Genomic DNA, 87,810 nt, shown 5'->3' on the forward strand with positions numbered 1-87,810 from the left:
TGGTTCTCTTTTCAATTGTTTGAGAACAGTTTACACAAAATATATTACACTGCCTTTTTATGAGTGTTATTCGTTCTATTAATCACTTATTCAATAGTTATCTATCTTGGATTGTACTATTGATGGCGGTATTAGCCTATTTATTACCAACAGTTTTCTCTTGGATGACGCCTTACATTGCGTACATGTTACAGTTCGTTATGTTTGTCATGGGGTTAACTTTAACAGCACAAGTATTCCTTGATGTGTTTAAACAACCTATGAAGGTTATCCTCGTATCTGTTATTCAGTTTTTATGGATGCCTTTAGCAGGCTTCTTGGTAGCTCTTATTTTTAATTTTCCACCAGAAATCGGTATTGGTTTTATTTTGTTAGGTGCATGTCCAGGCGGTACAGCATCTAATGTAATGACATTCCTTGCAAATGGCAATGTTCCTTTGTCTGTATCTGCAACAACTGTATCTACATTGTTAGCACCAATTTTAACACCTTTATTTGTTGTGTTATATGCAGGCGCTACATCCTCTATTGAAATTCAATTCATGCCGATGTTTATGTCTATTGTAAAAATCGTTTTAGTACCAATCATTTTAGGTATCGTATTGAATTACTTCATTGGATCTAAAATTGAACCTGTTAAAGATGTATGTCCAACGATTGCTGCTATTGCAGTATTGCTCATTTTGGCTGCTGTTACGGCAGTGAACCAAAAACAAATTGCTGAAACAGGCTTCATCATCTTCGTTGCTTGTTTAGTACAAAATGTGAGTGGTTATATTGTAACGTACTTTGTATGCAAAGCATTAAGCATTGATGTTTCTTCTCGCCGCGCTATGCAAATCGAAGTAGCGATGCAAAACTCTGCATTGTCCGTGTCTCTTGCACTTAAGCATTTTACACCACAAGCTGCGGTAGCAGGTGCAGTGTTCTCTATCATTCATAACTTTACAGGCTCTATCTTTGCAGGTATTTGCCGTAAACATGACGATCAAGAGAAGTTGGAAAATGCTTAATAGTTAATTCATCATCCTCATCTTTCAAATTTATATCCGAAATATGCATGTTTAATACATTGTTTGGCTATGTTGAAAGATGAGGGTTTTCTTGTTTTCATTGACATTCTATAGGATAATTGATACAATATTTCTATATCTGAATATAGATTTAATAGTAAAAGCTGAGACTGAAAGAAGTACTCTACAACTAACTTTTTAGCGAGAACCGATGGTGGGAGGGTTCAAGTATAGGTAGACGAAATGCATTCACGAGCTGACATTCCGATTATAGGTAGGTTTGTCCGGTGACGCGCCGTTATGCGATGAGTGGGTACCACTGCTGGTACCTAACAGAGTGGAACCGCGGACCATCGTCTCTGTATGAGATGAGGGGTCTTTTTTATTTTACGAAAATGGAGGCATCGGTAACGATGAGAGAAATTACAGTTTATAATACTATGACGCGCCAAAAAGAGGTGTTCAATCCTGTAACACCAGGTGAGGCAAAGATGTACGTATGTGGTGTTACACCATATAACCATCCTCACATTGGCAATGCACGTCCATTTGTAACTTGGGACGTAATTCGTCGCTATATGAAACATGTAGGCTATAAAGTAACATATGTACAAAACTTTACTGATGTAGATGACAAAATCATCAATACATCTAATGGTGAAGGCGTATCTTGGGATACTATTGCAAACCGTTATATCGACAGCTATTTCGAAGTAATGGATGCCCTTGGTGTACAACGTGCTGATATTTATCCACGTGTTTCTACACATATCGAAGATATTATTGCTATGATCTCTACATTGATTGAAAAAGGCTATGCTTATGAACTCGATGGCGATGTATATTATAGCGTTGATAAATTTGAACATTATGGTGAGTTATCTGGCCGTACATTAGATGATATGGAAGCAGGTGCTCGTATCGAAGTTGATGGCCGTAAGAAAAATCCTATGGACTTTGCATTATGGAAAGCTGCAAAACCAGGTGAACCATATTGGGAAAGCCCTTGGGGGAATGGCCGTCCAGGTTGGCACATTGAATGTTCTGCAATGAGCCAAAAGTACTTAGGTACAGAATTTGACTTCCATGGTGGTGGTAGTGATTTGATCTTCCCACATCATGAAAATGAAATTGCTCAATCTGAAGGCTGCTCTGGGCAACATCCATCTGTACGCTATTGGTTACACAATGGCTTCATCACTATTAACTCTGAAAAAATGTCTAAATCCTTGAATAACTTCTTCTTGGTAAAAGATATTTTAGAACAATATAGCCCAGATGCATTACGCTACTTCTTGTTGAGCACGCATTATCGCAGTCCATTAGATTTCTCTGATGAACGTTTAGAAGAAGCAAATAAATCCTTAGAACGTTTAAGCACTGCTATTGAAAATCTATTGTACCTTGAAAAATGTGAACCAGGTCCTTGTGATGAAGCGCAACGCTTATTAGAAAAAGCTAAAGAATATGAAGAAGAATTCGAAGCAGCTATGAGCGATGACTTCAATACCGCTTTAGCTACATCTAGCATGTTCGGCCTTGCAAAAGAAATCAACATCTATTACCAAGCTGTGACCGGCCGTGAAGGTGTTGTTTGCCAAGAAGCAATCACTGAAGTAAAACGTATCTTCAAGTTCATGACAGAGGTTATTGGTATTCTTGAAAAAGCATGGGAAGGCAACACAGGTGCTAACGCTGCTGAATACGAAGAATTAATGCAAGTTATATTGTCTGTGCGTCAAGCGTGTCGCGAACAAAAACAATGGGCATTAGCTGATTGCATTCGTGATCGTTTGGCTGAAATCGGTATTACCATTGAGGATTCTCCTCAAGGTGCACGGTGGAAAAAACGTGAAGTTTAAACAATTTCAATTCTTAAAGAATGAAGCGATAAAAAAGTTGACGGCTCTTGAACAAGAGCCGCTTCGTTTGCGTAAACGTACTATAGAGGAGTGCCTTAGTTCTGATGCAGTTATGCTTGCCTATATTGGGGATGCTGTATACTCTATGTATGTGCGTGAACGAGTAGTACAAATGAATATTACGAAGGTACAAGTGTTGCACACAATTGTTACTGAGTTTATTTGTGCTAAGTCACAAGCTAAGGTATTGCTAGAAATAGAGGATACTTTTACAGAACAAGAACAAGCTATTGCACGTCGTGCTAGAAATAGCAATGTAAATGTACCGAAAAGTAGTTCTGTTCAAGAATATCGTAGTAGTACGGCCTTTGAAGCAGTGCTGGGATTTCTTTATGAAACGCGTCAAGATGAGCGCTTACAGCATATTATGGGGCAAGCCTTTTCTATAACTCTAAGAGGTATGTAGTATGGATAATTATATTGTAGGCCGCAATGCGGTTAAAGAAGCCCTTAAAAGTGGTCGTTCGATTCAACGTATTATGGTCAGCGAAGATAAAGTGAAAACTGGACTAGCTGACATCGTGGGTCTTGCTAAATCCCAAGGAATTGAAGTTAGACCTACGCCAATTAAGCAGATGAATAAGTACGACTTAGATGTACCACATCAAGGGGTTATTGCCCTTGTTTCGGCGGTACAATTTAAGGAATTGGGCGAAGTTTTACAAGAAACTACCCATGAAGTTCCTTTGCTCATTTTAACAGATGGTGTAGAGGATCCTCATAATATGGGGGCTATCATTCGTACTGCAGAATGTGTTGGGGCTACGGCTGTACTCATTCCTAAGCGTCATAATGCACCAATTAATGCGACAGTTGCTAAAACCTCTGCTGGGGCTATTGAACAAATTCCCCTAGTACAAGTGGGCAATGTGGCACAAACTATTAAGGAACTACAAAAACAAGGTTTTTGGGTAATGGGTGCCCATATGGAAGGTGATCGTACCTTGTATGAGTCGGATATGACGATTCCTACGGTTATCGTCATTGGTAACGAAGGCAAGGGGATTAGTCGCGTTGTAAAAGAGGCTTGTGACTTCCTTGTAACGATTCCTATGTATGGGAATTTGAATTCTTTAAATGCATCTGTGGCGGCTGCAGTTCTCATGTATGAGGCGGTACGCCAACGACAAGCGAAATAACTATGTTAAAGGACATTTTAATTGTAGATGGCTATAATGTGATATTTGCTTGGACACATCTAAAAAAACTGGCTCATGATTCACTGGAACATGCTCGCATTGAGCTGAGAGATAAGCTATTAAACTATGGTAAATTCAAAGGTTATGAAGTAATCCTTGTATTTGACGGTAAATATACGAAATCTGGTGGTTCCGTTGAAGTTATTACTAATGGTTTCATTGAAGTCTATACTGATGATGGAGAAACAGCAGATTCCTTTATAGAACGAGAGGTATTTTTGCGTAAAGGCAAATATACCAATGTATATGTTGTGACTTCTGATGGGGCAGAACAGAATCAAATTCTTGGGTCTGGCGGGTTGCGAATTCCAGCACGAGAACTACAGAATATGATTCGCCTTGCTAAAGAAGAAGAACGACTACAATACGCTCATGAACATCGACGAGATCAATTTAGCTTGCGTCGTAATGAAGTGGGAGGCTTATTATCTCCTGAAGTAGCTGAAAAACTAGAGAAATTACGCCGTGGCCATTGATGGTTGAAAATCGTAAATAGTTCCAGTATAATAAATATATTGGTTTTTCTGCTCAATTGTAAGGAGGAGCATATGAACACAATTCATACACGCAAGTCCGATTACAATTTCAAAGAAATGACCGATGAGCAAGTTGTGGTCATAGCTCAAGAAGAGCAAAATGAGTTTGCAATCGATTATATTGTTAATAAATATAAAAATTTTGTTCGTGCTAAGGCGCGCTCTTACTTCTTAGTAGGCGCTGATCGAGAGGATATTATTCAAGAAGGAATGATTGGCCTCTACAAGGCAACGCGAGATTTTAAACATGATAAACTTGCGTCTTTTCGGGCTTTTGCTGAACTTTGTATAACTAGACAAATTATTACAGCCATTAAATCGGCTACAAGACAAAAACATGCGCCTTTGAATTCCTATATATCTCTTAATAAACCGGTATATACAGAGGAATCAGAGCGCACATTGATCGAAATGCTATCCTCCGCAAAGGTTACAAACCCTGAGGATCTCATTATCAGCCAAGAGGAGTTGGATGATATTGAACGCAATATTGGTCATATTTTAAGTGATCTCGAGTGGGAGGTCTTGGAAGGATATCTAGACGGACGTTCTTATCAAGAAATGGCTGAGGTCACAGATCGCAGTGTTAAATCTATCGATAATGCACTGCAGAGGGTTAAACGTAAATTAGAGAAGTATTTAGAACATCGTGTATTGGGTTCGCCAAGAGCCACACAGGAAGGATGACAGTCGTGACAAATTTCTTAATGATCCTAGAAGTAATCGTATCTATTTTATTAATCGTAGTAGTTGTGGCACAAGATAGCAAAAGCTCTGGCATGGGCGGTGCTGTTTCTGGTGCGGCAGACTCCTCTTTTGGTGGTAAAGCCCGTGGTGTTGACGGTTTCTTATCTAGATGTACAATTATTTTAGGGATTATCTTTGCTGTGTTGAGCTTAGTATTAGGGGCAATGATTAATCAATTCTAATGATGAAAGCCTGCTTTGCAGGCTTTTTCTTTTTATATTCTAAGAAGGTGAAAATTTGAAGAAAAAAGTATTGAACTTTTATAAATCTATTCAACCACATGCATATCATATTGAAGATGCAGCAATGGATAATCATATTCGAGGTGGTAAGGACCTAGAAATGTTTATTCGCTCTGCTAAAATGCTAGCTCGGGAAGGTGTATTAACTTGTACGCGACCTGATGTATATCAATATAAAGAGCAACAGCATGAAGAATACGAAGGTATTTATAAAGGATACCGTAAATCTTACGGCTTTGTTATCATGCTCGATGATGAAGATATTTATGTGGCTGAAGAAAATAAAGGCACTGCCATGCATAATGACAAAGTGCGTGTACGCGTAGTGCCATCTGATTATACAAAACATAAACGGGAAGGTATTATTGTTGATGTTATTGAGCGTGCTAATGAAACTGTCGTTGGCACCTATGATAGACAACAACACTTTGGCTTTGTTGTACCTGATGATGAACGTATCGGGACCGATATATTTGTAGATTTAAAAAATACGTTAGATGCTCGTAGTGGCGCTAAAGTATTAGTTAAAATCACAAAATGGCCGGAAGGCGATAAAAAACCAGAAGGTGTTATAACAGAAGTTCTAGGCTATAAAGGCGATGTAGGTCTTGATATTAACTGTATCATGGCGAATCATAAGATTCCTTTTACATTCCCTGATGAAGTTATTAAGGCTAGTAAGAAAATTGATACTCTTATCCATGAAGACCCAAAACGTTGGGACCTTCGAGACTTACAAATGGTTACCATAGATGGTGAGGATGCAAAAGATCTTGATGATGCTGTGAGTGGTCGTAAATTACGGAATGGTAATTACGAATTAGGCGTACATATTGCAGACGTAAGTCACTATGTAACATCTGGTCAACCTATCGATAATGAGGCTTATAAACGAGGAACATCTGTTTATTTGGTAGACCGTGTAGTACCGATGTTACCTGAGGTATTATCAAATGGTATTTGTAGCTTAAATGCTCATGAAGACCGTTATGCCATGACCTGCATGATGGAAATTGATGCTTCTGGTACTGTAGTTAATTATCGTATTAGACCATCTATTATTCATGTTGGGCGCCGTTGTAGCTATAAAGAGGTATATAAAGCACTGGAAGAAAACATCATTCCCGATGATTTACAAGACTTTATGCCTATGTTACGGGATTTGGCAGAGATTTCGAAAGTTTTAAATCGCATGCGCCATCGTAGAGGTGCTTTAGATTTTGATTTTCCTGAATATAAGGTTTTGCTTGACCTAGATGGGACACCGTTACGTATCGTTAAACGGGATCGTACAATGGCAGAGCGCCTTATTGAAGAATGTATGCTTATCGCCAATGAAACGGTAGCGACTCACTTGAAGAATACACATCGCACTTCGGTATATCGTATTCATGAAAGTCCCAGTGAAGAAAAGTTAGATTTATTCCAAAAGGTATTAAATTACTTAGGTCAAAATCTCGTTCTTAGTGCAGATGGCGTAACACCTCGAGATTTCCAAAAAATCTTAGATGTGGTGAAGGGGCAGGATATTGAGCAAGTAGCTCAAATTATGGCCTTACGATCTATGCAACAAGCGAAATATAGCATAGAAAATGCAGGTCACTTTGGTTTGGCCTCTACATGTTATACGCATTTTACATCTCCCATTCGACGTTACCCTGACTTGATGGTTCATCGTCTTTTAAAAGCAGATATGCACTGGAAAAATGGCTATTCCAAGCGAGATGTAGAGGACGCTTTCTTAGCTGGTGCTGTCGAACATTCCTCTATTCAAGAGCAAGTGGCAACAGAGGCTGAACGAGAAACTGTAGATCTTAAAAAGACACAATATATGGTTCCTTTTGTGGGAGAAGTCTTTGAAGGCCGTATTGCCAGTATTACATCCTTTGGCATGTTTGTTGAGTTAGAAAATGGTATTGATGGTCTCGTGCATATTAGCATGATGAGCGACGATTATTATTTCTTTGACGAAGAACATTTTGTCCTCGTTGGCAAACGTACAGGTAAAACATACTACCTAGGTGATAAGGTTACTGTTACCCTTGTAAAAGCCGATGTAGAAAAGAAACAAATTGACTTTGTACTAGGTGAAGTCCATAATTTGATGGCTATTCAGGAACAATTGCGCAATGGTTCTGATTATGCTTCTAGTCGAGATGGATTTGGTAGTCCTAAAGATCGTAAATCCACTAGTAAGAAAGGTAGAAAATCTTCTAGAAGAGATGATTCTAAACCAAGTCGCTCTAGATATGATGCTTTCAGTAAAAAATCTGGAAAAGGTAAATCAAGCCGTAAGAAGTCGCATAAATCTACAAAACGTAGTCAATCCAAGAAATCTAAAAGTAAACGTAAACGATAGAGGTAAATATGGCAAAGAAAACAAGTCCATCCCTTATTGCTGATAATCGTAAGGCGCGTCATGATTTTAATATTCATGAAACCTATGAAGCAGGTATTGCGTTAACAGGTACTGAAATTAAATCTATCCGTCAAGGTAAGCTTAATCTAAAAGATAGCTTTTGTCGTATAGATAAAGGGGAAATTTTATTGTATGGCGTTCATATTAGTCCTTATGAACAAGGCAACCGTTTTAACCATGAGCCGGAGCGTACACGTAAGTTGTTAATGCATAAATCTGAAATCAATAAATTACACGCTCAAGTAAAGGAAAAAGGTTTCTCTTTAGTACCGCTTAACTTCCATTTTAGCCGGGGCTATGTGAAGGTTACAGTAGGCCTCGTAACTGGTAAAAAGTTATACGATAAACGTCAAGACATGGCAGAACGCGATGCTAAGCGTGACATTGCTAAACGAATTAAAGAGCAGCAAAAATATTAAATTAAAAGGAATCGAGTCATTAGTACTTGATTCCTTTTTTAGTTAGAACGTAGTTTGTACTTTTTTGGGGTCTACATTTTTAGGTATTATTATGGTTTATTTGTTAACTCAATTATAATTTTAAGTTGATAAAAATACATGTAGAATTTATAATGTAAACAAGAAGAGGTGTTTGTAGTTAACATTATCTAAGTAGAGGAGAAAACTATGAATCAGAACATTCGGTACATCACAGAAATTGCCATCTTAACAGCGATGATTACAGTACTAGGGGCTATCAAAATACCTAATATTATTCCTGGTATAGAGTTTCAATTATCTGCCCCGTTAGCGGTAGCGATATGTGCCGTGTTTGGTTTCAAAAAATATATTATTAGTGGTTGTTTGTCTAGTTTAATTGGTTTGGCGTTAGGCACACAATCTATTTTAAATGTTATGATTGCCATGCAATTTAGACTTATCGTAGGTCTTATTCTATGGATGTGCCAAAACCATATGATTGGCATTATGATTTCCGGTCCGATTGCATCTGCTTTGGCTCGTTTATCTTTGTCCTTGTATATTGGAAAGGCTGCTTTACCAATGATTGCCTTAGCCGTTCCAGGTATGATTTTTACTGTTATTATGGCACCTGTATTTGTGAAAGTATTCCGTAAAATTCACAGCCAAGTACCACAAAATAATCTTGTTAAAGGCAAGGTGTCATAATGGCTGAATTATATAGTGTACGCATGCGTGCAGCTCAAGGTGGTCCCCATGAAAAAGGGGGCCACCATATTTCTGGAGCAGAGCGTATTGTGAAATTAGAAGAAGTAGGGGCTATAGCTCAATCCTTAGCTGACCGTGCCTTGCATCATAGTAAAGGAACAGCTGATTTTATAAATATTACAGTAGATGTAGTCCCATCTAATGAGATAACATATATCGATTGTTTACAAGTAGAAGAACATAGGGCCAATACAATCGCAGAGGCTCATCAATTAGCTATCGAGCTTTTACAAGGTCCTGATATTACGGAAGTGGCCATTCAAAATGCTATTACTCTATTAAAAGGATTAGATTCTTCTATGCGTGGTGCTATGTTAGTAGATGCTATAACTGGCATACGAATTGATGTAGGTAATCGAGGGGTTCGCGTCAGTCATATGGACTCCTTTGATTCTGAGTCATTAGGGGATAATGAACATATGCGAGAGGCTTTAGTATTAGCCTCTAAGGTGCAATCCGCTGAAGGGATTGTGGGGGAATTATGTTGGTCTGACGATCCTGATTATACGGTAGGGTATGTTGCATCTAATGGAATATACCATCGTATTCCTAATATGAAAGAACTGGGCTCAGATATAGGGGGCCGTGTATTTTTTGTTCGATCAGCTGTAGATAGGGAACGTGTAGTTGAGTACTTGGAGAAGGCTCCCGTACTTGTTCAACGGAGAAATGATGTATAAGTTTTTTAAAGAACACCTAAATCATAAAATCAACAATCATAATTTGCGCACTTTAAAAGAATACTGCCCTCTAGATGCAGTGCGTGTGAAGCGAGATGATAAAGAATACTTGATGATGGCTTCTAATAATTATTTAGGCCTTACCTTCGATTCTCGTGTTATTGAAGGTGCTGTAAAAGGAGCTCAGCAATATGGTACTGGATCAGGTGGGTCTCGACTTGTGTCTGGTACATTTCCTTTGTTTACAGAGCTTGAAAATGAATTAGCAAAATTTAAGAATACAGAAAAGGCTCTCGTATTTAATACCGGTTATATGGCTAATGTAGGAACAATTTCGGCTATTGCAGATAAGAATACTATGATTTTTAGCGATGCTTTAAATCATGCTAGTATCATTGATGGTTGTCGGTTAAGCAAAGCATCCATAAAGGCCTATAGTCATTGCGATGTAGAGGAATTAAAGTTCCTCCTAAAACAAGCGGATCGAAATGCACGAAAACTCATCGTTACTGATGGTGTCTTTAGCATGGATGGTGATATTGCACCATTAGATAAGCTATATGAACTGAGCTGTGAATATAATGCATTACTTATTGTGGATGATGCACATGCTACAGGAACCATTGGCGATGGCCATGGTACAGCTGCCTATTTCGGTCTTGAGAAAGAGATAGATATACAACTTGGCACATTGAGCAAATCCCTTGGATCAGTGGGGGGCTATGTGGCTGCTAATAGTACAATTGTTGACTATCTTGTTAATACGAGCCGTAGTTTTATATTCTCAACAGCTTTATCTCCTGCTGATATAGGGGCGGCTCTCAGTGCACTACAAATTATTGATTCTGATCCATCTGTAATGGAATGTTTGCAAGATAATGTAGGCTATATGTCAGACCGATTAAATGCAATGGGCATATATGCTACAGCTGATACACCAATTTTCCCAATTCTTATTGGCAAGAATGAAGATACCTTAGCTGTATCTAATTATCTATATGAGGCTGGAATCATCGGCACAGCCATTCGTCCGCCTACAGTTCCTGTTGGTGTAAGTCGGATTCGTTTAACTGTTACTGCAGCACACAGTAAAGCTCAAATTGACTACGTATGTGACACGTTGTATAAAGCTATAAAAGAATTGTCTTAAATTGCTGGAGAAAGTAAAGATTTACAAGCGTTGGTAAGGCTTATTATAATTGACAGTAATAGTAAATAGGCTTATAATTATTAGACCGACGCACGGGGATGTAAAGGTTTCGACAGGGGTGCGTGTGGTATAGATAGCGAGTCGGCGTTCCATGAGGCCGTTAAACGGTGGGAAAACATTTAAACGCAGAAGAAAATTTTGCATTAGCTGCATAAGCTACGTCCCTCATACTTGTGCCTACCAAGTGTGAATGGACGTCAAACCGTAGGCTGGCTTAATTCAGTTGTTCATATGAATTAGGCGAGACGATATGAACTGGGGTTGTGTAGCTTGTCTGTGAGCGGTAGCAACCTGAGACTTAAATCATAGACTGTGCTCGGAGAAGTCTATATGGCAACACTTCTGGACAGGGGTTCGACTCCCCTCATCTCCACCAATATTCAAGCTAAAGCTAGAAGATACGTAATTACTGGATTAAATCAGTAGTTACCTAATCTTCTAGCTTTTTTTAGTGTTTGTAGATAATCGCGTAAATACGCATTTGGTCACCTAATTTCCCCCTTTTTTTTCCATGATTTCCCCACAGAACAGTGCACAATAAATCATGAAAAAGTGTTCACAAAAAATATAAAAGTCAATGGTTTTTCTCTTTTTTGTTGTATACAATGAATAGTGATTTGATTTGATTTTATCTACATTTTAGATAGGTTGGAGGGTACTGAAAAAATTGACTTTGTCTATAGAATCCTGTAAAATATAATAAGATATTTATGAAATTATGTAACATAAATGATTAGTTTCGTGTAAAGGAGTACATATAATGAAGTTCCGTTATTCCCGTATGTTAGCGGCTCTCGTTGTATCAGCTGTAATGGTTGCTGGTTGTGGTAGTAATCAACAACAGGCAGGTGATGTGATTGTCAATGCATACAAAATTACTGCCAGTGATGCACAGGTGAATCAAACCTTTGCTGGTACAGTAGTTGCAGAGAACTCTGTAGCGGTACATGCTCGTGTTAGTGGTTATGTAGTGGAAAAATTTGTTAAAGGTGGGGAGCAAGTAGTAGCAGGGCAACCACTATTTCGCATTGACTCTCGTCAGTATGAAGCTAGTGTTGCCAATGCAGAAGCACAAGTAGCCCAAGCCAATGCAAACATGAGAAATGCTGAAGCTGATTTGCAACGTTATGAAACATTAGCGCAACAAGGTGCTATTGCACAACAACGTGCAGATACACAACGTAGCACTTACGAACAAGCTAAAGCTGCTTATGAAGCATACCAAGCATCTCTTAAGATTGCTCAAGATAACTTGGGTGATACTATGGTATATGCACCATACTCTGGTACATTGCGTATGGATGATATCGATACAGGGACATATGTAACTGCTGGTTCTACAACATTGGTTACAATTGATTCCATCGATCCAATCTTTGTTGAGTTCAGCATGACTGAGCAAGAATATCTTGACTTCATGAAAAATCCAACTGGTGATGATTCCAATGGTCCAAATATTCAATTAAAACTTGCTGATGGCGAAGTTTATAATGAACTTGGTTCTATCGTACAAGCGGCGAAGAGCTTAGATCAATCTACAGGCAAGCTTGTATTGAAAGCATCCTTCCCAAATCCTAATCATCTGTTGTTGCCAAATATGTATGCAACAGTTATTTCTCCAGGTGAAAAACTTAAAAATGCTATTCTCGTACCAAATCGTGCGATTGTACAAATTATGGATAAAAACTTTATCTATGTTGTGAATGCTGATGGTGTTGTAGAGCAAAAAACGGTTGAACTTGGGGGCACTACTGATGGTGAAACTATTATTAAATCTGGTTTAGCACCTGGAGATACAATCATCGTAGATGGCTTAACTAAGGTTAAGAATGGTATGAAAGTAGATGCTAAATTACTTTCAAGAGAACAATTAAAAGCTACAAAATAGAAGGGGGCTAGATCGTGTCGAAATTCTTTATTAATCGACCTATCTTTGCCATCGTAATAGCTATTGTTATTACTTTGGTAGGTCTCATTTCCATGATGAACCTTCCGGTAGCTCGATATCCACAAATTTCTCCACCTACAGTTCGTGTAAGTACAGCGTACACTGGTGCAACAGCTCAAGTTGTTAATGATACTGTAGCCAGTGTTATCGAAACACAAATTGTAGGCGTCCAAGATATGGATTATATGACATCTATTAGCTCTAGTAGTGGTAGTTATTCCTTGACTGTTCAGTTCAATCAAGGTACAGATGCTGATATGAATACGGTTAATACCCAAAACCGTGTGCAAGCAGCGCTTTCACAATTGCCTGCAGAGGTACAAGCAGTAGGTGTTACTACTACTAAATCGTCTGGCGATATGGCCATGGTATTTACTTTGAGCTCTCCTAATGGTACATATGATTCTACATTCTTGAAAAACTATGGTTCCAACTATATGATGGATGCCATTAAATCTATTAAGGGTGTAGGTTCTGTGCAGGAGTTCGGTTCCGACTATTCCATGCGTATCTGGTTAGATCCTGCGAAGATGCAAACGCTTGGTGTTACAATTTCTGAAGTAACAGCAGCTATTCAGGGCCAAAACTTACAAGCTGCAGCAGGTACAGTGGGCCAAAATCCTACAAACGGTCAACAAGCGTTCCAATATCCTATCAAAATTGAGGGACGTCTTGTAACGCCTGAAGAATTTGGTAACATTGCCATAAAGAACTCCAATGGTAAGGTTCTTCATTTAAAAGATATATCTCGTATTCAAATTGGTGCAGAGGATTATAATTTCATTGCGAAATCTGCTCATAAAGAGGTAGCAGGCTTTGCTATTTCCTTACAAAATGATGCGAATGCATTAGAAACAATTGCTAATGTTAGGAAGGTATTGGAGGAACAATCTCAATCCTTCCCACCAGATATGCAATACAACGTAGTTGTAGATAATACTAAATTCGTAAGTGCATCTATTAAAGAGGTTCAACATACTTTTATAGAAGCATTGCTATTAGTTTTAGTAGTAGTATATGTATTCTTACAGTCTTGGCGCTCCACTATCATTCCTATGATTGCCGTACCAGTATCTTTGCTCGGTACATTTGGTGCGTTTATACTGTTAGATTTTTCTATTAATACATTGACACTCTTTGCGATGGTATTGGCCATAGGCCTCGTAGTAGACGATGCCATCGTAGTAGTTGAGGCTGTTGAATATGAATTGAAGTACAATGGCTTACCTCCAAAAGAGGCTGCTATTAAAGCGATGGAAAATGTACAAGGCCCTGTAATTGGTATTGCTTTTGTATTGGTTGCAGTATTCGTACCAGTTGCCTTCATGGGCGGTATGACAGGTATCTTATACAAACAATTTGCATTAACAATTGCTGTGTCTGTTGTTATCTCTGCAATTATCGCACTTGTGTTAACACCAGCGTTATGTGCTACGATGTTAAAACCTCATACTCCTAAAGAGCATGAAGATTGGTTACATCGTCAATTAAACAAGTTTAACAATGCTCTTGAGCGATTCAGTAATTGGTATGGCATCCAATTAGCTCGTTTAAGTCATCGTTTGAGCTTAACTGTTATTGCATTGTTAATCTTTGCGGGTGGGACAGGCTTAGTATTCCACTTCTTGCCTACATCCTTCGTACCAGCAGAGGATAGCGGTTATTATATGATTGCCGTTAATGCGCCGCCAGGTGCTACATCTGAGCGTACAATGGCAACACTTGAAAAAATTGCATCTTTCTTAGAAGGAAAAAATGATCCAGAAGAACCTAAGGATGAACAACTATTCCAAGAAGTATTTACAGTAGCTGGCTTTGACATTTTAGGTGGTGGACAAAAATCTAGTGCTGGTGTTATCTTTGCCTCTATGGCTGACTGGAAATACCGTACAACTCAAGCTGAATCTGTTAATGCTATGATAGGTCAAACATTTGGCTTTGCCGCTCAAAATGTACCAGAAGCAACTGTAATTGCTATGAATCCACCATCAATTCCTGGCCTTGGTACTACTGGTGGCTTTAGTATGTTCATCATTAACAAAGCTGGCGACAGCCCACAAGTTATGGCGGAACGTGCTAATGAGTTTATTGCAGAAGCTCGTAAGAGTCCAGCTATTCAATCTATTTACACTACATTTGATACATCTACACCATCCTTACAATTTGATGTGAACCGTGAAAAAACGGCTCAAGATGGTGTGGCATTATCTGATATTTTCACTACATTACAAGGTTTCTATGGTAGTATTCAAGTCAATGACTATACTGCGTACGGTAAAAACTACAAAGTAGTGGTTCAAGCTGAAGACGCTTATCGCCAAAACGCAGATCACCTTAATATGTTGGCTGTTCGTAATAGTAGTGGTCAAATGGTGCCTGTTTCTAACTACATTACGAAGGAACAAACAGGTATTCCATCTAGCATTACTCGTTTCGATAATGCGATGGCCGTACAAATTGGTGGTTCCCAAGCAAGTGGTTACTCTTCTGGTGATGCTATTAATGCATTGAAAGAGGCGGCGGCTAAAACATTACCTGCAGGCTATACATATGACTGGGGTGGTCAATCTCGTGAAGAGTTGAAAGCTGGTTCTCAAACTATGATGATTCTTGGTTTAGGTCTAGTTTTCGTATTCTTAATCTTGGCTGCCTTATATGAATCTTGGAAGGTTCCATTTGCCGTATTGTTCTCCGTACCATGTGGTATGATTGGTGCCGCTTTAGTACCATTCTTGTTGAACTTTACTGGTAGATATTCTTTAGCTAACGATATTTATATGCAAATTGGTATTTTAACCTTGGTCGGTTTGTCTGCTAAAAATGCGATTTTGATCATTGAATATGCGAAGATTCGTGTTGACGAGCGTGGTATGAACGTAGTTGATGCTGCTATCGAAGCTGCAAAAATTCGTTTGCGTCCAATCTTGATGACATCCTTTGCATTTATTCTTGGGGTATTGCCGTTGGCAGTATCCACGGGGGCTGGTTCTGGTGCTCGTACATCCATGGGTATTACAGTAGTAGCGGGGATGACAACAGCAACATTGTTTGGTATCTTTATCATTCCAATGTTGTTCATCATCATTGAAAAACTTGGTCCTGGTTTGTTAACAAATCGTAAAAAAGACCATTAATAATTCTCTATATTAGCCATTAATATAGATAGATGAAAAACACGTCATTACTAAGTAGTGGCGTGTTTTTTTGTATATTTTATGATATAATAATATAGTTAAAAATCGGATTGACCTAGGTCAATATAAAATGTGAAACTAAATATAAAAGAGGTATATTATGAGTGACGTAAAAACATATGTAGCAGGTCATAAAAGCCCTGATACAGATTCTATTTGTTCTGCTATTTCCTTTGCTAATTTATTAACACAAATGGGTACACCAGCAACTCCAGTATGTGCAGGTGAAGCAAACAAAGAAACAACATACATTTTGAACCATTTTGGTTTTGAACATCCACAAATCGTTAAGAACTGGGAAGAATTTGCTCCAGAAGGTGGTAATTTATACCTAACTGACCACAATGAATCTAAGCAAATCATTGATGGCTACAAATCCATGAACATGTGTGGCGTAGTTGATCATCACCGTATTGGTGATTTTGAAACTGATGGTCCTGTATTCATGCGCTTAGAACCAGTAGGTTGCTCCAATACAATTATCACTAAATTGTATATGGAAAATAATCAAGAAATTCCGAAAACTATTGCAGGCTTGATGCTATCTGCTATCATTTCTGACACTGTATTATTCCGCTCACCAACATGCACTGAAACAGATAAAGAAATGGCTCATAAATTGGCGGAAATCGCAGGTGTAGATATTGAGTCCTACGGCCTTGATATGTTAAAAGCTGGCGCAGACATTTCTGATTTGACTAATGATGATATCGTTCGTACCGATATGAAAGAATTCTCCGAAGCTGGTAAAACGATTTCTATCGGACAAATTTCTGTTATGGATACAACAGATGTATTGGCTAAACAAGGTGAACTTGTAGCGGCTTTAGAAGCTCTTCGCAGTGCTAACAACTACGATGCATCTTACATCATGATTACAAATATTCTTGATGAAAGCACTACATTGTTATTCAGTGGTGATGTAGAAGCTGTAGTTACAAAAGCATTTGAAAAAGAAGTTAAAGACAATGGTGTATTCTTACCAAACACTATGTCTCGTAAAAAACAAATCGTACCACCAATTCTTGGTGCTATGAAATAGTGTACAAACGAAAAGAACGTTGCTTGCAACGTTCTTCTTCTCTATGTATAGAGTTTAGATATCTTTAGTTATATGTGTAGCATAATAAATGTCATTTGTTATATATAAAACTTTAGTTCATTTCGCTTTGTCTTAGATGTTTATATGTGTTTTGTGTAAGGGCGTTAGGGGTGTTCCGATGGATTCATTATTAACAGGTTTAAATAAAGAGCAACGACAAGCCGTACAACATACGGAAGGCCCTTTATTGATTTTAGCTGGTGCCGGATCAGGTAAAACAAAGGTTTTAACTGTTCGTATTGCACATTTATTAGCGCAAGGTGTTAATCCTTACGAAATTTTAGCTATTACCTTTACCAATAAAGCGGCTAAAGAGATGAAAAGCCGTGTAGAAGGTTTAGTAGGTGATGTAGCTAACCGTATTTGGCTCAGTACGTTCCATAGTTTTTGTGCGAAATTTTTGCGTTTTGAATTAGATAACTTCTTAGGTTATAACAGTAACTTTACAATCTATGATACATCTGACTCACAAGCTGTTATTAAGGCGGCTTTAAAAGCACTAAATCTAGACGATAAATACTATCCCGTTGGTGCTATGATAGCAGCCATTTCAGATGCAAAGAATAAATTATTTTTTGCTTCTGATTTTAGAAAGCAAGCGAGAGACTTTTACCAGCAAAAGGTTGCCGACGTCTACGAGTATTACGAACGTGAATTGCGTAAAAATAATGCTTTAGATTTTGATGATTTATTATTGGTGGCCGTAAAATTATTACAGTCTAATGATGCTGTCCTAGATAAATATAGCAAACGTTTCCGCTATGTTATGATCGACGAGTATCAAGATACAAACCATGCTCAATATTTATTGGCTAAATTATTGGCTTCCCATTGGAAGAACATCGCCGTAGTAGGTGATGCTGACCAAAGTATTTACGCATGGCGTGGTGCAGATATTCAAAATATCCTAGACTTTGAAAAAGATTATCCGAACTGCACATCTATCAAGTTAGAGCAAAACTATCGATCTACAAAGATTATTCTAGATGCAGCCAATGCTGTTATCGAGAATAATGAAGGTCGGCCAAAGAAGAATCTTTGGACTGACAAGACGGAAGGTGCTAAAATTCAGCATTTTACGGCCCAATCTGAACATGAAGAGGCTGCTTTTATCGGCGATACAATTGCTAAAAAGCACGATATTCACGGTGTTCCTTATGGGGATATGGCCATTTTATATCGTACGAATGCTCAGTCCCGTGTGCTTGAAGAGGCACTTATCAAACGTGCTTTACCATACACAATGGTAGGGGGCACAAAGTTCTATGATCGTAAAGAAATAAAGGACGTATTAGCGTACTTGCGCGTATTATATAATCCTTTCGATGATTTGAGTCTATTGCGTATTATCAACGTCCCTAAACGAAGTATTGGCGCTACTACTGTGGCCAAATTACAGGACTATGCCCGTGCTAATGGAACATCTTTATTTATGACCTTAACACAGCTACACTTGGTAGACTCTATTAAGGGTAAGACAAAAGAAAAGTTAGAAGAGTTTGGTATCCTCATCTTTACTCTTGTAGCTGAAATGGAAGACAGAACAGTTCTAGATATTCTAGAGTCCATTTTAGATAGAACAGGTTATTTGGCGCAGTTAGAAGAAAGTACAGATCCACAAGATCAAGCACGGGCTGAGAATATCGGTGAGCTTTTATCTGTAGCAAAGGACTTCCAAGATACAAATCCATCTGGTACTGTAGAGGATTTCTTAGAACAAGTAGCACTCGTTAACGACGTTGATTCCTTCGAGGTAGAGGAGTCCAAGGTAACCTTGATGACATTACATGCTGCTAAAGGTTTGGAGTTTCCTATTGTATTCTTAGGAGGCTTGGAGGAAGGTTTATTCCCTCATAGTCGCACCTTGATGAACCCTGAGGAGATTGAAGAGGAGCGTCGTCTAGCTTACGTAGGTATTACACGGGCGGAGAAGGAATTATATATTTCTAACGCTACGACGCGTACCGTATTTGGTCGTACAAGCAGCTATTTACCATCTCGCTTTATCGACGAAATTCCTGAAGAGTTAGTAGATGGTTTGCGTGCTAAGCGCAAAGTACCTGATGATATTAAGCGTCATGTGCCACAACATATGAGTGTCACAAGCCGACCAGTTACGAAGCCAATCGTTCGCAATGAAGTGATTGCTGATTGGAAGATTGGTGATACTGCTATTCATAGTAAGTGGGGCAATGGTAAGGTTATCAACGTTGCTGGTGAAGGGGCTGGCATGAAGCTAACTATTGAATTTCCAACCCAAGGTGTACGTGTGGTGATGGCAAAATTTGCACCTGTTAAAAAAGGGTAGTCATTTTCTGTATAAAAGGGTGTAAGATGAATCCGAAAGATAGAATCAAAGAGTTGCAACAGGAGTTAACTCATGCACAGTATTTATACTATGTAAAAGATGCTCCTACGATGAGTGACTTTGAATATGATAAAAAATATCGTGAGCTTGTAGATTTAGAAACAGCTCATCCTGAATATATTGTGCCGTCTTCTCCAACACAACGTGTAGGCATGAAGGTGGAAGGCTCTTTTGAAAAGGTTGTACACGGACGCCCTATGTTGAGCCTTTCCAATGTATTCAATGCTGATGAAGTTCGAGCATTTGCTAATCGCGTAGAAAAGGAGTTAGGACATAAGCCATCTGCTTATGTAGTAGAGTTAAAAATTGATGGATTGGCTGTTAATTTGCACTATGAAAATGGCATGTTTGTGCGTGCTGTAACGCGAGGTGACGGTCGCGTTGGTGAAGATGTAACTGCCAATGTACGTACTATTAAATCTATTCCTTTATACCTAGAGAATGCGCCAGAATTTATCGAGGTTCGCGGTGAAGCGTATATGCCTCATAGCGAATTTAAGCGCATTAATGAAGAACGTGATGAAGAAGGCTTACCAACCTTTGTGAATCCTCGCAATGCTGCGGCAGGATCATTGCGTCAACAAGACCCTGCTATTACAGCAAGTCGTAACCTAGCCTTCTTTGCCTATGCTATTGGCTCCGAAGTAGGTGCTAATATTCATAGCCAAGAGGAATTGTTACAAAGTTTGGAAACTTTTAAGTTTTCTGTAAACCCTCATTACCGTGTATGTAAAACAATTGAAGATGTTATTGAGGCTATTAATTATTGGGGTGAAAAACGCCATGAGTTGCCTTATGACACAGATGGGATGGTAATTAAGGTTAATAGTTTTGATGATCAAGAGGTGCTTGGTAGTACTGCAAAAGATCCTAAATGGGCTACAGCCTATAAGTATCCTCCTGAAGAAGTAGAAACCATTCTTAAGGATATTACTATTAATGTTGGTCGTACTGGCGTCCTCACGCCTACTGGTGAGCTTGAATCTGTATTCGTGTCTGGCACAAATGTGAGTCGTGTTACATTACATAACCAAGACTTTATTAATGAAAAGGATATCCGCATTGGCGATCATGTCATCATTCACAAGGCAGCAGAAATCATTCCAGAAGTCATTCGCGTAGTTCCTGAGAAACGTACTGGTTCTGAAGTGCCTTTCACAATTCCTAACACATGTCCAGTATGCAATTCTCCTGCAGTTCGTCGCGAAGGGGAAGCGGCAGTTCGTTGTACAAATAAACACTGCCCAGCTATTGAGAAAGAACAGATCATTCACTTTGCCTCTCGAGATGCTATGAATATCGACGGCTTAGGTCCAAGTATTGTAGAAAACTTGATTAATAACAAGTTGATTGCTAATGTAGTTGATCTATATCATTTAACAGTGGACCAACTAGTTACGATGGATAGAATGGGCAAGAAATCGGCAGAGAATTTGGTAAAAGCTATTGCAGATTCTAAAGCTCGTGGCTTGGACCGCGTATTATATGGTCTTGGTATTCGTTTAATTGGCTCTAAAGCAGCGGGAACAATTGCTAATGTGGTGAAATCTATGGAACGGTTTATGACTATTACTAAGGAAGAACTCGTTGCAGTGGAGGAGATTGGTCCTACAATGGCGGATAGTATCGTTGAGTACCGTCAAGATCCTGCGCATGTTGCTATTATTGAAGGGTTAACACAAGCTGGTCTTAAGATGACTGTAGATGTTGTAGAAGCTGCAGGAAATCAAATGGAAGGGGAAACCGTCGTTCTCACAGGTAAGCTTGAGGTTATGGGCCGCAGTGAAGCCGGTAAAATCCTTGAAGCTCATGGGGCAAAGGTTACAGGCTCTGTTTCAAAGAAAACTACACTTGTTGTAGCTGGTGAAGATAGCGGTAGTAAGCTTACGAAAGCAAATGAATTGGGCATTCGCGTCATGAATGAAGAAGAGTTTGTAGAGCTTTTACGAGAACTTGGTGAAATCCAATAGATATACATTCTTACAATGTTTTGAAAATATATATTATTTGCTTTATAATAAATAATTATGAAAGGATGTGTTCCGATGAAAATCAGCCAAGAGGAAATTAAAAAAATCGCCTTGCTTTCACGGTTGGAAGTTAAGGAAGAACATATGGCACATGTAGAAAAAGAGTTGTCCGATATCTTGTCTTATGTTGCTGAACTAGATGCATTAGAGCTTGATGGTGTTGAGCCTATGGCCCATGCGGTACCATTACACAATGTATTTAGAGAGGATGAAGTGAAACCATCCCTCGATCATGATTTAGCTTTATCCAATGCTCCAGAAGCAGAGGATGGGTACTTTAAAGTACCTCGCGTTGTACAAGAATAGGAGGTTTCGCTGTGGCAACAATTCATGAATTACACAAGAAACTAGTGAATAAAGAAATTAGCGCCGTTGAATTGACGAATGCTGTCATTGCACATAAAGCGAAAGTGGAACCGACTGTACATGCGTACTTATCTGATTCTCATGACCGCGCTTTAGCTACAGCTAAAACTGTAGACGAATTAATTGCTAAAGGTGAAGCAATTTCTCCATTAGCAGGTATTCCTGGTGCCATCAAAGATAACATTTGTATTAAAGACGAGCCTGCAACATGTGCGTCTAAAATGTTAGAAAACTTTGTTCCTCCATATAATGCGTCTGTTATCGAACGTTTACAAGATAATCATTATATTAGCCTTGGCAAACTTAACATGGACGAATTCGCTATGGGTGGATCTACAGAGAATTCTGCATTAGCAAAAACTACTAACCCTTGGAACACTGACTGTGTACCAGGTGGTTCCTCTGGCGGTAGTGCCGCTGCTGTTGCTAGTAGTTCTGCTATTTGGGCTCTTGGTTCTGATACAGGCGGTTCCATTCGTCAACCAGCATCTTTCTGTGGCGTTGTAGGTTTGAAACCAACTTACGGTAATGTATCACGTTATGGTCTTATCGCCTTTGCATCCTCTTTGGACCAAATTGGCCCTATTACACGGGACGTAACTGATGCTGCTTTAGTATTGAATGCAATCTCTGGACACGATGCAAAAGACTCTACATCTATTCCAGGTGCTCGTGTAGATTACACTACAGCCCTTGTAAATGATGTAAAAAATCTTAAAATTGGCGTGCCAAAAGAATTCTTTGGTGAAGGTCTCAATAGTGAAGTTCGCAAAGCTATGGAAGAGGCTATCGAAACATATAAAAAATTAGGTGCTGAAATCGTTGAGGTTTCCTTGCCTAACTCTAAATATGCATTGTCTGCGTACTATATCATCGCATTGGCAGAGGCAAGCTCTAACTTGGCTCGTTATGACGGTGTAAGCTATGGTTTGCGCGTAGCTGCTGACAATTTAGTAGAAATGTCTACTAAAACTCGTACAGAAGGTTTTGGTCCTGAAGTACAACGCCGTATCTTATTAGGTACTTATGTATTGAGCGCAGGTTATTATGATGCTTACTATTTGAAAGCATTGAAAGTACGCCGTCTCATTAAAAATGAATTTGATGAAGCTTTCTCCAAAGTGGATTTAATCTTAACACCAACTGCACCTAATACGTCTTATAAATTTGGTGAAAAAGCAAATGATCCATTAGCAATGTACTTAGAAGATATCTGTACAGTACCAGCTAACCTTGCAGGTATTCCAGGTATCAGCATTCCAGCCGGTATGAGTAGCAGCAATTTACCAATCGGTATGCAATTGCTTGGGCCTGCCATGGGTGAAGAAACATTGTTACGTGCGGCGTTCACATTTGAACAAGCGCGTCCAGACTGTCAATTAGTAGCACCAACTGGGGAGGTTTCTCTATGAGTAGTAAATACGAAACAGTCGTTGGTTTAGAGGTTCATACAGAGCTTAAGACGAAGTCTAAAATCTTCTGTGGTTGTACCACTGAATTCGGCGGCGATCAAAATACACATGTGTGCCCAGTGTGCCTTGGCTTACCTGGTGCTATGCCTGTGTTAAATAAACAAGTAGTAGAATTTGCTATTAAAGTAGGCTTAGCATTGAATTGTGAAATCCTTAACTTTAACAAATTTGACCGCAAAAACTACTACTATCCTGATTTGCCTAAAAACTATCAAACATCTCAATATGATTTACCAATTTGCTTGAATGGTCACTTAGATATCGAAGTAAATGGTGAAACTAAACGCATTGGTATTACACGTATTCACATGGAAGAAGATGCAGGTAAACTCGTTCATAGTGGCAACACTATTTCCGATTCCAAATCTTCTAATGTTGACTACAACCGTACAGGTGTACCTCTTCTTGAAATCGTATCTGAACCAGATATTCGTTCTGGTGCAGAAGCGAGAGCATATGTTGAAAAACTACGTTCTATTTTGCAATATTTAGAAGTATCTGACGGTCGTATGGAAGAAGGCTCCTTGCGTGGTGACTGTAACGTATCCGTACGTTTGCGCGGTACTAAAGAATTTGGTACACGTACAGAAACTAAGAATGTAAACTCTTTAACAGCTATTCAAAAGGTTGTTGAATATGAAGCATTGCGTCAAGCTAAGTTGATCGAAGCTGGCGGTAAAGTGGATCAAGAAACACGTACATGGGATGATGCACAAGGCATTACTCTTGGTATGCGTAAAAAAGACGAAGAAAACGATTACCGTTACTTCCCAGAACCAGATTTGGTACCGATTGTAATTACAGACGAAAAAATCGAAGAAGTACGTCGTGCATTACCTGAATTACAAGATGCTAAGATTGAACGCTTTGTATCTGAATATGGTTTATCTCGCGAAGATGCAACAATCCTTACAGTAGCTCGTAAGACTGCAGACTTCTTAGATGCAACTGTAAAAGCTGGTGCAGATCCTAAAACGGTTGCTAACTGGATGCTTGGTGACTTGTCCAAGATGATCAATGAAAATGGCTTAACCTTCGGTGAATCTAAAGTAAGCCCTGAAAACTTAGCTGGTATGATTGCTCTTATCGATAAAGGCACTATTTCTGGTAAAATTGCGAAAAAAGTTATTGTATCCATGTGGGAATCCGGCAAGGATGCAGATACTATCGTAAAAGAAGAAGGTCTTGTTCAAATCACAGATACAGGCGCTATTGAAGAAATCGTTAAGCAAGTTATTGCTAACAACCCACAACCAGTGGCAGACTTCAAGAGCGGTAATGGCAAGGCTATTGGCTTCTTAGTTGGTCAAGTTATGAAGGAATCTAAAGGCCGTGCTAACCCTGGTATGGTTAATGAATTACTTCAAAAATTCTTGAATGACTAATCTGTGCGTTAGCATACATTAGCTATTAACAATACCAATACAATACGTCCTCTACAGATATATGAATTTATATCTGTAGGGGATATTTATTTGCATTTTTCTAGTTAAAATATGATATAATAGGTTGTGTAAAATTAATTATTATTTTGGTCATATAAAGGAATTAACTATGTCTGATCAACAGAATATACATAACAATCAAAATACATATAAAAATAATCAACAAGATAGTAATTTTGGAGGCAATACGCGAACTACTGAACCTAATACGCGCGTATTATCCGATGATGAGCGTCGAGACTTTGATGGAGTAACTATTGAAGAGGTAGGTGACTCTGTGCATGTTGACTCAACGCCAACTTACATGGATGAAGAGCGTCAACGTAATGAACAATATGATCAATATGGACCGCAAGTTAAGGTGTATAGCTTTAATAGTACAAGCTGGCTTAGTCGTATCATTTTGATTATCATTTTAGCTGTTGTATTAGCGGCAGTAGTTTTCTTTGGCGGCATTATCCTATCTGTAGTAGGTGTTGTCATTTTAGTGGGTGCTATTGTTTCCTTTATCTTTGGTCTCTTTTAATGGTATAATACATATATTATGACTAGACGGTGGCTGAGCCATTCGATGATATAAAGGGGACCTATGAACGTAGTTTTATCCACATTAAACTCAAAATTTATACATTCCTCCCTGGCTTTGCGTTATCTCAAAGCCTATGGGCAGGCTCACGGACAGGCATACGATATAGTAGAATATACTATTAATATGCCTGTTTTACATATTCTTAGCGATATTACAGAGCGCAATATTGACGTATTGGGCTTTGCTTGCTATATCTGGAACATTGAAATGACCTTACATGTGGTGGCCATGGTGAAAGCTGTTCGACCAGATATTAAAATTATCTTAGGCGGTCCAGAGGTGTCTTTCACTGCCGATGAAATTCTAAATCGTTGCCATGCCGTTGATTATGTTGTACAAGGCGAAGGGGAAGAAGCCTTTTATCAACTCATCAGCGCATTAACAAATGGTAAGGACGGTCTTACAGAGGAAATTGCTGGCGTACGTGGCCGCCATATTTCTGGTCAACTTATGGGCTCTACTGAGACAGTAGAGGTAAAGGATCTCAGTACAATACCATTCCCATACGTGGAAGAGGATATGGTCGATTTAGAACATAAGATTATTTATTATGAATCCTCTCGAGGATGTCCATTCTCCTGTCAGTATTGTTTATCTGGCAACAAGAATACGGTTCGATTCTTTCCACAAGAAAGAACATTACAAGAGTTACAATGGTTTATCTATCATAAAGTAAAACAAGTTAAGTTCGTAGATAGAACATTTAACTGTGCACCACATCATCATCGTCCGTTGATGGAATTTATGCGTGATGCAGATACAGAGACTAACTTCCATTTAGAAATGGAACCCGAGCTCATGACAGAATGGGAAACAAATATTCTCTGTGAAACACCGCCAGGGCGTATTCAAATCGAAGTGGGCGTACAAAGTACACATAAGAAAACTTTAGACGCTATTAATCGATATAACGATTGGCCGTACATTCAGAAGGCAATTCGTCCTATTATTGAAGCAGGTAGAACACATGTTCATATGGATTTAATTGTAGGCTTACCTTACGAAAATAAAGCGCGATTTGGATTATCCTTCAATGATTTATTTAGCTTACAACCTCATGCACTACAAATAGGTTTCTTAAAGCTATTAAAAGGATCTGGTGTACGCCGCATGGAGGAATACCAATATATTAGTGATCCTTTAGCACCATATGAGGTATTAACCACTCATGTATTGCCTTATAAAGATATACGCTTCTTAAAGCACTTTGAAGATGTATTTGAACGTTTCTATAATAGTGAGCGTTTTAGAACAGTATTTGGCTATATTGGTAGCAAGCTTATAAAGGAACATACTGACACATCCATAACTGGGGAGGATACAGTAACAAATCATGTACCACCTATGAAAAAGTATGATTCTTCTAAAGTGAAACCTAAAAAAGATGCTTTTTCATATTTCTGTGAAATGACACAGGCTTGGCTTGACGCTGGTCATCACAAGGTTAATTTGAAAGATATCGACCAAATTGAGTTCTTATATAATTTCTTCTTGTCTAAAGGCGACAATGTAGCGGCCGAATTATTGCAATACGATACACTTGTTAGCTATCAGGGTAAGGTTCGTAGCGAAGCCGTTGGTTTACCGAAACAGACAAAGGAACTTTTACAAGAAGGGGAAGCATTCTGGCGCAATGAAGAGATTGCATCTCAGTATATTCCAAACTATACCTTCAAAGAATGGCGCAAGATTCGCCAACAATATGTGGAAATGCCAATGTCTGTGGACACAGCACATGTATTAGGTATAGAAAATGTACCTAATACACCATTTATAGTAGTTATCGACGTTAATAAAGAGGTAAAACCCTTTATACGTCCCGAAATAGAGGCTTGTTAAATATAACAAGCGATGATTGGTTAGTTACATAGGAGTGTTATGACCGATACAACGAGACCAAAACGATACCGCATGGTATCTAAATATTATAAAGAAACCTATGGGGAAAAGGTTTATAAACTGCCTGTGGCGTTGCCGCTGACTTGTCCTAATCGAGACGGTTCAGCCGGTGTAGGGGGCTGTACCTTCTGCGGAGAAATTGGTGCCGGTTATGAAAATCGTCCTGCGTGGATGACAGTGCGTATGCAATTAGAGGAAAACATTGCTCACATAGGGCCTAAATATAAGGCGAAAAAATTCATACCTTATTACCAAAATTTCAGTAATACCTATTTGGGGCTTGATGATTTTAAAAGCTATATGGAGCAAGGTTGCATCGACGAAGCCGTAGGCATTGCTATTGCAACTAGACCAGATTGTATTGCCGATGAATATTTGGAAATACTAGCAGATATTAGAGACCGCTTTCAAAAGGATATCTATATTGAATTAGGTCTACAAACGGTAAATTATGATACGTTAGAAAAAATTAATCGTGGTCATGATTTAGCTCAGTTTATTGATGCTGTACTGCGCATTAAACGATACGGATTTAACGTTACTACACATATGATTGTTAACTTGCCTTGGGATACTATGAAGGATACCATCGAAGGAGCCCGAATCTTATCAGCCCTCGGTGTGGATCAAGTTAAATTACATGCCTTATATATCGTTAAAAATACATTGATGGCTAAGTGGTACCAGGAAGGTCAGTTCACCTTAATCAGTGCAGAAGAATATGCTGACCGCGTAGTCAACTTTGTCCGTTATTTACACCCTGATATTGTATTGCAGCGTCTTGTAGGGCGAGCACCTGAAGATAATACGCTCTTTACCAATTGGTCTATGGGTTGGTGGCGCGTTCAAGATATAATTGATGATAAGTTAGACGAACTAGATGCACATCAAGGTGATCTTTGTGATTATCTCAATGGTAAAGCAGTTCGTAAGTTTATAGACTAGGAGGTTGTATGAGCGAACAAGTATTTACATTTCCTACATATGACCTAGCACAATCCATACTAGGTCAACATAATCGTTATTTACATATGATGCTTGAGGTCATCACTGCTGATGTAGTAGCTCGTGGAGATACGGTAGTTATTAAGGGCGATGAAAAACAAGTAGAAGCTCTCTATCGTACGCTAGAAGAACTTGTATTCTTATATCGTGAAGGCAGTACCATTACAGAGTCTCAAGTGCGCATTGCAGCAAAACTCGTAGCTAACGGTAAAGCTGATGCTGTACATACCATGTTTGAAGATACCTTATCCGTTAATATGCGCGGTAAAAATATTACGCCTAAAACGGAAGGCCAGAAGTATTATGTAGATAGCATTCGTAAAAATACCATAACCTTTGGTATTGGCCCTGCAGGGACTGGTAAAACCTTCTTAGCAGTAGCATTGGCAGCTTTCTATTTGAAGAACAGAAATGTAGATAAAATCATTTTAACCCGTCCTGCTGTAGAGGCTGGGGAGCGCTTAGGTTTCTTACCTGGCGAATTACAAGATAAGGTAGATCCATATTTAAGACCTCTTTATGATGCATTACATGAAATGTTTGGTATCGAACAAGTACAACGTTTTATGGAGCGCGGTACTATCGAGGTAGCACCACTAGCATACATGCGTGGTCGTACCTTAGAAAATGCCTTTGTTATTCTCGATGAGGCGCAAAATACAACAGCGGAACAGATGAAAATGTTCTTAACTCGTTTAGGCAACAACTCTAAAATGGTTGTAAACGGCGACAAAACGCAAATTGACTTGCCGCCACGTGTCGTATCCGGCCTTGGTGAGGCTGAAAAGGTATTGCGTCATGTATCGGGCATTAATATGGTTTACTTTAGCGATCAAGACGTGGTGCGTCATGATTTAGTAGGCCGCATTGTAAAAGCATACGATGCGTACCATGAACGTAAATTAGCAGGTGATACTACAACAACTGATGCACCTGCAGAGAAGGTAGCGAAAGGGTAAGTATGTACATACATATTAGCTATGATGAAGGAATTCAAGAGGATTCTAATATAGAGGCCATTATTCGTAAGGTTTGTGACGAAGTAAGTCGCATATATGGTCTTGAAGAAGATGAAATGAGTATTTTGCTTTGTGATAATGCAAAGATTCATGATCTCAATAAAGAATACCGCGGTATCGATAGACCGACGGATGTATTGTCCTTTGCACTTAATGAAGGGGACGATTACGAAGGCAGTGAAGAGGAGCATCACTTATTAGGTGATATGATTATTTCCTTAGAGCGCACTCGTGAACAGGCTATTGAATATGGACATAGTTTTGAACGTGAATTGGCGTACTTAACGACTCATAGTTGTTTGCATATTTTAGGCTATGACCATATGAACGACGAAGATAAAAAAGAGATGCGTACAGAGGAAGAATTTATCCTTGGCAATCTCGGTTATGTGCGGGAGGATGCACCATATAATGAATAACAACGAACATTTTAAATCTGGCTTTGTAGCCGTTGTAGGTCGACCAAATGTTGGTAAATCTACCTTAATTAATGCTCTTATTGGCGATAAAATTGCTATCGTATCCGATAAGGCTCAAACAACTCGTAACCGTATTATCTGCGTATATACAGACGAAAGAAAACAAATCGTATTCATGGATACACCAGGTGTGCATAAGCCAAAACATAAATTAGGTGAATTCATGGTAGATGCTGCTATCGAGTCCTTAAAAGAAACAGAAGCCGTTTTATTTGTAGTAGCAGGCAATGAAAAACGCGGTACTGGGGATAACTTTATTATTGAACAATTACAACGCGTAAAAGTTCCTGTATTCTTAGTAGTTAATAAGATTGATACTCTTAAAAAAGAAGAGCTCTTAGAAGCTATCGTATCTTATCAAGATGCATATCCCTTTGCTGGGGTTATCCCAATTTCTGCAAAAGATAAAGAGAACTTATCAGAGATTCTTAATGTACTAGAAGAAACCTTGCCTGAAGGTCCACAATACTTCCCAGAGGATATGATTACGGATCAACCAGAACGTCTTATCATTTCTGATATTGTTCGGGAAAAGATCTTGTTAGCCACACGGGATGAAATTCCTCATGCCATCGCTGTAGACGTAGATGAAATGAAAACTCGCGATGATGGTACAACTTATATTCGGGCTACCATTTATTGCGAACGAGACTCTCAAAAGGGTATTATCATCGGTAAAAAAGGTGCGCTATTGAAAAAACTCGGTGCTGAGGCGCGTGCAGATATTCAAAAGTTATTAGCCACAAAGGTATACTTAGATCTTTGGGTTAAAGTTAAAAAGGATTGGCGCAATAAATCTGGTATGTTATCTGAACTGGGGTATCGAAAATAATTTGATATAATATAGAGATAAGATATTTCCATAGTTAGATGAAAGGAATAGTAATGGATAGTGTAGATGGCCTGTTACCCATAGGGTTTGGTCTTGTATGTATTTTTTTAATTAACTTTTTTGTGGTTGCAAAGTTCTCTTTTGCCCGACTTCGTAAAGAACATGTAGAGGATATGGATATCCTCTTAGAAAAGGACAGAGAATTTCTATTAAAGTTATATCAAAATCCTGAGTATTTCTTAAATACTACACAGTTTTTGATTTTATTCTTTATTTTGGCTCTTGCTGGTACAGGCACCTATGTATTTGATAATATCGTAGAACAACTTGTAGCGGTATTTAATGTACATAGCACATGGATGCACTTTGTACTAGATATTGTATTATTGCTATTTATTAGCTTAATTGTTTTAATCTTTGGTGAGATTGTACCTAAAGCATTAGGTTTATCCTTCCCAACAAAGTACGTAAATACCTATAGCCGCATCGTAGTAGCGGCAGGTAAATTAGTATATCCGTTTATTTGGATTGCTAGTAAAATTTCCAATGTTATTTTAGGCTTTTACAAAACAAAATATTTAACAGAGTTAGACCTTGTGTACTCTGAGGAAGAAATTCGAATGATGATTTCTCGAAGTCACGAGGAAGGTCAGTTAGACCAAGTTGAGTCTGAACTAATAGATAATGTATTTAACTTTGTTGATCGTATGGCGAAAGAGGTTATGGTTCCACGCCAAGACGTGGATTGCATATTTGTAGAAGATGGTTACGATGAAGCGATGAAGTTTATTCGTTCTAAAGTACATACTCGTTATCCACTCTGCGTAGAGGATAAGGATCACATCATCGGCCTTGTTCATATTAAAGACTTAATGGAACGTCCTAACCAAGCCCGTAAAGATTTGCGCAATGTAAAACGGGATATTCTGACTGTTCCTGAGGTCATGAAGTTGTCTACCTTGTTACAGTACATGAGAACACGCCGTATTTATCAAGCTGTTGTAGTAGATGAATATGGTGGCATGGTTGGTCTCGTAGGTCTTGAAGATATTATTGAAGAATTAGTTGGTGATATTCAAGACGAACATGAGCCACACTTACCAGCTACGATGTCTTATGCAGATGGGTCCTTCGAATTTGATGGTAAGGTTCTCGTAGACGAAGTAGCAGAGATTATGGATATTGAAATCGATAATTCTGACTCCGATACAATCGGTGGTTACGTCTTTGGCTTGTTAGAACGTACACCAATCGTTGGTGATACAGTAGATGCTCATGGCTATACCTTTGAAGTGACTCAAATGCAAGGCTATCGTATTTCTCGTATCAAAGTAACGCCTTTACCTGTAGAGGAAGCAACGGAAGAAGAACATGAAGAAGCTTAATGGTGGCTTCAATACACCGGCCATCGTAATCAGTCGAAAAAAGTATAAGTTATACTCCGTATTTACGTTCATTACACCTAGTTTGGGGCTTATTAGATCATCAATACCACATAAGCGAATGATGACCATGCGCAATAGTTCATATCTACGTCCTTTTAGCGCTATGTATATTACAGTCGTGCCTGATGGGGAATATGTAAACGTTACGCAAATCGATGGTTCCTATGTGGTGGAATCGTTAGATATAAATCTAGATAACATTGCTTATGCTGCTGTAGCGAGTGAGCTTATTCAAGAGCTATTTGCTATGTACGATGTAGACCGTAAGGTCTTTGATACCGTTGTTAATTACTCCAAGCAAATTCGCCGCCGCAATGTACAATTGGGCACGATTATGCTTGGGTGGCAACTATTATCCCTTGCCGGTATTGTGCCAAGTACTCATGCTTTTACTCATCAAGATGGTATCGAACCGTTCTGGTTGCAGGTACGAGAAACGACGAATCTTAGAATTTCTCCTTCTGTAAAAGCTGGATTACCACAAATTCTCGCTTACCAGTGGGGCGAAGATACGCCTATAGAACTTCCTAAAACAATATGGAAAGAACTAGAAAAATTACTATTTGCATACTGTGAGCAAGAAATAGGTAAACCATTGCAAAGTGTTAAATTTTTGAACTCCATAATTTAAATGAATCAGCACCAATCATAGTATTGGTGCTTTTTCTGTATCTACGGTTACATATGAAAAAATATAATAGTGATAGACAAATGTACATTCCTAGTTGACTATATAAATAAATATTATTTATAATGAAATAATATTTATATTATATATTTTATGGGAGGTCATTATGCAGCTTTTGGGTAATCTCAAAATTCACTTTTTAGCGCTCGTATTAACCGTAGTCGCTGAATATGTGGGCATCAAGAAACTAGGTCCAGTTGTACTATTACCATTATTGTACACATTGATTCTAGGTTTATTAATTTCTATTCCTAAGTTCAAAATTCTTACCATTGAACAAATGGAAAAATCCGCTGATTATATCGGTATTGCCGTTATGATCTTGATGGTAAAAGTAGGTCTTGGTATCGGTCCAAATCTTGGTATTCTTACTAGCGCTGGTTGGGCATTATTGCTACAAGAACTTGGTCATTTCTTCGGTACTATCATCTTTGGTTTACCGGTAGCCTTATTAGTTGGCATGCGCCGTGAAGCCGTAGGTGCTTGTTATTCTGTAGACCGTGAGCCAAACGTAGCGATTATCATCGACAGATTCGGTTTCAGCTCTCCAGAGGGCCGTGGCGTTATGGGTATGTATATCTGTGGCGTTCTTATCGGTGCTATGTGGTCCTCCGTGTTAGCAGGTATGTTGGCACAATCTGGTTGGTTCCATCCTTTAGCACTTGCTATGGGCGCTGGCGTAGGTAGTGCAAGTATGATGGCCGCTGCTACAGCGCCTATCGTTGCTGTATACCCTGAGTTTGAACAACAAATTATGGCTCTCGCTGGGGCAGCAAATTTGTTGACTACCGTATTAGGCGTATACTTCGGTTTATTTATTTCCTTACCGGTAATGGAAAAAGCTTACAACTTCTTTACTGGTCGTACCCGTGAACAAGATTTAGCAGAGGAGGCAGCACGTCATGAGTAAAAGCGAAAAAATTACACAATTTGTCATCGTTATCTGTATTGCTGCTATCATTACTGCAGTAGGTAACGTAATGGATGGTAAACATCTATTTGGTGACAGCTTGGTAGGTGTAGCTATCTTAGCTGGTCTTGCTACTATTGGTGCTATGATTTCTTACTTACCATACGCTAATAAATTGCCTATGGTATTCTGGGTATCTTTAGTTGGCGTTATCGCTTCTTTACCAGGTATGCCTGGTCAAGAATGGATTATCGCTAAAACTAGCCAAGTAACATTCCTTGCTACTACAACACCTGTACTTGCGTATGCAGGTCTATCCTTAGGTAAAGACCTCGGTGCATTCCGCCGCTTGTCTTGGCGTATTATTCCAGTTGCATTAGCTGTAACAGCAGGTACTTTCATCTGTGCCACAGCATTAGCACAATTGGTACTTCATTTAGAAGGTTTAATTTAGGAGCTGATGAGCCGTATGACAAAGGAAGAAGTAAAGCAAAGGGTTTGTGAGGCTATCGTTGCGGCACAACCACGTTTACGTGAAATAGCAGAGTCCATTATGGCTGAGCCTGAACTCGGTTACAAAGAGGTAAAAACATCTAAGAAAGTACAGGATATGTTTGATGAGCTCCGCATCCCTTATACGACTGAACACGCTCTTACTGGTGTAAAAGGTCGTATGAAAGGCCGTGATAGCAAATATACAGTTGCTATGATCGGTGAACTAGATGCCATTCTTTGTCCACGTCATCCTCGTGCTGATGACTTAACGGGGGCAGCACATTGCTGCGGTCACAATATTCAAATTACGAATATGTTTGCCGTAGCTATGGGCTTGCAATCTGTTATGGATGAATTGGCTGGCGATGTAGTTCTATTTGCTGTACCAGCTGAGGAAATGATCGAAGTTGATTATCGTAATAAATTGCGTGAACAAGGCAAGATCAAATATATGGGCGGTAAACAACAGCTTATTTACGAAGGTGCTTTTGACGATATCGACATGGCCATGCAAATGCACGTGGAAACTGCTAAAACTCCGGCAGGGGAAATGGGACTTGGCAGTACCTCCAATGGCTTCGTAGCCAAATTGATTGAATACCATGGTAAAGTAGCTCATGCAGCTGCTGCGCCTCACGAAGGTATTAATGCTCTTAACGCTGCCTTGATGGGCGTTATGGGGGTTAACTCCATTCGTGAAACTTTCAAAGAAAGCGATTATTTTAGATTCCATCCAATTATTAATCAAGGCGGTACATTGGTAAACTGTGTGCCTGATTATGTCCAAGTTGAAAGTTACGTACGTGCCTCTAATATTGAAGCTATTGTAGATGGCAATCATCGTGTAAATAGGGCCTTAAAAGCTGGTGGTGATGCAGTAGGTGCCACTTGCGTGATTAACGATTTGCCAGGTTACCTGCCGATGAGAAACGATGTTCGTATGAACGAAATGTTACGGCAAAACTCTAATCCACTATTTGGTGAGGAAAATGTATTCCAAGGGGATCACATGACAGCAAGTACTGATATGGGCGATGTATCTCACTTGATGCCGGTCATTCATCCTTGGGTTGGTTGTATTAGTGGTGTATTACACAGTGCAGAATATGAAATCTCTGTTCCTGATGTAGCATACATTAAAACAGCACAAGCATTAGCTATGACAATCGTAGACTTGCTATATGATGATGCTGCAGGTGCTAAAGATGTGTTAGACAACTTTACACCGGCATTAAATAAACAAAGCTATATTGAACTCTTAGACCGCATTGCTAAGGGGGAATAAAATAAACCACCTATTGAAGATGAATTGATTATCTTTGGTAGGTGGTTTACAATTTATTTATATAACTATAATAGTTTATTTAAGTCTATACCTTATATACTAACGTATATATTAATATGTTTTTAGAGGCACTTATGAAAGAAAATCTTGCTTTACTACTAGCTATCTTATATCTAATCTATAGATTTAAGACCTATAAAAAAACTAACAAAATCATAGAAGACAGAATAGAAAATGTTCATAAGCCATACTTTAAACGTGTACGAGATGTTTTAGAGTGTTCTGAAGAAGAAGCAGAGAAGGTCGGATTAGCATTAGATAAATATTTTGTTCCCTTAGAAAGTAAATTCTATAAAATTGATGATAATACTTACTCATTTGTTGATGCAGGCGGCCTTAAAGGAACATTTTCAATAGATCAAAACTATAATTTATTGACATTAATTTATAATGAAGTTGATTTATTAGCTTTAGAGCAAGTATAAAAATCAATAATTAGAGAATTGTATTTATGTATGTTAATTTACTATATTCTGAAATTACACTGTATCGAGTATAGCGAGTATTATTAAATTTGTTCTTTTTGTTTGTTAGGTAAAATGAAATGGTTACTATAAAAAAATTATTTTTCTATGCATTTGCATTATTCAATTTAATTTCGCTGATATATAGTATGTCGTATGATTATATGACTGGTGCCGAAATCCATTATGATTTCTATGGAGCATTCTTAATTTGTTGGTTAATATTCTTCAGTATATTGAAGGCAATTCTAGGCATATAAATAGTGTTAATTCAAATTAAGGAAACCTTACAATAATAAACTTACTAATATACCTTTTGTATTTACATCAGAAGAATTAAGGAGTTTTTATGCCCATTAGAAAGCTTATTTTAAATTAAGAGAATCGGTAAGTATATTCTTAATTCTTAAATAAATTTGGAGAATAAATTATGTTTGAGATGGTAACAATTTTAGGGCTCATATATTTGTTATATCGTATTAGATTCTTTTATAAAAAAGGTAATTATAATCAGGTAAAAGGTTTTGTTTCTATAGCAATTTTCACAATAACCGTTCTGGTTTTGAAACAATTATATGATTATAAATTTATTACTTTTGAAGTATATTATAATATTTCACTTATAGTTGGACTACTTTTTTATCTATTAGTTATTGGGGTTATTATATATAAATATAGATATACAGATAATAAGGAACAAAAAAAAAATCTAATTAAAACTTTTATATTGGCTAATTTGCCTATTCTAATCTTGGGGTTTTTATATTTTCTAATCTTTTTGTAAATGATACTCTAAGAATGTACAAAAATGATGATATAAGATATGAATTTAGTATATAATCCTTGCAAAATATTCCAGCAGATGAAGAAGTAAAAATGAGGTGTAATAGAATCTATGAAATTAATATATTATTTTGCGACTATATCCTTGTTTTTAGCATTTGCCTATAGTGTAATTCAATATATTCGAAAATCTAATGAGGATATAAATGAAAAATATAGTCTGATTAGTTTAGGAATATTTTTATTTGTATTTTTCGCGGATTTCAAGTTCTTAGATATTATAAATAAAGAATTTAAGTACCTAATTGAGTTTTTATTGTTATCATTTAGTACATACCTGTTTTCACTAATTTTTAAAAATAGTGACAATAAATGGATTTATTATTTATTTTCTCTATTTACAATATTGTTATTTTTAATGGCTATTTTATTCTCAATCTAACTTCACATTAATCAAATATTAGTTACCAGTGTATTTATATATATACATTGCATATTAAAAATACAATAAGATTGATTGTATTTTGGGCAGTGTAATATATTTTGTGTAAACTGTTCTCAAATAATTGAAAAGAGAACCAATCTTCTTTATGATTAAGTTACCAATCAAAATCGCAGAAAGAAGGTTGATTCTCTATGTTTAATGGTAACATAATCTCAGTTGATACTCCAGATAATCATTCAATTTTTATGGATTTATTTCGTAATGAACTCGAAACGATGTTAAATACGCTATTACTAGCTGAATTAACTGAGTTTTTATCTTATGATAAATACGATGTTAGTGGCTATAATACGGGTAATTCTCGAAATGGCTATTATGAACGTTCTTTACATACTATTTTCGGTAATATTACCATCAAAATACCTCGCGATCGATTGGGCCAATTTCAAAACAAATTACTTACACCGTACAATCGGAATTTTGGTAATCTTGAAGAAATGATTATACAGTTATATCAGAAAGGTATTACCACGCGTGAAATAGCTGATATTATTGAAAAAATGTATGGTTGCTATTATTCGCCACAGACTATCTCTAACATGACTAAAGTCGTTGCAGAAGAAGTGGATGCATTTCATAATCGGTCATTACCTTCACAGTTTGCTGTAGTCTATCTAGATGCTACTTTTATTACCGTTAAACGAGGAACAGCACAAAAAGAAGCCCTACATGTTTTAATTGGTATTACACCATCAGGCGAGAAACATGTCATCGATTATGGTATATATCCTAATGAAAGCACATTAGCCTACAAAGAGCTATTAGATCATGCAAAACAAAGAGGTCTAGAGGACATTCTCCTTTTTGTCGGTGATGGTTTTCAAGGATTGCAGCAAGCTTGTCAGGAAATATATCCAAGAGCACGTTTCCAACGTTGTTGGGTACATATAACTCGTATGGTGCGTATGCTAATTAGAAAACAAGATATAGCTCCTGTATTGGCACAATTAAAGTTAGTTTATACCGCCAATACAACACAAGTAGCTGAGGTAGCTTTGTCTAACTTTTTAGAAACGTGGTCCTCTAAGTATCCTAAGATTACGAATACATTATCTGATATTACTGATTTATTCACTTTTTTAGAGTTTCCTGAATCCATTAGACCGTCAATCTATTCTAATAATCTAATTGAAGGCTGGAATAAACACCTAAAAAGACGAATAAGCCATAAAGAGCAGTTTCCATCAATCGAGTCATTAGATGCTTTTGTATGCACATTTGCTAGTGAGTATAATGCTAAATTCTTTGGTAAAATACATCGTGGATTTGGTGCAGCATTTAGCCAGTTGCAAAATATGTTTGGTAATTGAGAATAAAAAGACGTTTACACAAAATTATTGACACTACCGAGGCACTTATGAAAGAAAATCTTGCTTTACTACTAGCTATCTTATATCTAATCTATAGATTTAAGACCTATAAAAAAACTAACAAAATCATAGAAGACAGAATAGAAAATGTTCATAAGCCATACTTTAAACGTGTACGAGATGTTTTAGAGTGTTCTGAAGAAGAAGCAGAGAAGGTCGGATTAGCATTAGATAAATATTTTGTTCCCTTAGAAAGTAAATTCTATAAAATTGATGATAATACTTACTCATTTGTTGATGCAGGCGGCCTTAAAGGAACATTTTCAATAGATCAAAACTATAATTTATTGACATTAATTTATAATGAAGTTGATTTATTAGCTTTAGAGCAAGTATAAAAATCAATAATTAGAGAATTGTATTTATGTATGTTAATTTACTATATTCTGAAATTACACTGTATCGAGTATAGCGAGTATTATTAAATTTGTTCTTTTTGTTTGTTAGGTAAAATGAAATGGTTACTATAAAAAAATTATTTTTCTATGCATTTGCATTATTCAATTTAATTTCGCTGATATATAGTATGTCGTATGATTATATGACTGGTGCCGAAATCCATTATGATTTCTATGGAGCATTCTTAATTTGTTGGTTAATATTCTTCAGTATATTGAAGGCAATTCTAGGCATATAAATAGTGTTAATTCAAATTAAGGAAACCTTACAATAATAAACTTACTAATATACCTTTTGTATTTACATCTGAAGAATTAAGGAGATTTTATGCCCATTAGAAAGCTTATAAAGATAACTTGTACAGTAGTTTTATCGTTACTAGCAATTATTCTACTTTTTATTGGAATTAGAATATACGAATATCAAATATTTATAACCTCTCTTGTAGATTATGGCAAACATACAGGGCTAAATAAAAATATGACTGGTTTTGCTACAGATTTTCCCTATATACTCTAATGGTGATTTCAGTATAGTTGTTGTTTACGTATTACCCTATGGTACAGTACGTATCATTCCTAATCATAAAGGCTTTAGTAAAACATTTGAATCTCCAGAAGATGGTAATTTAGAGTCTTTGGAAAGAGCATATGGTGATGAACTTATAATTTTAGAGAGTATTGATCAATTTTCAGAAGATGAAAGAATAATTATATCTGAGGTAACTAAGAAGGACTCTAAACCAAGATATGACCGTGATACTTGGGTTACTAGATCATACTAATCTATGGAATATAAATTTTATAAATAAGTGAAATTGGATAATAGTATATGAATATAAAAATAGTTAAGTTATTAAATTTAATAAGGTTTTGAATAATTGGAACAATTTTTTTATCAATTACTATAACAGGTAATGCCATTGAGTCGACTGCACCAAATGTAGATTATAGATTTATTATCCCTATATTGGTTATGAGTGGCGTACTATTAGTACCATTAATTCGTGGCCGTCGTATAGTCAGGCGTATATATAGAAGAGGAATAAGTCATTATAATTCAAGGCTAATTGTATGCATATTATTTGTTTTAGGGTTTCATAATAAATTAGTTGGTGTACCTATAGCGAAAAAGAGCACTTATGGTTGGTTATTTTTCGGATTTTGGGTTATAGGTTCTATTATTACTCTTATATGGATGTATTTTAATAATATTCCTGTATGGATGTTGTTTCTTTCTATTATCTTAGCTATTTATAAAATACTAAAGGCATTATATAGTTAGGACTTTGTCAATTTATTTGAATAGAATACTTTATATTTTAATATGATTTAACATGACTATTATTTTATATAAGAGTTATGTAAAGCTAGTTAGGAGATGAGTTTGCTAAATGATAGATAAGTTTGATTATACTTTTGGGGTAGTATTATTTATTTTGGTTTGGGATCTTCGTGTGTATTATAAAAATGTATTACAACGAAATTTAACTCGTAAGCAGCAAGAATGGGTAAATAATATGCGATACCCACAGTTATTTAAACTCACAAATTTAGTAAGTATAGTGGCCGGAATTGGTTTTTTAATATTCTATATGTTCTTTAATTTTGGATATGCTTATTTTTATCCATTAGGTGCAGTCCTAGTAATTCATTTTTTAAAAGATTTCATTAGAAATATACAGAAAAAGGAATCTAGTACATATAAAGATGGACGTAATGAAAATTATATATACATAATTGGAATCGTGTTTATTTTATGGATTGTATTGCATTAGTTTAATAATGCTATTAAAATACATTTTTATGGCTGAATATTTTCTCAGGGAGAAGATGAATGGAAAAACAAATAGTAAATATATTTTTACTTTTAGGTTTTAATTATTATATGATTAAATCTTGGGGGACACGGAAGGTTACAATTTTAACACTAATTGGCAACTATTTCTTAATCAGTATTTTAATAGAATCGTATTTTGGTTTACCTAAATTCATTGAGGACTTTAATGCACTATTTATGCTTGGAATAGGTATGGTAGGTACTTATATCTTATGGCGTAAAAATAAAGCTGGAACACTAACAGAGTATGAAAAAAGAGGATGGATTCTAACTCGTACTTTCTTAGCATTATTTGTCTTAGCTGTATTAGTAGGTGTATTAGTTTTTTTGTTTATGAAGTATATTTATGGGATATACATCTAGCCTTATTTTTTGATTTATTTATCTATAATTAAAATTAAATTAATTATATATTATGAGTGATTGACATTTCTCCCTCTGTATTGCTACAATATTGTGTATAATATATGCGATGAAGCAGAGTAGTAAACCTTTCTAGCGAGTGAGGATGGTGTAAGCTCACATTTGGTTGAAGGCGCTGTAGAGCATTGGCAGGAACGCAGGTATCTGTTAGTAAAGGCCAACATAGAAAAAAGAGGGCGCAAGCCAAATAGGGTGGAACCGCGGGTATACTCGTCCCTGTAACGTTTTTCGTTACAGGGACTTTTTTGTTTGTAACGAAATGGTTGATTTTATGTCGGTTGTGTAAAGTGGAGGCAGCAATGACATTTCAAGAGATTATTTTAAATCTACAAAAATTCTGGAGCGATCAAGGTTGTATCGTTCAAAATCCATATGACATCGAAAAGGGTGCAGGTACAATGAACCCTGCTACGTTCTTACATGCTATTGGTCCTGAACCATGGGCTGTATGTTATGTAGAACCTTCTCGTCGTCCAGCAGACGGTCGTTATGGTGATAACCCTAACCGTTTGTTCCAACATCATCAATTCCAAGTTATCGTGAAACCATCTCCAGATAATATCCAAGAATTGTACTTACAATCTTTGGCTGCATTAGGTATTCACGCTGAGGATCACGACATTCGTTTCGTAGAGGATAACTGGGAGTCTCCAACATTGGGTGCTTGGGGCCTTGGTTGGGAAGTATGGCTTGACGGTATGGAAGTAACGCAGTTCACCTATTTCCAACAAGTTGGTTCCATCGACTGTAAACCAGTATCCGTAGAAATTACATACGGTTTAGAACGTTTAGCTATGTACATTCAAGGCGTAGAAAACGTATATGATCTTAAATGGAATGAAAACGTTACATATGGTGATGTTTGGCATGCTAACGAAGTAGAACAATCCGTATATAACTTTGAATTAGCAGATACAGATATGCTATTCAAATTGTTTGATATGTATGAAGCAGAAGCAAAACGCGTTTGTGAAGCCGGTTATGTATTGCCAGCTTACGACTATGTATTGAAATGTTCCCACACATTCAACTTGCTTGATTCCCGTGGCGCTATTTCTATTAGCGAACGTACTGCTTTCATCGGCCGCGTGCGTACATTAGCTCGTATTTGTGCACAACAATACCTTGCTAAACGCGAAGAATTAGGTTTCCCACTTTTGAAAGGAGATAAATAAGATGGCAAAGGATTTATTATTTGAAATCGGTGCAGAAGAAATTCCTGCCGGCTTTATGCCAAATATCTTAGGTCAATTGAAACAATTGGCTAAAACAAAATTAAATGATGCCCATCTTCCTTTTGAAAGCATCACAACATACGGTACACCACGTCGTTTGGCTCTTATTGTGAAAGGTCTTGCTGATGCATCTGCTGAAATCAGTGAACGTCATAAAGGTCCTTCTGCGTCCATCGCATACGATGCTGACGGCAATCCTACAAAAGCAGCTATCGGTTTTGCTCGAGGTAAAGGTCTTGATGTATCTGATCTCGTTGTAGAAGACGGCTATATTTACGCTGAAACTAAAACTGCTGGCGTACCTGCGAAAGATATCGTCACAGATATGTTGCCACAATTGATTACAGGCCTTAACTTCCCTAAATCCATGCATTGGGGCAATCTAGATGCTAAGTTTGTACGTCCAGTACGTTGGCTTGTAGCATTACTTGATGAAGAAGTAATTCCTGTAGAGTTTGCTACTGTTACATCTGGTAATGTCACACGTGGTCATCGTTTTTTAGGTGCTGATGAAATCACTATTAAGAATGCAGCATCCTATGTAGACACATTAAAAGAAAACTTTGTTATGGTCGATCAAGATGCTCGTCGCGAATTGATTTCCAAACAATTACATGATATAGCAGCTTCTAAAAATGCATCTATCGTTTGGGACGATGATTTGTTAGAAGAAATCAACTACCTTGTTGAATGGCCTACAGCATTGTGTGGTGGCTTTGAAGAGTCCTACTTGGCACTTCCTGATGCAGCTATCATTACACCGATGAAAGACCATCAACGTTACTTCCCATTGGTTGACCAAGACGGTAAATTGTTGCCAATGTTCTTAACAGTGCGCAATGGTTCCGACCATTCCATCGAAGTAGTTCAAGCTGGTAATGAACGCGTATTGCGCGCTCGCTTAGATGATGCTAAATTCTTCTTTAACGAAGACCGCAAGAAACCTCTTATCGACCGCCAAGATGGTTTAACAAAAATCGTATTCCAAGAAGGTCTTGGTAACTTAGCAGATAAAACTGAACGGTTGCTTAAATTAGGCCGTGTATTTGGTGAAGAATGTGGTTTGCACGAAGATGCAGCTGTTGTGTTAGAACGTGCTACAGAGCTTGCTAAAACTGACCTTACAACAGGTATGGTTACAGAGTTCACCGAATTACAAGGTGTAATGGGTAAAGAATACGCTTTACTCGATGGTGAATCTCCTGAGGTAGCAGAAGCTATTTTCGAACAATATTTACCACGTTTTGCAGGCGATGTATTACCTCAAACTGAAGCAGGTAAAGTATTGTCCATCATCGATAAAGTAGATAACATCGTTGCTACTTTCAGCCGTGGCTTAATCCCTACAGGCTCTCAAGATCCATATGCATTGCGTCGTCAAACAATTGGTATCTTAAACATTTTGCTTGGTAGCGAATGGAATATCAGCTTGCGTCCAATCTTCAAAGCATCTATGGAATTACTGAATGTGCCAGCTGAAAAACAAGAAGAATTGCTCGGTCAAGTAGAAGAATTCTTCACACTTCGTTTGAAAAATATCTTCCTTGATCGCGAAGTTCCTCATCATGTAATCGACTTATTGTTGTCCAACAATGAATTGTCCGTAGCTGATGCAGAAGGTCTTGTAAACGCATTGTTAGCAAATCGCATCGATGAAAATGTTGAGCTTGTTCAAGCTTATACTCGTATGTACAATCTTGTAAAAGATGTAGAATATACAGGTATTAATAGCGACTTGTTAAAAGAAGATGCTGAAAAAGCATTGTTCGAAGCTGCTTCTAAAGCATCCGAAGCAAGTCTTGCAGCATGGGAAGCAAATGATTATGCTGCAGTTGTAGCAGTTCCAGCAACCCTTGTACCAACAATTAACCAATTCTTTGAAGATGTAATGGTTATGGACAAAGATGAGGCTATTAAAGCTAACCGTTTACAACTTGTTCGCTTGGCGTACAGTGTAATGGCTATTATCGGCGATATTAGTGCATTAAAATAATATTAGTAAAAGAACGATTCAACTTTTACCAATATATAAGAGAAGAGGTACCTTAAGGTGCCTCTTTTTTGCTTTTACGAAGAATATACATATTATATGCAGGATTTTTGAATGCTATGGCGAATACCTTATAATATACAAAGTTGTATGAGGAGAATATCGATCATGAATCATGATGAATTATATAAGGCCTTATGTAAGGTGCCAAGTGGCAAAGAAAAGTCTCGTGATAGAATTATTATTGAATTATATATGCGTTCTCAAGGAGCATCACAGAAACAGCTAGTAGATGCTCTTAATATGCGTCCTGCAACGGTATCTGAGCAGACGGATATTCTCATTGAATTAGGGTATGTAACAAAACATATCGACTTTATGGATAAACGCATATCGGTGGTAGGCTTAACAGATGAGGGGAAGCGGTTAGGCAAATCATTATTACATTCGTATGATCAATTTTTGAATGTCTTGTTTTCCGACTTGTCTGAAGTGGAACAAGAGGAGTTATATCGTTTATTATGTAAGTTAAAACGGCCTATTTTACGAAAATAATTTTATTCTCAAAATTATATAGAAAATACTTGCGAACAGTACGTGATTTATGATAATATATTTCTGTTAATTTGAGACAGTCCGCTGCCTATAAGGTGTAGGTATTGAATGTCTGCAAACAGGAGGAAACAATGAACATTATTAACGTACTTGAACAAGAACAACTTCGTACAGACATCCCTACTTTCCGCGCTGGTGACACAGTTCGCGTACACGTAAAAGTAGTGGAAGGTACTCGTGAACGTATCCAAGTATTCGAAGGTTTGGTAATTAAACGTCAAAACGGTGGCGTACGTGAAACTTTCACAGTTCGTCGTATTGCATCCGGTGTAGGTGTAGAACGTACATTCCCACTTCACAGCCCACGCTTAGCTAAAATCGAAGTTATGCGCCGTGGTGTTGTTCGTCGTGCTAAATTGTACTACTTACGTAACCTTACTGGTAAAGCTGCTCGTATTCGCGAAAAACGCTAATGTTCATAAAAGGCTGCCGTTGGCAGCCTTTTATTTTTGCTAAAATTTAGATATGAAAGGAAATACTATGGCAGATTCACCTATCGTACATTGGTTCCCTGGTCATATGGCGAAAGCCACACGTATGATTACGGAGTATATCAAAAAGGTAGACGTAGTTATCGAGTTACTAGATGCGCGTATTCCTCGTTCTAGTGCGAACCCTGTAATCACTGAACTGGTTGGTCAGAAACCTCATATCGTACTGTTAAATAAAGTAGACTTAGCAGATCCTAAAGCAACAAAGGAATGGACTCAATTCTTTACTAAACAAGGTATCACAGTACTAGCTATCGACTCTAAGTCTGGCAAGGGTAATAAGAAGTTAGTATCTACAGTCGAGAGTTTGAGCAAGCCTATTATTGACCGTTGGGTCGCAAAAGGTATTCGCAGTCGTTCTGTACGTACCATCATCTTAGGGATTCCTAATGTTGGTAAATCTACGTTGATTAACTCCTTAGCGGGCTCTGCAGCAACGCGCACAGCTAACAAAGCTGGTCATACACGTGGTCAACAATGGGTTAAAATTGGTAAGAACCTTGAATTGCTCGATACACCAGGTGTATTATGGCCTAAGTTAGAGGACCAACGCGCGGCGGCTCGTCTTGCTATGACGGGTGCTGTTTCTGATGATGTGTACGACTTAGAGCATGTAATGAAACAGTTATTAAATCATTTATTGACGAATACACCAAATATTTTGGTGGAACGTTATAAATTAAAAGAAGAAGAGATGACCGATGTGGATACCATTCTTGAAAGTATCGGCCGTCGTCGCGGTTGTCTCGTCAGCGGTGGCGTAGTAGATTTTGATAAAGCACGTCGCATTATCTTGCAAGACTACCGCAATACTAAACTAGGTACAATTACTCTCGATAAGGTAGACGAAGAACCATACTATCCTGAAAACGGTGAAAACGGTGAGGATATACAAAATGGATAAGGATACATTTAGTAAATTAAAAGTGGCTCATATAAAAGCTCTTTTTGAAACTGAACAAGCCTTAGAGATTTTACCTTTAGCTCAAGAGGATGACCGTAGTTCCGTTAAAAAATTAGCTGCTACATATATTAAACGTCAGGAAAAAGAGTTAAAAGAACAGCAACGCCTCATGAGCATGTATGACTATGAAGGCATGTTCTATGATCAAGGTATGTATCATGTAGCTGGCGTCGATGAGGTAGGCCGTGGCCCTATAGCAGGCCCTGTAACGGTAGCTGCCGTTATCTTGCCACCTATGACATTAATTCCTGGACTCAATGACTCTAAAAAGCTAACAGAAGAAAAGCGTGAAGCCCTCTACGATATCATCATGGATGAAGCCGTAGCAGTAAGCTGTATTTCATACGGTCCAGAGAAGATTGATGAACTCAATATCTACGAAGCAACACGACAAGCTATGTATGAGGCGATTCGCACGCTTAGCGTACCAGCGGAAGCCGTAGTTGCAGATGCTATGAAACTCCCTGATTTAACGATTCCTGTAGAATCTATTATTAAGGGTGATAGTAAAAGCGCTAATATTGCTGCTGCATCTATCATCGCTAAGGTTACGCGAGATCGCTATATGAAACAGCTCGATGAGGAATACCCTGGTTATGGTTTTGGTATTCATAAGGGATACTATACGGAGCTCCATAAAGAAGCGGTAGAACAACAAGGGGTAACACCACTTCATCGTAAGAGTTTTGAACCTATAAAATCTATCGTTCGTTGGGTTAAGCCAGAGTAAAATAAATTGCATATAGTTCATAACCGTAAAGAGGTTCCTATTGGTCACCTATGTGACTATTAGGAACCTCTTTTGTATTTACTTTTACAGCATTTATATTCTACGCTACAAGTAAGGATTACCTGTTGAAAGTTTAGAGATACTTTGAATATTACAATTTAGAAGGCTTTTGTAGCTGATACACCTAAATAGGAGGTATGTATGAAGACCATTAGTACCGGCAAAGCATTTAATGAACTTGATTCTAAAGAGCTTGGTAAATGGGGAGAACGCGTTGCTACCCAGTATATTGAAAAGTTAGGTCTTACCGTAGTAGATACAAACTATAGAACGAGATTAGGGGAAATCGATATTATTGCAAAACGTGATTTAGTGTATCACTTTATTGAAATTAAAGCTCGTCGTGGTATGCAACATGGATTGGCACGTGAGGCGGTTACTAAAAAGAAACAAAAGCATATTAAGCGGGCCGCCATGTTATTTTTATATGATCTACATCAAAAGAAACGACACTGGAAAGAAATATCCTTTGATGTTATAGAGGTCTATCTTCACGAGGACTTTCAAAGTTCTATTCATTATTTGCCGCAGTGCTTTTAGTGAGGATTCTTATGTATGCAAAACTATATGGAGCCACCTTATATGGCATAGATGGATGCATTATTACGGTTGAAGTCGATATATCGCAAGGTTTACCTGTCTTTGATATCGTAGGTCTACCTAATCAATCCGTAAAGGAAGCTCGTGAACGTGTGAGGGCTGCTATTAAAAATAGTGGCTATGAATTCCCCATGAGACGTATCGTAGTCAATTTAGCACCTGCTACAATTCGTAAAAGTAGTGCAGGACTCGATTTAGCAATTGCTTTAGGTGTTCTCATTGCATCAGGTCAGATAAAAGGGCGTAAAGCAAAGATTTTAGCTTTATTAAATCAATGTTTATTTATGGGGGAATTAGCCTTAGATGGGTCACTGCTACCGACCTTTGGCACTTTGGCGATGTCCTTGGCAGGGTTAGCAGCTAATTACTCCACTATATATACAAGCGTAGAAAATGGACATACTCTAAAAGCTATTCCAAATCTTACTATATATGGGAAGTCTTCCCTACAAAATATTATTACAATGTTAGAAGACCAAATTAAATCTAAAACTAAAACCCAATCTATTTCAAATTCGAAAAAAGTTACACATAATGGAATACTAAGTGACCCGATGGCTAATACAAACCATAATACTACATATAATGTAGATTTTGGCGATGTACAAGGTCAAGAGCTTGGTAAAAGGGCCATGCTCATTAGCGCTGCAGGTCATCATCATTGTATTATGATAGGACCACCCGGTGGAGGTAAGACAATGATGGCTGAGCGATTACCTACTATATTACCACCTATGACCTGGAATGAAATTATTGAAGTGAGTCGTATACAAGATGTAATTGGATTATTAGGGGATGCGGGATTAGTTACAACGCGTCCTTTTAGACACCCCCATCATACGGCAACTATGGCGAGTATGGTGGGTGGAGGTATTCAAGGGCGCCCTGGGGAAGTCACACTTGCTCACGGTGGTGTTTTATTTATGGATGAAGCACCTGAATTTCAACGCCAAGTTATTGATGCTCTGAGGCAGCCCTTAGAATCGCGCACAATTACCATAAATCGCTCTCAAGGTAATTACATATATCCTGCCAATTTTATTTGTATCTTGGCAGCCAATCCTTGCCCTTGCGGTTATTATCATGATCCATATAAGGAGTGCATATGTTCTGAAACGATGGTCAGAAACTACCAGCAACGATTGTCAGGACCAATTATGGACCGCATTGATTTACATATTCCCGTTGAAAGGCCTACACTGGAAGAATTATTAGATCATTCGACGTCTACTATGACAAGTGAAAGCATGAGACAGCAAGTTATGTTGGCAACTGCATTGCAGCAGAAACGTTATGAAGGCTTAGAATTTAATTCTAATGGAGCCGTACCTCACAAAGCCATAAGTGAGCTATGTAATATTTCTGACAAGGCCTGGAGTGTATTAGGCAATATATTTGACCACTTTCATTTAAGTGGACGTGCCTTTGACCGTATATTAAAGGTGGCTCGTACCATAGCAGACCTTGAGGGAAATCCACAGGTGGAGCCTCATCACATTTCTGAGGCTATGTTGTTTAGAACAGGTAAATAGGTGTGAAGATGACTAGATACGATGATACTATTTATATTGCAGGCTTACAAAGTTTATATAATATTGGATCCACACATGTACGGCGTTTCATAGAAGATTTTGGGTCACCTTATGATGCTTGGCAAGCAGTGAAGAAGGTTGAAAATTTGAAGCCTTATACACATATTCCTACCTCTGATAAACGTGCTATAGCTTCATCGGCTAAGGATGAAAAATTAGATTATATAATTCATAAAATAGACGAATATAAGATGGACTTTACTACCTTTTTAGATAAAGATTTTCCGTCTATTTTGAACCACATTTATAATCCTCCGGCTATATTGTTTATGAGAGGTAATAGAGCCCTTTTAGATAAACGGTTGAATCGAATTGCCCTTGTAGGGGCACGGCGCTGTTCGTTGTACGGTCGCAATGTGGCGAGAATGCTTGGTAAAGAGCTCGGTAAATACAGTACTATTATCGTCAGTGGAGGCGCACGCGGTATCGATGCACATGGTCATGAAGGTCTGTTAGCTAGTCAGGGGTATGGTATTGTTGTCATGGGTTGTGGACTAGATATATCGTATCCTAGAGAGAATACAAAATTATTTGACCGAATCTTAGAGAATAATGGTTTGCTGTTATCTGAATACCCACCTGGTACGCCACCCTCTGCTAAACATTTCCCTGCTCGAAATCGTATCATTAGTGGTCTAAGTAGAGGTGTAATCGTAGTAGAAGCAAAAGCAAGTAGTGGTTCACTGATTACAGCTGATATGGCTGTTAGTGAAGGGCGAGATGTATTTGTGGTGCCTTGTAATTTATTAGACCATACGGCAGATGGCAATAAATTCCTCATGCGTAATGGAGCCTTTGTATTAACTGGTTATGAGGACGTCGTTAAGGAATATCATTTAACCTTGCGAAATATGTTTAGTACTAAAGAAAAACCTACATCACCGAATAAAAGAGATACTATGGGTGTAAAAGATAGTAATCAAATAAAAGATAGTAATCAAATAGGGAATAATAGTCAGGGTGTTGATACACAAGGGCTCTCTATGTTAAGCTTTAGTGTGGATAGGAATCTAATCTTGAACGAAATACCTCATGATCGTTGCATTACCGTGAGTGATATTTTGAAAGCGACCTCTATTCCATTACAACAACTGCAGCCCTTATTACTAGAGTTAGAAATGGAAGGGGCTATAGAGAATCATCCGCCGAGAGGCTATATTAATATGACTAGGAGTGATATACTTGTCCATTAAACGATCAATCGTTATTGGCGAGCCAAAAGCAGCTAGTACTAGTAAAGATACTAAAAAGAAAAGTACTAAGAAAGAGAGTACTACGATTAAGCGTAAGGTTGCTAAAGAAGCCCTTACTCCCATGGGGATTGTACGGGATAAATCTGTACTACAAACATCCGTGCCACCAGAGCAACGGGAACCACGCGTATATAATCCAGATGGCAAAGTATTGGTTATCGTAGAGTCTCCTGCTAAATCGAAAACAATTGAAAAATTCTTAGGTCCAAACTATGTGGTAAAAGCAAGTATGGGCCATTTACGTGATTTGCCTAAATCTCAAATGGGCATCGATATTGAGCATGGATTTACACCGCGTTATAGTAACTTGGTAACTCGTAAAAAGATTATTGATGAACTCGTATCCTATGCCGATGAAAGCAGTGCCGTATTGCTCGCAACTGACCCTGACCGCGAAGGGGAGGCTATTTCTTGGCATTTAGCGTACATTTTAAATGTAGATCCTACATCTACATGTCGTATTACGTTCAATGAGATTACTAAAAATGCGGTCGCAGAGGCCTTAGAAAATCCACGTACTATCGATATGAACATGGTGGATGCCCAACAAGCACGCCGTGTATTAGACCGTATCGTAGGCTATAAATTGAGTCCTTTATTATGGAAAAAGGTTTGTAAAGGACTTAGTGCAGGTCGTGTGCAATCCGTTGCAGTTCGACTTATCTGTGAAAGAGAGCGCGAAATTCAAGCTTTCGTGCCACAAGAATATTGGACTATTGAAGGCAATTTTGAAACGCCTAAAAAAGAGGCTTTCACAGCGGAATTGACTCATATTAAAGGCGAGAAAATCGATATTACTACTGAAAGTGAAGCACAAGCCGTAGTCGATGCTATTGGCGGAGCCGATGCAGTAGTGACAAATATTGAAAAGCGCAAGCGTTCTCGTAAAGCGGCACCTCCCTTTACAACGTCTACATTGCAACAAGATGGGGTCCGTAAATTGAACTTTGGTGCGAAGCGTACCATGATGATTGCCCAACATTTATACGAAGGTCTTGAAATCGGTTCCTATGGCCACGTGGGTTTGATTACGTACATGCGTACAGACTCAACGCGTATCTCTAAAGAGATGCAAGAAACGGCTAAGGACTTTATCCTTCGCAATTATGGGGAAGACTATTATCCGTCTAAACCAAATGTGTACGGTTCTAAAGGTTCTGCACAAGATGCGCACGAAGCGATTCGTCCTACATCTCTTGAGTTAACACCTAAAATGGTTGAACCATTCTTAAGTCGTGATGAACTTAAGCTGTATACGTTAATTTGGAATCGTTTTATGGCGAGCCAAATGGCACCACAACAAAATGAATCTACTACCATTGAGTTGACTGTTAAAAATGATTATACATTCAAAGCAACGGGCTCTCGTGTTATCTTCCCTGGCTTTAGTGCCGTTTATGAAGATACGAAAAAAGAGGATATTCCTCAATTGCCAGCGCTTAAAAAGAATGATGCAGCCCATACGGTAGAGGTATTGCCTGAACAACATTTCACGCAACCACCTCCTCGTTACTCTGAGGCGAGTCTTATCAAAACGCTAGAAGAACTCGGTATTGGCCGTCCTAGTACGTATGCACCAATTCTAGATACAATCGTAAGCCGTAACTATGTAGAGAATACGAATAAACAATTCGTTCCTACAGAGCTAGGCTTTGTAGTAGTAGACTTCTTGATAGCGTACTTCGAAAAAATCATTAATACTGGCTTTACGCGAGACCTTGAAGAAGAGCTGGATGCTATTGCATCTGGCAAAGATACATATGTAAAAGTATTATCTGACTTCTACGAGGTATTTGCTCAAGAGCTAGAGGATGCGAGCGATGTAGATCGCATTGAAATTGCATCTATGGAAAGTGATGAAACCTGTGAACTTTGCAATAGCCCAATGGTATATAAATTTGGTCGTTATGGTAAGTTCCTAGCATGTTCTAACTTCCCAGAATGTAAAAATACTAAACCTATTACAGTAGGTACAGGTGTAACTTGTCCTAAATGTAAAGAAGGGGAAATCGTAGAGCGTAAATCTCGCCGTGGTCGTTTATTCTACGGTTGCGATCGATACCCACAATGTGACTTTACATTATGGGATAAACCAACTCATGATTTCTGTGAAACATGTGGTTCGATTATGGTTGAAAAGACATATAAAAATGGGACAATTAAAAAGTTCTGTTCCAATGAAACATGTCCAACTAGACCACCAAAGAAAACTAGAAAGAAAAAGAGCGAAGCTAGTGAAGAAACTGTAAAAGAATCTAAAGAATCTAATAAGTCTAGCAAAGCTAAAAAAGAGGAAACAACAGTTGAATAATAAAAATGTTATTGTTATTGGTGCGGGCCTAGCAGGTTCTGAGGCGGCTTGGCAACTCGCCAATCGAGGCATTCATGTAGATTTATATGAAATGCGCCCTGTGAATAGCTCTCCTGCGCACCAAACCGATCAATTTGCAGAGCTCGTATGCAGTAACTCCTTGCGGGCTGGCAATATTGAAAATGCAGTAGGTCTTTTAAAAGAAGAAATGCGTCGTTTGGGTTCCCTTATTATGGAGTGTGCCGATGCGACTGCTGTACCTGCTGGTGGTGCTTTAGCCGTTGATCGTCATTTGTTTAGTGAAATGGTGACGAAGAAGGTAAAGGGCCATCCTAATATTACAGTTCACCACGAAGAGGTAACTGAGATTCCTGCTGAAGGAACTGTTATCTTTGCTTCTGGTCCACTTACGTCTGAAGCATTGGGAGATAAGATTAAAGACTTAACAGGAGAAACCGGTTTTTACTTCTATGATGCAGCAGCCCCTATTGTTACAGCAGAATCTTTAAATTACGACAAAGTATTTGCCGCTTCTCGTTACGATAAGGGCGATGCAGATTACCTTAACTGTCCTATGACAGAAGAGGAATACAAAGCATTTTGGCATGAGCTTACTACGGCTGAAGCTGTACAACCAAAGGATTTTGAAAAAGAAATCTACTTTGAAGGTTGCATGCCTGTAGAAATCATGGCAAGCCGTGGGGAAGACACATTGCGCTATGGTCCACTTAAACCAGTTGGCTTAGTGGATAAACGGACCAATGAGGAATCTTATGCAGTAGTACAATTGCGCAAGGAAAATAAGGAAGGCACCATGTTTAACTTAGTAGGCTTCCAAACTCATTTAAAGTGGGGCGAACAAAAGCGTGTATTTGGTATGATTCCAGGTCTTGAAAATGCTGAATTCGTTCGTTATGGTGTTATGCACCGGAATACGTATATTAACTCTCCTGAGTTGTTGAACCACGCATTCCAATTAAAAAAAGAACCACGTCTATTCTTTGCTGGTCAAATGACAGGCGTAGAAGGGTATTTAGAATCTGCTGCGAGTGGTCTCATGGTAGGCCTTCAAGTGGAACGTTATTTAGAGGAACGTTCATTTATTGATTTCCCTAAAACTACGGCGATTGGTTCTCTTAGCCACTATATTTCTAACTACGAAGGCTCTAATTTCCAACCGATGAATGTCAACTTTGGCATTATGGATCCATGGCCTCAAAAAGTACGTAAGAAAAAAGAGAAAAATGCATTGATTGCTAATCGTGCATTAGAAGAGCTAGATGCTTTAAAAGCTAAAGAAAATTTGTAAGATAAGGTTTTTTATGTATTAATCTAGCTAGGTCAATCGTAAATTATAACTTACATATAAAAATCCTTCATTCAAAGGGCATACCTATGAATGAAGGATTTTCTTGTTGTTTTCTCTTTTATTTACGCTTTTTAGTTTTAACTGTTGGTTCTGTAGCAACCATTACTTGTTGATTTTTCTTTTCTAGATACCCTAGATAGATAAATACACAGATGCCTACAATGATTGCTATAAGGCTAGTTATTTGAGCAGATTTTAAACCTAATGTTAGATTTACATAATCGCCACGCAAGAACTCTAAGAAGAAACGAGCTGTAGAGTAGAGAATAGCGTATAGAGCAAATACTTGCCCTTTAGCATGTTTGAAGGAACCGAATAATAAAAGGGCCACAAAGATAAGGATATCGATTTGACCTTCCCATACTTCGGCAGGCCATAGTGGTTGATTACCGTAGGTGCGGTATGCAAGGGTACTTTCAGGATAAATAATACCATAATTACCACCCGTAGGATGACCGAAAGCATCGCCGTTTAAAAGGTTTGCCATGCGGCCTACAGATTGTCCCAAAATCAATGCTGGTGCAAATAGATCGGCAAAGGCCCAGAAGTCGATATTGTTTTTACGAAGATACCAGTAGCCCGCAATTGTGCCTAGCACAACACCACCTTGGATAGCCATTCCACCTTGCCAAACGAAGGGGATTTCCAATAAATGGTTACCATAATAATCCCAGTCAAAGAAGAATACGTCCCATAGGCGAGCACCGATGAGACCGGCTACAGCAACCGTAATGGAGAAGTCAATGATGTGCTCATGCCAACCACGACCATCTTTCTTTAACAGTACATATGCCACAGAGGCACCGCAAATGATAGCCAAGGCCAACATAACGCCGTAGGATCTAATGGGGAAGTCCCCTATAAAAAATAAATATTGATGCATGTAAATCTCCTTTTGTGATAATTTTTATTAGAACATAAATTAAATTATAAATTACATGTACCCTTCATGCAAGAAAAGAGATGTACTCTATATAATATGGTATAATATAGAGATTGATATTGTATCCCGGTATGGGAACTAGAGTTAGGAGAGTACATGATTCGCAAATCCACTATTTTAAAATCCTTAACAGCTTTAGTAATGTCCGCATTATCTACGACTGCTGTACAGGCAGAGGTATTGGTACCGTTAGAGCAATTTCTAGCGACAACAACGCGTCATTACGAAGCAAACCAATATAAAACAGCATATACGGTGTATGTGCCTCAAACAGAATTACAAGATAATATGATTGTATTAAATCCAACAGCCGTTGGTGAACCTGTTAAATTGCCAATTACTAAACAAAATGGTATTGCCTATGTTGATATCGAGTCTGATCCAGCCATGCTTGGCGTTAGTTATACAAAAACTAATGGACAAGTAACATTAGGTCCTGCTCCGCAAGCATCAACAGTAAAAGCCCCTTATACATTACAAACTCCATTGTCTTGGGCATTTGACCCATGGCCGACAGAAGGGGCTCCATACCAAGCTAAACTTAATACGAGTGGGGATAATATCATTTCCCCTAGCTGGTTTAAATTACATAGTTTAGGTCTTGAGACTAGCCCCAATATAAGCATTGATTATGTGAATTCCTATAAAGAAAAGGGGTACCATGTATGGCCATTGATTACGAATCGTTTTGATCCAGGCTTTACAAGTGGTATTTTAGCGGACCAATCGGTATGGAAAAAATATGCTCATAACCTTGTTCAATATGCTTATATTTATGGCTTTGATGGTTATAATTTCGACTTTGAAAACATCGACTATGCTGACCGCGATCGTTTAACAGCCTTTGTAGCCTATTTGTCTAATCATTTACACCAATATAATATTAAAACCTCTATCGATGTAACGGGTTATTCTGATAGTCCTGAATGGTCTTTGGTATATAACCGCAGTGCTTTTGCTAATTCCGTAGACTATGTCGTTCTTATGGCTTATGACGAGACATGGGCTAAGAGTACTACAGCTGGGCCTGTAGCAAGTTATCCTTGGGTGCGTAACCATACTGAAAAAATGCTTTCTGAGGTACCATCCCAAAAATTGGTACTTGGTGTACCATTCTATATGCGTTTATGGCATGATACAAATGGATATGCTAAGGGCGAAACTTTGGCTATGAAAAATATTGGTACCTACTTTGCAAACTACAAAGATAAAATGACTTGGGATGATCGATTAAAATTGTATTATTTATCCATCCCGAATGGCTCTGGTTCCGATCGTATTTGGTTTGAAGATAATACGTCTTTAGGGTTGAAACTTGACCTTGTAAAAGAATTAAATCTCGGTGGTTTTGCTGCATGGCGTAAAGGTTTTGAAGACGAATCTACAATCGCTATGATTCAAGGTAAGGACTTAGGTCGTGGTATTCCTAAATCTACTACAGCTGTTGTTCCTGAACCTGTAGTAGAGGAAACAAAACCATTAACTAAGCTTGAACAATACAAATTGCGCTTAGAAGAAAAAGAAAAGGCTAAAGCTGCTAAAGCAGAAGCTAAACGGAAGGCTAAAGAAGAAAAAGAAGCAGCAAAACGGAAAGCTAAAGAAGAAGCTGAACAAGCAAAAGCTGAGAAAAAACGTCAAGCTGAAGAAGCTAAGGCAGAGAAAAAGCGTTTAGCGGAAGAGGCCAAAGCGCAGAAAGAACGTGATACACAAGAGGTGAAGGAGAGCAAAGCTTCTTACAAGAGTCATAGTTCTGTCCAAAATACAACTACTCAAAATGAATTAACAAAATCGGTGCAAGTAGTAAAACGCTAGTGTTTGACTGCTTTTACTTGAAGTAGTAAAATAAAAATATTGATTATAAAACGGCAACTAATGAGGTTGACCATATGAGGAGGCCCCTACATGAACGAAAAATATGTAGCCCAAGATCTTGAGAAAAAGTGGCAACAGTATTGGGAAGATAACCATACATTTAAAACAGAATATGATGAATCTAAAGAAAAATACTATGTATTAGAAATGTTCCCGTACCCATCTGGTAACTTACACATGGGTCACGTGCGTAACTATTCCATTGGTGATGTAGTAGCTCGCTTCAAAAAAATGAAAGGCTTCAACGTATTGCATCCAATGGGCTGGGACTCCTTTGGTATGCCTGCAGAAAATGCAGCTATCAAACATGGCATTGCACCTAAAACATGGACTCTTAATAACATCGAGAACATGAAATTGCAACAAAAAGCACTTGGTTTGTCCTACGACTGGGACCGCGAAGTAGCAACCTGCAAAGAAGATTATTATAAATGGACGCAATGGTTCTTCCAACAGTTCTATAAAAAAGGCTTAGCATACAAAAAAGAAGCTAAAGTAAACTGGTGTGAAACTTGCCATACTGTATTGGCAAACGAACAAGTAATCGACGGTGCTTGCTGGCGCTGTGATAACGCTGTTGAGAAAAAAGATTTGTCTCAATGGTTCTTGCGCATCACTGAATATGCGGATCGCTTGTTAACAGATTTAGATACTCTTGATCACTGGCCACAACGCGTTAAATTGATGCAAAAAAACTGGATTGGCCGCTCTGAAGGTACAGAGTTCTCCTTCGAGGTTCCATCCATTAATGAACGCGTATCTGTGTATACTACACGTGTTGATACAATTTACGGCGTAAGCTATGTGGTATTGGCTCCTGAACATCCATATGTAGAACGTCTTATTGAAAATGCACCTAATAAAGCTGAACTAGAGGCTTTCATTACGCGTATGCGCAATATGAGCGATATCGACCGTACATCTACAGATGCACCTAAAGAAGGTATGTTTACTGGTTCCTACGCAGTAAATCCTATGTCTGGTGAACAAGTTCCTGTATGGATTGCAAACTATGTATTAGTAGACTATGGTACAGGTGCTGTAATGGGTTCCCCTGCACATGATGAACGGGACTGGGAATTTGCTCATAAATATGATTTGCCTATTAAACAAGTTGTAGCTTGTGAAGGTGAAGAATACAGCCTAGAAAAATGGCAAGAATGGTACCATGAAGATGGTATTCTAGTTAATTCTGGTAAATTTAACGGCCAAACATCTGAAGAGGCTCGTAAAAATATTACAGCTGCACTTAATGAGCGCGGTATTGGTGAAGGTAAAGTAAACTTCCGCCTTCGCGACTGGTTGATTTCTCGTCAACGTTACTGGGGTGTGCCAATTCCTGTAGTATATTGTGAAAAATGTGGTGAACAACTCGTTCCTGAAGAAGAGTTGCCAGTACGTTTGCCAGAGGATGTTAAATTTGAATCTGGTGCCGTATCTCCATTAGCTACATCTGAAAGCTTCCTAAACACTACATGCCCTAAATGTGGTGGTCCAGCAACTCGTGAAACTGATACAATGGACACATTTATCGATTCCTCTTGGTACTTCTTGCGCTATACAGACGCTAAAAACGACCAAGCTCCATTCGATAAAAAAATCGCTAACTACTGGATGAACGTAGACCAATATATCGGCGGTATTGAACATGCTATCTTGCACTTGCTGTACTCTCGATTCTTTGTGAAAGTTATTCACGATCTAGGCCTTATCGATGCTAATGAACCATTCCGTGGCTTGTTAACACAAGGTATGGTTCTTAAAGAAGGCAGCAAAATGTCTAAATCCAAAGGTAATGTAGTTTCTCCTGAAGAAATTATCAATACCTATGGTGCAGATACTGCACGTTTGTTCATTTTATTTGCGGCTCCTGTAGATCGCGACCTCGATTGGTCCGACCAAGGTGTTGAAGGTTCTTATCGCTTCTTAGGTCGTGTATGGCGTATTGTTGATGCGTACAACGAAGAAGCTAAGAAAAATGTAACTGGTGAACTTACAAAAGACGAATTTGCTTTGCGTCGTGAGTTACACCGTGTTATCAAAAAAGTTACGGAAGACCTCGATAATAACTTCAACTTCAATACAGCCATTTCTGCTATCATGGAACTTGTAAATGCTATGTATGCTCATAAGGATAAAGCGGAGACTATCAATAGCGCGTTGGCTAATGAATTGACTCACTCCTTATTACTTCTATTAGCTCCATTTGTTCCACATATTACAGAAGAGTTGTGGCATGAATTAGGTGAAACTACATCCATTCATACTGAAAACTGGCCTGTATACGAAGAATCTGCCCTTGTAGTAGATGAAGTAGAAGTAGTGTTGCAAGTAAATGGTAAAGTTCGCGATAAACTTACTGTTTCCGTAAATATTACAAAAGAAGAATTAGAAACAATGGCTAAAGAATCTAGCCGTGTTCAAGAGTTTACAGAAGGTAAAAATATCGTAAAAGTTATTTATGTACCTGGTAAACTTGTAAATATCGTTGTTAAATAACGATATTCTATTCGTTTAATAATGTAAGCCCCCAACTACATAGGTAGAAGGGGGCTTATTTTTCAGTGAGGTAATTATGGCAAAACGTAGCGATTATATTTCTTGGGATGAATACTTCATGGGCGTTGCCATTTTGGCAGCACAACGCTCTAAAGATCCAAATACACAAGTTGGTGCATGTATCGTAAGTAACGATAATAAAATTTTATCCATTGGTTATAATGGTATGCCCTTAAACTGTAGTGACGATGATTTCACATGGGAACGTGATACAGCAGACGATAATAAATATTTCTATACTGTACATAGCGAACTCAATGCTATCCTAAATTATCGAGGAGGCTCCTTAGAGGACTCTAAGATTTATGTAACCCTTTTCCCATGTAATGAATGTGCAAAAGCAATTATTCAAAGTGGCATTAAAGCTGTTATTTACCGCGATGATTTGTACAAGGATACAAAAGAGGTGAAGGCCTCTAAACGGATGTTAAAAACTGCAGGTGTAGACATTATTGAATATCAACCTACAGGACGTACCTTACATATTACAGTATAATTATATATATTTTCTTAGAGTTACTTAAAACAATAATATTACAAGAAGGCCCTTATCTATTGCTAGTAGATAAGGGCTTTTGCTATGTTGTTACTATTTTAGATTGTATGCCTAAATTATACTTGTAAACGACCGTCAATCATAATATCAACAGCTTGACCATCACGAGTGTATCCCGTAATATTCATGCGTTCATGACCAATCATAAAGTCCACATGTGTTAAGGAGTGATTAAGGCCGCGTTCTTTTAATTCTTCTTCAGATAAACCATCGCTGTTTTTGAGGCATGTAGGATAAGAGGCGCCAATCGCTAAATGGCAGGACGCATTTTCATCAAACAATGTTTCGTAGAAGATTTGGTTAGATTGGCTAATTGGGCTAAAGTGATCCACTAATGCTACTTCACCAAGGTAGTGGGAGCCTTCATCAGTTTCTACTAACTCTTTTAGAACTTCATAACCTTCTTTTGCAGTGTAGTCTACGATTTTACCTTCTTTGAAAGTGAAGGAGAAATCAGAAATTGTATTACCATGGTAAATTAATGGTTTTGTGCTGTGCACAACGCCATTTACACCATTATATTGAGGGGCAGAGAAAACTTCCTCTGTAGGAATATTAGCATTGAAAATAGTGCCATCTTTAGAGGATTCTTCACCACCTAACCAGATATGGCCTTCTGGCAATTCTAATAAAAGATCGGTGCCGTTTTCACAAGTGTAACGCAATGATTTCAAGTCTAATTTATTCAATGCTTCACAGCGACGACGTAATTTTGCCATATGATGACGATATGTATCTTTCGGTTCGATACCTTCAATGCGACAAAGCTTTAATAATGTTGCCCATAATTGGTCGATTTTTTCTTCGTCAGTACCTTCATAGCCAAGTAGATCTGCCCATAGAACGGTCGGTACAGATGCAACGCACCATGTAACAGAAGAGTTCATGATAGCTGTGTGATAGAAGGATAACGCTTTATTTAAATTGCGAGACTGTAAGGAAATACGATCTGTTGGGATACCTTCTAATGCTTTAGGATTAGCACTGATTAACGATAAAAATGCTGCTTTATCATCAATGTATTGCTTGTAGAATTCAGGAATCCAGTTAGCAGGCTTTTCTAAAACAGATTCTTTAGCATGTAATAAACGTTGACGAGAGATAGGGGAACATCTCCAGTTAAGAACTACCTCTTTTGCGCCTAGTTCATAGGCTTCTTCAGTAATGATTACTGCAAAGTCTTTATTTTCTACATCAACAGAAATAACTAATGTTTGATCTTGTTGTAAATTTACGCCGTACTTTAATAATGTATGGGCGTATTTTTTTAATGTTTCTTGATTCATAAATTCTCCTTTTATTCGACATCAACTATAAAAGTCCTGCCAATGTGACTAATAGAGTCAACGGTAGGACTTTACTATTTTATAGGGAAATCCTTCAGTAGGAGGTGCACTATGAAATATAAATTGAAGCCCTATATGATAATTGTATTAATCCTATGTATTTTAGTAGGAATTTATTTCCTATGGCCTATTATATCAGATGAAAGCGATTCTGTCCTTGTTGAAGCGGCAGTAGATGGAAATTCTTCTATATCAAATGTAGTAGAAATATCCAATAAACCTATTGCTTATATTACAGGTGCCGTAGTCTCACCTGGTCTATATGAGATTGAAAGCTCTGCTACAGTGGGAGATGTTATTAAGCTCGCAGGAGGGCTGTTACCGTATGCAGATGTAGAATCTATTAATATGGCCAAACCTGTAAATGCAGGAGATCATATCCACGTAGTATTTAACTTTCACGGGAATCCTGAATCGTTATTGCGCGGCAATAAGATAAATATTAATGCAGCTACTGCAAAGGAGTTAGATTCTCTGCCAGGTATTGGTCCTGCTATGGCTAAAAGAATAGAAGAATATCGCTCACAAAAAGGTCCCTTTACATCTGTGGAAGGCATCAAGGGGGTGAAGGGCATTGGTGACGGCCTATTTAAGAAGATTAAAGACAAAATTACAATTTAGTCATCAAGATGGCCAGAATGATGGACTCTTCCTTGATGCAAATGCTGTTAATGGGAATACTAAGGTATTAACCCATAGTGAGTGGGCACATGCTATATTGGGTTCTATCATAATAGGTACTATATTAGGCTATGGTCAGTATTATCCAGTACTTAATCAGATGCACTACATCTTCGGTATTGGGTTAGCTATTATAGGTGTTTGTATTTTCAAAGCATTAAAATCGTCTCATAGATGGCGTTCACTTAGCAAGTTAATAGTCTTAGTCTTTGTTTTAGTTGGCTTATCTTATTATCAAACAGATTCAATGATTGTAAATTTTAATAGTTACACATCATATTATTTACAGCAAGAAGGGGAATACCTTTGTACGGTTGTAGGGGCTCCTGAAAAAGTAAATTTGAATGGACAGGAGTATTACAAATATATTATAGAACTCCATGGTCTACATCCTTATAAAAATACTGCAAAAAATGACTATATTAAGTCACAAGGGCGTTTACAGGTATACTCAAAGGTATCTACTACGAACTATCCCATACGACTAGGAGACTATGCAATCATTGAAGGTACACCAAAGCCCTTATTTCTCATTGAAGAGGAAGGTCGTATTAATCTTAGAGGCCGCTATATGAGTTCTAATACTAGAGGTCGTATCTATGATGGTGTATATCGCTCTGCTAGTAATAAAGATTTACATAAGTTCTACTATAAAGACACATTTTTTGAAAACCTGTATAGGAAGGGCCTATCAATTTCTGGTGTGTTACGCGAATCTATAGATAATAATATTGGTCACAATCTAGAAGGACCACAAATGGTATTAGCTCAAGCGTTAGCTTTAGGTGGTCATTATAGTGAGCTTGGCGAAGAAGAAATGAAAGACTTCTCCTATACAGGCCTTATCCATATTTTGTCCATATCTGGTTCACATATTGCGTTATTATTAGCATTAATATATGGAATTGGACGATTTTTAAATTTACGAAAACGTACTTGTCTTATCATTGGTATTCTAGTGGCATGTTTATATTGCAGTATTGTAGGCGGCGATGCACCTGTTCTACGAGCTACAATGATGAGCATACTCATGTGTATCGCCTATATAAAGGGACGACTATATCAAGCAAAACAAGCCTTATGTATATGCGCTATTGTATGCGTCATATATGATCCATTCTCCTTATTTGATGTAAGCTTTCAACTATCCTTTGGAGCAACTTACGGTTTACTCATATGGGGAAAGGTATTATATGAACGGATACAGTGGCTACCAAGATGGATAAAGACACCACTAGTATTATGTATATCTGCACAGTTATTAATTTTGCCATTACAGCTCTATTACTTTCACTATATTAGCATTGCTAGTTTGCTAGCAGCCTGTATAGTAGCGCCCCTATTAGATATATCCATAGTGTTAATTTTTGTAAGTACTTTGGCCAGTTACGTACTCCCTATATCGTTAATATGGTCTTTAGTAGATGTACCATTGCGAATATCCTTATATTTAAATCATGTGTTAGGCCGTAGTGGCAGTCTACTTTGGATTGGCATGATGCATCCTTATTGTGCTTATATATATTATGTGCTATTAGGATTATTTACGTACTTTTTGACGCATAGAAAAAGATATACTGTACATGTCGTAGTATCATTATCTTTAATGATTGTAACTTTTGGTGCTTCCTATTATGTTACGCATCATCACAAGGAAACATTAGTTCATTATATTCCAATGAAGCAATGTAATGTTTTACTTTGTATAGAACCAAATCATGAAGGGGCCCATCTATTAATCGATGCGCCAGATCATATTAAGACTGCACCTAATGAAAGGCTCATTAATCAAGCCATTAGAGCCTATGGAGTACATCCTAAAAACGTAAAAGTTGAGTACTTTCATAGTAACGGTTCTGCAAAGGTGGTATATAAAAATAGTATGAACCAAATCGTCGTATATAATGGACAAAGTAGAGAAAAAAATCTAAAATTAAATGATAAGACTAAATCATTATATATAACGAGTCGATCTAGTGTAATGCCTGAAATTGGACGTATTTCACCTGCTAGTACAGTTCTATTTGGAAGTCCCCACGGTGCGTTACGCGATGTGGACCCTTCGTCAGAACACATGTATATAATGGGGTATAACTTTATCGATGATATTTATCTGTGAAAGGAGGAATTATGGCACATATTCAACTCATTTATGGCGATGAGCCACAATTAATTGAAGAAGAAAAACGCAAATTTTTAAGTGCTTATCCAGACCTTCCAGTGACCGTATTAGACGATGAAGCAGGACCGCAGAAGATTAGTGAAAAGCTATGTGAAGATTCACTATTTGGAGATCAAAAGGTATTCTGTTTAGTTAATTTGCCCATTATTCGTAAAAGCGGCAAAAATAGCGATGCTTGGGTTCCGTTGTATGAACTTATCATGGAATATAATGGGGATAATCCCATACTTTTGATTTATCATGATATGATAGATAAACGGATTAAACAGAATAAAGAGATTCTTGATAAAATACCAAATCATCAATGCAAGCGCCTTGAAGGGGCGGACCTAGTGATGTGGATACGTCAGTACTGTACATCTCATGGCTTTAAAATGACACCTGATGCACAGGAATATGTAGCTCATCTCATCGATTTGTGGCAAGATGTTCCAGTTTCTTTCATGAGAACCGAATTTGATCGTTATTTCTTGCAAATTACAGGAGAAAAGGTCATTACCAAAGAATTCCTAGAAGAAAATGGCAGTGACTACGGAGCTAAAAATATTTTTACCTTTAAAGCGGCTCTGTTAAAACGAGATATTGATACATTACTTGAACTATTTCCGTTTATGTTTGGCTATAAAGAATTAGACCGTGCTATGAGCTATATTGAGGGGCAATTACGTTTACAGCTACTGGTTAGTGAATGCCGACAAGCGGGAATGTCTGTTCAAGCTATACAAAATTTGTGTAAGGACCATGATTCGTCATTTAAACCGTATCCGATCAAACTGGCTTATGAAGCGAGCTCTCGGATTTCTACGAAAGCATTACGAGCTTTATTAAAAGGCTTGTATGAGATTATCCTAGATAGTCGTAGTAGTAAGGGCGATATTTGGCGATTTAGAGATTTATGTATTACCTATTGTGGGTATAAGGGATAAAAATGAAAGTACGTTATCGTGTTGTACCAAAACAGAATAAGAAATCATCCTTCTATGTGAACTGTCATAGCCAACATGTGACGATACAAGCTGCAGACTCTGCATTTTCTACGCTGCTAAGTCTACGTGACAGATTATCTGCTTGGTATAAGGAGAAGAATATATCATTTGATGATATTCCAACAAATACTGACACAGCATGTTGTTTTGCTTGGAAAGTAGATTCTGAAACTGGGGAAGGTTTAGATACCTATTATTATGGTGGTGGCTGTGGTGCCGGTGAATGGATTGAGGCCGCAGAGGCGCAACGTGAAGCTGAAGAGGCCAAAAATGAAGCACCTAGAGGTAAATCCTTTGCTGGTTATGATCGTGAAGATGAATTTGACGATTTTGATGATGATTTTGCACCTTTCGTAGAAGCTGTAGAGCTTGGCTATTTTAATAATAGTCCTGTTGTGGTTTCTCGACCTAATCAAACAGCAGCAGCATCTAGTGGTAATGATACTGTAGCGTCTGTTAGTAGCGCACCTAAAACAAATAAAGGTTTTGCTCCTAAAAATGCTACTAAATCTACCTCTAAAGGTGGTGAAGGGGATGGAAAATATCCACGTCGTGCACCGAAGGATGCACCTACTGATGAAGGTATGATTTTAGGTCCTAAAATTGAAGGGGTTACGTCTAAAATCATGGGCACCCTGGATACACCTAGCGTCATATTTGAAGGTGTATTAGTAGGCTTAGATAAACGTGATACTAAGACCGGTAAAAGTATCGTTAACGGCAGCATCGTAGATGATACGAATAGTATTAAGTTTATCAAGTTTACGAACAGCCCAGAAGAAGGGGATGCGTTACTTAAACAATTAAAAGGCTTACAACGCGTTCGTGTACAAGGTAGCGTAAGCTTTGACGATCGCTTTGATAAAGACTACATCCTATCTATACGAAGCATCGAGGCGATGGAAACGACTAATGTAGAACGCACTGAAAACCGTCCAGACTCTCGAGTAGAGCTTCACTTACATACTAAGATGAGCGATAAGGATGCTCTTGTATCTGTTAAAGATTTATTCAAAACAATAAAAAAATGGGGTCATCCAGCAGTTGCTATTACAGATCACGGCGTAGTTCAAGCCTTTCCAGAGGCTCAAGCTCTTGGTAAGGAGTTGGGCGTTAAGGTTATCTACGGTGTAGAAGGCTATCTTATTGAAGATGAAATTGTTGCTCGTGATGAAGAACCTGTCGTAGATAAAAAGAAGAAAAAGGAAAAAGATAAGCGCTACCATATTATCTTGCTAGCAAAAAATATGGTAGGTTTGCGTAATCTCTATAAGATGATTTCCATTTCTCACTTAGAACATTATAAGGTTCGCCCACGATTGCCACGTTCCGTTATTGAAGAACATCGTGAAGGCATTATCATTGGTTCTGCTTGTGAAGCTGGGGAGCTTATGCAATCTATCGTTCGTGGCGCAACCAAGGAAGAGCTACTAGAAGTAGCTTCCTTCTATGATTATTTAGAGGTTCAGCCACATACGAATAATATGTTCTTAGTTCGTAAAGGTCTCATGCCAGATGAGCAAGCCCTTATCGATATGAACAAAACAGTTATCGAATTAGGTGAGGCCTTAAACAAACCTGTATGTGCTACTTGTGACGTTCATTATTTAACACCAGAAGAAAAGATTTATCGTGAAATCATGTTAACTGCTTGTGGCTATCCAGATGCAGATGAACAACCGGATTTACATTTGCGCACAACTGATGAAATGTTGGAATCCTTCCCTTATTTAAGTGAAGAAAAAGCTTATGAAATTGTTGTTACCAACACTCGTGCTATCAACGATAGCATTGAAGATATTAAGCCCGTTCCTGATGGGACTTACTCCCCAAAAATTGAAGGTGCCGATGAAGCTTTCACAGAAATGTGCTATCGAAATGCGAAAGCCATTTATGGTGATCCATTGCCACGTGTTGTACAAGAGCGTCTAGACTATGAACTAGATTGTATTATCTCCAATGGTTACGGCGTGTTGTATTACATCGCCCATAAACTAGTAAAAAAATCTCTTGATGATGGGTACCTCGTAGGTTCTCGTGGTTCTGTAGGCTCTTCCTTTGCCGCTACCATGTCTGAAATTACCGAGGTAAATCCATTACCGCCACATTATGTATGCCCTAATTGTAAGCATTCTGAATTCTTTGAAAAGGGCGAATATGCAGGTGGCTTTGACTTGCCTCGTAAAGATTGTCCTGAGTGTGGTCATGCGCTGCAAACAAATGGTCATGATATTCCGTTTGCTATCTTCCTTGGCTTCGAAGGCGATAAAGTTCCTGACATTGACCTTAACTTCTCCGGTGATTACCAGGCAAAAGCACACAAATATACGGAAGAGCTATTTGGCCGCGACAATGTATTTAAAGCAGGTACAATCGGTACTATTGCGGATAAAACTGCCTTTGGTTATGTTAAAAAGTACGCTGAAATTCGAGATATCCAAGCTCGCAGTGGTTTCTTTGAACATTTGGCAAAAGGCTTTACAAACGTAAAGAATACTACAGGTCAACATCCTGGTGGTATTATGGTATGTCCTCGAGATATGGATGTACATCACTTTACCCCAATTCAGCATCCTGCGAACAAGAAGGAAAGCGGCGTATTAACAACACACTTTGACTATCACTCCATCGAAGGTCGTATGACTAAGCTCGATATTCTAGGTCATGATGATCCGACTATCATTCGTATGCTAGAAGATCTGACGGGTATAGATGCTAAAACTATACCGTTCGATGATCCTCGTACGTTAAGTCTATTCTCCTCTACAGAAGGGATTGGCTTAACGCCAGAGCAATTACAAGGTGACCAAGTAGCTAGTTTGGCTGTGCCAGAATGTGGTACGAAGTTCGTACGGGGCATGCTTGAAGACTCTCGTCCCCAAACATTCTCCGATTTAGTTCGTATCTCTGGTTTCTCTCATGGTACAAACGTGTGGCTCGACAATGCGCAAGACCTCATCAAAAATGGTACTTGTAAATTGAACGAAGCCATCTCTACCCGTGATGACGTAATGAACTTCTTAATCCATCGTGGTATGGATCGAAAGCATAGCTTCTTCGTTATGGAGAACGTGCGTAAAGGGAAGGGCATTGAAAAACGCAATAAACAAGGTCAAGCGACGACTGAGTTTGAAGCAGAAATGCGGGAAAACAATATTCCTGAATGGTTTATTGAATCTTGTAAAAAGATTTCCTACCTATTCCCACGGGCCCATGCGGTGGCCTATGTAATGATGGCCTTCCGAATTGCTTGGTTTAAGGTATACCATCCATTAGCATTCTATGCTGCATACTTCTCCATTCGTGCAAAGGCCTTTGATTTGCGCATTATGACTGGTGACCTTAAAACGCAAATGACTGAGTTCAATCGGATTAAGGCTCTTGACCGAGCTGCCAGTCCTAAAGATAAGGATCTTATGAGCGCCTTAGAAGTGTCTATGGAAATGTATCAACGAGGCTATCGTTTTGTTAATGTAGATATTCAACACTCCGAAGCTAGACGCTTTAGCATTAAAGATGGTGCTTTATTGCCGCCATTCTTAGCTATTGACTCTTTAGGTGAAACAGTAGCGGATGCTATCGTAGCTGAACGAGAAGACCGTCCATTTACATCTTTAAAAGACTTACAACGACGTTGTAAGGTATCTAATACCATCATAGATCTTATGAAAGATCTCAAATGCTGTGGTGACCTTCCTGAAGATGAACAAATGTCACTCTTTGGGGCATAATTAAATAGAAAATATGTATTACATGCAAATATGTAATGCATACAAAGTAAGCACTATATTATAAATGATATGTGTCCAGGAAAAAGGGGACATATCAAAATGAGATATAGTGCTTATTTTTATATATTTTGTTACAATACAGTTAATATATATCATTGATACTAGGGAGTGTTGGAATATGGTAGAGGATAATAAAAATCAATCTGTAGAGATAGAATTTTGGGATATTGAACCAGAAGATATACCTGAATTAGAAGAATCTGATATTCCAGGTGTATACTTTAACGAATTTCGAGAGTACGTTGATGAAGAGGGGAATGTATTATCTCCGTCAGAGGTAGATGCAATACGGTATAAAGATGATTACGAGGACGATTATTATAGATAGAAATAATTAAAAGTCCATATTTATATTAATATAATTAAGTGAGTTGATTAGTAATGAGAGTTCCTATATATGAAGCTTTAGCATATTATAAAAAGAATAAGAATTTACCCTATACAGAATATTTTGGACTTGGATTTTTTACAGATAAATCATTAGCAAAGGATGCGTTAATAAAATCTAAAGTTCTGTGTGGCTTTTCCGATTTAAATGATGATGCTTTTATAATACGTACACACTACATAAATGATTGTGCTCATATAGCTGATGTGATTAATTATGATATCATAAATAATACTATTTATAGTGTTTGGTATGATTATGAGATAGATGAATATACTAGTGGTGGTTATTTAGGTTTATTTACATCCTTAGAATATGCTAAAAAGGCTTTGGAGTGGTATAAAACTTGGGATATTTTTAAAGTTCATAGTATTGAGGGACTTGGAATTAGTAAAATTATACTAAACCTAAGAGGGTGGACTGAAGGTTTTGTAACAGTATATGATGAGTAATTGATAAATATAAAGAGGTGCCATACTTTAATGGCACCTCTTATTTTTATTGAAAGATTCACAATTTATTCTGACAGACTTTGAATATTTTGCAGATTTTAGTACAGAGATTTATATTTCATCCAGTTTGTTTTTGCCATTTCTTTAAGTTCTGTGCCACGGCCATCAAGGATTGCATTGATCAAGTATTTGCTAAAGCCTTTCGCTTGTTGGTAAGCGATTTTTGGTGGCATAGCAAGTTCTTGTTTATCGACGCGAACATTGACGATTACTGGACCATTATGGTTAAGGGCTTCCATAATTTTTTCGTCTACTTCGCTAGAGTTTGTAATGCTTACACCTTTGATGCCAGCTGCTTCAGCGAGTTTACCAAAGTCAGGGTTTACAAAGTCTGTGGCGTAATCTAAGTAACCAGAAGCTTTCATTTCCATGGCGATGAAGCTAAGTTCTTCGTTGTTGAATACAAAGATTTTAACTGGTAAATTAAGTTGTTTTAATGTTAACATTTCGCCCATCATCATTGTGAAGCCACCATCACCGGAGAGGGAGATGACTTGACGATTTGGACAGGCATTTTGAGCGCCGATGGCATGCATCATAGCATTAGCCATAGAGCCGTGGTTAAAAGAACCTAAAATGCGACGTTTGCCATTTGTTTTTAAGTGGCGTGCAGTCCAAATTACTGGAGTACCTACGTCAAAGGTAAAAATAGCATCATCAGCAGCTAATTTATTAAGACGATTTACGAAGTATTGCGGATGGATTGCTACACCATCTGGTTCCGCTACAGCATAGCTGTCTAAATCACTTCTAAATTTAGTATAAGCTTTACGGACTGTATCAATAAATTCAGTATCACCACGTTGACCTACGAGAGGTAACAATTCTTTTAATGAATCTTTTACGGTACCAATAATACCTTGAGTGAGTGGAACACGACGACCTAATGCACTAGGATCTCTATCTACTTGGATTACCTTTGCATTTTCTGGATAGAAAGGTCGGTAAGGAAAGTCTGTACCAAGCATAACGAGTGTATCGCATTGCTCAATAGCACGATAACCAGATGTATAGCCTAATAGACCTGTCATACCTACATCATATGGGTTATCCCATTCAACCCATTCTTTACCTCTAAAAGCATGTACTACAGGTGCTTGTAACCGTTTTGCTAGTTCTACGACTTCATCATGAGCACCTTCACAGCCTGCACCACAGAAGAGGGTAATACGTTTACCTGTTTCTAAATTAGCTGCCATTTCTTCGATATCTTCACGTTGTGGAACGATATGAGGTAAGCGAGGATGATGCCATACGGGTAATTCATCAATTTCTATTTCCATTACTGCTACATCGCCAGGAAGGACGATAACGGCAACATCTTGATTACCAACTGCGGCATTCATAGCACGGAATAGGATTTCAGGCATTTGTTTAGGATTAGAGATAAGTTCACAGAAACAAGAGCACTCTTTAAATAAGTTTTCTGGATGCGTTTCTTGGAAATAATTTAACCCTACTTCAGATTGTGGGATATGAGACGCAATCGCTAATACTGGTACTCGATTGCGATGACAATCGAATAGGCCATTGATCAAATGTAAATTACCTGGGCCAGAACTACCAGCACATACCGTTAATTTATGAGTTAAGGATGCTTCTGCACCGGCAGCAAAGGCGGCTGTTTCTTCATGTCGAACATGCTCAAAGGAAATCTTACCATTGCGACGTAAACTATCGTTTACAGAGTTTAAACTATCGCCAGTGATACCATAAATGCGTTCGATACCCGCATTGGCTAATACTTCTATAAGTACATCAGAAATTCGTTTTTTTGCCATATTATCACCTATATTTAATAAATACTATCAATTACCCATGGTTTTAAAGCCATATATTATTATACTAGACCTGTTTGTAATGTAATTATGTGATAAAAGTTACTATTTAATGTATACATAGTTTATATAGTTTATATTATTGATATATTTTCAATCTAATAAAATATAAATATAACAATAGTTATTTTATTTAAGGTTCACTATTTAATATTCTTTCTCATTACAAAACTCTTATTCTTGCATAACATTAATAAAAGTGTTACTATTAATTCATAAAGAAAATAGATAAGTCTTTGGGGACAGGTGTAATTCCTTACCGGCGGTATAGTCCGCGAACCTTATGGGTATGAATCGGTGCAATTCCGATACCGACAGTATAGTCTGGATGAGAAAAGACGAGGTACATTTGTTGTGCCTGATTATGATTACCCAAGGACTATGTATATAGTCCTTTTTTTATTGAGGTGATATGGTGGATGACGTAGCATATATGAAACGCGCCATTGCACTGGCAAAATTAGCCACAGGTCATACTTCGCCAAATCCTTTGGTTGGTGCCGTAGTGGTTAAAGACAATACAATAATCGGTGAAGGTTATCATCATAAAGCTGGTACAGCTCACGCTGAGGTTCATGCCTTAAACCAAGCAGGTGATAATGCTAAAGGTGCTACTTTATATGTAACATTAGAGCCATGTTCTCATTATGGTAAAACTCCACCTTGTGCACTGCGTATTATCGAGGCTGGTATAGCTAAAGTCGTAGTAGGTAGTCCAGATCCTAATCCATTAGTATCTGGAAAGGGCATGGATTTACTCCGCGAAGCAGGCATAGAGGTTGTTTGCCCCGTATGTAGTGAGGAATGTGCTGAGCTAAATGAACATTTCTTTACCTATATACAGACAGGTAAACCTTTTGTAACTATTAAAAGTGCTATGTCACTAGATGGCAAGATTGCCACTTTTACAGGTCAATCCCAATGGATTACAAATGAGTCCTCCCGCCGAGATGGACATGTACTGCGTGCCACACATGATGCGATGCTCGTTGGTATTGGTACAATCTTGGCAGATGATCCTCAATTAAACTGTCGTTTAACTGATACTGAATTAGCAGAGGCTTTATTAGATCCAAGCATACTTGATGAGCCGATTCATGTTCATCAACCAGATGTAATTATCTTAGATAGTCTAGGTAGGACGCCTACGACCAGTCGTGTGTTTGAAGTAGATAATCGTAATGTTCATATCTTTGTATCTAAAGGCTGTCCAAAGGACCGAATTCAGGCCTTAGAACAAGTTGGTGCCCATGTAACCGTAGTAGAATCTATTTCTACACGTAAAAGTAAGAGTACTGATATTGTTATTGATATTAAGAAGTTATCTATTGATGATATCTTAACTAAACTTGGTGAACTCGGTTATACATCTATTCTCGTGGAAGGTGGTTCAGCTATCATTAGTTCCTTTGTAGAGACTATGAATTTTGATAAAGTTGTTACTTATATAGGAAATACAATTATCGGTGGTACTGAAGCTACGCCGGCTGTAGGTGGTCGTGGCTTTGAAAGTTTAGAGTCTTCTCCGCAGTTGACTTTCACAAAAACTAAAGTATTAGATAATAACATTCGTATCGAAGCTTATCGTCAAGGAAGGAGGGGCGCTTATGTTCACGGGAATTGTTGAAGAAATTGGCCGTGTAGAGAGCATTAAAAAGGGCCCTAAATCCTTAGCCATAACAATTCGGGGGAATAAAATATTTAGCGATTTAAAAATAGGTGACTCCGTAGCTGTAAATGGTGTATGTTTGACGGCTACAACGATTGGTAATGGCGTATTTACAGCTGATGTTATGCCTGAATCAATCAAGATGACTACTTTTACAAATCTGAAAGTTCATCAACCTGTCAACTTAGAGCGTGCTATGCTCGCCAATGGCAGATTTGGTGGTCACATTGTGGCAGGTCACGTAGATGGGACGGGCCGCATCATTAATCGGGAACAAACGGATAATGCCATTATTTTTACCGTAGAGGCCCCTAAATCCGTTATGGATTACGTTATTTATAAGGGGTCCATTACGATTGATGGTATTAGCCTCACAATTATGCGACGAACGGACAGCAGTTTTTCCGTATCTATCATTCCTCATACTTTGGGCGAAACTATTCTAGGCTCTGCCCATATTGGTACGGAGGTTAATTTGGAAACGGATATCACTGGTCGATACATTCGTCATTTTATGAATCTCGGTAGTGAACCTACTGAAGACAAACCTAAGAAATCTATGCAATCCCTCTTAGTAGAGAATGGATTTATATAAAAAGTAAGGAGCGTTCCTATGAGCGAACAATTACATTCTATTAAAGAGGTCTTAGAAGACCTTAAAGCTGGCAAACCTGTTATTATTGTTGATGATGAAAGCCGCGAAAACGAAGGTGATCTTATCATTGCAGCAGAGTTTGCTACACAAGAAAATATTAATTTTATGGTTAAATACGCGCGTGGTATCGTATGTACACCTATGCGTCGTGAAGCCTTAGAAAAGCTTGGCATTCCAGCTATGGTTGCCAAAAATACAGATAATCATGAAACTGCTTTCACCGTAACTGTTGACCACGTAGATACTACAACAGGCGTATCTCCAGCAGAACGTGCGTATACAATTCAAAAATTACTAGATCCTAATGCTAAACCGGAAGACTTCCGTCGTCCTGGTCATGTGTTCCCTTTAGTATATAAAGAGGGGGGCGTTCTAGTGCGACAAGGTCATACAGAGGCGTCTATCGACCTTTGCCGATTAGCAGGTCTACAAGAGGCAGCTGTTATTTGTGAAATCACAAAAGATGATGGCGATATGGCACGTTTACCAGATCTCATGGAATTTGCAAAAGAACACGATTTGAAAATTGCTTCTGTAGCAGAGCTTATTGAATACCGTAAACAGCATGAAGACATGGTTGAGCTTGGTGCTTGTTCTAAATTACCTACTAAATTTGGTGACTTCAATATCTTTGTATTCAAAAATGAATTAGATAAAAAAGAGCATTTGGCTATCGTTAAAGGTGATGTTCAAAACTGCAATGATGTTCTTGTACGTATTCATTCTGAATGTTTAACTGGCGATGTGTTCGGTTCTAAACGTTGTGACTGCGGCGAACAATTAGAGAATGCGTTACGTGCTATCGAAAAAGAAGGTAAAGGCGTTGTAGTATACATGCGCCAAGAAGGTCGTGGTATTGGCTTAACAAATAAAATTAAAGCCTATGCATTACAAGAGCAAGGCCTAGATACTGTTGAAGCAAACGAACAATTGGGCTTCCCTGCTGATATGCGTGAATACTCATTAGCAGCTCAAATCATTCGTTTCTTAGGTATTAAGAGCATTCGCTTGTTAACGAATAATCCTGAAAAACGTCATGGTTTAGAACATTGGGGTATCGATGTAACTAGTCGTGTACCGCTTATCATTGCGGCCAATAAATTCAACGCAGGTTACTTGAAAACAAAAGAAGAAAAAATGGGTCATATGTTAGAGGACTAATAGTCTCACCTATTAGCATATTACTCAATCGTTATATACATTTCCTAAAACGGAATATAGGAGGTCATTATCATGATGGTTCAAGAAGGTAACTTATTAGGTACTGGTAAAAAATTTGCTATTATTGGTTCTCGTTTTAACGAGTTCATTACATCTAAATTAATCGGTGGCGCTGAAGACTGCTTACTTCGTCACGATGTTAAACAAGAAGATATCACTGTAATTTGGGTTCCTGGTGCTTATGAAATTCCTTTGATTGCTAAAAAAGCGGCTTTATCTGGTAAATATGATGCAGTTATTTGCGTTGGTGCTGTAATCCGTGGTGCTACTACTCATTATGACTATGTATGTAATGAAGTAGCTAAAGGTATTGCTCATGTTTCTTTAGAAACAGGTATTCCTGTTATGTTCGGTGTAGTAACTACAGAAAATATTGAACAAGCTATCGAACGCGCTGGTACTAAAGCGGGTAATAAAGGTTATGATTGTGCTATGGGCGCTATTGAAATGGTTAACCTTATCGATCAAATCTAAGCGTTATATACAAAACACCCAGTATTTTATGATACTGGGTGTTTTTATAATGTCGAAAATATGTTCTTTTGCATTCAAAATTGACTAGACGAACATATATTCTCTATAATTTGAATGTACATATTTGACATGATATACTATATAAGCAATATAAAAATATATCTAAATAGATTAAGTAATAATAAGGATTGATAGAATGGATTATATTAAACGTTTTACAACTCGTGAAGGGGTTCGTATGTCTTTAGCTGTAACAACAGATACAGTTGAAACTGCTCGTGTACGTCACGATTTATGGCCTGTAGCAACTGCGGCTCTTGGTCGTGCTATGACAGGGGCCATTTTATTAGCTGGTGATTTTAAAAATCATGAAAATGTAAGTTTACGCATCAAAGGGGATGGCCCTCTAGGCGTTGTTCACGTAGATGCTTTTTCTGATAATACGGTTCGAGGCTACGTAGATGAGCCACATGTAGATGTACCTTTGAAGCATGCTGGTAAGCTCGATGTAGGCGCTGCAGTAGGTCATAATGGGGAAGTACAAGTTACGAGATTTACACAATTGGCCCAAGACTATACCTCTACAAGCCCAATTCAAAGTGGGGAAATAGCAGAGGACTTAGCTTACTATCTATATGCCTCTGAGCAAGTACCGTCTACCATCAGTCTAGGTGTATTGGTGGATCCAGATTATCATACGATTGTAGCAGGTGGTTTTATCGTACAAGCTTTGCCAGATGCTACAGACGAAGCATTAGCACAAGTGGAAAAGAATATCAATGAACTTGGTCCTATTACAGAATATTTAAAAGTTCACCCTGATGGTAAGGGACTTATGGAACGCGTTCTTCATGGCTTAACTGTTAATGAAGTATATAATGAGCCAATTCATTTCCAATGTCGATGTGGACGCGATCGTTTCGGCGCTGTACTTATGACATTAAGAGAAGAAGATAAACAGGCTATTTTGGAAGATGAAGTAACAGAACTTGTATGTCATTACTGTAATGAAAAGTATCATTTTAGTCGTGAAGAATTGAAAGATATGTTTGCTCCAAAGGGGCCTATCCAATAATAATTGTAAATATGTAAAAAAATTACAGGCTACTAGGTTTTTCCTATAGCCTGTTTTTCTATTCTGTGAGAAAATAAAAGATAGAGTTATTAATAATAGGAGGTCACAATGAGTGCAATTGGCGTAATTGGTGGTACTGGCGTATATGATCCGTCCATCTTTGAAAATATTCATGAAGAATCCTTAATGACACCATATGGTGAAATAGATTATGTACAAGGTACTTACCATGGAAAAACTGTAATCTTTGTTGCTCGTCACGGCAAAGATCATACAATTCCTCCACATAAAATTAACTATCGTGCTAATATTTGGGGGCTCAAAAAATTAGGTGTTACATTTATTATTTCTACGACTGCGGTAGGGTCCTTGAATGAAAACTTTAAACCTGGTCACTTTGTTTTAACTGATCAGTTTTTAGATTTCACTAAGAACCGCATCACTACATTCTATGAAGGTGGTGACCGTCCAGTGGCACATCTTGATGTAACAAATCCTTATTGCCCTGAATTGCGTGATGTTCTTCAAAAGGTTGGTACAGAACAAGGCCTTACCATTCATAATGGCGGTACTTATGTATGTACAGAAGGACCTCGTTTTGAAACACCAGCTGAAATTAAAATGTTCCATATGCTCGGTGGTGATACCGTAGGTATGACTAATGTACCTGAAGTAAATCTAGCTAACGAAGCTGAAATGGCATATGCTACTATATCTATGATTACAAACTATGCGGCCGGTATTTCTGAATCTGCATTAACACATAGTGAAGTTGTAGAAATGATGGGTGATATGGCGGCTCAACTTAAATCTCTTATCTTAGGTGCTATTGATGCAATCGATGTAGACGCTCGCTATGATGCTCATAATCGTATGCATGAATATGGTGGTTTCAAATTATAATCCATTTATCCTAATACAGTAGTTCCTCGAAGGAGACGCTATGATTAATATTGAATGGCGTAAAGATACGCTAGTATTATTAGATCAAACTAAATTACCAACAGAGATTTCCTATGTACACTGTACTGATTGGCGTCAAGTCGCTGAAGCTATTAAGATGCTTCGCGTTCGTGGGGCTCCAGCTATCGGTGTGGCAGCTAGCTATGGTTTAATCTTAGCGGCTATGGAAGCAGGTCGCCAAGATGTTCCATTTAGTGAGCAATTAACGAGTCTATATGACTTTAGTGAGACCTTAAAGGAAACTCGTCCAACAGCAATCAATTTAGCATGGGCTGTAGATCGTGTTATATCTCTTGTGAAAGCCAATGTTGCTAGTATGTCCTCTATGAGTGAAGTTGTAGACCTTATTACTAAAGAGGCTATTATCATTCACGAAGAAGATGTATCTTTAAATCGTCGTATGGCCGAAGCAGGGGCTACATTATTTGAAGGTAAGAAACATATTCGCATTTTAACCCATTGTAATGCTGGTGCACTAGCTACCGGTGGTCTTGGTACTGCTCTTGGTGTTGTACGCAAGCTCCATGAAAATGGTCAACTTGAACGGGTGTATGCCGATGAAACACGTCCATTACTACAAGGGGCTCGTCTTACTGCTTTTGAGCTGCATGAGGATGGTATTCCTGTAACATTAGAAACAGATAATATGGCTGCCTATGCTATGCAACATGGTCTCATTGATGCTGTTATTGTTGGTGCAGATCGCATCACTACAAAAGGTGATGTAGCTAATAAAATCGGTACTTATGGTGTAGCCGTTCTCGCTAAATTCCATAACATTCCATTCTATGTGGCGGCACCATATAGCACATTTGATTTTACCTTGGAAAATGGTAGCCATATTCCTATCGAGATGCGTGATGATTATGAAGTAACATCTTTACATGGTGTTCAAACAGCGCCTAATGGCATTAGCGTACTAAATCCTGCATTTGATGTAACACCTCATGATCTCGTAACTGCTATAATTACTGAAGAAGGTGTATTGACTCCCAATTATGAAGAGTCCATCGGTAAGCTACGCCAAATTGTAGAATCTAAATAACAAATAAATCCCAGATGGTTTACTATCAAATTTTTATTTTAACTATATCAACTCATATTAGTAAAAGGAGTTATTATGAAATCTTTAATTAAAGATATTAATTTAGCCGCAGAAGGCTGTAAAAAAATTGATTGGGTTTCTAACTTTATGCCTACATTGAATACATTAGGTGACCGCTTTGAAGCAGAACAAACTTTCAAAGGACAAACTATTGTTGTAAGTGTTCATTTAGAAGCAAAAACAGCATACTTAGCTACTGTCTTAAAACGCGGTGGTGCTGATGTTATTGTAACAGGTTCTAATCCATTGTCTACACAAGATGATGTTGCGGCAGGCCTCGTTGATATGGGATTAACTGTATATGCTTGGTATGATTGTACTGAGGAAGAATACTTCAATTTCCTTAATAAGGCACTTGATCATAAACCACACATTATTATTGATGATGGTGGTGACTTAGTAAACTTGTTGCACACTACACGACAAGATGTAAAAGAACGTCTTTTAGGTGGTAGTGAAGAAACTACAACAGGTGTACATCGTCTATATGCATTAGAGAACGCTAAACAATTAACATTCCCTATGATTGCTGTAAACGATTCCTACTGTAAATATCTCTTTGATAACCGTTATGGTACAGGCCAATCCGTATGGGATGGTATTATGCGTACTACAAACTTAACTGTAACAGGTAAAAACGTTGTTGTTGCTGGTTATGGTTGGTGTGGTAAAGGCGTTGCAATGCGTGCAAAGGGTCTTGGTGCTCATGTATATGTAACAGAAGTAGATCCAATCAAAGCTATTGAAGCTGTATTCGATGGATTCAAAGTATTGCCTATGATTGAAGCTGCTAAAGTAGGTGATATTTTCTGTACAGTAACAGGTTGTAAAGATGTTATTGTAAAAGAACATTACGAAGTGATGAAAGATAAAGCTATCTTATGTAATGCTGGTCACTTTGATTGCGAAGTTAACGTAGCTGATCTTACAGAGCTTGCTGTAAGCCACGAACGTGTTCGTCAAAACATCGAAGGCTATACTATGGCAGATGGCCGCAAACTTTATGTATTAGCTGAAGGTCGTCTTGTTAACCTTGCAGCTGGCGATGGACATCCTGCAGAAATTATGGACTTGTCCTTTGCTATGCAAGCTCTTGCAGCAGAACATATCTTGAAAAACGGCAAAGAAATGAAGCCAAAAGTATATGTATTGCCTCATGAATTAGATGTGGAAATCGCTAAACTAAAATTAAACTCCATGGGCTATGATTTAGATTCTTTAACACAAGAACAAATCGACTACTTAACAAAAGTAAACTAATACTATATTGAAATATAATGGTTTAGCATATATTTTGTATCTAAACTATTACTAGCTTTCAAATTAAACAAATATAACCGAGCTATTATGGCTCGGTTATACCTATGAGGGAAGACTATGTCTGATTTATTGATTACTCATGTAGACGTCCTCACCGATGAGGGCGTTCTTAAAAACCATGCCATTGAAATTGAAAATGGCTATATTACAGCTATTTTAAATGACAGTGAAGCTATTAAGGCAAAAGATACTGCTAAGGAAGTGCTAGATGGTAGAGGCCAATTAGCAGCACCAGGTCTTGTAAATACGCACACTCATATTGCGATGGGCCTATTTAGAAACTATGCAGATGATCTTGAGCTTATGGAATGGCTTGAAACAGCAATTTGGCCAACAGAAGCAAAATTAAACGACGATTATGTCCGTTATGGCACACAACTTGGCATTGGTGAAATGCTGCGCACTGGTACTACAACCTTTAGCGATATGTATTTCTTTATGAATACGACGGCTGAGGTGGTAAAAGAAACGGGTATTCGTTCTGTATTATCTCGTGGTTTAGCAGGTGTTTCTCCCACAGCAGATCAAGCATTAGTTGAGAATGCTGATTTATTCCGCACTTGGAACGGCTTTGATAATGACCGCATCAAGGTATTATTAGGACCACATGCACCATATACTTGTCCAGACGCTTATATGGAGAAGGTTATTTCCTTGTCTCATGAATTAAACTGTGGCATTCACATGCACTTGTCCGAAACTAAAGGGGAAGTGGAGAATATTATGAAAGCTACAGGTAAAACTCCAATCGCTCATATGCATGATTTAGGTTTGTTCTGGAATACTACATTGGCCGCACACTGTGTTCATATTACAGACGAAGATATGGCAATTATGGCTGAAAATAATGTAGCAGTAGCACATAATCCACAATCTAATCTTAAATTAGCAAGTGGTATTGCACCTGTGCCTGAAATGATCGGTAAAGGCATTACTGTTGGGCTTGGTACAGATGGTTCCGCATCCAATAATAATGCGGACATGCTTGAAGAAGTACGCCTTGCGGCTACCTTACATAAAGCGCGTCTCTACGATCCTAAAGCGATTCCTGCACAAGCAGCTTGGCATATGGGCACTGTAGAAGGTGCAAAAGCGCTTGGTTATACAGACCTTGGTATATTAGCAAAAGGCTATCGTGCGGATATCGTACTATATGACGTATCTGGTATGCACTGGATGCCTCGTTACAACGATTTAGCGGCACTTGTATACTCTGCAAACAGCTCTGATGTAAATACTACAATTGTAGGTGGCAAAGTTCTTATGAAAGATAAAGAATTGCTTACTATTGATGAAGAAAAACTTCGCGTAGAAATCACTAAGGCTCAGGCGTATTTCAGTAACTAATATTTTAGTAACAAATATTTTGATAACTAATATTTTCGTAAAAACTATATCTGTAATAAAAGAAAACCCACTCATATTATGATATATTCCCTCATAGGGTACATATCATATGGAGTGGGCTTTTTTTGTAATATTTGAGTTTGAATGCTATTTTATTACTTTCACCAAGAACATTGGTACAGGAATATAAAATTCATCTTCTTCGCTATAAATACGAGTTCCTACTGAGGAATCAATGGTGACAGAGCTTGCACCTAATTTTGTGAGTAGTTCTTTATCCCATTGAGGGCGTGTAAAGGATGAAATTTCAAGCATATGATAAATAGTATGACACCGTTCTTTTAACTCATTGCTTACATGTTCATGGGCATGATGAACAGATTGTGGTAAGTCATGGTGATTGCGAGCATGTTCCGCATCATAATTGAGGATTAAACCGCCTGGGCGAATGATGCGTAACCATTCAGCATAAGCTTTATCTGGATGTGGTAAATTCCATGTTACATTGCGGGCCACAACGATATCAAAGGTATTGGAGTCAAAACTGAGATTTTCGGCATCCATAACAGAAAAGGTAGCATCACAATCAAGGGATTCTGCCAGTTGATTTGCTTCGTTTATCATATTAGGCGTAATATCGATGCCGTGTACTGTATGTCCTAGTTGAGAGAGGATAATACTAAAGAAGCCTGCACCACAACCAATGTCTAATATACGTAAAGAGCGATCAGAATCAAAGATATGACTCGTTAGTTCATCTCTCCATAATTTAAGTTTAGGGCTCTCTAATTCTTTGGCGCGCAAAACTCCAAAATCATGAGCTCGATCTGTCCAATAAGATGTAATAAATTCTTTATCGTCCTTCATAGGATGGTTAGGTTCAAAAATATCGTTCATACGTTAGTTCTCCTCATATTTTATAGTATTTATAGTACCATAAAATATGAATAAACTATACAGCAAAAATCACATATATACTATAAATACATAGGGTTAGATATGTTATAATATTTTTATATTTTGTTTAATGAAAGGGCAGTGCTATGATATTACAAACTGGACAACGTACAGATATACCTGCCTTTTATGGTCAATGGCTAATTAATCGTATACATGAAGGTTTCGTAGATGTTCAAAATCCTTATAATCCACTACAAGTAACGCGTTATGCTATTAATCACGAAGTAGTAGATGGTATTGCTTTTTGTACGAAAAATCCCTTGCCATTTATACCATTACTAAATGAAATTAACGATTATCGGCAATATTGGCATATGACCATAACCCCTTATGGACGTGACATTGAGCCCTATGTACCGCAATATGAGTCTGTAATAGATGGCTTTAAACATATTTCTAATGAGCTTAATCCTCAGTCTATGGTGTGGCGCTATGATCCAATTATTTTAACTAATGACTATACAATAGATTTTCATTGTGAAAGCTTTTATAAAATGGCAAAGTCCTTAATGGGCTATACCGATACAGTTATTGTTAGTTTTTTAGATATCTTTGATAAAGTATCTCATAATTTTCCTGAAGGCTATAGACCAAGTTTAGATATTCAAAAGAAAATCATTAAAGAATTCGTAGTTATAGCTCAATCTCACCATATGATACTTAAAACCTGTGGAGAAGGGGAGGTATTCAAAGAATTTGGTGTTAATACGGAGGGCTGTCTTACACTAGATTGTTATGAGCGAGCTTGGAAGGTAACATTAAAAGCACCGAAACGAACGCCGGCTAGACCTGAGTGTGATTGTTATTTACATGGGGATATCGGTGCTTATGATAGCTGTAGTCATTTCTGTCGTTATTGTTATGCCAATACGAATCAAGCTGTAGTTCGCCAAAATCGGATACAACATGATCCTAATTCCAGCTTACTGATTGGAACACTTTCAAAAACAGCAATTATTAAAGAAAGTAGGGAAAAGAGCTGGATTGTAGATGAAACTTTTACACAAGAGAGCCTATTTTAACTAGAATTACGAGGAATTACGAAACTTAAATCATTGACGTATCGTGTAAAATATAATCAAAAGGGATTGGGTCATCTTAAAAATATAAGAGAGTTACATGATGTTTTAATAGTTTATGTATTATCACAAGGAGGTGGATTATGATCACCTATAAGAATGACAGTAAGGAATCTTTACAATCATCCAAATCGTCTATGCCAGTGCTAGCCATGTGTTACGATTTTGATAAAACCTTAACCCCTGATGATATGCAGGCACAAGGATTTATTCAATCTGTGGGCTATAACGAAGAGCAAATTAAACAATTCTGGCAAGAATCGAATGAATTGGCTAAAAAGAATGATATGGACAATAACTTAGCCTATATGTACAAGATGATTCAAGAAGCAGTAGGTCATTTTTATGTAACAAAAGAAAAGCTTATGGAATATGGCAATCAAGTAGAATTATACGAAGGTGTTCGCACTTGGTTTGAACGTATTCGCGACTATGGATTAGAACATGGCGTACGCATTGAGCATTACATCATTTCCTCTGGCTTAAAAGAAATGATTGAAGGCACTGAAATGGCTAAAGAGGGGGCTTTCACCAAAATCTATGCTAGTGCATTCATGTTTGATGATAAAGGCGTAGCCGTATGGCCTGCACAAGCTATTAACTATACAAATAAAACACAGTTTTTATTCCGCATACAAAAAGGGATTTTAGATATTAATGACACAGGTGTTAATGATTATATTAAGCCTGAGAATCAACGGGTTCCATTCCGTAATATGATCTATATTGGAGATAGCGATACAGATATTCCTTGCATGAGCCTTGTCAATGCCAATAGTGGTCATTCCATAGGTGTCTATGATCCTATTAAAAAGGATAAGGACAAGGTTTATAAAATGATGCGTCATCATCGTATACGATATTATGCACCGGCAGACTATTCTAATGGTTCAAGGCTAGATACCTTGGTGAAGCAAATTATACGTAAAACAGCAGTCTACGAAGTATTAGAGGGCGAATATATTCATTGTAAATACGAAGCAGAGGAGTAATATGGATCAATCTAAATTAAAAAGCGAATGGATTCAAACATTTAACCGATTAGGTTCGGAAGGTAAATTAAAACCGACTGTACCATATCACGATTTATTCGGTCGTAAGGAGTTAAAAGGGTTTCCTTTACATACATTGCCTATGTGGACTGTAAACTTCCCAACAGGTCATATTACATGTTGTGATCCATTGGTAACATTACCGAGCAAACCTGATACCTATATTAGAACGGTAGAACCAGGCACGTATCTATTGGAAACTAAAATCATTGAAATGGAACCAAATCAATATCGTTATGTGGCAAGCCGCGTTATCTTTAATGGCAATGAGCCGGTAAACTACGAATTAGCTTTAAAAGGTACAGAAGATATTGAAACGCTAGATGATGGTGAAAGCTTCATCGGTTTCCCGGTAGATTCTGGTCTTGCTACAGTAGTCGATGCTGAAACAATTGAGACCTACCGGAAGTTTTACGATCAATGGCACACTAACTATCCTGATAAGAATATTTACGATGATTACTACAGTGATTTATTCCAATTAAATGCTATGGCATATCCACAATATCAACGCTCTAAAGGGGATTGGATTAACTTTACGATTCCTGAAACGGAATTAACAGTACCAATGATTCAATCTGGCTTTGGTGATGGTTTATACCCTGTATACTGGGCATTTGATAAAGATGGTCAAATTTGCCAACTAATTATGGAATATATTGATTGCAGTGAAGCGTATCAGTAATAGTTACTGTTGTGACCCTAGTAACCAAATGTAATAGAATATTAATAAGGCGCTTAGCAATGCTAGGCGCCTTTGTCTATCAGTTCATATTAGATTGTTAAATACCAAAAATCCAGTTAATAATAACACGTAAACAACTAAGACCTACAACGATTTCTGCAAGAAAACGCAAGGAATGTTCCATGCCATTTCCTAGATTTTTTAAACTGCCAATTTTAGCTTTACTTACGATATCACACCAGCACATATAGTAATCCTCCCTTGAGAGCTAATATGAGAAATATACATAGTTTATATGATTATTTTACAATTATATTCGATAAATTTCAATATAGAAATTAAAAATTATGATAAAATAATAATAATTATTATTGTGTTAAATGAAAGAGGGTATATTTTATGAGGAGAATTTTTGTTGCTTTAGCAATACTTCTTGCACTAGGCAATACGGCTGAAGCCAAAAATTATATTACGTTAGAATCACCATCAGGAAATACTATTGTTGATGAAACAGGCAAGTGGATTTTAGGTCCTTATAAAGATTTACATGTAAATTACATTATTGACTTTGGAGAAAGATATGCGTACGCTTCATTTTATGATAATAGTCAAAAACGCTATATTAATTTAAATACGATGGCTTATTTACCATCAGGATATGATTATGAGTTTTCTTATGAGTATGCAAAGGCTTTGACAAAGGATGGATTTAAGTTAGTAAAGTCTGATGGTACTTATGCTATAAATGATGTTGTTAGTGCTTATTATTATTGTTCGGATAATTTAATATTTGGTAAAAAGGGTGAGTTTTGGTATCTTTATAATATAAGTACAGGTTCATTAGTTATAGATAATCCTATTACAAGTACATGGGAAAATGTAAATAAATATTATAATGGATCTGGAGGGGTTGTATTATTAAAAATAGAAACAGCAGACGGATATGTCAAATATGTAACTAATGATGGTATAGAAATAGATGAAGATACTGCGATTCATAATATAAATAAATATAATTATGAACTCATGGAAGGAGCTGGTACTGGAGATGGAGAAGGAAATGGTTATAATGGAATTAGATATAGTCGAGAACCGTCTACTCAATTCATACCATTTTCCATTGTTGATAAAAAAGGGAAAACTTTATATGGTATTAGATTATCGAATGATAATGTATTAATTGCTCCTAAATACAATTATATAGAACCTTTAGGAGATGATTTTAAGTATTTTATTGCAGTTGATAAACATAATAAATATGGTATTATAAATGTTGTAGACCAAGTAGTCATACCATTTAAATATGATTCCTGTAAAAGATTAAGTGATCGTAGCTTTGTGTTAAAAACAGCTGAAAAATCTTATATTTTTAATGCAGAAAGTGGAATATTAGTTGATAAGGCTTATGATACGATTGACACATCAAAACCAATTTATATGATTGATAAATTTACTGTAGCCACAATAGAAAATAAAAAATATATAATTGATTCTAATGATGGTCATATAATATTAACATTGCCAGAATCAATTGATGATATTACGGCGTATTATGATAATTTATATGTAGTCAAATCTGGTAATACATATGGTCTTATGAATATGTATGGTAAAATTTTAGTTAATCCTGAGTTTAATAAAGTTACTATTGATGAGCCTATATTCAATAACTATATGAAATACTTATCGGAACATGATGATTAATTTATTGTAAAAAAAGGGTTATAGGACAAAAAGTGTTGCTGTTAATGCCGATGGAACTAGATAAATAC

74 protein-coding genes, 1 other RNA gene, 1 riboswitch and 1 other annotated feature are annotated in these 87,810 nt (G+C 37.7%); of the genes, 70 read left to right on the forward strand and 5 right to left on the reverse strand.

Going from position 1 to position 87,810, the window contains the following annotated elements; translation table 11 throughout:
• Nucleotides 1–59: 59 nt before the first annotated feature.
• The 48 genes from RWZ05_RS05235 (at nt 60) to trmFO (ending at nt 54,719) form a co-directional block, all read left to right on the forward strand.
• On the forward strand, nt 60–1,013 hold the full coding sequence (locus RWZ05_RS05235) for a bile acid:sodium symporter family protein (RefSeq protein ID WP_314642756.1): 954 nt from the start codon (nt 60–62) through the stop codon (nt 1,011–1,013).
• 157 nt (nt 1,014–1,170) lie between these two features.
• Nucleotides 1,171–1,377 (forward strand) — a binding site (T-box leader).
• A 49-nt stretch (nt 1,378–1,426) separates the two neighbouring features.
• Nucleotides 1,427–2,875: a cysteine--tRNA ligase gene (gene cysS, locus RWZ05_RS05240; protein ID WP_295838207.1), complete on the forward strand. Its 1,449-nt coding sequence runs from the start codon at nt 1,427–1,429 to the stop codon at nt 2,873–2,875.
• Nucleotides 2,865–3,341, forward strand: coding sequence for a ribonuclease III domain-containing protein (locus RWZ05_RS05245; protein WP_314642759.1), 477 nt, complete (start codon nt 2,865–2,867; stop codon nt 3,339–3,341). Before cysS ends, RWZ05_RS05245 begins: the two co-directional genes overlap by 11 nt.
• A gap of 1 nt (nt 3,342) precedes the next feature.
• Complete coding sequence (gene rlmB, locus RWZ05_RS05250; RefSeq protein ID WP_314642760.1) at nt 3,343–4,074, forward strand: 23S rRNA (guanosine(2251)-2'-O)-methyltransferase RlmB; 732 nt, start codon at nt 3,343–3,345, stop codon at nt 4,072–4,074.
• Between the two features lie 2 nt (nt 4,075–4,076).
• On the forward strand, nt 4,077–4,610 hold the full coding sequence (locus tag RWZ05_RS05255; RefSeq protein ID WP_314642761.1) for an NYN domain-containing protein: 534 nt from the start codon (nt 4,077–4,079) through the stop codon (nt 4,608–4,610).
• A gap of 72 nt (nt 4,611–4,682) precedes the next feature.
• On the forward strand, nt 4,683–5,357 hold the full coding sequence (sigH, locus tag RWZ05_RS05260) for an RNA polymerase sporulation sigma factor SigH (RefSeq protein WP_314642762.1): 675 nt from the start codon (nt 4,683–4,685) through the stop codon (nt 5,355–5,357).
• A gap of 5 nt (nt 5,358–5,362) precedes the next feature.
• Nucleotides 5,363–5,599 carry a preprotein translocase subunit SecG gene (secG, locus tag RWZ05_RS05265; protein WP_314642763.1) on the forward strand — a complete coding sequence of 79 codons (237 nt, stop codon included), beginning with the start codon at nt 5,363–5,365 and terminating at the stop codon, nt 5,597–5,599.
• A 55-nt stretch (nt 5,600–5,654) separates the two neighbouring features.
• Entirely contained in the window at nt 5,655–8,018 is a 2,364-nt protein-coding gene (rnr, locus tag RWZ05_RS05270) for a ribonuclease R (protein ID WP_314642764.1), read from the forward strand.
• Between the two features lie 8 nt (nt 8,019–8,026).
• Nucleotides 8,027–8,497, forward strand: coding sequence for an SsrA-binding protein SmpB (smpB, locus tag RWZ05_RS05275; protein ID WP_314642766.1), 471 nt, complete (start codon nt 8,027–8,029; stop codon nt 8,495–8,497).
• Nucleotides 8,498–8,704: 207 nt separating this feature from the next.
• Nucleotides 8,705–9,205 (forward strand): hypothetical protein, encoded by a 501-nt coding sequence (locus RWZ05_RS05280; protein ID WP_314642768.1) that lies wholly within the window; start codon nt 8,705–8,707, stop codon nt 9,203–9,205.
• A complete protein-coding gene (locus RWZ05_RS05285; RefSeq protein WP_314642769.1) occupies nt 9,205–9,945 on the forward strand; it encodes a 6-carboxyhexanoate--CoA ligase in 741 nt (246 codons plus the stop codon). Before RWZ05_RS05280 ends, RWZ05_RS05285 begins: the two co-directional genes overlap by 1 nt.
• Nucleotides 9,938–11,095: an 8-amino-7-oxononanoate synthase gene (bioF, locus tag RWZ05_RS05290; protein ID WP_314642843.1), complete on the forward strand. Its 1,158-nt coding sequence runs from the start codon at nt 9,938–9,940 to the stop codon at nt 11,093–11,095. Before RWZ05_RS05285 ends, bioF begins: the two co-directional genes overlap by 8 nt.
• A 94-nt stretch (nt 11,096–11,189) precedes the next feature.
• Nucleotides 11,190–11,531, forward strand: a transfer-messenger RNA (tmRNA) gene (gene ssrA / locus RWZ05_RS05295).
• Nucleotides 11,532–11,915: 384 nt separating this feature from the next.
• Nucleotides 11,916–13,043 (forward strand): efflux RND transporter periplasmic adaptor subunit, encoded by a 1,128-nt coding sequence (locus RWZ05_RS05300; protein ID WP_314642770.1) that lies wholly within the window; start codon nt 11,916–11,918, stop codon nt 13,041–13,043.
• 14 nt (nt 13,044–13,057) lie between these two features.
• Entirely contained in the window at nt 13,058–16,237 is a 3,180-nt protein-coding gene (locus tag RWZ05_RS05305; RefSeq protein ID WP_314642771.1) for a multidrug efflux RND transporter permease subunit, read from the forward strand.
• A gap of 160 nt (nt 16,238–16,397) precedes the next feature.
• Nucleotides 16,398–17,339 carry a manganese-dependent inorganic pyrophosphatase gene (locus RWZ05_RS05310; protein ID WP_314642772.1) on the forward strand — a complete coding sequence of 314 codons (942 nt, stop codon included), beginning with the start codon at nt 16,398–16,400 and terminating at the stop codon, nt 17,337–17,339.
• A gap of 178 nt (nt 17,340–17,517) precedes the next feature.
• On the forward strand, nt 17,518–19,707 hold the full coding sequence (gene pcrA / locus RWZ05_RS05315) for a DNA helicase PcrA (RefSeq protein WP_314642774.1): 2,190 nt from the start codon (nt 17,518–17,520) through the stop codon (nt 19,705–19,707).
• 26 nt (nt 19,708–19,733) lie between these two features.
• Nucleotides 19,734–21,737: an NAD-dependent DNA ligase LigA gene (gene ligA, locus RWZ05_RS05320; RefSeq protein WP_314642775.1), complete on the forward strand. Its 2,004-nt coding sequence runs from the start codon at nt 19,734–19,736 to the stop codon at nt 21,735–21,737.
• A gap of 75 nt (nt 21,738–21,812) precedes the next feature.
• Nucleotides 21,813–22,103 (forward strand): Asp-tRNA(Asn)/Glu-tRNA(Gln) amidotransferase subunit GatC, encoded by a 291-nt coding sequence (gatC, locus tag RWZ05_RS05325; RefSeq protein WP_314642777.1) that lies wholly within the window; start codon nt 21,813–21,815, stop codon nt 22,101–22,103.
• Between the two features lie 11 nt (nt 22,104–22,114).
• On the forward strand, nt 22,115–23,575 hold the full coding sequence (gene gatA / locus RWZ05_RS05330; RefSeq protein WP_314642778.1) for an Asp-tRNA(Asn)/Glu-tRNA(Gln) amidotransferase subunit GatA: 1,461 nt from the start codon (nt 22,115–22,117) through the stop codon (nt 23,573–23,575).
• On the forward strand, nt 23,572–25,020 hold the full coding sequence (gatB, locus tag RWZ05_RS05335; RefSeq protein ID WP_314642780.1) for an Asp-tRNA(Asn)/Glu-tRNA(Gln) amidotransferase subunit GatB: 1,449 nt from the start codon (nt 23,572–23,574) through the stop codon (nt 25,018–25,020). The genes gatA and gatB overlap by 4 nt, the downstream gene beginning before the upstream one ends.
• 169 nt (nt 25,021–25,189) lie before the next feature.
• The gene (locus RWZ05_RS05340) at nt 25,190–25,606 is read left to right on the forward strand and encodes a DUF4229 domain-containing protein (protein ID WP_314642781.1); all 417 of its coding nucleotides are present in this window, start codon (nt 25,190–25,192) and stop codon (nt 25,604–25,606) included.
• 63 nt (nt 25,607–25,669) lie between these two features.
• Nucleotides 25,670–27,508: a DUF4080 domain-containing protein gene (locus RWZ05_RS05345; RefSeq protein WP_314642782.1), complete on the forward strand. Its 1,839-nt coding sequence runs from the start codon at nt 25,670–25,672 to the stop codon at nt 27,506–27,508.
• A gap of 39 nt (nt 27,509–27,547) precedes the next feature.
• Nucleotides 27,548–28,513, forward strand: coding sequence for a TIGR01212 family radical SAM protein (locus RWZ05_RS05350; protein WP_314642783.1), 966 nt, complete (start codon nt 27,548–27,550; stop codon nt 28,511–28,513).
• An 8-nt stretch (nt 28,514–28,521) separates the two neighbouring features.
• Entirely contained in the window at nt 28,522–29,532 is a 1,011-nt protein-coding gene (locus tag RWZ05_RS05355) for a PhoH family protein (protein ID WP_314642784.1), read from the forward strand.
• Nucleotides 29,533–29,534: 2 nt separating this feature from the next.
• Nucleotides 29,535–30,011, forward strand: coding sequence for an rRNA maturation RNase YbeY (gene ybeY, locus RWZ05_RS05360; RefSeq protein WP_314642786.1), 477 nt, complete (start codon nt 29,535–29,537; stop codon nt 30,009–30,011).
• Nucleotides 30,004–30,903, forward strand: coding sequence for a GTPase Era (era, locus tag RWZ05_RS05365; RefSeq protein ID WP_314642787.1), 900 nt, complete (start codon nt 30,004–30,006; stop codon nt 30,901–30,903). Before ybeY ends, era begins: the two co-directional genes overlap by 8 nt.
• 53 nt (nt 30,904–30,956) lie before the next feature.
• Complete coding sequence (locus tag RWZ05_RS05370; protein ID WP_314642788.1) at nt 30,957–32,288, forward strand: hemolysin family protein; 1,332 nt, start codon at nt 30,957–30,959, stop codon at nt 32,286–32,288.
• A complete protein-coding gene (locus RWZ05_RS05375) occupies nt 32,275–32,979 on the forward strand; it encodes a DNA repair protein RecO C-terminal domain-containing protein (protein ID WP_314642789.1) in 705 nt (234 codons plus the stop codon). Before RWZ05_RS05370 ends, RWZ05_RS05375 begins: the two co-directional genes overlap by 14 nt.
• 163 nt (nt 32,980–33,142) lie before the next feature.
• Nucleotides 33,143–33,946: a DUF3100 domain-containing protein gene (locus RWZ05_RS05380; RefSeq protein ID WP_314642790.1), complete on the forward strand. Its 804-nt coding sequence runs from the start codon at nt 33,143–33,145 to the stop codon at nt 33,944–33,946.
• A complete protein-coding gene (locus RWZ05_RS05385) occupies nt 33,939–34,400 on the forward strand; it encodes a hypothetical protein (protein ID WP_314642791.1) in 462 nt (153 codons plus the stop codon). The genes RWZ05_RS05380 and RWZ05_RS05385 overlap by 8 nt, the downstream gene beginning before the upstream one ends.
• Before the next feature lie 6 nt (nt 34,401–34,406).
• Nucleotides 34,407–35,726, forward strand: a complete 1,320-nt coding sequence (locus RWZ05_RS05390) for an amidohydrolase (protein ID WP_314642792.1) — start codon at nt 34,407–34,409, stop codon at nt 35,724–35,726.
• 134 nt (nt 35,727–35,860) lie between these two features.
• On the forward strand, nt 35,861–36,211 hold the full coding sequence (locus RWZ05_RS05395; RefSeq protein ID WP_314642793.1) for a hypothetical protein: 351 nt from the start codon (nt 35,861–35,863) through the stop codon (nt 36,209–36,211).
• A 1,458-nt stretch (nt 36,212–37,669) separates the two neighbouring features.
• On the forward strand, nt 37,670–38,848 hold the full coding sequence (locus RWZ05_RS05400; protein ID WP_314642794.1) for an IS256 family transposase: 1,179 nt from the start codon (nt 37,670–37,672) through the stop codon (nt 38,846–38,848).
• A gap of 47 nt (nt 38,849–38,895) precedes the next feature.
• A complete protein-coding gene (locus RWZ05_RS05405; RefSeq protein ID WP_314642793.1) occupies nt 38,896–39,246 on the forward strand; it encodes a hypothetical protein in 351 nt (116 codons plus the stop codon).
• Between the two features lie 1,454 nt (nt 39,247–40,700).
• The gene (locus tag RWZ05_RS05410) at nt 40,701–41,084 is read left to right on the forward strand and encodes a hypothetical protein (protein ID WP_314642795.1); all 384 of its coding nucleotides are present in this window, start codon (nt 40,701–40,703) and stop codon (nt 41,082–41,084) included.
• Between the two features lie 59 nt (nt 41,085–41,143).
• Nucleotides 41,144–41,509 carry a hypothetical protein gene (locus RWZ05_RS05415; RefSeq protein WP_314642796.1) on the forward strand — a complete coding sequence of 122 codons (366 nt, stop codon included), beginning with the start codon at nt 41,144–41,146 and terminating at the stop codon, nt 41,507–41,509.
• A 359-nt stretch (nt 41,510–41,868) separates the two neighbouring features.
• Nucleotides 41,869–42,744 carry a glycine--tRNA ligase subunit alpha gene (gene glyQ, locus RWZ05_RS05420; RefSeq protein ID WP_314642797.1) on the forward strand — a complete coding sequence of 292 codons (876 nt, stop codon included), beginning with the start codon at nt 41,869–41,871 and terminating at the stop codon, nt 42,742–42,744.
• Nucleotide 42,745: 1 nt separating this feature from the next.
• A complete protein-coding gene (gene glyS, locus RWZ05_RS05425) occupies nt 42,746–44,797 on the forward strand; it encodes a glycine--tRNA ligase subunit beta (protein ID WP_314642798.1) in 2,052 nt (683 codons plus the stop codon).
• Between the two features lie 165 nt (nt 44,798–44,962).
• Nucleotides 44,963–45,349 (forward strand): MarR family winged helix-turn-helix transcriptional regulator, encoded by a 387-nt coding sequence (locus RWZ05_RS05430; RefSeq protein WP_314642800.1) that lies wholly within the window; start codon nt 44,963–44,965, stop codon nt 45,347–45,349.
• Nucleotides 45,350–45,480: 131 nt separating this feature from the next.
• Nucleotides 45,481–45,822 (forward strand): 50S ribosomal protein L19, encoded by a 342-nt coding sequence (gene rplS, locus RWZ05_RS05435; protein ID WP_004695921.1) that lies wholly within the window; start codon nt 45,481–45,483, stop codon nt 45,820–45,822.
• Nucleotides 45,823–45,889: 67 nt separating this feature from the next.
• Nucleotides 45,890–46,804, forward strand: a complete 915-nt coding sequence (gene ylqF, locus RWZ05_RS05440; protein ID WP_314642801.1) for a ribosome biogenesis GTPase YlqF — start codon at nt 45,890–45,892, stop codon at nt 46,802–46,804.
• Nucleotides 46,797–47,594: a ribonuclease HII gene (locus tag RWZ05_RS05445; protein WP_314642802.1), complete on the forward strand. Its 798-nt coding sequence runs from the start codon at nt 46,797–46,799 to the stop codon at nt 47,592–47,594. Before ylqF ends, RWZ05_RS05445 begins: the two co-directional genes overlap by 8 nt.
• A 201-nt stretch (nt 47,595–47,795) precedes the next feature.
• The gene (locus RWZ05_RS05450) at nt 47,796–48,194 is read left to right on the forward strand and encodes a YraN family protein (RefSeq protein ID WP_296003412.1); all 399 of its coding nucleotides are present in this window, start codon (nt 47,796–47,798) and stop codon (nt 48,192–48,194) included.
• An 11-nt stretch (nt 48,195–48,205) separates the two neighbouring features.
• The gene (locus tag RWZ05_RS05455) at nt 48,206–49,786 is read left to right on the forward strand and encodes a YifB family Mg chelatase-like AAA ATPase (RefSeq protein ID WP_314642803.1); all 1,581 of its coding nucleotides are present in this window, start codon (nt 48,206–48,208) and stop codon (nt 49,784–49,786) included.
• 8 nt (nt 49,787–49,794) lie between these two features.
• On the forward strand, nt 49,795–51,039 hold the full coding sequence (gene dprA / locus RWZ05_RS05460) for a DNA-processing protein DprA (protein ID WP_314642804.1): 1,245 nt from the start codon (nt 49,795–49,797) through the stop codon (nt 51,037–51,039).
• Nucleotides 51,029–53,410 carry a type I DNA topoisomerase gene (gene topA, locus RWZ05_RS05465; RefSeq protein ID WP_314642805.1) on the forward strand — a complete coding sequence of 794 codons (2,382 nt, stop codon included), beginning with the start codon at nt 51,029–51,031 and terminating at the stop codon, nt 53,408–53,410. The genes dprA and topA overlap by 11 nt, the downstream gene beginning before the upstream one ends.
• On the forward strand, nt 53,403–54,719 hold the full coding sequence (gene trmFO / locus RWZ05_RS05470; RefSeq protein ID WP_314642806.1) for a methylenetetrahydrofolate--tRNA-(uracil(54)-C(5))-methyltransferase (FADH(2)-oxidizing) TrmFO: 1,317 nt from the start codon (nt 53,403–53,405) through the stop codon (nt 54,717–54,719). The genes topA and trmFO overlap by 8 nt, the downstream gene beginning before the upstream one ends.
• Nucleotides 54,720–54,837: 118 nt before the next feature.
• On the opposite strand, the gene lgt is transcribed toward trmFO, so the two are convergent.
• Nucleotides 54,838–55,662: a prolipoprotein diacylglyceryl transferase gene (gene lgt, locus RWZ05_RS05475; RefSeq protein ID WP_314642808.1), complete on the reverse strand. Its 825-nt coding sequence runs from the start codon at nt 55,660–55,662 to the stop codon at nt 54,838–54,840.
• A 156-nt stretch (nt 55,663–55,818) separates the two neighbouring features.
• On the opposite strand from lgt, the gene RWZ05_RS05480 reads away from it, so the two are divergent.
• From RWZ05_RS05480 to RWZ05_RS05490, 3 genes are all read left to right on the forward strand, one after another.
• On the forward strand, nt 55,819–57,534 hold the full coding sequence (locus tag RWZ05_RS05480) for a glycosyl hydrolase family 18 protein (protein ID WP_314642809.1): 1,716 nt from the start codon (nt 55,819–55,821) through the stop codon (nt 57,532–57,534).
• Nucleotides 57,535–57,624: 90 nt separating this feature from the next.
• Nucleotides 57,625–60,093, forward strand: a complete 2,469-nt coding sequence (gene leuS, locus RWZ05_RS05485) for a leucine--tRNA ligase (RefSeq protein WP_314642811.1) — start codon at nt 57,625–57,627, stop codon at nt 60,091–60,093.
• A gap of 76 nt (nt 60,094–60,169) precedes the next feature.
• Nucleotides 60,170–60,649 (forward strand): dCMP deaminase family protein, encoded by a 480-nt coding sequence (locus RWZ05_RS05490; protein WP_314642813.1) that lies wholly within the window; start codon nt 60,170–60,172, stop codon nt 60,647–60,649.
• Between the two features lie 116 nt (nt 60,650–60,765).
• On the opposite strand, the gene RWZ05_RS05495 is transcribed toward RWZ05_RS05490, so the two are convergent.
• A complete protein-coding gene (locus RWZ05_RS05495) occupies nt 60,766–61,995 on the reverse strand; it encodes an aminopeptidase (protein ID WP_314642815.1) in 1,230 nt (409 codons plus the stop codon).
• 111 nt (nt 61,996–62,106) lie between these two features.
• Between RWZ05_RS05495 and RWZ05_RS05500 the strand changes: the two genes are divergently transcribed.
• From RWZ05_RS05500 to RWZ05_RS05525, 6 genes are all read left to right on the forward strand, one after another.
• The gene (locus tag RWZ05_RS05500; RefSeq protein ID WP_314642816.1) at nt 62,107–62,676 is read left to right on the forward strand and encodes a ComEA family DNA-binding protein; all 570 of its coding nucleotides are present in this window, start codon (nt 62,107–62,109) and stop codon (nt 62,674–62,676) included.
• On the forward strand, nt 62,633–64,855 hold the full coding sequence (locus RWZ05_RS05505) for a ComEC/Rec2 family competence protein (protein WP_314642817.1): 2,223 nt from the start codon (nt 62,633–62,635) through the stop codon (nt 64,853–64,855). The genes RWZ05_RS05500 and RWZ05_RS05505 overlap by 44 nt, the downstream gene beginning before the upstream one ends.
• An 11-nt stretch (nt 64,856–64,866) precedes the next feature.
• Entirely contained in the window at nt 64,867–65,844 is a 978-nt protein-coding gene (gene holA / locus RWZ05_RS05510; protein WP_314642818.1) for a DNA polymerase III subunit delta, read from the forward strand.
• A gap of 2 nt (nt 65,845–65,846) precedes the next feature.
• Nucleotides 65,847–69,635, forward strand: a complete 3,789-nt coding sequence (locus tag RWZ05_RS05515) for a PolC-type DNA polymerase III (protein ID WP_314642819.1) — start codon at nt 65,847–65,849, stop codon at nt 69,633–69,635.
• Nucleotides 69,636–69,813: 178 nt separating this feature from the next.
• A complete protein-coding gene (locus tag RWZ05_RS05520) occupies nt 69,814–70,023 on the forward strand; it encodes a hypothetical protein (RefSeq protein ID WP_314642820.1) in 210 nt (69 codons plus the stop codon).
• 53 nt (nt 70,024–70,076) lie between these two features.
• Nucleotides 70,077–70,535 carry a hypothetical protein gene (locus tag RWZ05_RS05525; protein WP_314642821.1) on the forward strand — a complete coding sequence of 153 codons (459 nt, stop codon included), beginning with the start codon at nt 70,077–70,079 and terminating at the stop codon, nt 70,533–70,535.
• A 98-nt stretch (nt 70,536–70,633) separates the two neighbouring features.
• On the opposite strand, the gene poxB is transcribed toward RWZ05_RS05525, so the two are convergent.
• On the reverse strand, nt 70,634–72,376 hold the full coding sequence (poxB, locus tag RWZ05_RS05530) for a ubiquinone-dependent pyruvate dehydrogenase (protein ID WP_314642822.1): 1,743 nt from the start codon (nt 72,374–72,376) through the stop codon (nt 70,634–70,636).
• Nucleotides 72,377–72,661: 285 nt separating this feature from the next.
• A riboswitch (FMN riboswitch) is annotated at nt 72,662–72,777 on the forward strand.
• A 68-nt stretch (nt 72,778–72,845) separates the two neighbouring features.
• On the opposite strand from poxB, the gene ribD reads away from it, so the two are divergent.
• From ribD to RWZ05_RS05575, 9 genes are all read left to right on the forward strand, one after another.
• Nucleotides 72,846–74,060 carry a bifunctional diaminohydroxyphosphoribosylaminopyrimidine deaminase/5-amino-6-(5-phosphoribosylamino)uracil reductase RibD gene (ribD, locus tag RWZ05_RS05535; protein WP_314642823.1) on the forward strand — a complete coding sequence of 405 codons (1,215 nt, stop codon included), beginning with the start codon at nt 72,846–72,848 and terminating at the stop codon, nt 74,058–74,060.
• Entirely contained in the window at nt 74,041–74,697 is a 657-nt protein-coding gene (locus RWZ05_RS05540) for a riboflavin synthase (RefSeq protein ID WP_314642824.1), read from the forward strand. Before ribD ends, RWZ05_RS05540 begins: the two co-directional genes overlap by 20 nt.
• An 18-nt stretch (nt 74,698–74,715) precedes the next feature.
• Complete coding sequence (locus RWZ05_RS05545) at nt 74,716–75,918, forward strand: bifunctional 3,4-dihydroxy-2-butanone-4-phosphate synthase/GTP cyclohydrolase II (RefSeq protein WP_314642826.1); 1,203 nt, start codon at nt 74,716–74,718, stop codon at nt 75,916–75,918.
• Between the two features lie 72 nt (nt 75,919–75,990).
• Nucleotides 75,991–76,452: a 6,7-dimethyl-8-ribityllumazine synthase gene (ribE, locus tag RWZ05_RS05550; RefSeq protein WP_195185772.1), complete on the forward strand. Its 462-nt coding sequence runs from the start codon at nt 75,991–75,993 to the stop codon at nt 76,450–76,452.
• 196 nt (nt 76,453–76,648) lie between these two features.
• Entirely contained in the window at nt 76,649–77,527 is an 879-nt protein-coding gene (gene hslO / locus RWZ05_RS05555; RefSeq protein WP_314642827.1) for an Hsp33 family molecular chaperone HslO, read from the forward strand.
• Between the two features lie 108 nt (nt 77,528–77,635).
• Nucleotides 77,636–78,430, forward strand: coding sequence for an S-methyl-5'-thioadenosine phosphorylase (gene mtnP, locus RWZ05_RS05560; RefSeq protein ID WP_298696072.1), 795 nt, complete (start codon nt 77,636–77,638; stop codon nt 78,428–78,430).
• A 40-nt stretch (nt 78,431–78,470) separates the two neighbouring features.
• On the forward strand, nt 78,471–79,535 hold the full coding sequence (gene mtnA / locus RWZ05_RS05565) for an S-methyl-5-thioribose-1-phosphate isomerase (protein ID WP_314642829.1): 1,065 nt from the start codon (nt 78,471–78,473) through the stop codon (nt 79,533–79,535).
• Between the two features lie 75 nt (nt 79,536–79,610).
• Nucleotides 79,611–80,855, forward strand: a complete 1,245-nt coding sequence (locus RWZ05_RS05570) for an adenosylhomocysteinase (RefSeq protein ID WP_314642831.1) — start codon at nt 79,611–79,613, stop codon at nt 80,853–80,855.
• Nucleotides 80,856–80,972: 117 nt separating this feature from the next.
• On the forward strand, nt 80,973–82,262 hold the full coding sequence (locus RWZ05_RS05575) for an amidohydrolase (protein WP_314642833.1): 1,290 nt from the start codon (nt 80,973–80,975) through the stop codon (nt 82,260–82,262).
• A 147-nt stretch (nt 82,263–82,409) separates the two neighbouring features.
• Here the strand turns inward: RWZ05_RS05575 and RWZ05_RS05580 are convergent, their stop codons facing one another.
• Entirely contained in the window at nt 82,410–83,159 is a 750-nt protein-coding gene (locus tag RWZ05_RS05580; protein WP_314642835.1) for a methyltransferase domain-containing protein, read from the reverse strand.
• Between the two features lie 146 nt (nt 83,160–83,305).
• On the opposite strand from RWZ05_RS05580, the gene RWZ05_RS05585 reads away from it, so the two are divergent.
• From RWZ05_RS05585 to RWZ05_RS05595, 3 genes are all read left to right on the forward strand, one after another.
• Complete coding sequence (locus RWZ05_RS05585) at nt 83,306–84,244, forward strand: DUF1848 domain-containing protein (protein WP_314642837.1); 939 nt, start codon at nt 83,306–83,308, stop codon at nt 84,242–84,244.
• A gap of 140 nt (nt 84,245–84,384) precedes the next feature.
• Nucleotides 84,385–85,293 (forward strand): HAD family hydrolase, encoded by a 909-nt coding sequence (locus RWZ05_RS05590; RefSeq protein WP_314642838.1) that lies wholly within the window; start codon nt 84,385–84,387, stop codon nt 85,291–85,293.
• Nucleotide 85,294: 1 nt separating this feature from the next.
• Nucleotides 85,295–86,038, forward strand: coding sequence for a DUF4241 domain-containing protein (locus RWZ05_RS05595; protein WP_314642840.1), 744 nt, complete (start codon nt 85,295–85,297; stop codon nt 86,036–86,038).
• A 97-nt stretch (nt 86,039–86,135) separates the two neighbouring features.
• On the opposite strand, the gene RWZ05_RS05600 is transcribed toward RWZ05_RS05595, so the two are convergent.
• The gene (locus RWZ05_RS05600) at nt 86,136–86,285 is read right to left on the reverse strand and encodes a hypothetical protein (protein WP_005379839.1); all 150 of its coding nucleotides are present in this window, start codon (nt 86,283–86,285) and stop codon (nt 86,136–86,138) included.
• A gap of 152 nt (nt 86,286–86,437) precedes the next feature.
• Here RWZ05_RS05600 and RWZ05_RS05605 point away from each other — a divergent pair, with 152 nt between their 5' ends.
• A complete protein-coding gene (locus tag RWZ05_RS05605; RefSeq protein ID WP_314642842.1) occupies nt 86,438–87,742 on the forward strand; it encodes a WG repeat-containing protein in 1,305 nt (434 codons plus the stop codon).
• Nucleotides 87,743–87,810: the final 68 nt, after the last annotated feature.

This window comes from uncultured Veillonella sp. (assembly GCF_963543145.1).
In the GTDB taxonomy this organism is placed as follows: Bacteria; Bacillota; Negativicutes; order Veillonellales; family Veillonellaceae; genus Veillonella.

Bases quoted from the DNA above. Each gene is read 5' to 3' on its own strand.
- smpB (WP_314642766.1), top strand. From the start codon at position 8,027: ATGGCAAAGAAAACAAGTCCATCCCTTATTGCTGATAATCGTAAGGCG.
- RWZ05_RS05590 (WP_314642838.1), top strand. From the start codon at position 84,385: ATGATCACCTATAAGAATGACAGTAAGGAATCTTTACAATCATCCAAA.
- RWZ05_RS05575 (WP_314642833.1), top strand. From the start codon at position 80,973: ATGTCTGATTTATTGATTACTCATGTAGACGTCCTCACCGATGAGGGC.
- lgt (WP_314642808.1), bottom strand. From the start codon at position 55,662: ATGCATCAATATTTATTTTTTATAGGGGACTTCCCCATTAGATCCTAC.
- RWZ05_RS05405 (WP_314642793.1), top strand. From the start codon at position 38,896: ATGAAAGAAAATCTTGCTTTACTACTAGCTATCTTATATCTAATCTAT.
- leuS (WP_314642811.1), top strand. From the start codon at position 57,625: ATGAACGAAAAATATGTAGCCCAAGATCTTGAGAAAAAGTGGCAACAG.
- hslO (WP_314642827.1), top strand. From the start codon at position 76,649: ATGGATTATATTAAACGTTTTACAACTCGTGAAGGGGTTCGTATGTCT.
- RWZ05_RS05480 (WP_314642809.1), top strand. From the start codon at position 55,819: ATGATTCGCAAATCCACTATTTTAAAATCCTTAACAGCTTTAGTAATG.
- ybeY (WP_314642786.1), top strand. From the start codon at position 29,535: ATGTACATACATATTAGCTATGATGAAGGAATTCAAGAGGATTCTAAT.
- RWZ05_RS05585 (WP_314642837.1), top strand. From the start codon at position 83,306: ATGATATTACAAACTGGACAACGTACAGATATACCTGCCTTTTATGGT.
- RWZ05_RS05395 (WP_314642793.1), top strand. From the start codon at position 35,861: ATGAAAGAAAATCTTGCTTTACTACTAGCTATCTTATATCTAATCTAT.
- RWZ05_RS05455 (WP_314642803.1), top strand. From the start codon at position 48,206: ATGTATGCAAAACTATATGGAGCCACCTTATATGGCATAGATGGATGC.
- RWZ05_RS05580 (WP_314642835.1), bottom strand. From the start codon at position 83,159: ATGAACGATATTTTTGAACCTAACCATCCTATGAAGGACGATAAAGAA.
- RWZ05_RS05280 (WP_314642768.1), top strand. From the start codon at position 8,705: ATGAATCAGAACATTCGGTACATCACAGAAATTGCCATCTTAACAGCG.
- RWZ05_RS05570 (WP_314642831.1), top strand. From the start codon at position 79,611: ATGAAATCTTTAATTAAAGATATTAATTTAGCCGCAGAAGGCTGTAAA.
- RWZ05_RS05600 (WP_005379839.1), bottom strand. From the start codon at position 86,285: ATGTGCTGGTGTGATATCGTAAGTAAAGCTAAAATTGGCAGTTTAAAA.
- gatC (WP_314642777.1), top strand. From the start codon at position 21,813: ATGAAAATCAGCCAAGAGGAAATTAAAAAAATCGCCTTGCTTTCACGG.
- RWZ05_RS05515 (WP_314642819.1), top strand. From the start codon at position 65,847: ATGAAAGTACGTTATCGTGTTGTACCAAAACAGAATAAGAAATCATCC.
- RWZ05_RS05235 (WP_314642756.1), top strand. From the start codon at position 60: ATGAGTGTTATTCGTTCTATTAATCACTTATTCAATAGTTATCTATCT.
- gatB (WP_314642780.1), top strand. From the start codon at position 23,572: ATGAGTAGTAAATACGAAACAGTCGTTGGTTTAGAGGTTCATACAGAG.
- poxB (WP_314642822.1), bottom strand. From the start codon at position 72,376: ATGGCAAAAAAACGAATTTCTGATGTACTTATAGAAGTATTAGCCAAT.
- RWZ05_RS05490 (WP_314642813.1), top strand. From the start codon at position 60,170: ATGGCAAAACGTAGCGATTATATTTCTTGGGATGAATACTTCATGGGC.
- RWZ05_RS05595 (WP_314642840.1), top strand. From the start codon at position 85,295: ATGGATCAATCTAAATTAAAAAGCGAATGGATTCAAACATTTAACCGA.
- ribD (WP_314642823.1), top strand. From the start codon at position 72,846: ATGGTGGATGACGTAGCATATATGAAACGCGCCATTGCACTGGCAAAA.
- pcrA (WP_314642774.1), top strand. From the start codon at position 17,518: ATGGATTCATTATTAACAGGTTTAAATAAAGAGCAACGACAAGCCGTA.
- RWZ05_RS05380 (WP_314642790.1), top strand. From the start codon at position 33,143: ATGCAGCTTTTGGGTAATCTCAAAATTCACTTTTTAGCGCTCGTATTA.
- RWZ05_RS05525 (WP_314642821.1), top strand. From the start codon at position 70,077: ATGAGAGTTCCTATATATGAAGCTTTAGCATATTATAAAAAGAATAAG.
- rlmB (WP_314642760.1), top strand. From the start codon at position 3,343: ATGGATAATTATATTGTAGGCCGCAATGCGGTTAAAGAAGCCCTTAAA.
- RWZ05_RS05400 (WP_314642794.1), top strand. From the start codon at position 37,670: ATGTTTAATGGTAACATAATCTCAGTTGATACTCCAGATAATCATTCA.
- cysS (WP_295838207.1), top strand. From the start codon at position 1,427: ATGAGAGAAATTACAGTTTATAATACTATGACGCGCCAAAAAGAGGTG.
- holA (WP_314642818.1), top strand. From the start codon at position 64,867: ATGGCACATATTCAACTCATTTATGGCGATGAGCCACAATTAATTGAA.
- RWZ05_RS05255 (WP_314642761.1), top strand. From the start codon at position 4,077: ATGTTAAAGGACATTTTAATTGTAGATGGCTATAATGTGATATTTGCT.
- mtnA (WP_314642829.1), top strand. From the start codon at position 78,471: ATGATTAATATTGAATGGCGTAAAGATACGCTAGTATTATTAGATCAA.
- RWZ05_RS05545 (WP_314642826.1), top strand. From the start codon at position 74,716: ATGAGCGAACAATTACATTCTATTAAAGAGGTCTTAGAAGACCTTAAA.
- RWZ05_RS05370 (WP_314642788.1), top strand. From the start codon at position 30,957: ATGGATAGTGTAGATGGCCTGTTACCCATAGGGTTTGGTCTTGTATGT.
- RWZ05_RS05500 (WP_314642816.1), top strand. From the start codon at position 62,107: ATGAAATATAAATTGAAGCCCTATATGATAATTGTATTAATCCTATGT.
- RWZ05_RS05355 (WP_314642784.1), top strand. From the start codon at position 28,522: ATGAGCGAACAAGTATTTACATTTCCTACATATGACCTAGCACAATCC.
- RWZ05_RS05445 (WP_314642802.1), top strand. From the start codon at position 46,797: ATGGATAAGGATACATTTAGTAAATTAAAAGTGGCTCATATAAAAGCT.
- RWZ05_RS05430 (WP_314642800.1), top strand. From the start codon at position 44,963: ATGAATCATGATGAATTATATAAGGCCTTATGTAAGGTGCCAAGTGGC.
- RWZ05_RS05605 (WP_314642842.1), top strand. From the start codon at position 86,438: ATGAGGAGAATTTTTGTTGCTTTAGCAATACTTCTTGCACTAGGCAAT.
- RWZ05_RS05375 (WP_314642789.1), top strand. From the start codon at position 32,275: ATGAAGAAGCTTAATGGTGGCTTCAATACACCGGCCATCGTAATCAGT.
- RWZ05_RS05540 (WP_314642824.1), top strand. From the start codon at position 74,041: ATGTTCACGGGAATTGTTGAAGAAATTGGCCGTGTAGAGAGCATTAAA.
- RWZ05_RS05300 (WP_314642770.1), top strand. From the start codon at position 11,916: ATGAAGTTCCGTTATTCCCGTATGTTAGCGGCTCTCGTTGTATCAGCT.
- dprA (WP_314642804.1), top strand. From the start codon at position 49,795: ATGACTAGATACGATGATACTATTTATATTGCAGGCTTACAAAGTTTA.
- RWZ05_RS05310 (WP_314642772.1), top strand. From the start codon at position 16,398: ATGAGTGACGTAAAAACATATGTAGCAGGTCATAAAAGCCCTGATACA.
- ligA (WP_314642775.1), top strand. From the start codon at position 19,734: ATGAATCCGAAAGATAGAATCAAAGAGTTGCAACAGGAGTTAACTCAT.
- RWZ05_RS05340 (WP_314642781.1), top strand. From the start codon at position 25,190: ATGTCTGATCAACAGAATATACATAACAATCAAAATACATATAAAAAT.
- ribE (WP_195185772.1), top strand. From the start codon at position 75,991: ATGATGGTTCAAGAAGGTAACTTATTAGGTACTGGTAAAAAATTTGCT.
- RWZ05_RS05345 (WP_314642782.1), top strand. From the start codon at position 25,670: ATGAACGTAGTTTTATCCACATTAAACTCAAAATTTATACATTCCTCC.
- RWZ05_RS05520 (WP_314642820.1), top strand. From the start codon at position 69,814: ATGGTAGAGGATAATAAAAATCAATCTGTAGAGATAGAATTTTGGGAT.
- sigH (WP_314642762.1), top strand. From the start codon at position 4,683: ATGAACACAATTCATACACGCAAGTCCGATTACAATTTCAAAGAAATG.
- glyS (WP_314642798.1), top strand. From the start codon at position 42,746: ATGGCAAAGGATTTATTATTTGAAATCGGTGCAGAAGAAATTCCTGCC.
- RWZ05_RS05450 (WP_296003412.1), top strand. From the start codon at position 47,796: ATGAAGACCATTAGTACCGGCAAAGCATTTAATGAACTTGATTCTAAA.
- mtnP (WP_298696072.1), top strand. From the start codon at position 77,636: ATGAGTGCAATTGGCGTAATTGGTGGTACTGGCGTATATGATCCGTCC.
- RWZ05_RS05415 (WP_314642796.1), top strand. From the start codon at position 41,144: ATGGAAAAACAAATAGTAAATATATTTTTACTTTTAGGTTTTAATTAT.
- RWZ05_RS05495 (WP_314642815.1), bottom strand. From the start codon at position 61,995: ATGAATCAAGAAACATTAAAAAAATACGCCCATACATTATTAAAGTAC.
- RWZ05_RS05410 (WP_314642795.1), top strand. From the start codon at position 40,701: ATGATAGATAAGTTTGATTATACTTTTGGGGTAGTATTATTTATTTTG.
- RWZ05_RS05350 (WP_314642783.1), top strand. From the start codon at position 27,548: ATGACCGATACAACGAGACCAAAACGATACCGCATGGTATCTAAATAT.
- RWZ05_RS05285 (WP_314642769.1), top strand. From the start codon at position 9,205: ATGGCTGAATTATATAGTGTACGCATGCGTGCAGCTCAAGGTGGTCCC.
- rplS (WP_004695921.1), top strand. From the start codon at position 45,481: ATGAACATTATTAACGTACTTGAACAAGAACAACTTCGTACAGACATC.
- ylqF (WP_314642801.1), top strand. From the start codon at position 45,890: ATGGCAGATTCACCTATCGTACATTGGTTCCCTGGTCATATGGCGAAA.
- RWZ05_RS05390 (WP_314642792.1), top strand. From the start codon at position 34,407: ATGAGCCGTATGACAAAGGAAGAAGTAAAGCAAAGGGTTTGTGAGGCT.
- bioF (WP_314642843.1), top strand. From the start codon at position 9,938: ATGTATAAGTTTTTTAAAGAACACCTAAATCATAAAATCAACAATCAT.
- glyQ (WP_314642797.1), top strand. From the start codon at position 41,869: ATGACATTTCAAGAGATTATTTTAAATCTACAAAAATTCTGGAGCGAT.
- era (WP_314642787.1), top strand. From the start codon at position 30,004: ATGAATAACAACGAACATTTTAAATCTGGCTTTGTAGCCGTTGTAGGT.
- RWZ05_RS05385 (WP_314642791.1), top strand. From the start codon at position 33,939: ATGAGTAAAAGCGAAAAAATTACACAATTTGTCATCGTTATCTGTATT.